Here is an 86,883-nt window from a genome sequence, read left to right on the forward strand (position 1 = left end):
GGGCTATTGCCGTGGTCTGCCTGATCGGGGTGCTGATCGCGCGCCTGTATTACCTGCAGGTGATCCAGTACGACTATCACTCGACCCTGTCGGAAAACAACCGGGTCCACGTCCAGCCGATTCCACCGACCCGCGGCCTGATCTTCGACCGTAATGGCGTAGTAGTGGCCGATAACCGGCCGAGCTTCAGCCTGAGCATGACCCGCGAGCGTTCCGGCGATTGGCGCCAGGTGCTCGACGTCATTGTCGAAGTGCTGGAGCTGACGCCGGAAGACCGGGTGCTGTTCGAGAAACGCATGAAGCAGGGACGCCGGCCGTTCGAGCCGGTGCCGATCCTATTCGAGCTCAACGAAGAGCAGATCGCCCGGATCGCGGTCAACCAGTTCCGCCTGCCCGGGGTGGAAGTGGTGGCGCAGTTGGTCCGCCATTACCCCCAGGGCGCGCACTTCGCGCACTCGGTGGGCTACATGGGGCGGATCAACGAGAAAGAGCTGAAGACCCTGGACCCGGTGAACTACAGCGGCACCCACCACATCGGCAAGACCGGTATCGAGCGTTTCTACGAGCCCGAGCTGCACGGCCAAGTGGGTTACGAAGAGGTCGAAACCAACGCTCGCGGCCGCGTGTTGCGGGTGCTCAAGCGGACCGACCCGATTCCCGGCAAGGACATTGTCCTGAGCCTGGACATCAAGCTGCAGGAAGCCGCCGAGGCTGCCTTGGGCGGGCGGCGTGGCGCGGTGGTAGCGCTGGACCCGAACACCGGGGAAGTGCTGGCCATGGTCAGCCAGCCGAGCTTCGACCCGAACCTGTTCGTGACCGGCATCAGCTTCAAGGCCTATGCCGAGCTGCGCGACTCCATCGACCGTCCGCTGTTCAACCGGGTGCTGCGCGGCCTGTACCCGCCGGGTTCGACCATCAAGCCGGCGGTGGCGATCGCCGGCCTCGATTCCGGAGTGGTGACGGCCTCCACGCGGGTCTATGACCCGGGCTACTACCAACTGCCCAACTACGACCACAAGTACCGTAACTGGAACCGCAGCGGTGACGGTTACGTCGACCTCGACACCGCGATCATGCGGTCCAACGACACCTACTTTTATGACCTGGCCCACAAGCTGGGGATCGATCGGTTGTCGGCCTACATGAACAAGTTCGGTATCGGCCAGAAGGTCTCGCTGGACATGTTCGAGGAATCGCCGGGCCTGATGCCGTCGCGGGAATGGAAGCGCGCCACCCGCCGCCAGGCCTGGTTCCCGGGTGAGACGCTGATTCTCGGGATCGGCCAGGGCTACATGCAGTCCACCCCGTTGCAGTTGGCCCAGGCCACGGCGCTGGTGGCGAACAAGGGCAAATGGAACCGTCCGCACCTGGCCAGGACCATCGAGGGCGAAAAGCCGGTGGACGAAAACCCGATGCCGGACATCGTCCTGCGCGATCCGTCGGACTGGACGAAGGTCAACCACGGCATGCAGCAGGTGATGCACGGTGCCCGTGGTACCGCGCGCAAGGCGGCCATCGGCTCGCAATACCGGATCGCCGGCAAGAGTGGTACGGCCCAGGTGGTCGCGATCAAGCAGGGCGAGAAGTACGACCGCTCCAAGGTCCAGGAGCGCCATCGCGACCACGCCCTGTTCGTCGGCTTCGCGCCGGCGGAAAACCCGAAAATCGTGGTCTCGGTCATGGTCGAGAACGGCGAGTCCGGCTCCGGCGTGGCGGCCCCGGTGGTGCGCCAGGTGATGGACGCCTGGCTCCTCGGCCCGGATGGCCTGCTCAAGCCTGAGTTTGCCGGCCCTATCAGTGCGGAGGCTACGGCCCGTGAAGAGTAATTTCGATCGCATCCTGTCCAGCGAGGATGTGATGCGTCGCCGTGCGACGCTGTTGCAGCGCATGCACATCGACGGCCCATTGCTGATCCTGCTGCTGACCCTGGCGGCCGGCAGCCTGTTCGTCCTGTATTCAGCGAGCGGCAAGAGCTGGGACCTGCTGGGCAAGCAGGCGACGTCATTCGGCATCGGCCTGGTGTCGATGATCATCATCGCCCAGCTCGAGCCCCGGTTCATGGCGCGTTGGGTGCCACTGGCCTATGTATTCGGCGTGGTGCTGCTGGTGGTGGTGGATGTCATGGGACACAACGCCATGGGCGCCACCCGCTGGATCAATATCCCCGGGGTGATCCGCTTCCAGCCCTCGGAGTTCATGAAGATCATCATGCCGGCGACCATCGCCTGGTACCTGGCCAAGCGCAGCTTGCCGCCGCAGCTCAAGCATGTGGGCATCAGCCTGATCCTGATCGGAATCCCGTTCATTCTGATCGTGCGCCAGCCGGACCTCGGCACCTCGCTGCTGATCCTTGCCGGTGGCGCCTTCGTGCTGTTCATGGGCGGCCTGCGCTGGCGCTGGATCCTCAGCGTGCTGGCTGCCGCGGTGCCGGTGGCGATCGCCATGTGGTTCTTCATCATGCACGACTACCAGAAGCAGCGGATCCTGACCTTCCTCGATCCGGAAAGCGATCCGCTGGGCACCGGCTGGAACATCATTCAGTCCAAGGCGGCCATCGGTTCCGGTGGCGTCTTCGGCAAGGGCTGGTTGCTGGGCACTCAGTCCCACCTGGACTTTTTGCCCGAGAGCCACACCGACTTTATTATCGCGGTCATGGGCGAAGAGTTCGGCCTGGTGGGCATTTGCGCCCTGCTGCTGATCTATCTGCTGCTGATCGGTCGTGGGCTGGTAATCACCGCCCAGGCGCAGACGCTGTTCGGCAAATTGCTCGCCGGCGCCCTGACCATGACGTTTTTTGTTTACGTTTTCGTCAACATCGGTATGGTCAGTGGCCTGTTGCCGGTCGTGGGGGTGCCGTTGCCGTTCATTAGCTACGGAGGAACTTCGCTGGTGACGCTGCTGTCAGCGTTTGGGGTTTTGATGTCGATCCATACCCATCGCAAGTGGATCGCGCAGGTTTGAATAAGGTGAAGAATTCAATGCAAGTAATGCGTGGCTGGACCGCTCGGTATGCGCCGTGGGTCGGTCTGGTAGGCATCCTTGGTGCAGCGCAGGAAGCGCTGGCCGGCGGCGAATACGAAGGTTCGCCCCAAGTGGCCGAGTTCGTGGGCGAAATGACTCGCGACTATGGCTTCGCGGGTGAACAGCTGATGGGGGTGTTTCGCGAGGCCGAGCGCAAGCAGTCGATCCTCGATGCCATTTCCCGGCCCGCCGAGCGGGTCAAGCAGTGGAAAGAATACCGGCCGATGTTCATTACCGACGCGCGTATCGCCCGCGGTGTGGACTTCTGGCGCCAGCACGAGGCGGTATTGGCCCGTGCCGAGCAGGAATACGGGGTTCCGGCCCAGGTGATCGTGTCGATCATCGGTGTCGAAACCTTCTTCGGGCGCAACACCGGTAACTATCGGGTGATCGATGCGCTGTCGACCCTGGGCTTCGATTACCCGCCACGTGCCGAGTTCTTCCGCAAGGAATTGCGCGAATTCCTGCTGCTGGCGCGCGAGGAACAGGTCGATCCACTGACCCTCAAAGGCTCCTACGCCGGCGCCATGGGCTTGCCGCAGTTCATGCCAAGCAGTTTTCGCGCCTATGCTGTGGACTTCGACGGCGACGGCCACATCAATATCTGGACCAATCCGGACGATGCCATCGGCAGTGTTGCCAGCTATTTCAAGCGTCACGGCTGGGAGGCCGGGCAGCCGGTGGTCAGCCGGGCCGAAGTGCGTGGCGATCAGGTCGACGAGGGTCTGACCACCGGTATCGAACCGACGAAAACCGTTGGGGAGTTGCGGGCGCTGGGCTGGTCGAGTCATGATGCGCTGCGCGATGATATGCCGGTCACGGCTTTTCGCCTGGAAGGTGACAATGGCCCCGAATACTGGATGGGCCTGAAGAATTTCTACGCGATCACGCGTTATAACCGCAGCGTGATGTACGCCATGGCCGTACATCAGCTCTCTGAACAGCTGGTCCAAGCACGGGGCGTCAAGTAATGCTGGCATCGCCAATCCGCAAACCCCTGAAGCTGGTGGCTCTTGCCGCGTTGTCCTTGCTGGTGGTCAGTTGTTCGTCAACCCAGGCGCCGAAACAGAAAGGCCCGGCGACGGCCGCACGTTCGAAACCGGTCCTGGACATCAACCGCGCCCACAAAGACGGCGCGCCCTGGTGGGACGTCGATGTATCGCGTATCCCTGACGCCACGCCGACCCTGCACACCGGCCCGTACAAGGCCAACCCTTATACGGTGCTGGGCAAGACCTATTTCCCGATGGCCGAATCCAAGCGTTATGTCGCTTCGGGCACGGCTTCCTGGTACGGCACCAAGTTCCACGGGCAGAACACCGCCAATGGCGAGGTGTATGACCTGTACGGCATGAGTGCCGCGCACAAGACCCTGCCCTTGCCGAGTTATGTCCGAGTGACCAACCTGGACAACCACAAGAGCGTGATCCTGCGGGTCAACGACCGTGGGCCGTTCTATTCGGACCGGATCATCGATTTGTCCTATGCCGCGGCCAAGAAGCTCGGTTATGCCGAGATCGGCACTGCCCGGGTCAAGGTCGAGGGCATCGACCCGCAGGAATGGTGGGCCCAGCGCGGCCGGCCGGCGCCCTTGATGCTCAACGAGCCGAAAGCCGCGCCAGTGATGACGGCGTCCACGGGGACCGTCGAACAATGGACTCCACCTGCGCAGCAGCACGCCGCGGCCGTCGTGCCGGTGCAGCTGGATGCAAAAAAAAACGCTTCTGCGCAAGCCTCTGGCCAGTATCTGCAGGTGGGCGCCTTCGCCAACCCGGACGCTGCCGAGCTCCTGCGCTCGAAGCTGAGCGGGATGGTGAGCGCTCCGGTGTTCATCAGCTCGATCGTGCGCAATCAACAGACCCTGCACCGGGTACGCCTGGGGCCGATCGGCTCGCAGGGTGAGATCCAGCAAGTGCAGAACAGTGTCCGGCTGGCCAATCTGGGGCAGCCGAGCCTGGTAACCGCCGAGTAATCGGATTCTGATTCATGGTTCACCCGCGGTATTTGGGGGGTGAACCCAGGTTGTTGGCTCGTCGTACAACAAAAGCCCGGCAAGGGTCGTGAGTGAACAACTGAACACGCGACAGCCCTTTAGAAGGCTGTCTGAATAGTTTTGTCCGCGAGGACAAGTTTCCATTAGCAATTTCGAGAGACGGATGAACATCACCACCTTTGCCAAACGCCTGTGTCTGCTTGTCCCGCTGATCATCACGCCTGCCGCCTGGGCGGTAGAAGTGATGCCGTCGCCACCGCAGCTGGCCGCCAAGTCCTATGTGCTCATGGAGGCCAGCAGCGGTAACGTGCTGGTGGAGAACAACGGTGACCAGCGTCTGCCGCCAGCCAGCCTGACCAAGCTGATGACGGCCTACATCGCGACCCTGGAAATCCGTCGCGGCCAGATCGGTGAGAACGACCCGGTGACCGTCAGCGAGAACGCCTGGCGTACCGGCGGTTCGCGGATGTTCATCAAGGTCGGTTCGCAGGTCACTGTCAGCGACCTGCTGCACGGCATCATCATTCAGTCGGGTAACGACGCCAGCGTCGCGGTTGCCGAGCACATCGCCGGCAGCGAAGACGCCTTTGCCGACATGATGAACAAGACCGCCGGCGACCTGGGCATGACCAATAGCCACTTCATGAACCCGACCGGCCTGCCGAACCCCGAGCACTACTCGTCGGCGCACGACATGGCGGTCCTGGCTCGCGCCATCATTCACGAAGACCCGGCTCACTACGCGATCTACTCGCAGAAAGAGTTCTTCTGGAACGGCATCAAGCAACCTAACCGCAACCTGTTGCTGTGGCGTGACAAGACCGTCGATGGCCTGAAAACCGGCCACACCGACGAAGCCGGCTACTGCATGGTGTCCTCGGCCGTGCGTGACGGCATGCGCCTGATCGCCGTGGTGTTCGGTACCAACAGCGAGCAGGCTCGTGCAGCCGAAACCCAGAAGCTGCTGACCTATGGTTTCCGCTTCTTCGAAACCCAGACCTTCTACCAGAAGGGCACCGAGCTGGCTCAGGCGCCTGTCTGGAAAGGCACTACCTCCCAGGTCAAGGCCGGTCTGGCCCAGGACCTGAGCATGACCATGCCAAAAGGCCAGCTGAAGAAGCTCGCGGCCAGCATGACCATGAATCCACAATTGATCGCGCCTATCGCCAAGGGCGACGTGATCGGTAAAGTCGAAGTGAAACTGGACGACAAGGTGGTGCACAGTGCCGACCTGATCGCTCTGGACGCGGTCGACGAAGGTGGTATCTTCCGCCGCATGTGGGATAGCATCCGCCTATTCTTCTACGGCTTGTTCAACTGATATTGTCGACCCGCGTGGCCCTCGCTCTGAAGTAGAGCGGGGCCGCGTCCGTCGCCACGGCTTACGAGGCCGTTACGCCATGACAGACACCGAAGTAAAGGCGCCAAAGATCGAATTCCCCTGCGCGGATTACCCGATTAAGGTGATCGGCGACACCGGCGTGGGTTTCAAGGACAAGATCATCGCGATCCTTGAAAAACACGCGACCGTTGACCACAAGACCCTGGCCGAGCGCCAGAGCACCAACGGCAAGTACACGACCATCCAGCTGCACATCATCGCCACCGGTCAAGAACAGCTGTACGACATCAACAGCGAGTTGCGGGCCACCGGTTTCGTGCACATGGTGCTGTGATGCCACAAACGCTGGGCTTTCGCGAGCTCGGCCAGATGGCCTACGAGCCGGTCTGGCAGGCCATGCAACGCTTTACCAACGAACGCGGCACCGACGCTCCCGATGAAGTCTGGCTGGTGCAACATCCACCGGTCTTTACCCAGGGCCAGGCGGGCAAGGCCGAACACCTGTTGCTTCCCGGGGATATCCCGGTGGTGCAGGTCGACCGGGGTGGCCAGGTGACCTATCACGGTCCTGGCCAACTGGTGGCTTATCTGCTGCTGGACGTGCGCCGTTTGGGTTTTGGCGTGCGAGACCTGGTCAGCCGGATGGAGCAGTGCCTGGTCGAGCTGCTGGCCGGCTACGGCGTGGCTGCGGCGGCCAAGCCGGATGCCCCCGGCGTTTACGTCGATGGCGCGAAAATCGCCTCCCTGGGCCTGCGGATCCGCCATGGTTGTTCCTTTCATGGCCTGGCCTTGAACGTGGACATGGATCTGCAGCCGTTTCGACGGATTAACCCCTGTGGCTATGCCGGGCTGGCAATGACCCAGCTGAGCGACCACGCAGGACCGATTGAATTTGCCGAGGTAAGTGCCCGGCTGCGTGCGCAGCTCGTCAAACACCTCGACTATGCTGAGCAGACGACCCTAACGGGCGGAATCGACTGATATGACTACTGCGCAAGACGCTGTGCAAACCCTGATCCCGACGCTGGATGTTTCCGAGCGCCCGGCCCGTGCGAAAGTTGAAACCGGCGTTAAATTGCGCGGTGCCGAGAAAGTCGCACGTATCCCGGTGAAGATCATCCCGACCACCGAACTGCCGAAGAAACCGGACTGGATTCGCGTGCGTATTCCGGTGTCCCCGGAAGTCGACCGGATCAAGCAATTGCTGCGCAAGCACAAATTGCACAGCGTCTGCGAAGAAGCCTCCTGCCCGAACCTGGGTGAGTGCTTCTCCGGCGGTACCGCGACTTTCATGATCATGGGCGACATCTGCACCCGTCGCTGCCCGTTCTGCGACGTCGGTCACGGCCGTCCGAAGCCTCTGGACGTCGATGAGCCGATGAACCTGGCGGTGGCTATCGCCGACCTGCGCCTGAAGTATGTGGTGATCACTTCGGTCGACCGCGACGACCTGCGCGACGGTGGTGCCCAGCACTTTGCCGACTGCATCCGCGAAATCCGCAAGCTGTCGCCGAACGTGCAGCTGGAAACCCTGGTCCCGGACTACCGTGGCCGCATGGACGTTGCGCTGGAAATCACCGCCGCCGAGCCGCCGGATGTGTTCAACCACAACCTGGAAACCGTGCCGCGCCTGTACAAGGCCGCGCGTCCGGGTTCGGACTACCAGTGGTCGCTGACCCTGCTGCAGAAGTTCAAGCAACTGGTGCCGCACGTACCGACCAAGTCCGGCCTGATGCTGGGCCTGGGCGAGACCGACGACGAAGTCATCGAAGTCATGAAGCGCATGCGCGAGCACGACATCGACATGCTGACCCTCGGCCAGTACCTGCAACCGTCCCGCAGCCACTTGCCGGTGCAGCGTTTCGTGCACCCGGACACCTTCGCCTGGTTCGCCGAGGAAGGTTACAAGATGGGCTTCAAGAACGTCGCCTCGGGCCCGCTGGTACGTTCCTCCTACCACGCCGACGAGCAGGCGAAGCTGGCCAAAGAAGGCCTGGTCTCCTGATGTAATGCGCCCGCAAGGTCTTTCCTTGCGGGCGTCATCTTCCGTTACGCCCGCGTCTCCCTCCCTTCATAGACTTTTCCTGCAAGCGCCGTGGCGTTTCGGCACTTCTGTTTGCCCGCTTTCATGGCTACTGTGCACTAGAGAATCCACACAGGGAGAACCATTGGATGACCCTCCAACCGACTGACGTCCTTTGTGCGCAACGGCCGGTGCCGACGCTGCCTTCGCAAGGGCTGATCGGCTTGATTGCACCTGCCGGGCCCGCGGCCCTGGATACCGAGCAAGCCGCCCGCTGGATGCGCGCTCGAGGTTATTCGCTGCGGATCTACCCCGGAGTCCAGCAGAAGGACGGCTATCTGGCCGGTAGCGACGAGGTCCGCCTGAACGACCTGCACGCCGCTTTCGCCGATGACGATGTCGATGCGATCCTGTGCCTGCGGGGGGGCTACGGCAGCCCACGCTTGCTCGACCGGATCGATTACGACCTGTTGCGCCGCCACGCCAAGCCGTTTGTCGGCTACAGCGACATCACCGCGCTGCACCTGGCCATCAATCGTCATGCCGGTTTCGTGACCTTTCACGGGCCGATGCTCAATGCCGACCTGCTGGGCGACAAGCAGCCACCGACCGAGTCCTCGCTGTTCAGCCTGCTCAGGGGGCAACTGAAGGCTGGCAGCCTGCTGGCGCATCCGGCGGCTTATCCCTTGACCACCATCGAGCCCGGCATCGCCTGCGGCCAGTTGCAGGGGGGCAATCTGTCGTTGATCGCCGCGACCATGGGCACGCCGTATGAGATCAATGCTGACGGCATCATTCTGTTCATCGAAGACATCAACGAGCCGCTGTACCGGATCGACCGTCTGCTGACGCACCTGCGCCTGGCCGGCACGCTCGACAGGCTTCGTGGTGTGCTGGTGGGAGATGTGGCGGGCGTGGAGCCCCAGGCGCTTGCCGGGCTGCTCAAGCAGACCTTCGAACCCCTGCGCATTCCTGTGCTGGCTGGATGGCGCAGTGGTCACTGCGATCCGAACCTGACCCTGCCGTTGGGAGCGATGGTCAGGCTGGATGCGGGGGAGAAGCAGTTGATCCTGGAACAGGACGTGGTGTTCGGCTGATCAGCCCGTGCCCGCTCCCCTTGTGGGAGCGAGCGTGTCCAAGACGATTACCCTGATGACTGGCGCGCAGGCCGGCTCAGCGCGAGCGCAGGCTCTCCAGTAGCTTGTGGGTCGGGTAGCCATCGGCAGGCCAGCCCAGCGATTGCTGCGCGCTGCGAATCGCCTTGCGGGTATTGGCGCCGATAATGCCGTCCGGGTTGCCGGCATCGTAATTGTTGGCGCTGAGCAGGCTCTGCAACTCGATGCGCTCGGAGCGGCTGAGGGGCATGTCGTCTTTCGGCCAAACGCCGTTGATCAAGCCCGAACCGTTGAAGCGTTGCGACAACAGGTTCACCGCCAGGGCATAGGACGAAGAGTTGTTGTACTTCAGAACGGCGCGGAAGTTGTCGAGGATCAGGAACGCCGGACCGCGATAACCCGCCGGCAGCAGCAAGGCCGCCGAAAGCTGCTCGGAGCCTGGCGGAACGCTGGCGCCGTTGGGCAGCTTCATGCCCAGGCGCAGCCACTCGGACACCGGTTTACGGATCGCACCGTCCGCCAGCGCATAGTCGAAGCCGCTCGCCAACTCCACTTCGAAACCCCATGGCTGGCCTTTCTGCCAGCCGGAGCTTTGCAGATAATGCGCCGTCGAGGCCAGGGCGTCGGCCGGGCTGTTCCAGATATCGCGACGGCCATCGCCGTCGAAGTCCACGGCGTGGGTGTTGTAGGTGGTCGGGATGAACTGGGTCTGCCCCATTGCGCCGGCCCAGGAGCCGAGCATCTTCTCGGGCTGGATATCGCCGTGCTGGAGAATCTGCAGGGCGGCCAGCAGCTGGCTGTTGGCAAAGGCCGGGCGACGGCCTTCGTAGGCCAGGGTCGCGAGGGAGCGGATGACCGATTTGTTGCCCTGGAACTCACCGAAATTGCTTTCCATGCCCCAGACCGCTACCAGCGCCTGGCGATCGACGCCATAACGCTGTTCGATCTGCTGCAGGATGTCGGCGTACTGATTGATCAGCGCCTGGCCTTTACGCACACGCAGCGGCGACAGAGCGCCGTCGAGGTACTCCCACACCGGCCGGGTGAATTCCGGCTGGCTGCGGTCGGCCTTGATCACGCCCATGTCCGGGGTGATACCGGCGAACGCCCGGTCGAAAAGATCGGCGCGGATCCCCGCGTTCAGGGCTTCGACACGGAAACCTGCCTGCCATTGGGCAAAGGTCTGGGTTGGCTGGATGTCCAGGTTGTCGACGGCCAGCGGAGCGACGGTTGCAGGCGCGGCGAGAGGGGCGGCTTGAATGCTTTGGAGTGGCTGGGCATCGGCGGCGGTGGGTTTTTCCGCGCAGGCGACGAGCAGGGCAAGGCTGGAGGCAGCGATCAGTTGGCGCAGGTGCCAACGACGGGAAAGACAGAAGGGCATGCACAGGTCCAGAGAATACGAATCAGATACAGACCTTATCACGCCGGCGGGGTTCTCTGCTTTAGGCAGCCAGAAAGTAAGAAGCCTCCCAGCTTTTAGACTGGAAGGCTTCGCGGCGGTAGCTGCCTTTGCCCTTGGCGGGTCGTTCCTGACGACTGCGGAACAGGGGCTGGGCGATGATGGATTTGGCCTTGTTGGGGCCATGCTTGGATGGCTTGCTCATTTTGGGTTCTCGCTTGAGGTGGGTTTGCGCGGCAGATGATCGGCCAGCTTTACCCCGCTGTCCAGCCCTGTGATGTGTAGGACTTTTCAGTGTCTTTCGTTGGATCTCCCGAACCTGTAGGAGCGAGCCTGCTCGCGATAGCGATCGGCCAGGAAACCGCGGTACCGGCTGGCGCTGATCGCGAGCAAGCTCGCTCCTACAAAGTGTCAGGTTATTCGGCGGGGAGAGGCAAGCGTTGTCCGGCCATCAGCAGCGACAGGCGGCTCAGGCTGCTCCAGGGCGAGCCAGCAGCCTGCCCCTTGATCTGCGCATCGATGCGCTGGGCATCGAGCAGCAATTGCGCCCAGCGCGGCGCGGAATAGCGCTGCAGGGCCTTGCTCATCAGCAGCTTGCGTTTGTCCCAGACGGGCGGGCGGGCCTGGCTGAACACTTTATCCAGCGGAGTGCCCTGGCTGTACTGCAGCGACATATTGGCCAGCGACCGCAGTTCCCGGGACAGTGCCCAGAGAATCACCGGAGGCTCGACACCTTCGCCGCGCAGGCCTTCGAGCATGCGCAGGGCATGCGCGGCCTCACCGTTGAGGATCGCGTCCACCAGCCCGAAAACGTCGAAGCGCGCACTGTCGGCGACTGCCGCTTGCACGGTTTCCACCGTGATCTGGCCACCCTCGGCCATCAGCTTGAGCTTTTCGATTTCCTGGGCCGCGGCCAGCAGGTTGCCTTCTACCCTGGCCGCGATGAGTTCCACGGCGTCCTGGCTGGCGGAAAGCCCGGCCTGGGACAGGCGTTGGCGAATCCACTGCGGCAACTGGCTGGCATCCACCGGCCAGATCTGGATGAACTGGGTCTGCTCGCCATCGATCAGGGCCTTGCCCCACTTGGTCTTTTGCGCGCTGCCATCGAGCTTGGGCAGGCTGATCAGCAGCAGGGTGTCTTCGGCCGGCCGTGAACAGTATTCGATGAAGGCCGCTGCGCCTTTGTCGCCGGGCTTGCCGGAAGGCAGGCGCAGTTCCAGCAGGCGTTTTTCGGCGAACAGCGACATGCTCGCACCGGCTTGCAGCAGGGTGCCCCAATCGAAATTGGCGTCGGCGCTGAATACCTGGCGTTCATCGAAGCCCTGCTGGCGGGCGGCGCTGCGAATGGCATCGGCGGCTTCCTGGCACAGCAACGGATCATCGCCACTGATGACGTAGACCGGTGCGAGCGTGCCTTGCAGGTGTTTGCCGAGTTGAGCGGGGGCGAGTTTCATAAGGAAGGGCAAGCGGGGCGCTTGCGCGCCCCACGAGACTTACTGGTTCGGCAACTGCATGGGCGACTGTTGCGGGGTTTCCGCCTCAGCCTTCTGCGCGGCTTCCAGCGCCTCGGCCTCGGCCTTGGCGCGGGCATCCGCGGTCTGCTGCAGTTGATCCAGCTGGGTCGGGGTCAGCAGTTGCAGGCGCAGCATCATGTTCTGCACCAGGTCGCGACGCATTTCCTTGCGCACTTCCAGCGACTCCTGGTCGGAACCCACCAGGTTGTTGCCGTCGTGGATGTAGACCTTCTGCACTTGCAGTTTGTCGCTGAGCAGGGACAGGTTGTTCTGGCCCTGGATTTCGTAGTTCAGCACGGTGGTCATTTCATACTCGGCCGAACGACCGGCACCGGCGTAGCTGAGGCTGCGCTGGGATTCCTGTTCGCGGGTCAGCACCAGCTTGTAAGGCGCGCCGGCATAGACCTTGACGCCACTGCTCTGCAGGACCTGGCGCAGCTGGGTCACGGTTTCGCCGTAAGCGTTACGGGCGCTCAGGTCGAGTTCCTTGATCGCCAGTTCGGTGGTGCCGGTACCGCGCAGCTGAAAGCCGCAGGCGCTCAGCAGTACGGCCAGGCCGATCACCAGGAGGTTGCGTTTGATCATCTTGTTGCTCCCCTTGAAACCATGTGGGCCGACAGGGCGGCCCTGGAGGTTTTATTCGGCGTCAGCCTTGGGCTGACGCCTGATCCAATTAGCTAGCGACGATATTGACCAGCTTGCCAGGCACGACGATCACTTTACGAATCGTCAGGCCTTCGGTGAAGCGCAGCACGTTCTCGTTGCTTCGAGCGGCGGCTTCGATCTCTTCACGGCTGGCGCTGGCTGGCATTTCGATCTGGCCACGCAGTTTGCCATTCACTTGAATGACCAGTTGCAGGCTGTCCTGAACCAGTGCGTTCTCATCCAGCACCGGCCAGCCGGCGTCGATGATGGCGCCGCTGCGACCCAGCTGGCTCCACAGCTCGTGGCTGATGTGCGGGGTGATCGGCGCCAGCAGCAGGGCCACGGTTTCCAGGCCTTCCTGCAACAGGGCACGGTCCTGCGGGGTGGCTTGCGGTGCTTTTTCCAACACGTTCATCAGCGTCATGACCTGAGCGATGGCGGTGTTGAATTTGTGGTTCTGGCCGACGTCCTGGCTAGCTTGCTTGATCGCCAGGTGGATGGCGCGACGAATGACTTTCTGTTCGTCGTTCAGCGCACCCAGTTCCAGTGCGCCCGGCAGGCCCTGGGCTACGTGAGACTGGGCCAGGCGCCAGACGCGCTTGAGGAAGCGATGGGCACCCTCGACGCCGGAGTCGGACCATTCCAGGCTCATGTCAGGTGGCGAAGCGAACATCATGAACAGGCGGCAGGTGTCCGCGCCGTACTGCTCGATCATCGACTGAGGGTCGACGCCGTTGTTCTTCGACTTGGCCATTTTCTCGGTACCGCCGATTTCCACCGGCAGGCCGTCGCTGATCAGCTTGGCGCCGACGATCTTGGCCTTGCTGTCACGCTCCAGCTCGACATCGGCCGGGTTGTACCAGGTGTAGGCACCGTTGGCTTCGCGGCGATAGTAGGTCTCGGCGACCACCATGCCTTGGGTCAGCAGGTTCTTGAACGGCTCGTTGGAGCTGACCAGGCCCTCGTCGCGCATCAGCTTGTGGAAGAAGCGGGCGTAGAGCAGGTGCAGGATCGCGTGTTCGATACCGCCGATGTACTGGTCCACCGGCAGCCAGTGGTTGGCCGCGGCCGGGTCGACCAGGCCACCCTCGTATTTTGGCGAGGCGTAGCGGGCGTAGTACCACGAGGACTCGACGAAGGTGTCCATGGTGTCGGTTTCACGCTTGGCAGGCTTGCCGCATTTCGGGCAGCTGCACTCGTAGAACTCGGGCATGCGCGCCAGTGGCGAGCCGGCGCCGTCCGGCACCACGTCTTCCGGCAGTACTACCGGCAGCTGGTCTTCCGGTACCGGTACATCGCCACAGCTGTCGCAGTGGATGATCGGGATCGGGCAGCCCCAGTAGCGCTGACGGCTGATGCCCCAGTCGCGCAGGCGGAACTGGGTACGGGATTGGCCAAGGTTTTTCTTCAGCAGGGCCACTTCGATGGCGTCGAAGGCACCGGCAAAATCCAGGCCGTTGAACTCGCCGGAATTGATCAGTTCGCCGTGCTCGCCGTAGGCGTCCTGCCAAGGCGCAGGCGTTTCGTCGCCAGCGCTGGTGCGCACCACGTTCTTGATCGGCAGGTTGTACTTGGTGGCGAATTCGTAGTCGCGCTCGTCGTGCGCCGGAACAGCCATCACCGCGCCATCGCCGTAATGCATCAGTACGTAGTTGGCGACCCATACCGGGAGTTTTTCACCGGTCAGCGGGTGTTCGACGAACAGCGAAGTCGGCAGGCCTTTCTTCTCTTGAGTGGCGATATCGGCTTCGGCGACGCTGCCGCCCTTGCACTCGGCGATAAAGGCTTGCAGCGCCGGATCGTTCTGCGCCGCCAGGGTGGCCAGCGGGTGCTCGGCGGCCACGGCAACGTAGGTCGCGCCCATCAGGGTGTCAGGGCGGGTGGTGAAGACTTTCAGTGCGCCCGCTTCGCCGATGGAGGCCTGGTCGTAGGGGAATTGCACTTCCATGCCACGGGATTTGCCGATCCAGTTGCGTTGCATGGTCTTGACCTGCTCGGGCCAGCCCGGCAGCTCGTCGAGACTCTCCAGCAGCTCATCCGCGTAGGCGGTGATCTTGAAGTAGTACATCGGGATTTCGCGTTTTTCGATCAGCGCGCCGGAGCGCCAGCCGCGACCGTCGATCACCTGTTCGTTGGCCAGGACGGTCTGGTCGATCGGGTCCCAGTTCACAGTGCCGTTCTTGCGGTAGATCACGCCTTTTTCGAACAGGCGGGTGAACAACCACTGTTCCCAGCGGTAGTAGTCCGGCTTGCAGGTAGTGACTTCGCGGGACCAGTCCACCGCCAGGCCCAGGCTGCGCAGCTGGGACTTCATGTAGGCGATGTTTTCGTAGGTCCACTTGGCCGGTGCGACGTTGTTCTTCATCGCGGCGTTTTCCGCCGGCATGCCGAAGGCGTCCCAACCCATGGGTTGCAGCACGTTCTTGCCTTGCATGCGCTGGTAGCGGGAGATCACGTCGCCGATGGTGTAGTTACGCACATGCCCCATGTGTAGCTTGCCGCTGGGGTAAGGGAACATCGACAGGCAGTAGTAAGTCTCCTTGCCTGGCTGTTCACTGACTTCAAAGGACTTTTGCTCATCCCAGAACGACTGGGCGGCGGCTTCGATTTCACGGGGCTGATAGTGTTCGTGCATGGCTACTTTTGAACTGAATAGGGGTGGCCTAATCCTCTTCAATGCAACGTTGGGCGGTGATGACGCCAAATATGGCGTTTTCGCTACCCAGTCGAGCTGGAAGTGGAGTTACAGGAAGCGCCGTAGCATACATGACCGCGCTCTACCGAGGGAAACCCTGATTACGCGCCGTGGGCCGTTGGTCGCGGCACCCGGCCGGTTTCGGCAGTGCGGCTAAGCTCAAAAAGGGGAGTGAGTCTTACTTTCATGAGGTGAGTGGATGGTTGAGTCGCAGCGGAAAGTTACAAAACCCGAGTTGTACGAACGATTGATAGATCGTCTGGCTTTGGCCCTGGATACAGCGAGAACAGCAGGAAGCTTGCGTAATGAGCGTCCTGTGGAGTTGGAGTTGCGTGGCCTGAGTCATGCCGAGCTCGAGGTGATCAAAGCCTATCTGGATCGTAGCGAACGTGAGACGCAATTGAGCGTGCTCGAATGCCTGAGGCACGAAGTGACTCCACATTCGGCCAAGGTCATCTGGTTGAAAGACAAGGTGCCCGCCCGGGATGCGGTAAAGGTCCGATCCCTGCACTTCAAGTGAGTCTGCGCAGCCCGTTCGGGCATCTGCGCAGCGTCAACGCCGCGTACCTTGTGCGCAAAATCTGTTTCGTATCTGTTGTTGCTTTGCTTTTACCCACTTAGGCTTCGAGCATCTTTGGAGATGCTCGATGCCTTTTCGTTATTTCGTCAAACAACTACTCCTGCCGCCCGGCCTTCTGTTGCTGTTGCTTCTGTTCGCCTGGTGGTTTCGCCGCTCTAGGCCACGATTGGCCGGTGTGTGTTTTGCCCTCGGCCTGGGCGGGTTCTGGTTGATGAGCCTGCCTGTGATGGTGGAGTGGGGCGCGGGTGCCCTGGAGAGTGAGCCGGCGCTGACGCAAAGCCAGTGGTCGACCCTGGCCGAACAGGCCGATGCGATCGTGGTGCTGGGCTCGGGGCGGGAGCGTGGCGATCCGGCCTGGGGGGCCGACCAGCCGACCGGGGTCGGGCTCGAGCGTCAGCGTTACGCGGCGCGCCTGGCCAAGGCTTCCGGGTTGCCGATCCTGACCAGCGGAGGCCTGCACTACGGCACGCCGCCTACGGAAGCGGCGCTGATGGCCGAGTCGTTGCTGAACGATTTCGACGTGAAGGTGCGCTGGCAGGAAGGGCGTAGCCGCACGACCTGGGAAAACGCCCAATTCACCGCACAAGTGCTGGAGCCGCAAGGTGTCAAACGCATAGTGCTGGTCACCCAGGCCTGGCATATGCAGCGGGCTGTCTGGAGTTTCGAGCAGGCAGGATTCACCGTGGTGCCGGCCCCCGTGGGATTCCTCGGGGTGGATAACGCCAGGCCGCTGGGCGGCTGGATGCCGGAGTTCAAGTCGATCTGGCAGAGCGGCCAGTTACTGAACGAGGCGGTGGGGCTGGTGGGCTACAAGCTGTTTTATCGTGGAGAGGACTAGGTTCATCTCGAGCCAGTCCGCTCCCTCGGGAATCGCAAATCCCCGGCAGGAGCGAGCAGGCTCGCGATGAGGTCAGACGGTCTTGGCGATCCGGCTGGCCAGCAGGGCCCAGCCGAATAGCAGGACGCTCAGGATGATCAGTGGCCAGGAGCGCCACTGCAGGTAAGGCGTCAGGTTGTGCATCGGCACCACTTCGCCGTACAGGATTCCGCGTTCGAACTGCGGAATCTGCACGGTGATCTTGCCGAACGGGTCAATCAGGCCGGTCACCCCGTTGTTGGTAGCGCGGATCATCCAGCGGCCGGCTTCCAGGGCGCGCATCTGGGCCATCTGCAAGTGTTGCAACGGGCCGATCGAAGTGCCGAACCAGGTGTCGTTGCTGATGGTCAGCAGCAGGTCGCTGCGGGCTGACAGGCCGGCGGCGAATTCCGGATACACCACCTCATAGCAGATGAACGGTGCGATCTGGTAGCCCTTGGCTTGCAGCAAAGGCTGGTCGGCAGGGCCGCGGGCGAAGTCCGACATGGGCAGGTCGAAGAACGCGATCAGGCCGCGCAGCAGGTCTTGCAGGGGCACATACTCACCGAAGGGCACGAGCTTCTGCTTGAGGTATTCGCCATCGCCTTCGCCGACCACGGTAATGCCGTTGAAGTAGCGTTTCTGGTGGTGCACTTCCTGGCGGATCGGTACGCCGGTGATCAGCGCCGAATGCCGGTCGGCGGCGAAGTTGCCCATCATGTTCAGATAACCTTCGGCCGACTCCTTGAGCACCGGCACCGCGGTTTCCGGCCACACCAGCAGATCCACGCGCTTGGAGCCGAAGCTCATGTCGCGGTACAGCGCCAGTTGGGAGTTGAGCTGTGCGGGGTCCCACTTCAGGCTCTGTTCGATATTGCCCTGGATCGCCGCCACGGTCAGCGGCTCGCCCGACGGGCTGGTCCAGGCGTGTCCCTTGAGCGCGATGCCGATCACCCAGGGGGCGACCAGCAGCACCAGGCCGGCGGCGATAAACCCCTTGCGTCCGGCGCGGATCAGGCCCGGCAGGTTGTAGAGCAGGGCGGCGGTCAGCGCCAGGGTAAAGGAGATCAGCCACATGCCACCCAGCGGGGCCAGGCCGGCCAGAGGGCCGTCGAGCTGGCTGTAGCCGGAGTAGAGCCAGGGGAAGCCCGTCAGGAACCAGCCGCGGAAGGCTTCCTGGCCCACCCAGAGGGCGGCGAAGGCCAGGGCGTCGGCGAGGGGGGCCTCATTGCGCCGCAGCCAGCGCGCCCAGATCCAGGCCGGCAGGGCGAAAAAGAAGGCGATGGCGGCAATGAAGGCCAGCATCAGCAAACTGGCCAGCAGCACCGAGGCGCCACCGTAGGTATGGATGCTGACGTAGATCCAGCTCGTGCCGGCGGCAAACAGGCCGAAGCCGAAACACCAGCCGCGCCACAGCGCCTGACGCGGGCTCAGCTCGCGCAGGCCGGCATAAAAGAAGCCGACCGCCAGCAGTGCCAGCGGCCAGATGTCGTATGGCGCCAGGGCCAGGGTGGTGATTGCGCCAGCCGCCATGGCCAGCAGGTTACCGGGCCAGCCGGGGCGGGTTAAGCGCAGCATGTCGATCCTTAACGGGGGATAGGCGTTAGTCGCAGCAGATGAATCCGACGACTGTCGGCATTCAGGATACGGAAGCGATAGGCACCGATTTCGGTGATTTCGTTGCGTTTAGGCAGGTGCCCGAACGCGCTCATCACCAGGCCGCCGACGGTGTCGAATTCGTCGTCGGAGAACTCGCTGTCGAAGAACTCGTTGAAGTTCTCGATCGGCGTCAGCGCCTTGATCAGGAAATCGCCGCTCGGCAGGGGCTTGATGTAGCTGTCTTCCTCGACGTCGTGCTCGTCTTCGATATCGCCGACGATCTGTTCCAGCACGTCCTCGATGGTCACCAGCCCCGCCACGCCGCCGTATTCGTCGATGACGATGGCCATGTGGTTGTGGTTGGCGCGGAACTCGCGCAGCAGCACGTTCAGGCGCTTGGACTCGGGCACGAAGGTCGCTGGACGCAGCAGGTCCTTGATGTTGAAGCTGTCGCCGTTCTCCTTGAGGATCAGCGGCAGCAGGTCCTTGGCCAGCAGAACGCCCATGACGTCGTCATGGCTTTCGCCGATCACCGGATACCGTGAGTGCGCGGAATCGAGGACGGACGGCAGGAATTCGCGGGGAGTCTGGGTCGCCTTGATGCTGATCATCTGCGAGCGCGGAACCATGATGTCCCGTACCTGCAGGTCAGCGACCTGGATGGCGCCTTCGACGATGGCCAGCGCTTCGCTGTCCAGTAACTTGTTCTGATGGGCTTCGCGCAGCAGCTCCAGCAGCTCCTGGCGGTTTTTCGGCTCATGGGCAAAAGCCTGGGTCAGTTTTCCCAGCCACGACTTTTGCCCGCTGCTCGATCGGTCTTCGCTCATAGCGATTACTCTAAATCCTTGGTTGTTACAGATGGATGTTCTTCGGTTTCGTCGTCCGCATAAGGGTCGGGATGACCCAGTTCTGCAAGCAACGTTCGTTCCAGTGCTTCCATTTCTTCGGCTTCGTCGTCATCTATGTGGTCGTAACCCAATAGATGCAAGCAGCCGTGAATCACCAGATGGGCCCAGTGGGCCTGGAGGTCCTTGCCTTGTTCGGCGGCTTCGCGCTCGACCACTTCGACGCAGATCACCAGGTCGCCGAGCAATGGAATGTCCAGCAGCTCGTCCGGCACATCGGCGGGGAACGACAGGACGTTGGTGGCATAGTCCTTCTGCCGCCAGGTGCGGTTCAGTTCGCGGCCTTCAGGCTCGTCCACCAGACGGATGGTCAGTTCCGAGTCGGCGGTGCGCTGGCGCAGGGCCAGCTCACACCATTGGCGGAACAGGGCTTCGCTGGGAGCAGGCTTGTCGCTTGCCAGTTGCAGATCAAGCTCAAGCATCGTGGCGATTGCCTTTTTCCGCGGCGGGCTGGGCGGACTCGTCGGCCACGCGCTGTTCGAAGCGCTCGTAGGCTTCGACGATGCGCTGCACCAGCGGATGGCGCACCACGTCCTTGGGCATGAAGTGGGTGAAGCTGATGCCCGGCACATCCTTGAGGACGTTGATCACATGGGCCAGGCCGGACTTGGTGCCCTTGGGCAGGTCGACCTGGGTGATGTCGCCCGTGATCACGGCGGTGGAGCCGAAGCCGATCCGGGTCAGGAACATCTTCATCTGCTCGACGGTGGTGTTCTGGCTTTCGTCGAGGATGATGAAGCTGTTGTTCAGCGTACGGCCGCGCATGTAGGCCAGCGGCGCAATCTCGATGACCTGGCGCTCGATCAGCTTGGCGACATGTTCGAAGCCGAGCATTTCATACAGGGCGTCATACAACGGGCGCAGGTACGGGTCGATCTTCTGGGCCAGGTCGCCAGGCAGGAAGCCGAGTTTCTCGCCGGCCTCGACCGCCGGGCGCACCAGCAGGATGCGCCGTACCTGCTCGCGCTCCAGTGCGTCTACCGCACAGGCCACGGCCAGGTAGGTCTTGCCGGTACCGGCCGGGCCGATGCCGAAGTTGATGTCGTTGCCGAGGATTTCCTTGACGTAGCGCTGCTGATTCAAACCGCGTGGGCGAATCATGCCTTTTTTGGTGCGCAGGGCCACGGCCGCTTCGGCGACAGGGTGATTGTTCAGCTCTTCGACGGCGGATTCCTGGAGGAACAGGTGCACCATGTCCGGCGACAGCTCGGTACCCTTGGTTTCCCGGTACAGGCGGCGCAGGAGGTTTTCCGCGGAGGTGGTGTGCTTGGGTTCGCCGATCAGCTCGAACTGATTGCCGCGGTTGCGGATCTCGATGGTCAGGCGCTGTTCGATCAAGCGCAAATGCTCGTCGAATTGCCCGCACAGATTGGCGAAGCGGCGAGCCTCAAAGGGCTCGAGGATAAAACGATGTGGTTCTATGGGTGCGTTCAAGGTCGTTTTTTAGCCGCCCAACGGCAATAAAGGATGAAATCAAGGATAACGCCAGAGGCCTGGGTGCGAAAGCTCTTATACGAAGCAATGTCTTTCGCCACATTTTCCTTGGAGGCCGGCTTCCCGGCGATGGCGTGCCCGAGGCCGCTACCGCTGGTCAGCCAGCATCGGCAGGAGGTTATTGCAGCAGCGATCCGCGCAGCGAGTGAGGCTGGGCCGAGTCGATATGCACGTCGGCAAACTGGCCGATCAGGGTTGGATTGTCGCAGCGGAAGTTGACGATACGGTTGTTCTCGGTCCGCCCCTGCAGTTCGCCCGGATCTTTCTTCGAGTAATCGGTAACCAGGATGCGCTGGATCGAGCCGACCATCTGTCGGCTGATTTCGAATCCTTGCTGGTTCAGCCGGTGTTGCAGCGCGTTCAGGCGTTCCTTTTTCAGCTCTTCCGGGGTGTCGTCCGCCAGATCGGCCGCCGGGGTGCCCGGGCGCTGGCTGTAGACGAACGAGTAGGAGAAGTCGAAGCCGACGTCTTCGATCAGCTTCATGGTCTGTTCGAAGTCTTTTTCGGTCTCGCCGGGGAAACCGACGATGAAGTCCGAGCTGATGCAGATGCCTGGCACGGCGGCGCGAAGTTTGCGCAGCTTGGACTTGTATTCCAGCGCCGTATGGTTGCGCTTCATGGCTGCAAGAATCCGGTCGGAGCCCGATTGCACCGGCAAGTGCAGGTGTTTCACCAGTTCCGGCACTTCGGCGTGGGCCTGGATCAGGCTGTCGGAGAACTCCAGCGGATGGGAGGTGGTGTAGCGGATGCGCTCGATGCCATCGACCGCCGCGACCACGCGGATCAGTTCGGCGAGGTCGGCCAGGCGGCCGTCGTGGGTCTGGCCGCGGTAGCCGTTGACGTTCTGCCCCAGCAGGGTGACTTCGCGCACGCCGTTTTCCGCCAGGTGGATGATTTCGGAGATCACGTCGTCGAACGGCCGGCTGACTTCCTCGCCACGGGTGTAGGGCACCACGCAGAAGGTGCAGTACTTGCTGCAGCCTTCCATCACCGAGACATAGGCACTCGGGCCGTCGATGCGCGGCTCTGGCAGGTGGTCGAATTTTTCGATTTCCGGGAACGAGACGTCGACCTGCGGCAGCTTGCTGCTGCGGGCGGCATCGATCATTTCCGGCAAGCGGTGCAGGGTCTGCGGGCCGAAGACCACGTCGACGTACGGTGCCCGGTCACGGATCGCCGCGCCTTCCTGGCTCGCCACGCAACCGCCGACAGCGATGACCATGTCCGGGTTGGCCAGCTTCAGCTCGCGCCAGCGACCCAGTTGGGAATACACCCGGTCCTGGGCCCGTTCGCGGATCGAGCAGGTGTTGAGCAGGATGACGTCCGCGTCTTCGGCGCGGGCGGTGACTTCCAGGGCCTGGTGTTCACCCAGCAGATCGACCATGCGCGAGCTGTCGTACTCGTTCATCTGGCAACCGTGGGTTTCTATGTAAAGCTTCTTGGCCATGGAAGGGGTCATCACGTGATTCAAAGAACCGCGCATTATAGGGAACATGGCCTTAGGTTCCTACCGCTGCGCGTCCGGTGGCTATGCTATAGTTCGCGCCCTCTTTTATATCCCCGATGTGTTACCCGCCCACCATGACCAAACGTGAAGCTCCAATCTACAAGGTGATTTTCCTCAACCAGGGACAGGTGTTCGAAATGTACGCCAAGCAGATCTATCAAAGTGATCTGTGGGGTTTCCTGGAGGTGGAAGAGTTCGTCTTTGGCGAGCGCACGCAAGTGGTCGTTGATCCGAGCGAAGAGAAGCTCAAGGCCCAGTTCGAAGGTGTGGTGCGCAGCTTTGTGCCGATGCATTCGATCGTGCGTATCGACGAGGTCGAGCGCCTGGGCACGCCGAAGATCAGCGAGGCGCGTGGCGTGAGCAACGTCATGCCGTTTCCGATGCCGATGCCTGAGAAGTAAGGGCTGTATCGAGTGTGCTATCGCGAGCAAGCTTGCTCGCGATGTCATCAAGGCAGGGGGGAGAAGGGCGAACGCCCGTCGGCGCTCTGCAGTTCCATCAGGTATTTGCGGAAAATCTGCCCCAGTACCTGGGTGGCGACTTCCAGCTCATCGCGCTGCATGTGCTCGGCCACTTCGTCGGCCGTGTCCAGTGCCTCTTCGGCGCCATTGACCGCCGCCATCTTCAGCACGATATAAGCCTGGACGTTGTTGGCCGGTACGCCTTCGCCGCGGAAGAACATGGTGCCGAGCTTGAATTGCGCCTGGGCGTGGCCTTGCAGCGAGGCCTTTTCAAAGTAGCTCAGGGCCTGATTGAGATCGCGCGGGGTATTTTTACCTTCGTAGTAGAACTCGCCCAACTCGTATTGCGCTTGCGCATCCCCTTCGTCAGCCGCCTTCTGGCAGACCGCCAGGGCCTCGGACAGATCCTGTGACTGAGTATTGAGGGTGCAGCGACCCATCGCTGGGATCAACAACGAGTTGCCGCCTGCTTGTGCGTGCGCGAGCAGGGGCTGAAGGAGCAACAGGCAGCCCAGTGCAAGGGCGCGGCCGGTGCGGTTCATGGGAATCGACTTACCTCTGAAGGGCGCGCGGACCCATCGAGGGATCCAATAAGCGCGCATTATGAAATAAGCAGGGCCAACCTTACAAAGTCTTTACTCGTTTTTCTGCTGCGCGGGCGCGATATCCGCCGCTTTCGGGGCTGTTTCGGGAGTTGGGGCGCGAATGCCGCGTAAAACCGGCGCCAGGAAGTGCTGGAGCCGGTTTTACGGGGAGGGTTACTTCAGGGCGGCGAAAGCGCGTTCGGCCGCATCCAGGGTCAGTTTCAGCTCGGCGTCGCCGTGGGCGATCGAGGTGAAGCCGGCTTCGAAGGCACTCGGGGCCAGGTAGACACCGCCTTCGAGCATCAGGTGGAAAAAGCGTTTGAACAGGTTGGCATCGCTGGCCATCACGTCGTCGAAAGTGACGATGTCGTCGGCGCCGCTGAAGTACAGGCCGAACATGCCACCCGCCTGGGTGGTCACGAATGGGATACCGGCGGCGTCAGCGCGTTGCTGCAGGCCGTCGAGCAGGCGGCTGGTGTAGTCGCTCAGCTCGGCATGGAAGCCCGGGCGGCTGATCAGGCGCAGGGTGGTCAGGCCGGCGGCCATGGCCAGCGGGTTGCCCGACAGGGTGCCGGCCTGGTAGACCGGGCCCAGCGGCGCGATGTGTTCCATGATCTTGCGCTTGCCGCCGAAGCAGCCCACCGGCATGCCGCCGCCGATGATCTTGCCAAAGGTGGACAGGTCCGGGGTAACGCCGTAGTGCGCCTGGGCGCCGCCGAGGGCGACGCGGAAACCGGTCATCACTTCGTCGAAGATCAGCACCACGCCGTGCTTGTCGCACAGGCTGCGCAGGCCTTCGAGGAAACCCGGCGCCGGTGGCACGCAGTTCATGTTGCCGGCCACGGGCTCGACGATGATGCAGGCTACTTCCTGGCCGACTTCGGCGAGCATCTTCTCGACCGCGTCGATGTCGTTGAACGGCAGGGTCAGGGTGTGTTTGGCGAAGGCCGCCGGTACGCCGGCCGAGCTAGGCACGCCCTGGGTCAGCGCGCCGGAGCCGGCCTTGACCAACAGGCTGTCGGAGTGGCCGTGGTAGCAACCTTCGAACTTGATGATGCTGTCGCGGCCGGTGAAACCACGGGCCAGGCGGATCGCGCTCATGGTCGCTTCGGTGCCGGAGCTGACCATGCGCACCATTTCCATGGACGGCACGATGGAGCAGACCAGGTCGGCCATTTCGGTTTCCATGGCGGTTGGGGCGCCGTAGGACAGACCGTGTTCCAGCTGTTTGCGCACCGCGTCCAGCACGTCCGGATGGCTGTGGCCGAGGATCATCGGGCCCCAGGAACCGACGTAGTCCACATAGCGCTTGTCGTCTTCGTCGGTGACGTAGGCGCCTTCGGCGTGCTTGAAGAACAACGGCGTGCCACCCACGCTCTTGAACGCACGCACGGGCGAGTTCACGCCACCGGGGATGTGTTTCTGGGCATTGGCAAACAGGGTTTCGGAACGAGACATGATCGGGCTCTCGGAAATCAGCGGTTAGAAGAGGGCGTTGAAGGCGCGGGCACGGCGGGTCACTTCCTGGGCGCTATCGGCGCCGAACAGGCCATGGACCACGGCCAGCAGGTCGACACCATGGGCGACCAGCGGCGCGGCGTTCTCCAGGGTGACGCCGCCGATCGCGCAGATCGGCAGGTGCAGCCGGGGGCGGGCCTGGTCCAGCAGCTCCAGGTTGGCCGCCGGTGCGCCGGGCTTGGTGTTGGAATTGAAGAAGCGACCGAAAGCGACATAGCTGGCGCCTTCTTTGGCGGCTTGCTCGGCCAGTTCCAGTTGGGCGTGGCAGGTCGAGCCGATGATCGCCTGGCGGCCGAGCAGAGCGCGGGCCGGAGTCAGCGGGCCGTCGGTCTGGCCCAGGTGCACGCCGACGCCGATGCGCGCAGCCAGTTCGGCATCGTCGTTGATGATCAGTTGGGTCTTGTAGCGCTCGCACAAGCTGTGCAGGGCCTCGGCTTCGCGCAGGCGGCGGGCTTCGTCGCTGCTTTTGTCGCGGTATTGCAGGAGGGTCACGCCACCGTCGAGCGCCGCCTCCACGTACTGCAGGAATTTGCCGGCCAACAATTGGCTGTCGGTAATGGCATACAGACCACGTAGTTTCATCGAGCGGGCCTCATGGCTTACGAACAGAAGTCCAGCGGCAGGCGGCGCGGTACGAACTGGCCTTGGCCCAGTTGCTCGGCGTCGCGCAGGGTGCGCCAGGTGTAATCGAGGGCCGACTTCACGGCGCTGGCCAGGCTTTCGCCCTGGGCCAAGCGTCCGGCCAGGGCGCTGGCCAGGGTGCAACCGGAACCGTGATAGCTGCCCGGCAGCCGCTGGCAGGTGTAGGTGTGACGACTGCCTTCGCGGCTGTACAGGCGATTATGCACTTCATGCTCGTCACCATGACCGCCGGTGATCAGCAGGTGCTTGACGAACGGCAGGAGCTTTTCCGCGCACTGATCCGCGCTGCCTTCGGGCAACTCGGCGAGGATTCGCGCTTCCGGAAGATTCGGGGTGGCGATGGTCGCCAGTGGCAGCAGGCGTTCACGCATGGCGTAGCCGACCTCGTCCTTGCCCAGGCGACCACCGCCGCCAGCGCGCAACACCGGGTCGCAGACCATCGGCAGATGCGGGTGCGCCTGCAACAGCTCGACCACGGTGTCGACCATTTCCAGCGAACCGAGCATACCCAGCTTGACCGCCGCGACCACGGAGTCGTTGAGCACCGCGTTGGCCTGGGCCAGCACCCACTCGCGATCCAGCACACGGAAGTCGCTGACGTTGACCGTATCCTGCACGGTCAATGCGGTCACAGCGGGAGCTGCATGGCAGCCCTGGGCGAGCAGGGCTTCGATATCTGCCTGCAGGCCGGCGCCGCCACTGGGGTCGTGGCCGGAGAGACAGAGGACAACGGGACGAGAGCTGTAGATATTCATGGTGCGCGAGCTTACCACCAAACGTCTTTTTTGCACGGCTCCTCGCGTGTCGGCCGGGGCTGGATTTTCCACCTTGCCGACAAGTTGACCGAGGCAACAGCTCTAGATCAACGGATAGCGCTGAAACGCCCGTTCTAGAGCCTTTAAACTAAAACTTTTCATGGTGTTCTTTGGCCACCAACGGCTATGCTAGAGTGGATCCAAACCAATAACAGGTCATGCCGGTTTCACGTCTACTCAAAGGGAAATGGGGGGCTTCCTGACACCACCGGACAGGCCACGCTGGGGCTTTATGCGCTATTTGCTGATGTTGCTGTTGAGCTTGCCGATGCTGGCTGGCGCGGTCGAGTTCGACGAGTTCACCCAGAGCCTGCCCTTGGGTCGGGTGATGCAAGTGTTTGAAGACGCGAGTGGTCAGGCAACGATCGCGGATGTCAGTTCACCGGCCATGGCCGGCAGTTTCAAAGCCCATGACAAGCCCACCCTCAACGCCGGTTACTCCCGCTCGGCATTCTGGCTGAAAATCGACCTCGGCTACCGTCCCGCCAACCCATCCATACGACACACCTGGCTGCTGGAACTGGCCTATCCGCCGCTCGATCATCTGGAGCTGTATCTGCCCGATGAGGCCGGTGGCTACCGCCTGGCCCAGCGTACCGGCGATGCCTTGCCGTTCGACAGCCGGCAGATCCGCCAGAACAATTACCTGTTCGACCTGAGTTTTGCGCCCTACGAGCAAAAGACCCTGTTCCTGCGCCTGCAGAGCCAGGGCTCGGTCCAGGCGCCGGTGACGCTCTGGTCCAGCACGGCGTACCTGGAAGCGCAGCCGGTGCGCCTGTATGTGCTCGGCCTGATCTACGGCGTGCTGCTGGGGATGCTGGTCTACAACCTGTTCATTTACCTGAGCGTGCGCGACACCAGTTACCTCTATTACATCCTCTACATCGCCTCGTTCGGGCTGTACCAGGTGTCGGTGAACGGCGCCGCGGTGGAGTACTTCTGGCCGGACAACCCGTGGTGGGCCAACGCGGCGACGCCATTCTTCATTGGCGCGGCGGCCCTGTTCGGTAGCCTGTTCGCCCGCAGCTTCCTGCAGACCGCCCGCCACAGCCGCTGGGTCGATCGCCTGCTGCTGGTGCTGATCCTGTGCAGCGCCGTGGTGGTGGCCCTGTCGCTGATGACCAGCTACGCCCTGGCGTTGCGCCTGGCCACGGCCCTGGCGCTGATCTTTACCGTGGTGATCTTCGTCTCCGGCATCGTTGCCTGGTGCCGCGGCATGCGTGTGGCGCGTTACTTCATCATCGCCTGGTCGGCGTTCCTGGTGGGCGGGATCATCAATACCCTGATGGTGCTGGGCTATCTGCCGAATATGTTCCTGACCATGTATTCCAGCCAGATCGGTTCGGCCATCGAAGTGGCGCTGTTGTCACTGGCCCTGGCCGACCGCATCAATTCGATGCGCGAACAGCAGGCCCAGACCCTGTTCGATGCCGGGCAGAAGCTCGAAGTGCTCAACCAGCAGCTGGCCCACAGCAACCGGCTCAAGGATGAATTCCTCGCCACCCTGACCCACGAACTGCGCACGCCGATGAATGGCGTGATCGGTTCGCTGGAGCTGATGCAGACCGTCGATCTCGACCCGGAGCTGGAGCAGTACCAGCAGACCGCCGCCGGTTCGGCCCGGGACATGATGCGCATGGTCAACGGCATCCTGACCCTGACCGAGCTGCAGGCCGGCAAGCTCAGCGCCCAGCGTGAGACCTTCAGCCTGCGTTCGCTGCTCGATGCCTTGCGGGGCCAGTTTTGCGCCAATGCCTCGGCCAAGGGATTGGGCTTCGATGTCGACCTGGCCGCCGGGCTGCCTGACCGGCTTTTAGGCGATCGCGGCAAGTTGAGCCAGTGCCTGGAGTGCCTGTTGGACAATGCCATCAAGTTCACCCGGGTGGGCGGCCTGGTCCTGCGAGTGACCGGCAAGCCGACGGCGCCGGGACGGCTGGCGATGACCTTCGCGGTGATCGACACGGGCATCGGTTTCGTCAATCTCGATGAGGCTTCGCTGTATCAGCGTTTCTTCCAGCTCGATGGTTCGATGACCCGTGAATACGGCGGGCTGGGCGTGGGGCTGGCGATCTGTCGGCAACTGGTGGATCTGTTGGGTGGCCATCTGACCCATGAATCGGAGCCGGGGCGCGGCAGCTGTTTCCGCCTGGAGGTGACCTTTGATCTGGACGGCGAACAGCCGATGGCGTCCCAGCCGGCCTTGCGGGTCCGCTCCGTCCGGCGCCTGCCGCAGGATTGCAGCGTGCTGCTGGTGGACGACAACAGCATCAATCAGCTGGTGATCCGCGGCATGCTGCTCAAGCTGGGGTATCAGGTGCGCACGGCGGAGAATGCTCGCGGGGCGTTGGCGTTGCTGCGCCGAGAGTCGGTGGATGCGGTGCTGCTCGATTGCCAGATCGAGCAGGCCGAGGCGCTCAAACTGTGCGACCAGGTGCATGGCATGCCGGGTTGCGCCGGGTTGCCGGTGCTGCTGGTGTCGGCCTCGGCACATGGCCTGGAGGCTGAGCGCTGCCTGCTCGATTACCTCTCCTGGCCGGTGAAATTCGAAGAGTTGCAAAGCGTTCTGGCGCGTCGTGTGCTGGCTCCGGAACAGGGCGAAAGCGCCGGTATTTAGGCGGGTATGCCACTTTGTTCGTCGGGGAGGGGGTGCTTAACTGAGGTTCTGGCACACCCCTCAAGGAGCCCCCGAGATGAACCTGCACCAGTTCGCCGAGACCCACGAAGTCACCAACCAGCCACCTTCCCTGGACGGTACCAACCTCTATCGAATCGATCTGCCGTTGCAGGAGTGGGCACGGCGTTTTGGCGCCGGCTGGGCCGAATCGCGGATCGACGCTTACGGTGCCCTGGCTGGTGGGCCGTTGATGGAGGCGGGGTTCCTGGCCAACCAGAACAAGCCGGTGTTCACCAGCCATGACCGTTATGGGCATCGTCTCGACCTGGTGGAGTTTCACCCGGCGTATCACGAGCTGATGCGTACCGCCATCGAGCACGGCCTGACGTCCTTGCCCTGGACTCATCCGCAGTCTGGGGCGCATGTCGCCCGCGCCGCCATGTCCTATCTGCACAGCCAGGCCGAAGCCGGCAGCGGTTGTCCGCTGACCATGACCTTCGCCTGTGTGCCGGCGCTGAAGCTGCAGCCGGACCTCGCCGAGCAATGGCTGCCGAAAGTGCTCGCCACCGAATATGACCCGCGCAATGTCGGCATGGCCCACAAGGCCGGCGTCACCATCGGCATGGCGATGACCGAGAAACAGGGCGGTACCGATGTGCGCGCCAACACCACCAAGGCATATCCGGTGGGCGCTACGGGGCCGGGGCAGGCCTATGAACTGGTGGGCCACAAGTGGTTCTGCTCGGCGCCGATGTGCGACGCCTTCCTGACCCTGGCCCAGACCGAAAAAGGCCTGACCTGCTTCCTGTTGCCTCGCCACCGTCCGGACGACAGCCGCAACCAGTTCTATATCCAGCGCCTGAAAAACAAGCTCGGCAACTGCTCCAATGCCTCCAGCGAAGTGGAGTTCCGCGGGGCTCTGGCGTGGATGGTCGGGGAAGAGGGGCGCGGTGTGCCGACCATCATCGAGATGGTGGCCATGACTCGCTTCGATTGCATGGTCGGTTCCAGCTCGCTGATGCGCCAGGCCCTGACCCAGGCCAGCCATCACTGCGCCCATCGGCTGGTGGGCGGGCGGGTGCTCAGCGAGCAGCCCTTGATGCAGAACGTGCTGGCCGACCTGGCGCTGGAAAGCGAGGCGGCGTTGGCCTTGAGCCTGCGTATGGGTCGCGCGCTGGACAATCTGGATGACCCGCAAGAAGCAATGTTCTCGCGACTGGTGACCGCGGTGGGCAAATACTGGATCTGCAAGCGGGCCCCGGCGATGATCAACGAGGCCGCCGAGTGCATGGGCGGCGCCGGTTATGTCGAGGAGAGCATCCTGCCGCGGCTGTACCGCGAAGCGCCGGTCAACTCGACCTGGGAAGGCTCCGGCAACGTGCAGTGCCTGGACGTGCTGCGCGCCTTGTCCAAGGAGCCGGGTGTGCTCGATGCCTTGTTCGCCGAGCTGGGTGACGGCCATGGCGACAGGCGCCTGGCCGCGCATATCGCCAACCTGAAAGGCGCCTTCCAGGACACCGACGACATTCAGTACCGCGCCCGCCAACTGACCGAGGACATCGCCCTGGGCCTGCAGGCCAAGCTGTTGCTGGAAGCCGGCAACGCGGTGGTCAGCGATGCCTTTATCGCCAGTCGCCTGGGTTCGGCGGGAAGGGTCTACGGCACCTTGCCGCGGGGCCTGGATGTCGAGGCGATAGTCGCGCGCTCGACCCCGGCAGGCTTCTGACGCCGCCAGGTGTAGGAGCGAGCTTGCTCGCGATAAATATTCCGGGCCACCGATTCCTTGGGGCTTGAAAGGTCTTTCGCGAGCAGGCTCGTTCCTGGCAGATATTCCGTTGTTCCCGTGAGACGGCGTTGCAGGCAAGATGAAGGCCTGCAAGATCAGAACACAGGATGCTTACCGTGACCGAAGCTTTTATTGTCGTTCAAACCGCCGAGCAAGCCGTGGACCGGCTTGCCGCTTTGCATGAGCGGGCCACCACGTCGCTGAGCCAGGCGCTCAAGCGTTACCTCAAGGACCGCGTCGAACCCGACGCCGAACAGCGCGCCCTGTTTCGTTACCCGCAATTGCGCCTGACCTATCACTGCCAGGGCGAAGTCCCGCAGACCACCCGCGCCTACGCCAAGGTTCAGTTGCCGGGCACCTACAGCGTCACGGTCACCCATCCCGCCGCCTTCCGTAAGTACCTGCTGGAACAGCTGGTGCCGTTGATGCACGACTTCACCGTGACCGTGGAAGTGGGCGTCAGCGAACAGAACATCCCGTATCCGTACGTGGTCGAGCAGGGCGATGAACTGGCTGGTTCCGGCGTTACCGCTGCGGTGCTGGCGCGGGTGTTCCCCAGCACCGACCTGTCCGCCGCCACCGATGGCATCGCCGACGGGCTGTACGATTGGGAAAATACCAACCCGCTGCCCCTGGCGCTGTTCGATGCCGCACGGGTGGATTTCTCCCTGCGCCGCCTGGTGCACTACACCGGCAGCGACTGGCGCCATGTGCAGCCATGGATCCTGCTGACCAACTACCACCGTTATGTCGACCAGTTCATCACCCACGGTCTTGAACAACTGCGCAGCGATCCGCGGTTCGTGCGCATGGTCCTGCCGGGCAACGTGATCATCGAGAAGGGCATGGACCACGGCGAAGCCTCGTCGATCGCCGCCGGGGTGGTCTGGCACCGCTACCAGATGCCGGCTTATCACCTGCTGGCCAGCGACGGCCACGGCGTGACCCTGGTGAACATCGGCGTCGGCCCGTCCAATGCCAAGAACATCACCGACCACCTGGCGGTATTGCGTCCGCATTGCTGGCTGATGATCGGCCACTGCGGCGGCCTGCGGCAGTCGCAGACCATCGGCGACTACGTGCTGGCCCACGCCTACATGCGTCGCGACGGCATTCTCGATCGCGTGGTGCCGCCGAACATTCCGATTCCGGCCCTGGCCGAAGTGCAACTGGCGTTGCAGCAGGCCGCCGCCAACGTCACCGGCGAGAAGGGCGACGACCTGAAAAAACGCCTGCGCACCGGCACCGTGCTGACCTATGACGACCGTAACTGGGAGCTGCGCTGGGCCCAGGAGCGTCCGCTGATCAACCTGTCCCGCGCCGTGGCGGTGGACATGGAAAGCGGCACCATCGCTGCCCAGGGTTATCGCCTGCGGGTGCCGTACGGCACGTTGCTCTGCGTCTCGGACAAGCCGCTGCACAGCGAAATCAAGCTGCCGGGTTCGGCCAACGCCTTTTATGAGCGCGCGGTCAGCCAGCACCTGAAGATCGGTATCGCTGCGGTGGACCTGCTGCGTACCGAGCTCAATTCGCTGCACTCGCGCAAGCTGCGCAGCTTCGACGAGCCGCCGTTCCGCTGATCGCGGGATGGTCATTTAACGGTCGGGCCACTAGCATGGTCGGCCCTGACCGTTAGATGTTCTGTCCGCCATGTCTCGTCCTCCGCGTCCCGCTTCCCGCCGCCCTGGCGTGAAGAGTCCTTCGTCTTCCTCCGCGCCGCGCCGTGTTGCCAAAGCGCCACCGGCCGAGCCGAAGCTGATCCTGTTCAACAAACCCTTCGATGTGCTGACCCAGTTCAGCGACGGCGAAGGGCGGGCGACCCTCAAGGACTTCATCGCGATACCCGGCATCTACCCGGCCGGCCGCCTCGACCGCGACAGCGAAGGCTTGCTGCTGCTGACCAACGACGGCCAGCTGCAGGCGCGCATCGCCGATCCCAAGCACAAGCTGGCCAAGACCTATTGGGTGCAGGTGGAAGGCGAGCCCACGGCCGAGCAATTGCAGCGTCTGCGCGATGGCGTGGAATTGAATGACGGCATGACCCTGCCGGCCGAAGCCCGGCAGCTGGAGGAGCCGCAGCTGTGGCCGCGCAACCCGCCGGTGCGCTTTCGCAAGAGCGTGCCCACCAGCTGGCTGGAGTTGATCATTCGTGAAGGGCGCAATCGCCAGGTGCGGCGCATGACGGCTGCCGTGGGTTTGCCGACATTGCGCCTGGTGCGGGTCAGGATCGGCGACTGGACGATCGAGGGGCTCGATCAGGGCCAGTGGAAGGAGGTTCTGGCGCGTTTATAAGGCGCCGGATTCGATCAGGCCGATCACCACGCTCTTGATGATGAACGCAGCCACGCCCAGGCCCAGGACGAAGAACAGGATGAACGAGCCGAAGCGTCCGGCCTTGGACTTCTTCGCCAGATCCCAGACGATGAAGGCCATGAAAATGATCAGGATGGTTACCAGGCCGGTCATCATCCACTCTTCGAATACTGCAGGATCCATCGAATATCTCCAGCACAGGCAAGGCTAAAAGGCGCGGGCGAGTATACGCCAAGGGGCCGCGGCCGGGCATTGATACAGGTGCGCTTCGTCGTCACACCATCGGGATCTTCTGTAGGAGCGAAGCTTGCTCGCGATAAATGTTCCTGACTACACATCGGCTGCGGCCGAACGCCCCTATCGCGAGCAAGAACTGGGCGTCCCCCTTGCTCCTACAGATACAGATCAGTTGCGCAGGTGGGTCAGCGGCAATTCGGTGCTGTTGAGCACCTGGTTGAGCACGAAGCTGGAGCGCACGCTGGTCACGCCTTCGATGCGGGTCAGATGGCCCAGCAGCAGTTTCTGGTAGTGGTCCATGTCCGGCACCACCACCTTGAGCTGGTAGTCGGCGTCCATCCCGGTCACCAGGCTGCATTCGAGGACCTGCGGCAGGCTGCGGATCGCCGCCTCGAAGTTCTCGAAACGCTCGGGGGTGTGGCGGTCCATGCCGATCAGCACGTAGGCGGTCAGGCTCAGGCCGAGCATCTTGCGGTCCAGCAGGGCGACCTGGCGGGAAATGTAGCCGTCGTCTTCCAGTTGCTTGACCCGACGCGAACACGGCGAAGGCGACAGGCCGATACGTTCGGCCAGTTCCTGATTGGAGATGCGGGCGTCGCGCTGCAATTCCGCCAAAATGCTGAGGTCGTATCGGTCGAGTTTGCTCATGGATCAGGCCTTTGTCATAACTATTGCGCGATATTATCTATCCTGGGTTAAAAATTGCGCAAGTCATGTTTATTGGAGCAATCTTCGCAATCCTCTGTCGGCGCGCCAGGCCTATTCTTATCACCAGAATCACTGCCCGGACATAGAGTCCACTGCGGCCCGCCGAATCAGGCCTGCCGCGGCCGCCAATCCCACAGGGTTGAGCCGGCCCCCGGGCTACACACTGTCCAGAAGACGGCGTGAGGTGAGCCGGCGTCATAAGCGTCGAGCACGGACGAAATTCTCAAAGGGGGGCCGACGGGTCCCTCTTTTTTATTGCCTGCGCGCCAGGAAATATCCCGTGGCACCCTCAATAAATAAGTGTTGCGACTGATAACCTGTGGCAGAACCGGCCTGGGCTTTTCCAGTCTTATCTACAGGCCCCTATCCGTAGTGAGGAATAGCATGAAATCGCGCATCTGGCGTTTGGCAGGTGTTGGTTTGCTCTGTGTGGGCGTCAGTGCGCAGGGGCTCGCCGATGACCGCAATGACGGCCGTGGCTGGTCCAATGGCGGCCAGCGCAGTGACGACGGCTATCCGGGCAACGGCCAGGGGCGAGGCGAAAGCCATCAGTCGCGCCAGCAGACTGAAATCATTCGCGGCGACAACAGCCAGCAGTTCGAGCGCAACGTCGAGAACGGGCGCTGGCAGAACCACGGGCCGAATGATCAAGGGCGGGGACGACTGGCACAGCCATCCGCCAACCTGCCGATCCAGGGCCGCCCCGATACCGTCCGCCAGACCCAGGAACCGCGCCAGGGTTATTACCAGGACATCCCGCGCCGTAACGACTACAACCCGCATTGGCAGACCGGCGGACCGGGCTCGCGTCCTTACGACTATCGCTGGCCGGGCCGTCCAGAGGGGCGTGGCAATGGCTGGGGGCCAGGTCCGCAATATCGGCCGGGTTATGTGATCGATCGCTTCCCGGACCGGCATTACCGCGTTCCTTATCGCGGCCGGGACTATTACTTCTCCGGTGGCTATTGGTACCGCCCGCAAGGCCCACGGTATGTGGTGGTGCACCCACCCTACGGGATCCGTGTGGCCTACCTGCCGGACTACGCGCGGGAAGTGTGGATCGGCAGCGCGCTGTTCTTCCTGGCCGCGGGTGCCTACTACAGCTACGAGGCCAGTACCCAGCAGTACGTGGTGGTCGAGCCGCCTGCGGCCAGCCCGCCACCGCAGGCCGGCAATGATTACAACGTGCTGGCCTACCCGGTCAGGGGGCAGAGCCCGCAGCAGATCAATCAGGATCGCTACGACTGTTATCGCTGGGCGGTGCAGCAGAGTGGCTTCGATCCGGCGGCGATGACCTATCCTCCGGCGCCGGAAGTGGTCCAGACCTACCGCCAGGCCCAGGGTGGTTGCCTGAGCTCGCGCGGCTATCAGGTGACTTACTGAGCCCGGGCGGCCTGCACCACTTCCTGCGGGTCGGCGTGCACCAGCACCTCGGCCCGCGGATAGGCCGCATGGATCGCCTCGGCGGCCTGATCGCTGATGCCGTGGGCCACCGACAGGGTCAGCTCCCCCGGTAACTCCAAGTGCAGTTGCACGAACCAGTGGTTGCCGGAAATCCGCGTGCGCAGATCATGGGCGCCGAGTACCCCGGGCACCGCGCATACCAGTTCCAGCATGTGCTGGCTGACCTCGGGCGGCAGCTCCTCGTCCATCAGCACCGCCACGCTTTCGCGGGCGATCTGGATCGCGCTCCACAGGATGTAGGCGGCAATGGCCAGGCCGAACCAGGCGTCCAGTTGCTGCCAGCCGAAACTGGCCAGCACCAGCGCCAGCAGGATGCTGCCGTTAAGCAGCAGGTCGGAGCGATAGTGCAGCGAATCGGCGCGTACCGCGGTGGAGCCGGTTTCGCGGATCACCCGGTGTTGCACCATCAGCAATGCAACGGTCAGCGCCAGGGACAGCAGCATCACGCCGATACCGACCCACGGCGCGCCCAGCGGTTCCGGGTTCTGCAGGCGCTCGACGGCCTGTACCCCGATCAGCACCGCGCTCACCGCGATGAACAGCGCCTGGGCCATGCCCGACAAGGACTCGGCCTTGCCATGGCCGTAGCGGTGATCGGCGTCGGCCGGGCGCAGGGCGTAATGCACGGCCAGCAGGTTGAGGAACGACGCGGCGCCATCGAGCAGCGAGTCGGTGAGGCCCGCCAGCAGGCTGACCGAGCCGCTCAGCCACCAGGCGATGGCCTTGGCCACGATCAGGATACTGGCCACCGCCAGCGAGGCGCGGGTTGCCAGGCGCAACAGGCGCGCGTGTTCCGGGCTACTGCTCATACAAGGCTTGTTCCTTCAAGAAACGCGAGGGTCAGGCTGCTGGTTGCAGACCGTACAGGGCCAGCTGCTGCGCGCTGCCCTTGTGCTGGATCAGGCGTGGATCGTCCAGCGGGAAGCTGCGGCCCAGCTCGCTTTCGAGAATAGCCTGCAACTTGTGGTTATCGACCTGGCCGTCGGCGCCTATGGCTTGCTGCAGCTTGTGCGGGTCGATCTGCGCGGTCTTGCCCGGTTCCAGGTAGATGGCGCCGGTGGCGAAGTCGACGCCAAAGGCGATCAGCCCCGGGATCACATAAAACAGTAGGCCCACGGCGTCGAGCACGGTTACCAGCGGGTCGATCTTACCGTCGATCTGGCCGCGCCGGTCGGGGAAGAAGATCGAGCCGCAGGCGGTGAGCTGAGTCAGCAGGGTGGCAACCAGGACGCCGCCGATGATGCGGAAAGGAATACGCATGTAAATCTCCTGAACAGACACGAAAGAGCAAGGCTGAAGCGTTGCCGGTATGAATTCAGACCGTGATTAACGCCAGGCAGTTCGCCGTTATACTCGCGCCTCTGTTTGGGAGCCAGTATGAATTCTTTGCCAATTGATGAAGTTTTACCCGCCCTGCGTGAAGCCCTGGCGACACGCCACGAGGCCGTGCTCGAAGCACCGCCCGGCGCCGGTAAGACCACCCGCGTGCCTTTGGCCCTGTTGAACGAACCCTGGCTGGCCGGACAACGCATTCTCATGCTCGAACCACGGCGCCTGGCGGCGCGGGCGGCGGCCGAACGGCTGGCCAGCGAACTGGGGGAAAAGGTCGGCGAAACCGTGGGCTACCGCATTCGCCTCGACAGCAAGGTCGGCCCGAACACCCGCATCGAGGTGGTCACCGAGGGGATCCTGACCCGCCGCCTGCAGGACGATCCGGCGCTGGAAGGCGTCGGCCTGCTGATCTTCGACGAATTCCACGAGCGCAGCCTCGACGCCGACCTGGCCTTGGCCTTGAGCCTCAATGGCCGTGATCTGTTCCGCGACGAGCAGCCGCTGAAAATCCTCCTGATGTCGGCGACCCTGGAAGGCGAGCGCCTGGCCGGGCTGCTGGACGACGCGCCGATCCTGCGCAGCGAAGGCCGCATGTTCCCGGTCGATGTGCGCTGGGGGCGGCCTTTCCAGCCGGGCGAGTTCATCGAGCCGCGGCTGGTGCAGACCATCCTTGAAGCGTTGAACGATGAAAGCGGCAGCGTCCTGGTGCTCCTGCCGGGGCAGGCCGAGATCCGCCGGGTACATCAGCAGTTGGCCGATGCCGTGGGCGAGCGCTCGGAGATCCTGCTCTGTCCGCTGCACGGCGAGCTGGACCTGGCGGCGCAGCGCGCGGCCATCGAACCGGCTCCGCCGGGCAAGCGCAAAGTGGTGCTGGCGACCAATATCGCCGAGACCAGCCTGACCATCGACGGCGTGCGCGTGGTGGTCGATGCCGGGCTGGCGCGGGTGCCGCGTTTCGACCCGGGCAGTGGCATGACCCGTCTCGACACCCAGCGTATTTCCCGGGCCAGCGCCACCCAGCGCGCCGGTCGGGCCGGGCGTCTGGAACCGGGCGTGTGTTATCGCCTGTGGTCCCAGGACCAGCACGAACAGCTGGCGGCCTATGGCAGTGCGGAAATCCTCCAGGCGGACCTGGCGGGCCTGGCCCTGCAATTGGCGCGCTGGGGGGTGACGCCAGCGCAACTGGTGTGGCTGGATGTGCCGCCTGGCGCGGCCTATGCCCAGGCCCAGGATCTGCTCGAACGCCTCGGCGCCCTGACCGCCAAAGCCGGCGAAGACTGGAAGCTGACAGCCCATGGCCAGGCGATGGCCGAGTTGCCGGCCCATCCGCGCATTGCCCATCTGCTGTTGCGCGGCCAGGCCCTGGGGCTGGCGAACATGGCCTGCGACGTCGCCGCCTTGCTCGGCGAGCGCGACATCCTGCGCGGCGGCGGTGCCGACCTGCATAGCCGTCTGGTGCTGCTGTCCGGCGAAGAGCGCGCGGCCCGCGGCGCCCAGGGCGGCGTACAGCGGGCTCGGCAACTGGCCCGGCAGTACCGCGGTTATCTGCGTGGGCAGCCGAGCCAGGCGGTGGCGGACCCGGACCATCCGCGCTGGCTGGGCGCCTTGCTGGCGCTGGCCTATCCGGATCGGGTCGCCCAGCAACGCCGTCCTGGCGGTGCCGAGTACCGGCTGGCCAACGGCCGCGCGGCATTGTTCAGCGAAACCGACAGCCTGATGAAGCAACCCTGGCTGGTGATCGCCGACCTGGGCAGTCGCCAGGGGCAGCGGGAAGAGCGCATCTACCTGGCGGCGGATTTCGATCCGGCGCTGTTCGACTCGGTCCTGGCCGAGCAGGTGCGCAGCGTCGACCAGCTTGATTGGGACGAGCGCGAAGGCGTGTTGCGTGCCGAGCGCCAGCGCAAGGTCGGCGAACTGGTGCTCAGCCGTGAGCCGCTGACCGGGCTGGACGAGGCGGCGCGGTGCCAGGCCCTGGTCAATCTGGTGCGGCGCAAGGGCCTGGAACTGTTGCCCTGGACCCCGGAACTGCGCCAGTGGCAGGCGCGGGTGGCCTTGTTGCGCCAGCTCGATCTAGAGGCCACGGGCGAAAGCCAGTGGCCGGATGTCAGCGACGTGGCCTTGCTCAAGAGCCTGGAGAGCTGGCTGTTGCCGTACCTGGGCAAGGTTTCGCGCCTCAGCCACTTCGCCAACCTGGAGCTGGCCAGCATTGTCCACAACCTGCTGCCATGGCCATTGCCACAGCGCCTGGACGAGCTGGCGCCGCACCACCTGACGGTGCCGTCCGGCTCGTCGATCCGCCTCGACTACAGCGAGCAGCCACCGATTCTCGCCGTGCGCCTGCAGGAGTTGTTCGGCCTGGCGGAAACACCACGGATCGCCGGTGGCCGGCAGGTGGTCAAGCTGCACCTGCTGTCCCCGGCACGGCGGCCGGTGCAGGTCACCCAGGACCTGGCGAACTTCTGGCGCAGCACCTACGCCGAGGTGAAGAAGGACCTCAAGGGCCGCTACCCGAAACACTATTGGCCGGATGACCCGCTGGTGGCCGAGGCCACGGCCCGCGCCAAACCGCGCAAGTAACCTACCGTGTAGCCGCTGCCGCAGGCTGCGATAAGGCCGAAGGCCTTCAGCGGTCTCAAGATCCTGCACCCGCGTTGTCGGAATGCCGCCCAGGTCGATCGCAGCCTGCGGCAGCGGCTACAGGTCATTGCGCGGCGGGCAACAGGAAGCGGGCGATCAGCGGCAGGTGGTCGGAGATGCGCAGGGTGTCGTCCTGCCGTACCTGGGCCTCGACCCGTTTGATCCGTGGGCTGTGGAACAGGTAGTCGACGGTGCGATCCGGGCCGCTCAGGGCTGGGTCGTTGGGGTAGTGGGTCAGCCACAGGGCGCGGTCGATGCCGCTGGCTTCGTTGTTGGTGGGGATCATCGGGTACTTGTCCCAGAGGCTGTGCAACGCGCTGTCGGCGGAGTAGGGCGTGCGTTGCTCGGGGGCGAGCCGCTGGTACTGGCCCAGGGGCAGCAGATTGAAGTCGCCGCCGATCAGCCAGGGCGTGCCGCGGGCTTCGAAGCGGTCGAGGATCCTGGTTACCGCGTTCACCTGGGCTTGCAGGGTGTCGTCGGGCTTCGTCGCGCGGTCCAGGTGGGTGTTGAGCACCGCCATCTGTCCGCCATCGCTTAACGGCAGGTAGCTGACCAGCACGGCGTTTTTCGGCTGGAACTGGCGGCTGATGAAATTGGCCTCGGGCACCGGCAATTGCAGGCGTTCGGCGTGTTCGATGTTGTAGCGGCTCAAGGTCGCCAGTTGCCGGCCGACGCTGCCGAAGATGTGCGGGGAGGGTACGAAATCGGCCTTCCAGTCGAAGGCCTGGGTACTGCAGGGATACAGGTCGGTCAGGCGTTCCTGCAGCAGCTTGAGCTGGTCCTGGTAATCGCTGGCCTTGGCGCCGTCGTCCAGTTCCTGCACCAGCACGATGTCCGGCTGCTCGTCGCGAATCACCCGGGCCACCTCGTCCAGGCTGAAGGCCATGTCCTCCGGGGTCGGGCGCTCGTCCGGCCCCCGGGCCTGGTCGTTCCAGAACACATAGCGCTTGCCCGCCAGGTACTGCACGTTCCAGGTCATCACCTTCAGCGCCTGGCCCGGCACCAGGCTGGGCACCTTGCCCGTGCAGGCGACCGGCAGCGGCTCCTTGGCGTCGGGGCGCCAGGTCAGGCTGTAGACCAGGGCTGACAACAGGCCTGCGCTGATCAGCAGGCCCAGGAGGATGAGGCGAAGTGGACGGGGCATCGGCTCGGCTTATGGCGTTGCAAGATTGAGCCCGAGCATAACCGAGAGCGGGGCCGCGGCCCAAGGGGTAGAGCGGCCGGACCTTGGCGTCACGCCTGTTCGGGCGAGTCACCGATCAGCATGAACAGCCGGAACACCACCACGCTGGTGAACAATTGCAGGAAGCTGTGGGCGCTTTCGATCAGCAGCGACAGCATCGGACCCGGCTCGGGATACGCCGCCAGGCTGGCCCCCTTGAGCACCCACAGCGGGGCCATCACGGCCAGGATGCAGACCAGGATCCGCAGGAAGTGCCCGCGGGTCAGGCGGAAGCTTTCCTTGATCGCGGCCAGTGGTTGCAGGCCCTTGAGCACCAGCAGGTATTCGGCGAAGGCCAGGGTCACCATCAGCCACAGCCCGGGCAGGAAATACAGCGACAGACCCAGCAGGATCAGCAGGGTGTTGATGGCGGTCAGCAGGGCAAAACGCGGCCACAGGCTGACAGTCGCGGCGAGCAGGTCGCGGGCTAATGGCGATTCGCCACGGCTGCGGGCATCGAGGAACAGGATCAGCACCCCGGTGTACAGCGGGTAGATCAGCAGGCCGACGACCACGCTGTAGCCGGGAAAGGCCTCGGGGCCCAGCGAGCTGTCCACCGCCTGCTGCAGCAGCGCTTCGAGGACCACCAGCGGCAGGCACAGCTGGACGATGCGCCCCAGGTTGCGCTGGCAGAAGTACAGGGAGTCGCGCAGAACGGTTAACGGATTCATCAGTGGTTATCGCAGATCACAAAAAGCGGTTGGACACTTTAACCGATGCAGCCCCCGGGCGAGCAAACGTAAACGTTAGGTAAAGGCTATTGAAAGCCCGCTGGGCAGCCCCATTACTGGTTGCACCTTGTGCATGACAGGCAAGGCCCAGTTTTTTACCGGCAATCTAAAGAGGTCGCCATGAACAGCGAAGAGCAAACCCTGATCGATGGACTGTTTTCACGGTTGCAGCAAGCCGAGAAGGATTCAGCCCCGCGTGACGCCCAGGCCGAGACGCGGATCAAGGAGCATCTGGCCCGGCAGCCTGCCGCCGGGTATTTCATGACCCAGGCGATTCTGGTGCAAGAGGCGGCAATCAAGAGCCTCGACGAGCAGAACAAGCAACTCACCCAGCAGGTCCAGCAACTGCAGGCCGAGCTGCAGCAGGCCAGGTCCCAGGCCGCGGCACCGGCGCCCAGCAGCGGTGGCGGGTTCCTTTCGAGCATCTTCGGTGGCGGTTCCCGCGATCCGCAGCCGGCGCCGACGCAAAGCGCTCCGGCCTCGTCCGGCGGCTGGCGCGAACCGGCGCGGCCGGCGTTCAACCCGCAGCCGCAACAGAACTACCCGCAACAGAGCTATCCCCAGCAAAACTATGCCGCGCCCCCCCAGCAGGCTCCGGCCGCGGCTGGCAGCAGCTTTCTCGGCGGCGCGCTGAAGACCGCCGCCGGCGTGGCGGGGGGCGTGATGCTGGCGCAAGGCCTCAGCAGCCTGTTCCACGGCAACCAGCAGCCGCAGGAAATCGTCGAAGTGATCAAGGAAGAACCGGCACCCGCCAGCGACAACGCGGGTGGCTGGGGCAATGACGAGCAGCGCATGGCCAACAACGACTCCTGGGGCAACAACGACCAGGGCGGCTTCAGCGATGCCGACTACGGCAACGACGACAGCTCGTTCTTTTCCGACGACGATTCCTTCGTCTGATCCGCCATCGGTCCGGAACGCCACTGCGTCCCGGACCGATTATTCGCGGAACCTTCCTTCTGGCTGGCATACTGGGCGACTTTTCAGGGTTTGAGTCCCGGCCCAGTTCGCGCGCGTGAGCGCCATGAGGATAAGCGGTGAAAAAAATCGCTGTGTTCGCCGATGTCCAGAATCTCTATTACACCGTGCGCCAGGCCTATGGCTGCCACTTCAACTATGCCGCCCTGTGGGCCGACATCAGCCAACGCGGGCAGATAGTCGAGGCCTATGCCTATGCGATCGACCGGGGCGACAGCAAGCAGCAGCAGTTCCAGCAGATCCTGCGCAACCTGGGCTTCACGGTAAAACTCAAACCCTATATCCAGCGCAGCGACGGCTCGGCCAAGGGCGACTGGGACGTGGGCATCACCATCGACATCATGGACGCCGCCGCCCATGTCGACGAAGTGGTGCTGGCCTCCGGTGATGGCGATTTCGACCTGTTGCTGGAGCGCATCATCAGCAAGCACGGCGTCGAAGCGGTTGCCTATGGCGTACCGGGACTCACCGCCAATTCGCTGATTCGCGCGGCCACGCGCTACGTGCCGATCGAAGGCGCGCTACTGCTCAAAAGCTGAGCTGACTATTTTTTGGATGGAGCTGGACAGGTTTGGAACGCATCGCAGTCATCGACTTTGAAACCACCGGGATCTCCCCGAGCAGCAGTTGCCGGGCCACGGAAATCGCCGTGGTGATCCTTGAGCAGGGGCGCATCGTCGAGCGTTACCAGAGCCTGATGAATGCCGGCGTGCGGGTGCCGGCCTTCATCGAACAGCTGACCGGCATCAGCAACGCCATGCTGCGCAGCGCGCCGCCGGCCGAGCAGGTGATGAACGAGGTCAACGAGTTCGTCGGCACCACGCCGCTGCTGGCGCACAACGCCGCGTTCGACCAGAAGTTCTGGGACTACGAGCTGGGCCGGATCAAGCGCACTCGCTTGCAGAACTTCGCCTGTTCCCTGTTGCTGGCCCGGCGCCTGATGCCGGCGGCGCCCAACCACAAGCTCGGCACCCTCACCACGTTCGCCAGCCTGCCCCATACCGGCCAGGCTCACCGGGCCATGGCCGACGCGGAAATGGCCGCCAACCTCACCGCCCACCTGGCGCTGGAGCTGCGGCAGAAACACGGGCTGCGCGAGCTGTCCCACGACTTCCTGTGCAAATTGCAGAAAGTGCCGGCCGCCAAGATCGGCGAACACCTCAAGCGTCATCGCGGCGCCTGATCCGTAATTCCTGTAGCCGCCTGTAGCCATCTGTAGCCGCTGCCGAGCCTTGGCGAGGCTGCGATAAGGCTCGAAGAGCCTTCCAAGGCCCTCAAGAGCGCGTCTCCTGCGGAGCCGATCGCAGCCTCGCCAAGGCTCGGCAGCGGCTACAGGCGGCTACAGGCGGCGTGGATTGGCTTATTTGCCGTTGCTTTCCAGATGCCCCAGCGGCACGCGCTGTTCGATGGCGCTGGAGAGCACGATCGAGGTCTTGCTGAAACCGAACTGGGCAACGCGGTTGATCAGCTCTTCCAGCTCCGGCATCGAGCCGACGGCGGCGCGCATGATCACGCACGGATCGCCCGTGACCCGCTGGCATTCGGTGAGTTGCGGGATCCGGCTCAGTTCGTCGTAGGCCTTCTGATTGCCGTGCTGGGCCATGCGCAGTTCGATCACGCACTGGATCGGCAGCCCGAGCTTGGCCAGGTCGACCTTGGCCTGGTAGCCGGTGATCACTCCGCTGGCTTCGAGTTTGGCCACCCGCTCGGCCACGGCCGGAGCGGAGAGGTTCACCTTGCGCGCCAGCTCGGCGTAGCTCGCCCGGCCATTTTCCAGCAGGGCGGCGAGGAGCATGCGGTCATATTTGTCCATGATAAGGCTTCCAAATACAGCGACTTTCGAAAGCATGGGTTATAGCCACAATCTCCGTGTTTTGAAAAGTGTACTGGCGCTTTAAACAGGTTTTGTAACTTAAGTTCCGCCGGCCGGCTTTCTAGAATAAGCCCTCTCCCTTGCCTGTCTTCGAGCTTCCCATGCCTGGTCTACGCCGTTTTCCCTTGCCTTTGATTGCCGCTTTTTTTGCGCTGTACGTGATCTGGGGGTCGACCTACCTGGTGATCCGTATCGGTGTCGAATACTGGCCGCCGCTGATGCTCGCCGGCATCCGCTTTGTCATCGCCGGCAGCCTGATGTACGGCTTCCTGCGCTGGCGCGGGGCACCGGCGCCGACCTGGGCGCAATGGCGGGCGGCAGGGGTGATCGGCATCCTGCTGCTGAGCTGCGGCAATGGCGCGGTCACCGTCGCCGAACACATGGGCGTGGCGTCCGGAGTGGCGGCCCTGGCGGTGGCCACGGTGCCGCTGTTCACCCTGCTGTGCGGTTACTTCTGGGGCGCGCGCAACACCCGCCTGGAATGGGCCGGGATCGTCCTCGGGCTGATCGGCATTGCCATGCTCAACCTCGGTTCCAACCTGCAGTCGAGCCCGACCGGCGCGGCCTTGCTGGTGTTCGCGGCGGCGGCCTGGGCCTTCGGTTCGGTGTGGAGCAAACACCTGCCGTTGCCGCAAGGGGCGATGGCCAGTGCCGTCGAGATGCTGGTGGGTGGCGCGGTGCTGTTGATCGGCAGTTGGTGGAGCGGTGAACAACTGGCCGCCGTTCCGCCGATCGAAGGCTGGGCGGCCCTGGCGTACCTGACCGGCTTTGGCTCGATCATCGCCTTCAACGCCTACATGTACCTGCTCAAGCACGTGCGCCCGGCGGCGGCCACCAGCTATGCCTACGTCAACCCTGCGGTGGCGGTGCTGCTGGGGATCGTGTTTGTCGGCGAGACCATCGGCCTGGAGGAGGCGCTGGCGATGGTGGTGATCATCAGTGCCGTGGTGTTGATCGGCCTGCCGCAATGGCGCAAGCCAAAAGCCGCCGCGATACAGGAAGAAGCCACCGCTTGAAGTGGCCGGTTGGCGCACGATCGAAAACGCCGGGCATTGCCCGGCGTTTTTGTTCCAGCCTGTCGTACTCAGGCCGGGTTGAACAGCATCACCAGCGGTATCAGCGCCACGACGAAGGCCAGCATGAACAGCAGGCTGATCCCGGCGACGCGCCACAAGGAGAAGAAAGGCCCCTTGCTGAGTTTGTGTTCGATGACGACCGGACCGAAGAGCTGGCGCGCGTAGGTGTTCATCGCAAAAAGCGGTGGCAGTACGAAGACCACGGCTGGAACGCTTTCCGGCAACACCGCGCTCAACACCATCATCAGGACGAGCAGGCCGATACCGACATACCAGGCCTTCTTCACTTCGCTTTCGCGGCCGAGCGCCTTGAGGTTGGCGGCGATGATGTAGGACCCCGCCAGGGAAGTGCCGAGGAAGGTGGCAAGGCCGACGGCGTTGATGCTGTACAGGCGCAATGGCGCGGTCGATGCAGCCGGGGTCTGCAACTCGGCGGCCGGTGTCTGGAAGGGGTTGGGGGTGTCCATACGGGTCAGGCTCCTGGATCTTCGACGGGGCGATGGGGATAAAAGAACTGAATCCTCTCCCGGCAGCTCCAGGCGCGTCTACAAAGATTATCGCTGCCCGTCGCCCGGGGCCCCGTAACGGCGGGAGGCAGGGCAACTCGTCAGCCCGAAAGAAACCCGCCTGAATTAGGGTAAACTGCCGCCCATTGCACACCTGCGCTGACTTTTTTCCCTACGGTATCCCCATGACATTCGCCACTCTTGGCCTGATCGAACCCTTGCTGCGCGCCCTCGAAACGCTTGGCTACCAGACCCCGACACCGGTGCAGGCGCAAGCCATTCCGGCGGTGCTGGGCGGTCGCGACCTGATGGCCGCGGCGCAGACCGGCACCGGCAAGACCGCCGGCTTCGCCTTGCCGCTCCTGCAATCGCTGACCCTGGAAGGGCCGAAAGTGGCCAGCAACTCGGTACGCGCGCTGATCCTGGTGCCGACCCGCGAGCTGGCCGAACAGGTGCACGAGAGCGTGCGCCAGTACGCCGAGCACCTGCCGCTGAGCACCTACGCGGTGTACGGCGGCGTCAGCATCAACCCGCAGATGATGAAGCTGCGCAAAGGCATCGACCTGCTGGTGGCGACCCCGGGGCGCCTGCTCGACCTGTACCGGCAGAACGCGGTGAAGTTCAGCCAGTTGCAGACCCTGGTGCTGGACGAAGCCGACCGCATGCTCGACCTGGGTTTCTCCGAAGAGCTGAAGGACATCTACGCGGCATTGCCGAAAAAGCGCCAGACCCTGCTGTTCTCCGCGACCTTCTCCGACGCCATCCGCCTGTTGGCCGGGCAGATGCTCAACGATCCGCTGAGCATTGAAGTCAGCCCGCGCAACGTTGCCGCCAACACCGTCAAGCAATGGGTGGTGACGGTGGACAAGAAGCGCAAGCCGGAGCTGTTCAGCCACCTGCTGCGCAAGAATCGCTGGAAGCAGGTGCTGGTATTCGCCAAGACCCGCAACGGCGTGGACGCGCTGGTGGAAAGGCTGCAGGGCCAGGGCGTGAATGCCGACGGCATCCATGGCGACAAACCCCAGGCCACCCGCCAGCGTGCGCTGGACCGCTTCAAGGCCAGCGAGATCCAGATCCTGGTGGCCACCGATGTAGCGGCCCGTGGCCTGGACATCGAGGACCTGCCGCTGGTGGTCAACTTCGACCTGCCGATCGTCGCCGAGGATTACATCCACCGCATCGGCCGTACCGGCCGCGCCGGCTCCACCGGTGAGGCGATCTCGCTGGTGTGCGCCGATGAAGTGAACCTGCTGTCGGCCATCGAGATGCTGACCCGCCAGACCCTCAAGCGCCATGACGAGCCGGACTTCATTCCGGATCACCGGGTGCCGGAAACCGACGCCAGCGGCCAGGTGATCAAGAAGCCGAAAAAGCCGAAGAAGCCCAAGGCTTCCGGCGGTGGCGGCAAGCGCAACCTGGGCAAGTGGGTGGACAGCGGCGAAGTGGCCGAAGCCCCGGCGGTGAAACCGGTGCGCAAGGTGCCGGCGTTCAACACCGGGCCGCGCAAGCGCAAGCCGTAAGCCTTGGCGAGCGTTCAACACCGCTCGCTTCTGTAGCCGCTGGCGTAGCCTGCGATCGAGGACGAAGTCCTCGCAAAAACGAACGCCCCGGTTTTCCTGGAAAACCGGGGCGTTTGGTTTTACGCCGTTACGTCGCAATGCCGCCCAGACCGATCGCAGGCTGCGCCAGCGGCTACACGAAAGGCCTCAAGCCTTTTCCCGCAACCACTCGATCATCCCCAACCCCGCCGCCCGCCCGCTGGCGAAACACGCGGTGAGCAGGTAGCCGCCGGTGGGCGCCTCCCAGTCGAGCATTTCTCCGGCGCAGAACACGCCGGGCAATTGCTTGAGCATCAAGCGCTGGTCCATGGCCTCGAACGTCACGCCGCCGGCGCTGCTGATGGCTTCGTCCAGCGGCCGGGTTCTCACCAGGGTCAACGGCAGGGCCTTGATCGCCTTGGCCAGCAGCGCCGGGTCGGCGAAGCAATCGGCAGTGGTCAGTTCGCGCAAGAGTGCGGCTTTCACCCCGTCGATGCCCAGCTGGCTGTGCAGGTGCTTGGCCATGGAGCGCGAGCCCCGTGGCTTGCTCAGCGCGGCCTGGATCCGGTCATGGGGTTTGCCCGGCAGCAGGTCGATATGCACGGTGGCCGAGCCGTGGCGGTTGATCGCGTCCCGAATCGGCGCCGACAGCGCATAGATCAGGCTGCCCTCGACCCCGGTGGTGGTGATCACGCATTCGCCGAGGCGGGGGATGTCGTCGTTCAGGCCGATGGCCACGTTCTTCAGCGGGGCGCCGGCGAACTTGCTGCGCAGCAGATCGCTCCAGTCCTGCACTTCGAACCCGCAGTTGCTCGGTTGCAGGGGCGCCAGTTGCACGCCGTGCTGTTCCAGCGGCAGCATCCAGGCCCCATCCGAACCCAGGCGTGCCCAGCTGCCGCCGCCCAGCGCCAGCAGCAGGGCGTCGGCCTGGACCGACTTTTCACCTTCCGGGCTATGGATGCGCAGGCTGCCATCGACATTCCAGCCGAGCCAGCGATGGCGGGTGTGGATAACCACGCCGGCATCGCGCAGGTGCTTGAGCCAGGCGCGCAGCAGCGGCGCGGCTTTCATATCGGTGGGGAACACCCGGCCCGAGCTGCCGACGAAAGTCTCGATGCCCAGGCCGTGAATCCATTGGCACAGCGCCTCGCTGCCGAACTCGCGCAACAGCGGGGCCATCTGCGGGGCCCGTTCGGCATAACGTGAGAGGAAGACCGGGTAGGCCTCGGAATGCGTGATGTTCATGCCGCCGACCCCGGCCAGCAAAAACTTGCGGCCCACCGACGGCATGCCGTCGTAGAGATCGACACGGATGCCCGCCAGGCTCAGCACCTCGGCCGCCATCAAGCCGGCGGGGCCGCCACCGATAATGGCGACGTGATGGGGCAGGGTGCTGCTGGATAAGGTCATGGCGGGCGGCGGCGTGGCGGAATAAGCCAGGCATTCTACCCGAGGCAGGCCCGCCGCCAATGCTCCATGCGCCCCGCAGTGGCTTATACAAGGGGTGATCAAAAAATGTTCAGTGCTCTGCAGGGCTTGTACGGCATGGCCTGCAGCCCCTTGCACTCAGGTTATCCACAAGCGGCTCCACAGAGATTGGGGGTAAGGCGCCCACACTTTCATGACCACCTGATGAAGCTTTTGTAGCCGCTGCCGCAGGCTGCGAAAGGTCCGAAGGACCTCCAGCGGCATCACTCTTCATGTTCCCGCTTCGCAGCATTCAGCGGTGCTTACCGGGCCTGATCAAAAAACGATCACCGATCTGCAGGGCACAGCCAGCCTGACCTGCAGCCGCTTGCACTCAGGTTATCCACAAGCGGCTCCACAGAGATTGGGGGTAAGGCATCCACACTTTCATGACCACCTGATGAAGCTTTTGTAGCCGCTGCCGCAGGCTGCGAAAGGTCCGCAGGACCTCCAGCGGCATCACTATTTATGCTCCCGCTTCGCAGTATTCAGCGGTGCTTACCAGACCTGATCAAAAAATGATCGCCTGTCTGTAGGGTACGGCCAGCCTGACCTGCAGCCCCTTGCACTCAGGTTATCCACAAGCGGCTCCACAGAGATTGGGGGTAAGGCACCCACACTTTCATGACCGCCTGATGAAGCTTTTGTAGCCGCTGCCGCAGGCTGCGAAAGGTCCGCAGGACCTCCAGCGGCATCACTATTGGCGCTCCCGTTTTGCCGCGCTCAGTGGTGCTTATAGAGTCTGATCAAAAAATGATCGCCTGTCTGTAGAGCACAGCCAACATGGCCTGCAGCCGCTTGCACTCAGGTTATCCACAAGCGGCTCCACAGAGATTGGGGGTAAGGCATCCACACTTTCATGACCACCTGATGAAGCTTTTGTAGCCGCTGCCGCAGGCTGCGAAAGGTCCGAAGGACCTCCTGCGCTATCACTGTTGGCGCTCCCATTTCGCAGCATTCAGCTGTGCTTATCGGGCCTGATCAGAAAATGATCACCTGTCTGTAAGGCACAGCCAGCATGGTCTGTAGCCGCTTGCACTCAGGTTATCCACAAGCGGCTCCACAGCCATTGTGGGTAAGGCGCCCAGCGTTCAGTGACAACCTGATGACGTCCACACCCGTTGCGCACTGTGGTGGAGGATGCCGTGGCGGCGGGCCAGGGCCTGGCGGTCCTTGCTGTAGCCGCCGCCGATCACCCCGAGCACCGGGATGTCGCGGCCCAGGCAATGGCGCATCACCTGTTCGTCGCGGGCGGCGACGCCCTGGTCGGTCAGCTTCAGGTAACCCAGGGCATCGTCCTTGTGCACATCCACCCCGGCGTCGTACAGCACCAGGTCCGGCTGGTACAGCGGCAGCAGGTAATTGAGGGCATCGTCGACCACCTTCAGGTAATCGGCGTCGCCCATGCCCATCGGCAGGGGGATGTCCCAGTCGCTGGTGGCCTTGCGCGCCGGGAAGTTTTTTTCGCAGTGCAGCGAGACGGTCACGGCGTCCGGGGTATGTTCGAGAATCCGCGCGGTGCCGTCGCCCTGATGCACATCGCAGTCGAAGATCAGCACCCGGCCGACCCGACCGGCTTCGAGCAGGTAATGGCTGATCACCGCCAGGTCGTTGAAGATGCAGAAGCCCGCCGGGTGGTCGTAGTGGGCGTGATGGGTACCGCCGGCCAGGTGACAGGCCAGGCCATGCTCCAGGGCCTGTTCGGCGGCCAGCAGCGAGCCGCCGACAGCGCGCACGGTGCGCCGGGCGAGGGCTTCGTTCCAGGGCAGGCCAAGGCGCCGCTGGTCTTCCCGCGACAACTCGCCGGCCATATAACGTTCGATATACCCAGGATCGTGGGCCAGGGCGAGAATCTCCTTCGGGCACAGCTCCGGGCGCATCAGGTCGGCATCGCGGGTCAGGCCGCTGTCCACCAGGTGGTCGCGCAGCAGGCGAAACTTGTCCATGGGGAAACGGTGCTCCGCCGGGAACTCGGGGCTGTAGTCGTCGTGGTAGATCAGCGGCAGTGGCATGGCAATTTCATGTAGGAATCCGAAAAGGATCCTACCAGCGATGTAGACTGGCACGCATGGAAATGGAGGGGACGATGGAGCCGATACTGCAACTCGAAAGTGCTCGACTGCTGTTGCGCCAGTGGCGCGATGAGGATTTGCCGGCGTTTGCGGCGATGTGTGCCGACCCGCAAGTGATGCGTTACTTTCCGGCCCCCTTGAGCCGCCTGGAAAGCGCCGCGTTGATCGGGCGGATCCGTGGGCATTTCGCCGAGCACGGTTTTGGCACCTGGGCGCTGGAGCGCAAGGATACCGGGGCCTTTATCGGGTTTACCGGGCTGGGGGTGGTGGGCTTCGAAGCGCCATTCACCCCGGCGGTGGAAATCGGCTGGCGCCTGGCGCGCGAGCACTGGGGCCTGGGCTATGCCAGCGAAGCGGCCTGGACCGCGCTGCGCTGTGGCTTCGATCGCCTGGCCCTGAAGGAGATCGTTGCCTTCACCACCACCAGCAACCTGCCGTCGCAGAAAGTCATGCAGGCCATCGGCATGCAACACGATGGGCACGACGATTTCGATCACCCAAAGCTCGGCAGCGAGCATCCGCTGCGTCATCATGTGCTGTATCGCATCAACCGCGAACAATGGTTGGAAACCTTGCATGGATAGCAGGTCGGGGGCATCTGGAGTGTGCCCATGTGTGTGAACCCGATTGAATCGACCGCGACAGCCAAGACTGCGCGGCATTGCTCTGTGTGAGGAGAGTCTGAATGAGCCACGTGTTGGATGATCTGGTCGACCTGTTGACCCTGGAACCGATCGAGGAAAACCTGTTTCGCGGTCGTAGCCAGGACCTGGGCTTCCGCCAGCTGTTCGGCGGCCAGGTGTTGGGTCAGTCCCTGTCCGCGGCCAGCCAGACTGTCGAAGAGGCCCGCCATGTGCATTCGCTGCACGGTTATTTCCTGCGTCCTGGCGATGCGGCGTTGCCGGTGGTGTACCAGGTCGACCGGGTGCGCGATGGTGGCAGCTTCAGCACCCGCCGGGTGACGGCGATCCAGAAGGGCAACCCGATCTTCACCTGCAGCGCCTCGTTCCAGTATGACGAGGAAGGCTTCGAGCACCAGGACACGATGCCCCAGGTGGTCGGCCCGGAAAACCTGCCGTCGGAGCTGGAGATCACCCAGCAGCGCGCGCACCTGATCCCTGAGCACATGCGCGAAAAACTGCTGTGCCCCAAGCCCATCGAAGTGCGCCCGGTGACCGAAAAAGACCCCTACAACCCGCAGCCGGCGGACCCGATCAAATACGTCTGGTTCCGTGCCGACGGCGAGCTGCCGGACATTCCCGCGCTGCATAAATACCTGCTGGCCTACGCCTCGGACTTCGGCCTGCTGACCACCTCGATGCTGCCCCACGGCAAGTCGGTGTGGCAGAAGGACATGCAGGTCGCCAGCCTCGACCACGCCCTGTGGTTCCATGCCGACCTGCGTGCCGACGACTGGCTGCTGTATGCCATGGACAGCCCGTGGGCCGGCAATTCCCGTGGTTTCTCCCGCGGCAGCGTGTTCAACCGCGCCGGCCAGCTGGTGGCGTCGGTGACCCAGGAAGGCCTGATCCGCCACCGCAAGGACTGGGCATGAGCCTGGCCGAGGTGCGTCATTGGGTGTTCGACATGGACGGCACCCTGACGGTGGCCGTGCATGATTTCGCGGCCATCCGCGAAGCGCTGGGGATTCCACCGGAGCACGACATCCTGACCCACCTCGCGGCCTTGCCCGCCGCCGAAGCCGCGGCGAAACACGCCTGGCTGCTGGAACACGAGCGCGACCTGGCCCTGGGTTCGCGCCCGGCGCCGGGGGCGGTGGAGCTGGTGCGGGAACTGGCGGCGCGGGGCTATCGCCTGGGCATCCTGACCCGCAATGCGCGGGAGCTGGCCCATGTCACCCTGGAGGCCATCGGCCTGGCCGACTGCTTTGCCGTCGAGGATGTGCTGGGGCGCGACGAGGCACCGCCCAAACCACACCCGGGCGGCTTGCTGAAACTGGCCGCGGCCTGGGAGGTGGCGCCGGCCGAGATGGTGATGGTCGGCGACTACCGCTTCGACCTCGATTGCGGTCGCGCGGCGGGCACCCACACGGTGCTGGTGAACCTGCCGGATAACCCGTGGCCGGAGCTGGCCGACTGGCATGCCGAGGATTGCAGCGTTCTACGGCGGATGGTGTTGGCTTAAAAAGCATCGCGGGCAAGCCTCGCTCCTACGGATCTGCGGTGTAGCCCTCTGCCGGGTACGACAACGAACCTGTAGGAGCGAGGCTTGCCCGCGATAGCGTCCTTCCTGACACCACTACATCTACTGGCCGAACAACGCCTTCTGCCCCTCGGGCGAGGTGAACATCTTGTCGCCGTCATGCCCGACCCCGGGCACTTCGAGCAACTGCTGTTGCAATCCCTGCGGATGGCGCTGTTTCAGGTAGTCGAAATAGTTGTGCCCGCGAATCAAGCGGTAGGCGCCCTGGGCCTCGGCGGCGCAACTGGTGTCCAGCGCCGGGTGGTGCGGGTCGGTGTCCTGTTTGCCCAGCAGGTAGGTGATATCGCGTTTGACGTAGCGCTGTTCCAGTTGCTGTGCGGTCTGGCCGGCGGCGTAGGCTGGCAGCTTGAGCAGGCCGTACTTCCAGTGGTTGAAACCGGGGCACGCATTGGCGTCGACTTTCATCGGGCGCTGCTCGTCGAAGTAGGCATAGGACGACGGGTTGGCGATGACATAGCGCAGCTTGATGCCGTCATCCACCAGGCCCGGATGATACTGGCCGAGCAGGGCAAAGCGCTGCACCACTTGGGCGCCACCGGAGTGGCCGGCGATGACGATCTCGGTCAGGGACGGAAACCGCTGGCGATCGCTCAGCCGCGTGATGATCGCGTCCAGCACCGCATAAGAGCTTTGTGCCTTGGGCCCGCTGGATGGCTCGCCGGCCATCCAGTCATTGCCCTGCCAGCGCAGCAGCGAACCGGGCAGCTGGTGACGCTCGATATCGCTCTGATTGAGAAACTGCGGCGCGATCACCAGGGTGGTCGCGCTTTGCCCGGCCTGGCTGGCGGCCTGTTCGGCGCTGTGCAGGTAGGTCTGGGCATTGCGCAGGCGCCCATGGACGATGATCAGTGCCCGCTGGATCTCAGGCCGCGGATGTTGCCAGTCCTGGCTCAGGCCGACGGCCAGTTCGCCGCCTTCCAGGTTCAACCGCGCGGGGCTGATCGTCTTGACGCCACTTTCCGCTGCCTGCGCGCCGGCGCAGATCATCCATAACGTGAGCAGCACCAGTCCCCGGCGCATTACAGACTCTTCGCCGCGAAGGTGTCGCATTGGCCGATCTGGCCCTGAGTGAAGCCTGCCTTGAACCAGCGCACCCGTTGCGCCGAGCTGCCGTGGGTGAAGGAGTCCGGTACCACGCGGCCCTGGCCTTGCTGTTGCAGGCGGTCGTCGCCGATGGCGTTGGCGGCGTTCAGGGCTTCTTCGATATCCCCCGGCTCCAGCCAGTTCAGGCGTTTCTGCGCATGGTTGGCCCAGACGCCCGCCAGGCAGTCGGCTTGCAATTCCTGGCGCACCAGCAGGCCGCCGTCGCCTTCCATCTGCCGGCCCTGTTGGCGGGCCGCCTGGATCTTCGCCGAGACGCCGAGCAGGGTCTGTACGTGGTGGCCGATTTCGTGGGCGATCACGTAGGCCTGGGCGAAGTCGCCGGCGGCCGAGAAGCGCTGGTCCATCTCGCGGAAGAAGTCCATGTCCAGGTACACCTGCTGGTCGGCCGGGCAATAGAACGGGCCGGTGGCGGAAGTCGCCGAGCCGCAGGCGGAATTCACCCGGCCGCGAAACAGGATGAGCTTGGGTTGCTGGTAGGCGCGTCCGGCCTGCTGGAAGATCTGGCCCCAGGTGTCTTCGGTGTCGCCGAGGATGGAACGGACGAATTCCGCCTGCTCGTCATTGGCTGGCGGCGCCTGGCGGGTCTGCTGGGTGGTGGCGGGCGCCGAGGACTGATCCATCTGCCCGACGAGTTGTCCGAGGATCTGCAACGGGTCCTGGCCGGTGACCCAGCCGATGCCGACGATCAGGATGATGGCGGTCAGGCTCAGGCCCTTGCCGCCGCCAAAGCGCAGACCGCCGCCGCCACCGCCGCCACTGTCATCGCGAGCATCCACCACGTTGTCGCTGCGCCGTCCTTTCTTCCAAAGCATGGGTGAATCCTCGTTTTAATGTGCTGATCAGTGTTGCTGGTGAGCAGGGCCGACGCCAGTCCGATCGTCAGCCTTTTGCATGCACGCTACCATTGCCCGCAGCCGCATCGATTCTGTTGCGACACAGCCGGGGCCTCCTTTGAACATCGATACCCGCATCAAATTCCGTCACCTCGTATGTTTTCTTGAAATGTCTCGCCAGGGCAGCCTGGCGCGGGCGGCGGATGTGCTCGCGGTGAGCCAGCCGGCGATGTCGAAAACCCTCAAGGAACTGGAGGAACTGCTCGACACCCGGCTGTTCGCCCGAAGCAAGGCGGGGCTCAGCCTGACGGAGGCCGGCATGGCTTTTCTGCGTTACGCCGGGCCCTCGGTGCAGGCCCTGCGCGAGGGGGTCAACACTTTGCGCGGCGGTGAATATGCCGCCGGGGTGGTGCGCCTGGGTGTGCTCTCGACCGCCGAAAGCCTGCTGCTGCCGGAAGTGGTGCGGCGCCTGCACGAACGGCATTCGGCGCTGGTGGTGAGCGTGGTCACCGGCCCCAGCGCCTACCTGCTGTCGCAGTTGCGGGTCGGCGATGTCGACCTGGTGGTCGGGCGCATGACGGACAGCCCGCAGATCCAGGGCCTGAGCTTCGAGCATCTGTACAGCGAGTCCATGACCCTGGTGGCGCGCCCCGATCATCCGTTGCTGCACGGGCCGCTGGATCGGCATGCGCTGGAGCAGTACCCGCTGGTGTTGCCGCTGGCCGGCACCACCATCCGCAAGTTCGCCGACAGCCTGTTCGTGCAGTGCGGCATCAGCCAGTCGCGCCAGCGCCTGGAAACCCTCTCGGTGGCCTTGAGCCGGCGCTATGCGCTGTCCAGCGATGCGCTGTGGATCGCCCCGCTGGACGCGGTGCGCCTGGACCTGGCCAACGGCGAGCTGCGCGAGATCGACCTCGGGCAGCGCGAGCCGGGTGGCTCGGTGGGCATCTCCAGCAATGCCAGCCTGCCGCTGTCGCTGGCGGCGCAATGGTGCGTCGAGGTGCTGCGGGAAGTCGGGCAGGCCTATCGCGAGGGGCGTTATCCATAACCTTTTGGTTATGTTCTTGAAGGGCCTTTTCAATAGTCGTCGGGTTGCCGTTGTTTGAAACTGCGCGGGCTGCGCTCCATAAATCAAACAACAGGAGACCGACATGTCTGATGCAGACAGCAGTCGTTTCGTTATCCGTGACCGTAATTGGCATCCCAAGGCCCTGACTCCCGACTACAAGACCTCCGTGGCCCGTTCGCCGCGCCAGGCGCTGGTGAGCATCCCGCAATCGCTGAGCGAAACCAGCGGCCCCGATTTCTCCCATCTGAAGACCGGACGTTTCGATAACGACCTGCTGCTCAACTTCAATAACGGCGGCTTGCCGGTGGGCGAGCGAATCATCGTCGCCGGCCGGGTTTGCGATCAGTACGGCCAGCCGATTCCCCACACCCTGGTGGAGATGTGGCAAGCCAACGCCGGTGGCCGCTACCGGCACAAGAACGACCGCTACCTGGCGCCCCTGGACCCGAACTTCGGCGGCGTCGGCCGGGCCTTGACCGACCGTGACGGCTACTACAGTTTCCGCACCATCAAGCCCGGCCCTTACCCGTGGCGCAACGGCCCGAACGACTGGCGCCCGGCGCATATCCACTTCTCCATCAGCGGGCCGTCGATCGCCACGCGGTTGATCACCCAGCTGTATTTCGAGGGCGACCCGCTGATCCCGCTGTGCCCGATCGTCAAGTCGATCGCCAACCCGGAAGCGGTGCAGAGCCTGATCGCGCGCCTGGACATGAGCAGCGCCAACCCGATGGACTGCCTGGCCTATCGCTTCGACATCGTGTTGCGCGGCCAGCGCAAGACCCACTTCGAGAATTGCTGAGGAGCCTGCCATGCCTATCCAATTGCTGCCTGAAACCCCCTCGCAAACGGCCGGACCTTACGTGCACATCGGCCTGGCGCTGGCCGCTGCGGGCAACCCGACCCGCAGCGACGAGATCTGGAACCGGATGGCCGGGCCCGACGCCCAGGGGGAAAAGATCCTGCTGATCGGCCATGTGTATGACGGTAACGGCCATCTGGTGCGCGACTCGTTCCTCGAGTTCTGGCAAGCCAACCACGAGGGTGTCTACGACCCGCTGTTCGATTCGGAGAAAGCCTTCAACAGCTTCGGGCGCACGGCCACCACCTTCGATGCCGGCGAGTGGACGCTGCACACGGTCAAGCCGGGCGTGGTGAAGAATGCCGCCGGGGTGCCGATGGCGCCGCACATCAACGTGGCGCTGTTCGCCCGAGGGATCAACATCCACCTGCACACCCGCCTGTATTTCGCCGACGAGCCGGAAGCCAACGCCGCCTGCCCGGTACTGAACCTGATCGAGCAGCCGCAACGGCGCGACACCCTGCTGGCGCACCCCTGCGAAGTGGACGGGCAGCGGGCGTATCGCTTCGATATCCGCATCCAGGGGGAAGGGGAGACGGTGTTTTTCGATTTCTGATCGGCCATCCTCGACTGCTCTCCCGGGGTGGTCTGGTCTGCCGCATCGGCCGGTTTGCGTCTCCTGCGGAGCCGATCGCAGCCTGCGATAAGGCCCGCAGGGTCTTCCAGCGATCTCAAGTTTGCGTCTGCTGCGGAGCCGATCGCAGCCTCGCGGGGCTCGGCAGCGGCTACAGGGATTCCGTGCTTCCTGTAGCCGCTGGCGCAGCCTGCGATAAGGCCCGCAGGGCCTTCCTGCGATCTCAGGAACCACGCCCTTTTCAAGCTTGATTGCAGCCTTATTCGTAAGCGCTGGCCCCGGCGATATGCCGACCGGCGATGTAGCCGAAGGTCAGCGCCGGGCCGAGATTGATACCGCCGGCGGGGTAGTGGCCGCCCATGATGCTGGCCATGTCGCTGCCGGCAGCGTACAGACCGGCGATGGCCTGGCCCTGGGCGTCGAGCACCTGGGCGTGGGGGTTGACCTTGAGCCCGGCGAAGGTGCCGAAGCATCCCGGTTGGACCTTCACCGCGTAGAACGGTCCCTGTTCGATGGGCGCCACGCACGGGTTGGGTTGCTGGCGCGGGTCGCCCTGCTTGCGGTTGTAGGGCGTCGAACCCCGGCCGAACTGCGGGTCCTGGCCTTGTCGGGCATGCCGGTTGTATTCCGCCAGGGTGGCGCGCATGCCGTCCGCATCGATGCCGCAGGCCTGGGCCAGCTCCTCGATGCTCTTGCCGCGTTTCAGGTAGCCGCTGCGGATAAAGGGCGCCAGCGGCACCGGGAAGGGGCGGGAGATGCCCAGGCCATAGCGGCGCTGGAAGCCGTGGCTGCAGATCAGCCACGACGCCACTTCTTCACCCTCGGGCGCCGCCGCGACCATCGCCCGCACATAGTCGTAGTAACCGTCGGCTTCGTTGACGAAGCGCTGGCCGTTGCGCAGGACGCCGATGATCCCCGGTTTGCCGCGCTCGATGATGTGCGGGAAGTGCCCGCGGCTGCCGTCCTTGTAGGGCACCGCGGAGACCGGGGCCCAGGCCACGGGGGATGCCATGTCGGTATCGACCCGGGCACCGACGCTTTCCCCCAGGCGCAAGCCGTCGCCCGAGACTGCCAATGGCGGCAGGGCCAGATGCTCGTGGCCGGTGGGCGTGCGCGGGAACAGCGCCTTGCGCCGTTCGATGTCGTTGGGGAAACCGCCGGCCGCCAGCACCACCGCCTTGCGGGCGCGGATACGAATGGCCCCCCGGGTGGCGCTGCTGACAATCGCCCCGGTTACCGCGTCGCCGTCGCGCAGCAGCTCGGTGACCGGTGCCGATTCCCAGAGCAGCACGCCCAGGTCCTGCGCCGATTTGGCCAGGCGCGCCACCAGCGCCACGCCATTGACCAGTTGCAGGGCGCGGCGGTGAGTGACGAGGTCGCGCAGGTGGCGGCCGAAGCGCTTGCTCACGTGCCAGGCGGCCGGCAGCGAACGGCTCAGGTTGAGGAAGGCCGCAAGGTCGGCGCCGGCCATGATCGGCATGCCCATGAACGAGGTTTCGCGCAGGGTCTTGCGCAGGCGCTTGAGCAGCGTGCCGACCTCGCGCCCATCGTAGGGCGCGGCGATCACCGAGCGTCCGCCGGTGCCGGCGCCCGGGGTGTCGCCGTGGATATCGGCGATGGCGTTGCCGTCGGCGAATTGCAGCGCGGTATGGCGCTCGAAGAACGACACCATGCGCGGGCCGGCTTCGAGGAAGGCGTCGATCATTGCTGGCTGGTAGCGTTCGCCCAGTTCGTGTTTCAGGTAGGTGCGTGGCAGTTCCACGTCCTCGACTATGCCGGCCCGTCGCGCCAGCGGGTTGCACGGCACCCAGGCCCAGCCGCCGGACCAGGCGGTGGCGCCGCCGAACACCGGGTCTTTCTCCACCACTATGACTTTCAGGCCATGCCAGGCCGCGGTCACGGCCGCCGAGAGGCCGGCGGCGCCGGAGCCGACGACCAGCACGTCGCAATCGATATCGGGGTGGTGCAGGGAGGCGGTGGCAGGCATGGAAGAAGCAACTCCGCTAAACGAACAGTTATTATTTTTGGAACTTGATTCCAAAAAATATACGGAGTCGAATAGTTGGCAGCAAGGCGGGGGCAGGATCATCTGCGCCGTGCCGAGGTTTTTATGGGCGGTTATCGAACGATGCCGCGGTGTGTTTCCCATTGCGCCGGTTGTCACTAGAATCGGCCAAATTTCGTCTGGACCCGACCATGGCCGGCAGTCAAATCGAGCGCGTCTTCAGCGTTCTGGAAAGTCTTACCAGCGACCCCCGCGGCCTGCCGATGCAGACCCTGGCCGAGCAGCTGGACATCCCCAAAAGCGCCACCCACCGGCTGTTGGCGGAGCTGATCCGCCTGGGCTACGTGCGCCAGAACCCGGACAGCCTGCGTTATCACCTGTCGACCAAGCTGGTGGCGATGGGCTTTCGCTACCTGTCCAGCAGCGGCGCGGATATCGTCCAGCCGGTGCTCGACCGTCTGGCCCAGGAAACCGGCGAACTGGTGCGCCTCGGGGTGATCGAGGACGAGCGCCAGACCTGGATCGCCAAGTCCCAGGGCGCCCGTTCCGGGTTGCGCTACGACCCCGACATGGGGCGTGAGGCGCCGCTGTTCTACACCGCTTCCGGGCACGCCTGGCTGGCCTGCCTGAGCGATGCCGAGGCCTTGTCGCTGGTGGAGCGCCAGGCCGCCGAGATTCCCGCGGACCTGGGCCCGAACGCGCCGCGCTCGAACATCGAACTGCTCGAACGCCTGCGCCTGGCCCGGGAACAGGGTTATGCCTGGGTCGAGGAAAGTTCGGCGGTGGGCACCTCGGCGGTGGCCGCGGTGGTGCGTCATCCGGTCGATGGCCGGGTGGTCGGGGTGCTGAGCATCGCCGGCCCGAGCGCGCGCATGCCACTGGCGCGCCTGCATGAACTGGCGCCGCTGCTGTTGAAGTTTGCCGATGAGCTTTCGGCTGCCAGCCAGGCTTCCGAGCTTTTCAGCTGAATCTGCAGAATTTCCTGTAGCCGCTGCCGAAGGCTGCGATCGGCCGCGCAGCGGCCGTGAAACTACCTGCCGAGTCTAGCCAGGCACACTGCGATGGCAGGCTTTGCGTCTCCTGCGGAGCCGTTCGCAGCCTCGCGCTGCTCGGCAGCGGCTACAGGGGCTGGGTGTTTCCTGTAGCCGCTGGCGTAGGCTGCGATACGCAGGGCCTTCATGATCTCAAGTCTTAAAGCTGTTCGCTGATCGGACACTATTTTGTTTTGCTCTTGTGTGAAAGTGGAACCGAGTTCTAAATATTTGGAATCTCGCGTTCCGATAACAATCACAAGAGGATCCCGTCTTGGACTCGCCTTTGCGCATTGCCCTGGTCGGCGCCGGCAACATGGGCCAGCAGCATTACCAGCACCTCAAGACCCTGACCGAAGCCACACTCTGCGCCGTGGCCGATCCCGGCCCGCAAGCCGCCGGCATCGCCGCGCAGTGGCAGGTGGCGCATTACCCCGACTATCGACAGATGCTCGACCAGGCCCGCCCCGACGCGGTGATAGTCGCCAACCCGAACAACCTGCACGTCGGCACCGCCCTGGATTGCCTGGCGGCCGGGGTGCCGATGCTGCTGGAGAAACCGGTCGGCGTGCACCTGGATGAAGCGCGTGAACTGGTGGCCGCCGTGAAAAATAGCGGCGTGCCGGTGCTGGTGGGCCATCACCGGCGCCACAACCCGCTGATCGTCCGCGCCCATGCGCTGGTGCAAGGCGGGGCATTGGGCCGGCTGACCACGGTCACCGCGCTCTGGCAATTGCAGAAGCCCGACAGCTATTTCGAGATTCCCTGGCGCCGTGAGCCCGGGGCCGGGATGCTGCTGACCAACCTGATTCACGACCTCGATCTGCTGCGCCACCTGTGCGGTGAGGTGCATCAGGTGCAGGCCGTCACCAGCAATGCGGTGCGTGGTTTCGCCAACGAGGATTGCGCTGCCGTCCTGCTGCAATTCGCCAACGGCGCCCTGGGCAGCCTGACCGGTTCCGACGCAGTGGCGGCGCCCTGGAGCTGGGAGCTGGATTCCGGCGAGAACCCGGTGTATCCGCGCCAGGCCGACCAGCCGTGCTACCTGCTGGCCGGCACCGCTGGCGCCCTGAGCATTCCGCAACTCAAGCGCTGGCATTACGCCGAGGCCGGTGCCGGCTGGCATCAGCCGTTGCTGGCGGTCGAGGAACCTTTCACCGCCGCCGAAGCCCTGCGCCTGCAATTGCAGCATTTCGTCAAAGTGGCGCGGCGCGAGGTCGAGCCGCTGGTCAGCGTGGCCGATGCGGCGCGGACCCTGGCGCTGATCGAGGCGATCCGCGAAGCGGCGGCGACCGGTCGCGCCTGCGCCCCGGCGCTGATCGAGGGATGAACATGAGCGAACGCATTCTTTCCCTGGCCAGCCTCACGGTGCTGGAAATTTCACCGCCGCAGATGGTCGAGGTGGCGGCCCGCGCCGGTTACAGCCACGTCGGTTTGCGCCTGGTGCCGGCGACGCCGCAGGAGCATCACTTTGCCCTGGTGGCCGATGCCGAGCTGCGCCGGCAGACCCTCAGCCGCCTGCGCGACACCGGCATTTGCGTGCTGGATGTGGAGATCCTGCGGCTCAAACCGCAAACCCGGGTCGCGGATTTCGAAGTGGTACTGGCGGTCGGCGCCGAGTTCGGCGCCAGTGAGTTGCTGGTGGCCGGCAACGACCCCGACGAGGCGCGCATGACCGAGCGCTTCGCCGAACTTTGCGACCTGGCGTCGATCTACGGCTTGCACCCGCACCTGGAGTTCATGCCCTGGACCGATGCGCGCGATCTGCAACAGGCGGTGCGGGTGGTGGAGAACGCCGGTCGCGACAACGCCGCGGTGCTGGTGGACGCATTCCACTTCGATCGCTCGGCCTCGCGCCTGGAGGACCTGGCAAAGGTCGCACCGTCACGGCTGCGTTATGCCCAGCTGTGCGACGTGGCCGGCCCGCGCCCGGACGATATGCAGGAGATCCTGCGTCAGGCCCGCAACGAGCGGCGTTTCCCCGGGGATGGCGATTGCGACCTGGCGGGGCTCTTGCATTGCCTGCCGGCCAACCTGCCGTTGAGCCTGGAGATTCCCACGGTGAAATTGCTCGAGCAGGGCGTCGGCGCCCTGGAGCGGGCACAGATGGCGTTGGACAAGACCCGGGCGTTGTTGGCCCGGATTTAGTTGATCGCCCTGATGGCCCTATCGCGGGCAAGAACTGGGCGTCCCCCCTGCTCCTACAGACGGTGTTGACCGTAGGAGCGAGGCTTGCCCGCGAAGCTGTTTCTACAAACAAACCCTATCTTGAGAGAGCCCGCGGATGACCCTCAGCACACCCCTTTCCGGTGTCAACCAGCCCTTCAAGGGCATCCTGCTGGTCGTCGTGGCGACCTTCCTGTTCGCCAGTCACGACGCCTTGTCGAAATACCTTTCGGGGTTCTATCCGATCGTGATGGTGGTCTGGGCCCGCTACCTGGTTCATACCCTGCTGATGGCCGGGATCTTCCTGCCGCAATCGGGCCTGCGGGTGTTGCGCACCAAGCGGCCGTTGCTGCAGCTGGCGCGGGCCTTGTGCCTGCTCAGCACCAGCCTGCTGTTCACCTCGGCGCTGCTGTTTATCCCGCTGGCCGAAGCCACCGCGGTCAACTTCCTGGCGCCGGTGCTGGTCACCGCATTGTCGGTGCCGCTGCTGGGCGAGCGGGTCACCAAGGGCCAGTGGCTGGCGGTGATCTGCGGTTTTATCGGCGTGCTGATCATCGTTCACCCGGGTGGCGACCTGTTCACCCCGGCGGTGCTGCTGCCTTTCTGCTCGGCGCTGTTCTTCTGCTTTTACCAACTGCTGACCCGCAAGCTCGCCGAGCACGACAGCCCGACCACCAGCAACTTCTTCGCCGGCCTGTGCAACACCCTGGTGATGAGTGCGCTGGTGCCGTTCTTCTGGCAGGTGCCGAGCGTTATCCATGGCGTGCTGATGCTGGCGCTGGGGGCCTGCGGCATGACCGCCCACCTGTTCCTGACCCAGGCATTCCGCCACGCGGCACCGGCGCTGCTGGCGCCCTTCGGCTATTGCCAGATCGTCTTCGCCGGGCTGCTGGGTTGGTTGTTGTTCAGCCATACGCCGCAGCCGATCACCCAGCTGGGCATCGCGGTGATCTGCCTCAGCGGCCTGGCGGCTGCCTGGCAACAGCGCCAGCGCTGAGCGGCATTCGTAACGGGGCGTCAGTTGCCGACGTAGGGCGGCATCGACCGAGAGAAGAGGGCGGCGGGAGAAAAAAAGCAGGCCCGGAACCGGGCCTGCGAGAGGAAAGTGTCAGTCTTCCACTTTCGGAATCTTGCGGGGGGCCATGAAGTACATCCAGGTCAGGGCAATGAAGTACATCGCCGGGATCAGGGTGAACAGCACGGTGTAGTTATTGTTGGTGACGGTCAGGATATGGCCCACCAGCTGGGTCATGAACATGCCGCCGATGGCCGCGCACATGCCGCCGAACCCGAACACCGTGCTCATCATGTGCTTGGGCGTGTAGTCCATCACCAGGCTCCAGATATTGGCGGTCCAGGCCTGGTGCGCGCCGATGGCCAGGGAGATGGCGAACACCGCCAGCCACAGATTGCTGGCGCCCGCGGCCATGATCACACCGACGATGCAGCAGGCGAACAGCAGCATGGACATCAGGCGCGCCTTGATCGGGTTGACGCCGCGGCCGATCAGGAACGACGAGAGGATGCCGCCGCCGACGCTGCCGAAGTCGGCGGTCAGGTAGATGATGATCAGCGGGATACCCATCTGGGTCACGTTGATACCCAGGTTGTACTGCTGGTTGAGGAACGGCGGCAGCCAGTACAGGTAGAACCAGAACACCGGCGCGGTGATCGAGTAGGCCAGGGCGAAGGCCCAGGTGCCGCGCATGCGCAGGATGCGCGAGAAAGGCACGCGGGTCTGTTCCGGTTCGACTTCTTTCTGGATGTACTCAAGCTCGGACTGTTTGACGCTCGGGTGATCTTCCGGGTTGAAGTACTTCAGGCCCCAGAACAGCAGCCAGATACCGCCCAGCGCGGCCATGCACAGGAACGCCGCCTGCCAGCCCCAGGCGTGCAGGATCAACGGCAGCAGCATCGGGGTGAACATAGCGCCGACGTTGGTCCCGGCGTTGAAGATGCCGGTGGCCACCGCGCGTTCGCCGGCCGGGAACCACAGGCGCGTGGTCTTCACGCAGGCCGGGTAGTTGGCGGCCTCGGTCAATCCGAGGATGAAGCGGCAGACCATGAAGCCTGCGGCCGAGGTGGCCAGGCCGTGGGCGCCGGTGGCCAGGCTCCACAGCAGCACGGCGAAGAAGAACACGCGCTTGACGCCGACCCGGTCGATCAACCGTCCTTGCAGGACGAAACCGACGGCGTAGCCGACCTGGAACCAGAAGTTGATGTTGGCGTAGTCCATCGCCGTCCAGCTCATTTCCTTGGCCAGGATCGGCTGCATCACACCCAGGGCGGCGCGGTCGATGTAGTTCAGGGTGGTGGCGAAGAACACCAGGGCGAGCATGCCCCAGCGGGTCTTGCCGACCGCCATGGCGCCGCGGATCTTGTCGCCGATGCCGCCGGAGGCGGTGCCGAGGCTCGGGGCCATGCGGGAGCTTTGAGAAGGAATCATGTATGCCATCCGTTCAATGACTGACGAGGGACAACTCGTCGGGACTCAAGGGCGCGTGATCGATCGTCGGCTGGGCGGCCGGGCCGCGGGTGAACTCGATGATCGATCGGCTGAGTGCTTTGCTCGACGCGCACCGGGCGCGACGATTGAAAGCGGTCGGGTCAGCGTGCAAGCACGGTTCAGCCCAGGGGCCGTAGTGTGTCCGTCTGAAGGCGGCTGTTGGAAGTCTGGCCAGGTGAAAGCCGGAGGACCGGGCAGAGAGGTGTGGCGTTGAGTGCAAGCATGAGGGTGTACCCGATTTTTGAAATTTTTATGGTGTGTTCTGGGTCTTTGGCGATTGAAGCCGGCAGTTCGGTGCCGGCTCAATGTGCTGTCGATGGTGCGCAGTGGACGAAAAGTCGTCAATTCGCCAACGGCCATTTTGTTCGATAATCGCACGAAAAACTAACTGGTTCGTACACTTTGAATTGCTGTCTGTAATGCCCGGCTCAATAATCCGCCCCATCCAATAACAAACGTGCACCTGTAGCCGCTGCCGCAGGCTGCGATCGTCCGCGAAGCGGGCGCGGGATCTTCAGTGCGCTGGAGGACCTGCGGCAGCGGCTACAGGCACGGCGCCCGATCTGTGGTCATTACCGGGAGTTGAAACATGCAGCGTTCCATTGCCACCGTCTCCTTGAGCGGTACCCTGCCGGAAAAGCTCGAAGCCATTGCCGCCGCCGGTTTCGACGGCGTGGAGATTTTCGAGAACGACCTGCTCTACTACGACGGCAGCCCCCGGGAAATCCGCCAGATGTGCGCGGACCTGGGCATCGCCATCACCCTGTTCCAACCCTTTCGCGACTTCGAAGGCTGCCGCCGCGACCGCCTGCAACGCAACCTGGAACGTGCCGAGCGCAAGTTCGACCTGATGCAGGAACTGGGCACCGACCTGGTGCTGGTGTGCAGCAATGCCGCCGCCGACAGTGTCGGCGACCGGCAGATCCTGGTGGACGACCTGCGCCTGCTGGCCGAGCGCGCCGGCAGCCGTGGCCTGCGGATCGGCTACGAAGCCCTGGCCTGGGGCCGGCACGTCAATACTTATCAACAGGTCTGGGACATCGTTCGCGAGGCCGACCATCCAAGCCTCGGTGTGCTGCTCGACAGCTTCCACACCCTGTCGCTCAAGGGCGACCCGGCGGCGATCGCCGAGATCCCGGGGGACAAGATCTTCTTCGTGCAGATGGCCGACGCGCCGATCCTGGCCATGGACGTGCTGGAGTGGAGCCGGCATTTTCGCTGCTTCCCGGGGCAGGGCGATTTCGACCTGCCCGGGTTCCTCGCGCCGATCATCAAGAGCGGCTACACCGGGCCTTTGTCCCTGGAGATCTTCAACGACGGCTTCCGCGCCGCGCCACCGCGGGCCAATGCCGCGGACGGCCTGCGTTCGCTGCTGTACCTCGAGGAGAAGACCCGCCAGCGCCTGGCGCAGGAAGCCACGCCGGTGGCCAATATCGATACGCTGTTCGCGCCGCCGCCGGCCAGTGAATACGGCGGCACCGAGTTTCTTGAGTTCGCTGTGGACGAAGCACTGGGCGCCAAGCTCGGCGGCTGGCTGGAACGCCTGGGGTTTGCCAAGGCCGGCCAGCATCGCTCGAAGAACGTCAGCCTGATGCGCCAGGGCGATATCAACCTGATCCTCAACTCCGAACCTTATTCCTTTGCCCACAGCTTCTTCGAAGCCCACGGCCCCTCGGTGTGCGCCACGGCGATCCGGGTCAAGGACAGCGCCAAGGCGCTGGAGCGCGCGGTGGCCTACAAGGGCCAGCCGTACCGCGGTCTGGTGGGCCCCAACGAACTGGAACTGGCCGCGGTGCGCGAGCTGGATGGCAGCCTGATCTACCTGGTGGATCAGGAGCAGGGCGGGAACCTGTACGACACCGATTTCAATATGCTCCCCGGGGTCGTGGCCAAGGGCGGCCTCAAGCGCATCGACCACATGGCCATGGCGCTGCCGGCCGATAACCTCGACAGCTGGGTGCTGTTCTACAAGAGCCTGCTGGATTTCACCGCCGACGACGAAGTGGTGCTGCCCGATCCCTACGGGCTGGTGAAGAGCCGGGCGCTGCGCAGCCGTTGCAGCACCATCCGTCTGCCGCTGAACATTTCCGAGAACCGCAAGACCGCGATCTCCCATGCGCTGTCCAGTTATGGCGGCTCGGGCGTGCATCACATCGCCTTCGATTGCGACGACATCTTTGCCGAAGTCAGCCGGGCCAAGGAGGCGGGTGTGCCGCTGCTGGACATCCCGCTGAACTACTACGACGACCTGGCGGCGCGCTTCGATTTCGACGACGAGTTCCTCAGCGAGCTGGCCTACTACAACGTGCTCTATGACCGCGATGCCCAGGGCGGCGAGCTGTTCCACGTCTACACCGAACCGTTCGAGGGACGCTTCTTCTTCGAGATCATCCAGCGCAAGAATGGCTATGTCGGTTATGGCGCGGCGAACGTCGCGGTGCGCCTGGCGGCCATGGCCAAGTCGCGCAGTGGCGGGGTGCGACAGGCCAAGTTGTAGGAGTTTCGTAACGGCGGCGGCAAAGGGCCGCCGTCCTGCTTTCCTTCGCTGCGCGACGCGGCCCATAATCGCCCGCGTGTGCAGCGATGGCCGTGAGCCCCAGAATGACAATGACCACAGAACTCTCCGTAGCGCCCGAGCAGTCCGTGAACGAGCCGCGCAAGAGTCGCAAGAACAACCCGGAAAAGACCCGCGAGAACATTCTGCAAGAAGCCATTGTGGAGTTTGTGCAGCAGGGCCTGTCCGGCGCTCGGGTGGATGCCATCGCCGAGCGCATCCACACCTCCAAGCGCATGATCTATTACTACTTCGGCAGCAAGGAGCAGCTGTACGTCGAGGTGCTGGAGAAGCTCTACGGCGATATCCGCAGCACCGAGAGCCGCCTGCACCTGGCGGAGCTGGCGCCGCGCGATGCGATTCGCCGGCTGGTGGAGTTCACCTTCGATCACCACGACCGCAACGTCGATTTCGTGCGCATCGTCAGCATCGAGAACATCCACAACGCCGAGTACGTGAAGCGCTCCGAGGCGATCAAGGCGATGAACAACACCATCCTTCATGCCCTGGGCGAGATCCTGCAGCGCGGGGTCGACGAGGGCGTGTTCCGCGCCGGCCTGGACGCTCTGGATGTGCACTTGCTGATCAGTTCGTTCTGCTTCTACCGCGTCTCCAACCGCCACACCTTCGGCGAGATCTTCCAGATCGACCTGCCCGACGAGGCGATCAAGCAGCGTCACCGCGAGATGATCTGCGAGTCGGTGCTGCGTTACTTGCAGGCCTGATCGCCTAGAGGGATGAATCCCGTTGCCGGTCGATCAGATGGCACAGGGTTGCAACCGCATCCTGCATCGACTCCGCCCGGGTATTGCCAAAGCCCATCAACAAGCCAGGACGTGGCTGACCCTGGGCGCCAACGAAAAAACCTGACAGCGGCGCGACGCCGATTTTTCGGGCATGGGCGGCGGCAGCGATAGCCTGGTCGTCGAGCCCATCGGGCAGTTCGGCGAGCAGATGCAACCCGGTAGCGCTGCTGGCTACCGTCATACGCTCGCTGCCGGCGTCGTGAATGGCCGCCAGCAAGGCTGCGCGACGTTGCGCATAAACCGCCTGGCTACGCCGGATATGGCTGCCGAGGTGGCCATTGCCGATGAACTCCGCCGCCGTCGCCTGGAGTGACAAAGGTACGCGGTGGCCGCTGCCATTGCGCACGTCGCGCAACAGGTCCACCACCGCCTCGGGGGCGACCAGGAACCCCAGGCGCAGACCCGGCGCCAGCAGCTTGCTCAAGGTCCCCACATAGATCACCCGCCCCTGATTGCCGTCCAGGGCCTTGAGCGCCGGTGTTGGCGCGCCGCCGTAGCGAAACTCGCTGTCGTAATCGTCTTCGAGGATGAAGGCATTGGCGTCGTGGGCCCATTGCAGTAAGGCCAGGCGTCGCGCCAGGCTCATGCCGACCCCCAGGGGATACTGGTGCGAAGGCGATACCAGCGCCAGCCTGGCGTCTGGCGCGAGCCGGCGGCCGGCCTGCACATCCAGCCCTTCTTTATCCACGGGAACGCCCACCGCCTGCACGCCAGCCAGCAACACGCTGCGGTAGGCCGCATCGTAGCCGGGGTTCTCGACCCAGACGCGATCCCCCTGGTCGGTGAGCGCCAGTGTTGCAATCGACACCGCCGCTTGGGCGCCGGGGGTAATCACGATGTGACGGGCCTGGCAGACCACTCCGCGTGCCGCGCCCAGGTAAGCCGCCAGGGCTTCGCGTAATGGCAGGAAACCCTGTGGGTCGCCGTAGGACAGGTCGGGAAGTGGCCGGCGTCGCCAGAACCGGCCCTCCAGGCGCCCCCACAGGGCATAGGGAAAGGCGTCCAGCGCCGGCAGGCCCGGAGTCAGCGGCCAGGCGGCGGGGACCATGGACATCGAGTCGTTCCCCGTCAACGCCCGGGCCCGGGTGGAGCCGATGACGGCCTCTGTCCGGGCGGGCGGCGAGGCCGTTGGTTCGGCGATGCGGGCCATGACAAAGGTGCCCGAACCTGTCCGGGCCTCCAGGAACCCCTCGGCGATCAACTGGCCATAGGCCTCGGTCACGGTCATGCGGGACAGCCCCAGCTGGGCCGCCAGCACACGTGAGGCTGGCAGGCGGATGCCGGCCTTGACGCTGCCATCGGCGATGCCTTTGCGCAGGAACAGCAGCAATTGCTCGCGCAAGGACAAGTGGCCGTCCTTGGCCAGTTGCAGACGGTTCCAGATGGGATAGGCGGTTTTACGGGTTTTCATCGGGGGCCTGTGGGTCGTCGGACTGCGCGACAAGCTGGAAAAGTGGTCTGGGATATTGATGGAAAGTGGATATTTTATATAGACCATTGCCTGCCGATACTCCCTCGCCTTGCCAACACATCCAGAGGGGCCCACCGATGAAAACCGCCAGTATCAGAATCGCTGACCTGCTGCATCCGAGCGTTGCCGCGTTGATTTCGGTCATCGTCAATTACGGGGGCACCTTCATTCTGGTTTTCCAGGGAGCCAAGGCAGCGGGGCTGAGCCCCGAGCAGACCGCTTCGTGGATCTGGTCGATCTCGATCGGCGTCGGCCTGACCGGCGCCTGGCTGAGCTATCGCTACCGCGAGCCGATCATTACCGCCTGGTCGACCCCGGGCGCGGCCTTCCTGATTGCGGTACTGCCGAGCACGCCTTACCCGGAAATGATCGGCGCCTTCATGTTGTCGGCTGTCGGCTTCGTCGTGCTGGGGATATCGGGCTATTTCGAGCGGGTGGTGAAGCTGATCCCGCCGGGAATCGCAGCGGGTCTGCTGGCGGGCATTTTGCTGCGCTTCGGGATCGGCGCTTTCGACGGGGCCGGGGTCGATCCGCTGCTGGTGGGCGCGCTGCTGCTCAGCTATGTGCTGCTACGCCGCTTTACCGCGCGTTATGCGATTGTCGGGGTATTGCTGATCGGCATCGTGCTGTTGCTCGGGTTGGGGCAGGTCAGTTTCGCCAGCCTTGAACTCAAGCCGGCCCTTCCGGTGCTGACCTTGCCGGTGTTCTCGCTGAATGCGCTGCTGAGCGTGGCCCTGCCGTTGTTCCTGATCACCCTGACCGGCCAGTACATGCCCGGCATGCTGGTGCTGCGCAACGATGGGTTCAAGACCAGCGCCAATCCGATTCTCACGACGACGGGGCTGGGCTCCTTGTTGATGGCGCCGTTCGGTTCCCATGCATTCAATGTCGCTGCGATTACCGCCGCCATCTGTACGGGCAAGGAGGCGCATGAGGAGCCCGCCAAGCGTTATCTGGCCGGGCTCGCTTGTGGGGTGTTCTATCTGCTGGTGGGGATTTTCGGCAGCACCCTGGCGGCGCTGTTCGTGGTCCTGCCGGCGACCTTTATCACCACCCTGGCGGGCCTGGCCCTGTTGGGTGCGATCGGCGGCAGCCTCGCCACCGCGCTGGTCGAGCCGAGTGGCCGGGAAACCGCCTTGATCACCTTCCTGGCGACCGCTGCCAATATCACCTTGTTCGGTTTGGGCGGCGCGTTCTGGGGCTTGCTGGCGGGGTTGCTGGCGCACGGCGTGATGCACGGCCGGCTGCGGCCAGTCGGTCGTCAGGAACGTGCGTAGTCGCAAGGGGAGGAGTGCAACGAGGTGCCTGACCGTGCGGCAGGCATCGGTCGAGAGCGGAGCCGACCACAGCCCCGCCCTGAGCCGCTCATGCATTGTCAGCCATTCATGCTCTGGAAATGCGCGAGCATGCGCTGGGCATTTGGCGTTATGCCGCTGAACAGCTCGAACGCCTTCACCGCCTGAAACACCGCCATGTTGCCGCCGTCCAGGGTGCGGCAACCGAGGGCGCGGGCGTTGCGCAGCAGTTCGGTTTCCAGGGGAAAGTAGACGATCTCCGCGACCCACAACCCAGGGCGCAGCAACTCGACCGGCACCGGCATGCCCGGCAGCTTGGCCATGCCCATCGGCGTGGTGTTCACCAGGCCGTCGGCGGCGGCCAGGGTGGTGGGCAGGTCGACGCCGGCCTTGGCCCGGCCGGGGCCGAAATGCTGGTTGAGGTTGTCCGCCAGGCTCTGGGCGCGGGCGCTTTCCACATCGAAGATGCTCAGTTGCTGCACGCCTTCGCTGAGCAGCGCATGGGCCACCGCCGCACCGGCGCCGCCGGCGCCCATCTGCACCACACGCTCCAGGGCCACGCCCTGCAAGCCGCGGCGGAAACCTTCGGCAAAACCCAGGCAATCGGTGTTGTGGCCGACGCGCTTGCCGTCCTTGAGCACCACGGTGTTCACCGCGCCGATGCCGCGGGCTTCCGGCGACAGCTCATCGAGCAGCGGGATGATGCTCTGCTTGCAGGGAAAGGTGATGTTCAACCCGGTGAAGTTCATGCGCTCGGCGGCCAGCAGCAGGTCGGGCAGGGCGTTGCTGTCGAGTTGCAGCTGGTCCAGGTCGATCAGTCGGTACAGGTAGCGCACGCCCTGGGCGTCGCCTTCGTGTTCATGCAGTGCCGGGGTGCGCGAGGCCTGGATGCCGGCGCCGATCAGTCCGGCCAGTACTGTGTTCTGTTGGGTCATGCCTGGGCTCCTTGAAAACGCTGGCTGAAATGCGCCAGTGCCAGGCGATAGCCATGGCTGCCGAAGCCGCACATTACCGCCAGGGCGATGCCCGAGACAAAGGAGTGATGGCGAAACGGTTCGCGGGCGTGGACGTTCGACAGGTGCACTTCGATCACCGGCAGCTCACTGGCCACCAGGGCGTCGCGGATCGCCACCGAGGTGTGGGTCCAGGCCGCCGGGTTGATCAGGATCCCGGCGCAACGGCCACGGGCGCCGTGAATCCAGTCCAGCAGTTCGCCTTCGTGGTTGGTCTGGCGAAACTCCACGGTCAGGCCGAACTCCTCGGCGGCACGCCCGCACAGGGCGGAAATGTCGGCCAGGGTCTCGTGACCGTAAGTGGCGGGTTCGCGGGTGCCAAGCAGGTTCAGGTTCGGCCCGTTGAGCACCAGAACGATAGGGCGCATGAGGGGAATTCTCCGTTGTTATTGTGGGCGCGGCTTGAGCGGCCAGCGGTTGTCGCTAAATTGTACTAACTAGTTAATTTGGTCAATTGCGGCTGGATGAGGGACGGCGAGTCCTGTCATTAAGTGTTCGCTGATCGAACATATTCATGCCGCTGCCAGCAATAAAAGCCGGTACTGCAAGAAGGGCTTGCCACCTGGCCAGGGTTGCCGGAGCTTGCGGAACCGACCTCAATCCCCCCAGGCGACGGTTCATCAATAAGAAAGGCGCAGGCGTTGGCATGCTAGGGAGTGGCCACAAAAAAGCCGTCGCAGGGACGGCTTTTTTGTGGTCCGCGACAGGCTATCAACGCCGGGTCAGCAAGACCCCGGATTCCATGTGGTGGGTCCACGGGAACTGGTCGAACATCGCGCAGCGGGTGATGCGGTGGGTGTCGTGCAACTGGGCGATGTTGGCCGCCAGCGTCTCCGGGTTGCACGAGATGTACAGGATGTTGTCGAAGCGTCGGGTCAGCTCGCAGGTGTCCGGGTCCATGCCGGCGCGCGGCGGGTCGACGAACACGCTGCCGAATTCGTAGCTCTTCAGGTCCACGCCTTGCAGGCGGCGGAACGGACGCACTTCGTTCAGCGCCTCGGTCAGCTCTTCGGCGGACAGACGCACCAGGGTGACGTTCTCCACCGCGTTTTCGCCGAGGTTGCTCAGGGCCGCGTTGACCGAGGTCTTGCTGATCTCGGTGGCCAGCACCTTGCGTACCCGGGTGGCCAGGGGCAGGGTGAAGTTGCCGTTGCCGCAGTACAGCTCCAGCAGGTCGTCCGGGCGATCGCCCAGGGCGTCGTAGGCCCAGTTGAGCATCTTCTGGTTGACCGTGCCGTTAGGCTGGGTGAAGGCGCCTTCCGGTTGGCGGTAACTGAAGGTGCGCCCGCCGACTTCGAGTTTTTCCACCACGTAATCGTGGCCGATCACTTCGCGCTTGCCCTTGGAGCGGCCGATGACGCTGACGTTCAGCTCGGTCGCCAGCTTGCTCGCCGCGGCGTGCCAGTGTTCGTCCAGCGGGCGGTGATAACACAGGGTGATCATCGCGTCGCCGGCCAGGGTGGTGAGGAACTCGACCTGGAACAGCTTGTGGCTCAAGGCGCTGCTGGCTTGCCAGGCGGCCTTGAGTTGCGGCATCAGCTGATTGATGCGCTGGCTGGCGATCGGGAACTCCTCGATCAGGATCGGCGTGCGTTTGTCTTCCTGGGAAAACATCGCGTAATGACGCTCGCCGGCTTCGCGCCACAGGCGAAACTCCGCGCGCAGGCGGAAGTTCTGCAGCGGCGAGTCGAAGACCTGTGGCTCGGGGGCATCGAACGGCGCCAGCAGTTCACGCAGGCGCGCGACCTTGTCGGCGAGCTGGGTGGCGTAAGCCTGGGAATCGAAAGTCATGCGTTGAACCAACCCAACTTGATCACAAACAGTACCGACAGGATCACCAGCGGCGCGTTCAACTCACGGGCGCGGCCCGACAGCAGCTTGATCGCGGTCCAGGCAATGAAGCCGAAGGCGATGCCGTTGGCGATGGAGTAGGTGAACGGCATGGCCAGGGCGGTGACTACCACGGGCGCGGCGACGGTGATGTCGTCCCAGTCTATTTCCGCCAGGCCCGAAGTCATCAGCACCGCGACGAACAGCAGCGCAGGCGCGGTGGCGAAGGCCGGCACGCTGGCCGCCAGTGGCGAGAAGAACAGCGCCAGGAGGAACAGGATCGCCACGACGATGGCGGTCAGGCCGGTGCGGCCACCGGCGCTGACGCCGGCTGCGGATTCGATGTAGCTGGTGGTGGTCGAGGTGCCCAGCAGGGAACCGGCCATGGCCGCGGTGCTGTCGGCGATCAGGGCCCGGCCCATTTTCGGCATGTGGCCGTCCTTGCCCATCAGGCCGGCGCGCTTGGCGACGCCGATCAGGGTGCCGGAGTTGTCGAACAGGTCGACGAACAGGAAGGCGAAGATCACGCTGACCAGGCCGATGTCCAGCGCGCCCTTGATGTCCAGTTGCAGGAAGGTCGGGGCCAGCGAAGGCGGCATCGAGGTCACGCCGCCAAACGGGGTGAAGCCCAGGGCGATGGAGACGATGGTCACCGACAGGATGCCGATCAGTACCGCGCCGCGGACCTTCAGGGCTTCCAGGGCGACGATCAGGGCGAAGCCCAGGGTCGCGAGGATCGGTGCCGGTTGCTTCAGATCACCGAGGCCGACCATGGTCGCCGGGTTGCCGACCACGATGCCGGCGTTGTGCAGGGCGATCAGCGCCAGGAACAGGCCGATACCGGCGGCGATCGCCGAGCGCAGCGGCAGTGGGATGCTGTTGATGATCCATTCGCGGATCTTGAAGATCGACAGCAGGAAGAACAGCACCGCCGAAATGAACACCGCGCCCAGCGCCACTTGCCAGGTATGGCCCATGTGCAGGACCACGGTGTAGGTGAAGAAAGCGTTCAGGCCCATGCCTGGAGCCAGGGCGATCGGGTAGTTGGCGATCAGGCCCATCACGGTCGAGCCGATGGCGGCGGCCAGGCAGGTGGCGACGAACACCGCACCCTTGTCCATGCCGGTCTCGCCGAGGATGCTCGGGTTGACGAAGAGAATGTAGGCCATGGCCAGGAAGGTCGTGAGGCCCGCAAGAATCTCGGTCCGCACGTTGGTGTTGTGTGCCTTGAGTTGAAACAGCCTTTCCAGCATGTCTGCTCCCCGTGGCGCGCTGGGCGCCGTGAATGTATCGACCCAGACAGCAAAGCACAGACCATAAAAAAGCGTCCGGGGATTTTGTGCGGGTCGGAAAAAGCCGCGCATCATACCAGCAGCGTAAGGCTATGGCTGCGATCGTCGGCGATGTTTTGCCCGGGTGGCGACTGGGGCATACTGCGCCGACGTTTTGGGGGGACTTATGCACAGCACGATAAAAGCGATGACCTTGGCGGTAGTGGCCAGCAGCCTGTGGTTGGGGACGGCGCCGGCCATGGCGCGTTCCGCACCGCCCTTGAGCCAGGTGGAAATCCTCAAGGTCGAGTCGCCGTCCTGCGGCCTGGAGGATGTGTCGGACGGGCGCGACAAGACCGCCTGCGATCACCAGGGGCCGAACATCAAGGTGTATGTGCTGGAAATCGGCTACGGCCGCCAGCCCCGGGTGGCGCTGGACGGCTTCGAGGTCAACGGCACCCGCGCGGCGGTCTGCGAAGAAGGATCGAGCCTGGTGCCGTGCGGCAATTCCGGGATCACCGTCGGCTACATCTATACCTTCGACCTGGCCGGCAAGCAGGAAGGCACCTTCACCTTCAGCAACACCTCGCTGAATGCGCCGGGCAACAGCATGAGCGCGCAAATCTACATCAAGTAACGGCAGCGTCCGAACGCGGAGGGCTTTAAAGCTGACTAAGCTTTAAAGACCCTACCGCGGACACAGCCCATGACCTTTAGAGCCCTGATTCCCCTCGCCGAGGGTGTCGACGACCTGCAAAGCGTGACCCTGATCGATGTGCTGCGCCGCGCTCAAGTCGAAGTGCTGGTGGCCAGTATCGAAGGGCGGCGCATGCTCACCTGCGCCCGCGGCACCCGGATGACCGCCGACGGCATGCTGGTGGATGTGCTGGCCCAGAACTTCGACCTGATCGTGCTGCCCGGTGGCGCGGTTGGCGCGCAGCACCTGGCGGCCCATCAACCGCTGATGCAATTGGTCAAGGACCAGGCCGCCGCCGGGCGCTTGTTCGCCGGCATCGCCGAAGCACCGGCCCTGGCCTTGCAGAGTTACGGGGTGCTGCGCCAGCGGCGCATGACCTGCCTGCCCAGCGCCAGCCATCAGCTGTCGGGCTGCAACTTCGTCGACCAGCCGGTGGTGGTGGATGGTAACTGCATCACCGCGCAAGGCTCGGGGGCGGCCCTGAGTTTCGCCCTGACCCTGGTGGAGCAACTGTGCGGCAGGGGCCGGCGGACGGTGGTGGAGGGGGAGTTGCTGGTTTAGCGATCAGCAGACATGAGCGGCAATGGGCTCGATGCGCGGTAACAAGGCTTGTTCGGTCTGCCAGATATCGTAGTCCGCCTGTACCGCCAGCCAGACCTTGGCTTTACCTATTCCGGCGCGTTCCAGCCTTACCGCCAGTTCCGGCCGGATCGGCGCGTGACCGTTCAGCACCTTGGAGAGATGGGGGCGGGCGTAGCCAAGATGCCTGGCCAGTTCCGTCACGCTGACTCCCAACTCGGGCAATACGTCCACACGCAGTGTTTCACCGGGATGTGGCGGGTTGTGCATGGGCATGATCCTGCCTCCTGTTCAGTGGTAATCCAGATAGTCGACCAGCTCGATATCCGAACCCGTAAAACGAAAAATCACTCGCCAATTGCCCGATACGGTCAGTGACCAGTATTCGCGACGCTCGCCCTTGAGCGGATGCAACCGCCATCCCGGGAGGTCGAGGTCGTCAGGCTCTGTCGCGTGATCCATGAAAGGCAGCATGCGCGCCAGGCGCCTCGCATGATCGGCTCGGATCCCTCGAGTCGATCCCGTTTCATAGAAGGCCTTGAGGCCTTTGTGCTGAAAGGATTTGATCATGCGGCGAGTGTAAGGCGATACCTTACACTCTTCCCATCGGATATGTATTGCAGCGCGTGAATCGGACGATCAACGGCGACGTCCTGTGAGCTTCCTGCCTGTCTCGAATCAGGCCTTGGCTTCTTCTTCCGCCGGCGCATGCATACGATCGCGATGGGCCAGGGTCGGGAACAGTTTTATCCACACCCCGGTCACCAGCAGGGTGCCGACTCCGCCGAGGACCACCGCCGGCACGGTGCCGAACCAGTGGGCAGTGAGCCCGGACTCGAACTCGCCGAGCTGGTTGGAGGCGCCGATGAACAGGCCGTTCACGGCGCTGACCCGGCCACGCATTTCGTCCGGGGTTTCCAGCTGTACGAAGGAGGCGCGGATCACCATGCTGATCATGTCCGCCGCGCCCAGCACCACCAGCACCGCAAGCGAGAACCAGAACGAGGTCGACAGGCCGAAGGCGATGGTGGCAACGCCGAACACACCGACCGCGGTGAACATCACTCGCCCGACATGGCGGTCGACGGCAAAGCGCGCCAGCCACAGCGACATCAGCAAGGCCCCCACCGCCGGCGCCGAGCGCAGCAGGCCCAGGCCCCAGGCGCCGGTGAGCAGGATGTCCTTGGCGAACACCGGCAGCAGCGCGGTGGCGCCGCCCAGCAGCACGGCGAACAGGTCCAGGGAAATCGCCCCGAGGATATCCGGGCGGCTGCGAATGAAGCGCACCCCGGCGAGCAGCGAGTCCAGGGTGGCCTTGCCCTTGTTCAGCGGCGTCTGCCGCGCGGGCAGGTTGAGCATCAGGCAGCAGGCGATCACATACAGCAGCACGGTCGGGCCATAGACCCACACGCTGCCAAAGGCGTAGAGCAGCCCGCCGAGGGCCGGCGCGACGATGGTCGCCGATTGCTGGGCGGACTGCGCGGCCGCCACGGCGCGGGGGAACAGCGCGCTGGGCACGATGTTCGGCAGCAGCGCCTGGGTGGTCGGCATCTCGAAGGAGCGGGCGGCGCCGAGCAGGAAGGCGAGGATGAAGATCATCTCGCGGGTAACATGGTGGGTGGCGCTGCCGATGGCCAGGGACAGGGCGATCAGCGCCTGTAGCGACTGGCAGATGGCCGCCACCTTGCGCCGGTCATAGCGGTCGGCCACATGCCCGGTGTGCAGCATGAACAGCACCCGCGGCGCGAACTCCACCAGCCCGACCAGGCCCAGGTCGAGCACGTTGCCGGTCAGTTGGTAGAGGTTCCAGCCAATGGCCACGGTGAGCATCTGGAAGCCGCTGGCGGTGAAGATCCGTGCCAGCCAGAAGGCAATGAACGGACGGTGATGGCGAAGCAGCAGAGGGTCTTGGCTGGGCATCTGAAAGGCAGGTCTGGGCGTGGAGTAGGGCGAGGTTATCACCAAGATGTAACCAATAGTTGCGCAATTGTTAGCTCCGCATCTATCCCTTTTGTTCGGAACAACCCAATCCCTGTAGCCGCTGCCGCAGGCTGCGAAAAGGGCCGAAGGACCTTCGACGGCGCAGAAATCGCCACGACCGCTCCGGCCGATCGCAGCCGGCGACAGTTGCTACAGGGAGAGCAAAACTTCGGAGAAACCCCGTTCTTGACGTGGTGAGGCAACCTGTCACGCGACAAAAGACCACACAAACCAACGGCGAAAATAGGACTACTCTTTCAGCGTTGATTGATCCAGATCAAAACCTTTTCCAAGGTTAGGTCTGGCGGCCAGATGGCCAGACTCCCTGCGTTGCGATGGGTTTAAAAAGAACGAATTCGAATTCGCCACACTCCAGATCCGTGGGGGCAGTGGGTGCAGGCCTCCAGCCGGCAGCCGGTATTACCTGACAGAGGAAAGCTTATGTTCGGTTTGGAGGCACTAGATCTCGCCCGAATTCAGTTCGCGTTCACCATCTCGTTCCACATCCTGTTCCCCGCCATCACCATTGGTCTGGCGAGCTACCTGGCGGTGCTCGAAGGTTTGTGGCTCAAGACCCGCGACGATACCTACCGTGACCTGTACCACTTCTGGTCGAAGATCTTCGCCGTCAACTTCGGCATGGGGGTGGTCTCGGGCCTGGTCATGGCCTACCAGTTCGGCACCAACTGGAGCCGCTTCTCCGACTTTGCCGGTTCCGTTACCGGGCCGCTGCTGACCTATGAAGTGCTCACGGCCTTCTTCCTCGAAGCCGGCTTCCTCGGCGTGATGCTGTTCGGCTGGAACCGGGTCGGGCGCAAGCTGCACTTCTTCGCCACCGTGATGGTGGCCATCGGTACGCTGATCTCGACCTTCTGGATTCTCTCGTCCAACAGCTGGATGCAGACCCCGCAAGGCTACGAAATCATCGACGGCCGAGTGATTCCGGTGGACTGGCTGGCGGTGGTGTTCAACCCGTCGTTCCCGTACCGCCTGGCGCACATGGCCACGGCCGCCTTTGTCGCCACCGCGTTCTTCGTCGGTTCGTCCGCCGCCTGGCACCTGCTGCGTGGCCGCGATAACCCGGCAATCCGCCGCATGCTGTCGATGGCGATGTGGATGGCCCTGATCGTCGCGCCAATCCAGGCTGTGATCGGCGACTTCCATGGCCTCAACACCCTCAAGCACCAGCCGGCGAAAATCGCCGCGATCGAAGGTCACTGGGAAAACGTCGGTAACGAACCGACCCCGCTGATCCTGTTCGGCTGGCCGGACATGAAGGAAGAAAAGACCAAGTTCGCCGTCGAGATCCCGTACCTGGGCAGCATCATCCTCACTCACTCGCTGGACAAGCAGGTGCCGGCGCTCAAGGAATTCCCACCGGAAGACCGGCCGAATTCGACCATTGTGTTCTGGTCGTTCCGGATCATGGTCGGCCTGGGCATGCTGATGATCCTCACCGGCCTGTGGAGCCTGTGGCTGCGCAAGCGTGACCGCATCTACCAGAACCGCGCGTTCCTGTACCTGGCGTTGTGGATGGGCCCATCCGGCCTGATCGCGATCCTCGCCGGCTGGTTCACCACCGAGATCGGCCGTCAGCCGTGGGTGGTCTATGGGCTGATGCGTACTGCGGACGCTTCGTCCGGGCACAGCCTGATGCAGATGAGCATCACCCTGGCGCTGTTTGTCGTGGTGTATTTCTCGCTGTTCGGGGTCGGTATCGGCTACATGATGCGCCTGGTGCGCAAGGGGCCGAAGACCAACGAAGGCGCGGAAGTCAGCCACGGTGGTCCTGGCCAGAAACGCACACCGGCCCGTCCGCTGTCGGCCGCCGACGACGATGCCGAAGACAACGGCACCAGCCTGAACAAGGGGAATTGAGTCATGGGTATTGATCTTCCGCTGATCTGGGCCGTGATCATCATCTTCGGCATCATGATGTACGTGGTCATGGACGGGTTCGACCTGGGCATCGGGATTCTCTTCCCGTTCGTCAAGGACTCCCGCGACCGTGACGTGATGATGAACACCGTCGCCCCGGTCTGGGACGGTAACGAAACCTGGCTGGTCCTGGGCGGTGCCGCGTTGTTCGGCGCCTTCCCGCTGGCCTATTCGGTGGTGCTCTCGGCGCTGTACATGCCGCTGATCCTGATGCTCATCGGCCTGATCTTCCGCGGCGTGGCCTTCGAGTTCCGCTTCAAGGCCAAGGAAGCCAAGCGCCACATCTGGGACAAGGCGTTCATCGGCGGTTCGCTGGCAGCGACTTTCTTCCAGGGCCTGGCGCTGGGTGCCTTCATCGATGGCCTGCCGGTGGTCGACCGCCAGTACGCCGGCGGTTCGCTGGACTGGTTCACGCCGTTCACCCTGTTCTGCGGCGTCGCGCTGGTGGTGGCCTATGCCTTGCTCGGCTGCACCTGGCTGATCATGAAGACCGAAGGCAAGCTGCAGGAGCAGATGCATGACCTGGCGCGGCCGTTGGCCTTCGTGCTGCTGGCGGTGATCGGTGTCGTCAGTATCTGGACGCCACTGGCCCACCCGGAAATCGCTTCGCGCTGGTTCACCCTGCCGAACCTGTTCTGGTTCCTGCCGGTGCCGATCCTGGTGCTGGTGACCATGTACGGCCTGCTGCGCGCCGTGGCCCGCAATGCCCACTACACGCCGTTCCTGCTGACCCTGGTGCTGATCTTCCTCGGCTACAGTGGCCTGGGCATCAGCCTGTGGCCGAACATCGTGCCGCCGTCGATCTCGATCTGGGACGCCGCCGCGCCGCCGCAAAGCCAGGGCTTCATGCTGGTGGGCACGCTGTTCATCATCCCGTTCATCCTGGGTTACACCTTCTGGAGCTACTACGTGTTCCGCGGCAAGGTCACCCATGAAGACGGCTACCACTAGTCAATGCGCCGCTCCCTGTGCGGGAGCGGACGTGCTCGCGATGGCGCCCGAGCGACGCCATCGTCTCCATTCCGAGAGGAGTATTCGATGATGGCTGGCAAACCCACGTTGCAGGAAATCGAAGAAGCCGAGAAGAAACCGCTCTGGCAGCGCCTGGGCTGGCTCGCCGGGATCTGGGTCGGCAGCGTGCTGGCGCTGTTTATCGTCGCCAGCCTGATGCGCATGTTCATGAACGCCGCGGGCCTGACCACGCACTGATTTTCACCACCGCTCATCCCATCCCGTTGCCTTGCGGCACGGTTTTATAACCCTCCTCTGGAGGGTTTTTTTTGGCCTGGGGTTTTATGAGAAAGGGGGGCTGGCGATGGCCGTGCAGTCGACCGCGAATGGGTCGGCTGCCGGGGGGATTATTTGCGCGCCTTGAGGATCACGAACTTGGGCGTGGCGGCCACTTGCTCGACGCCGCGGAACAGCCGCGCCAGCTTGCTGTGATAGCCCAGGTGACGGTTGCCGACGATGTACAGCGCGCCGCCCACCACCAAGGCTTCGCGGGCCTGCTGGAACATGCGCCAGGCGAGGAAGTCGCCGACCACCTGCTGCTGGTGGAAGGGCGGGTTGCACAGCACCACGTCCAGCGACTGCGGCTCCTGTCCGGCCAGGCCGTCGCCGGCGCGCACGGTCACTTCGCGCTCGCCCAGGGTTGCGCGCCAGTTCTCCAGGGCCGATTGCACGGCCATGAAGGACTCGTCCACCAGGGTGTAGTGGGCATCGGGGTTGTGCAGGGCGCTGGCGATGGCCAGCACACCGTTGCCGCAACCCAGGTCCGCGACCCGGGCCTTGCCGAGGTTTTTCGGCAGGTGCGGGAGGAAGGCGCGGGTGCCGATATCCAGGCCTTCGCGGCAGAACACATTGGCGTGGTTGAGCAGCTCGATGGCGGGCTCGTCGAGCTTGTAGCGGGTCGGGTAGGGCGAAACCGCCGGGGTTTTCGCCTCCGGCGTGGCGATCAGCAAGCGGGCTTTTTTCACCGCCAGCGAGGCCTGTACCGGGCCGATATAGCGCTCCAGCAGATCGCCGGCGGCCCGTGGCAGGTGCTTGACCATCGCCGCCGCCACCACCTGGGCGCCCGGCGCCAGTTGGCCTTGCAGGCGGATCAACTGTTCTTCCAGCAGGGCCAGGGTCTTGGGCACGCGGATCAGAACGCGGTCGAACGGCCCGGTCAACGGCTCGCTGGCCGGCACCACCGTGACGGCGTCGAATAGCTGGCCATTGCGCACCAGGTTTTTCTCCAGCGCCAGCGCGCCGAGAAACGAGTCGCCGCTGCTGCGCACCTGCACCCGTCCGACCAGGCTGGCCGCCAGCGCGCCGAAGCTGTCGTTGAGGACCAGCACCCGGGTATCCGTCGTCGGCTGCTGTTCGGCCAGGTGATTGAGCAGGTACTCGTCCGCCGCGTCGAAAGCTTGCAGGGGCTCGTTCTGTTGTTCGGGCTGGCGGATCAGGTCGAGCTGGGCGAAGGGGCTTTCGAGCAGGGGCATGGGACGGACTCTTGGTAATCGGTGAATGTCCTGCCGGCGGAAGGGGCGCGATGCGGGCTGGACCGTTCGGGCAGGTGGCGCGCAGGCCGCGTGGCAGCTGCCCGAAGAGGGGGCCAATGGTACTTTTTTTTGCGCTCGATTGCCCGCGCTCTATGCCATTACAAACCACCGGTGTTTCTGTCGCGCGCTTTGCGGGACACTAAGGGCATTCGCTTATTGGAGCCTGCCATGACTGCCAGTGCAGAAAAATACACGCGCCAGACCTTGCTCGACGTCCAGCCCCTGACTCCCAGCCTGTTTACCCTGCGCACCACGCGGGACGCGGGTTTTCGCTTTCGCGCCGGGCAATTCGCCCGCCTGGGGGTGACCAAGGCCGACGGCAGCACGGTGTGGCGGGCGTACTCCATGGTGTCTTCGCCTTTTGATGAGTTTCTCGAGTTCTTCTCCATCGTCGTGCCCGGCGGCGAGTTCACCAGTGAGCTGAGTCGGCTGGGGGAGGGCGATACCCTGATGGTGGACCGGCAGGCGTTCGGTTATCTGACCCTCGACCGTTTCGTCGATGGCCGCGACCTCTGGCTGCTGTCCACCGGCACCGGGATCGCGCCTTTTGTTTCGATCCTCCAGGACTTCGAAGTCTGGGAGAAATTCGAGCGGATCATCCTGGTCTACAGCGTGCGCGAGGCCAAGGAGCTGGCTTATCAGCAATTGCTGGCCGAGCTGAAGCAGCGCGATTATCTGGCGGAAGTTGCCCACAAGCTGCAAGTCATCACCACGGTAACCCGGGAACAGCATCCGGGCAGCCTCAATGGGCGGATCACCCATTTGATCGAAAACGGTGAGCTGGAGCGCGTCGCCGGTGTGCCGCTGAGCGCCGAGCACTCGCGAGTGATGCTCTGCGGCAACCCGCAGATGATCGACGACACCCGCGCCCTGCTCAAACAGCGCGACATGCACCTGAGCCTGACCCGGCGGCCCGGGCAGGTGGCGGTGGAAAACTACTGGTAAAAAAATGGCGCCGCCTGACTTGCAGGGGCGCCGTTTTGTTGCGGCACAAGCCTCAGGGCTTGTTGTTCTGCGCCTTGAGCAGGTCGCGGATCTCGCCCAGCAGCGTTTCTTCCTTGGTAGGAGCGGCCGGTGCCACGGCTTCTTCACGCTTCAGGCGGTTGATCACTTTCACGCCCATGAAGATGGCGAAGGCAACGATGATGAAGTCGATCAGGCTCTGGATGAACTTGCCGTAGGCCAGCACCACGGCCGGTGTCTCGCCGACGGCGTCCTTGAGCGTGATCGCCAGATCACTGAAGTCCACCCCACCGATCAGCAAGCCGATTGGCGGCATCACCACATCGCCAACAAACGACGAGACGATCTTGCCGAATGCGGCGCCGATGATAATACCGACGGCCATGTCGACCACATTACCTTTGACCGCGAAGGCCTTGAACTCACTTAGCACGCCCATAGGTTATTCCTTGTTACAGATGAGGTTGGTGAACGCAGTGTAATTCAGCAAAAGGCATCTTGCTTGCAACAACTGCTTACAGCGTTCGGAGTTATCGACCGGGTTAACGGCAAATAGTTTACAAAGTGCCATCAATCGCGCGCGAAATACTCGCGCTTGCTCTTTCATACCAGAATATTTTTTCAATCAGACTGTTGCGACCTTTCTATTTAGATTTCGACTCTTTGGTCACTAGCCTCTGACAGGCGCACCTGGATGCGTTTGATTAAAACCAGAGGAATAAAACATGACCATGATCATTGGCCTTGGGAGTTTTTCCCAACGACGCATAGTGGGCGTACTCGCCGCCAGTATGCTTTCTCTTTCCGTACAGGCCGCCACTCTGACCCGCGATAACGGGGCCGCGGTAGGCGATAACCAGAACTCGCAGACCGCAGGCGCTACCGGACCGGTATTGCTGCAGGACGTGCAGTTGATCCAGAAGCTCCAGCGCTTCGATCGCGAGCGCATTCCAGAGCGGGTGGTGCATGCCCGTGGTACCGGTGCCCATGGTTCCTTCACCGTGACCGACAGCCTGAGCGACCTGACCAAGGCCAAGGTATTCGCCGCCGGCCAGGTAACGCCGGTATTCGTGCGTTTCTCCGCGGTAGTGCACGGCAATCATTCGCCGGAAACCCTGCGTGACCCGCGCGGTTTTGCCACCAAGTTCTATACCGCCGACGGTAACTGGGACCTGGTCGGTAACAACTTCCCGACTTTCTTTATTCGTGACGCGATCAAATTCCCGGACATGGTTCATGCGTTCAAACCTGATCCGCGCACCAACCTGGATGACGATTCCCGTCGCTTCGATTTCTTCTCCCATGTTCCGGAAGCCACCCGGACCCTGACCGAGCTGTATTCCAATTCCGGTACTCCGGCCAGTTACCGGGAAATGGACGGTAATGGCGTGCACGCCTACAAGTTGGTGAATGCCAAGGGCGAAGTGCATTACGTGAAGTTTCACTGGAAGAGTTTGCAGGGCATCAACAACCTCGATCCCAAACAAGTGGTCGAGGTGCAGGGGCGTGATTACAGCCATATGACCAATGACCTGGTCACCCATATCAACAAGGGCGATTTCCCTAAATGGGACCTGTATGTCCAGGTCCTGAAGCCGGAAGATCTGGCCAAGTTCGATTTCGATCCGCTGGATGCCACCAAGATCTGGCCGGGCGTGCCTGAGCGCAAGGTCGGGCAGATGGTGCTCAACCGCAACCCAGCCAACGTGTTCCAGGAAACCGAACAAGTAGCCATGGCCCCGGCCAACCTGGTGCCGGGCATCGAGCCGTCGGAAGACCGCCTGCTGCAAGGCCGGGTGTTCTCCTATGCCGATACCCAGCTGTACCGCCTGGGCGCCAACGCCCTGCAATTGCCGATCAACGCGCCGAAAGTCGCGGTGAACAACGGCAACCAGGACGGCGCGATGAACAGCGGCAGCACCAGCACCGGCGTGAACTACCAGCCGAGCCGCCTGATGCCGCGTGAAGAGCCGCAAAGCGCGCGTTACAGCCAGCTGGCGCTGAGTGGCAGCACCCAGCAGGCGAAGATCCAGCGCGAGCAGAACTTCAAGCAGGCCGGCGATCTGTATCGCTCGCTGAGCCAGAAGGAGCGTCAGGACCTGATCGAGAACTTCGGCGGCTCCCTGGCGACCACCGATGACGAGAGCAAGCACATCATGCTGTCGTTCCTCTACAAGGCCGATCCTGAGTACGGCACCGGCGTGACCAAGGTGGCCAAGCCGGCGTCTGCACCAGGGAGTGGACGAAGGTGCCGGTATTGAGATTGCGGATCCGCACCTGGGTCTGCTCGCCAGTGGCCTTGACCAGG

Annotated in this window: 81 protein-coding genes (1 of these 81 cut by a window edge); 43 read left to right on the forward strand and 38 right to left on the reverse strand. The window is 63.8% G+C overall.

Annotated features, from left to right (window positions below; translation table 11 throughout):
- From mrdA to PVZ78_RS27930, 9 genes are all read left to right on the forward strand, one after another.
- On the forward strand, positions 1–1,826 hold the 3' portion of the coding sequence (gene mrdA / locus PVZ78_RS27890) for a penicillin-binding protein 2 (protein ID WP_009051037.1). Its footprint begins 70 nt before the window's first position; only the last 1,826 of its 1,896 coding nucleotides appear in the window; its start codon lies beyond the left edge, outside the window; the stop codon is at positions 1,824–1,826.
- Positions 1,827–1,857: 31 nt separating this feature from the next.
- Positions 1,858–2,961, forward strand: a complete 1,104-nt coding sequence (rodA, locus tag PVZ78_RS27895; protein WP_041987538.1) for a rod shape-determining protein RodA — start codon at positions 1,858–1,860, stop codon at positions 2,959–2,961.
- A gap of 17 nt (positions 2,962–2,978) precedes the next feature.
- Positions 2,979–3,992 (forward strand): lytic murein transglycosylase B, encoded by a 1,014-nt coding sequence (mltB, locus tag PVZ78_RS27900; protein ID WP_009045789.1) that lies wholly within the window; start codon positions 2,979–2,981, stop codon positions 3,990–3,992.
- The gene (locus PVZ78_RS27905) at positions 3,992–4,993 is read left to right on the forward strand and encodes a septal ring lytic transglycosylase RlpA family protein (protein ID WP_028683489.1); all 1,002 of its coding nucleotides are present in this window, start codon (positions 3,992–3,994) and stop codon (positions 4,991–4,993) included. The genes mltB and PVZ78_RS27905 overlap by 1 nt, the downstream gene beginning before the upstream one ends.
- A gap of 184 nt (positions 4,994–5,177) precedes the next feature.
- Complete coding sequence (locus PVZ78_RS27910; protein WP_273829593.1) at positions 5,178–6,335, forward strand: D-alanyl-D-alanine carboxypeptidase family protein; 1,158 nt, start codon at positions 5,178–5,180, stop codon at positions 6,333–6,335.
- A gap of 79 nt (positions 6,336–6,414) precedes the next feature.
- Positions 6,415–6,690, forward strand: a complete 276-nt coding sequence (locus PVZ78_RS27915; RefSeq protein ID WP_008152827.1) for a DUF493 domain-containing protein — start codon at positions 6,415–6,417, stop codon at positions 6,688–6,690.
- Positions 6,690–7,337 (forward strand): lipoyl(octanoyl) transferase LipB, encoded by a 648-nt coding sequence (lipB, locus tag PVZ78_RS27920; RefSeq protein ID WP_038635509.1) that lies wholly within the window; start codon positions 6,690–6,692, stop codon positions 7,335–7,337. The genes PVZ78_RS27915 and lipB overlap by 1 nt, the downstream gene beginning before the upstream one ends.
- A gap of 1 nt (position 7,338) precedes the next feature.
- On the forward strand, positions 7,339–8,361 hold the full coding sequence (gene lipA, locus PVZ78_RS27925; protein WP_007927101.1) for a lipoyl synthase: 1,023 nt from the start codon (positions 7,339–7,341) through the stop codon (positions 8,359–8,361).
- Positions 8,362–8,528: 167 nt separating this feature from the next.
- Positions 8,529–9,476, forward strand: a complete 948-nt coding sequence (locus tag PVZ78_RS27930) for a S66 peptidase family protein (RefSeq protein ID WP_273829594.1) — start codon at positions 8,529–8,531, stop codon at positions 9,474–9,476.
- A 76-nt stretch (positions 9,477–9,552) separates the two neighbouring features.
- Here the strand turns inward: PVZ78_RS27930 and PVZ78_RS27935 are convergent, their stop codons facing one another.
- The 5 genes from PVZ78_RS27935 to leuS all read right to left on the reverse strand — a co-directional run bounded on the left by PVZ78_RS27935 (position 9,553) and on the right by leuS (position 15,687).
- Positions 9,553–10,875 (reverse strand): lytic murein transglycosylase, encoded by a 1,323-nt coding sequence (locus tag PVZ78_RS27935; RefSeq protein WP_009051030.1) that lies wholly within the window; start codon positions 10,873–10,875, stop codon positions 9,553–9,555.
- A gap of 61 nt (positions 10,876–10,936) precedes the next feature.
- Complete coding sequence (gene arfA, locus PVZ78_RS27940; protein ID WP_007927093.1) at positions 10,937–11,098, reverse strand: alternative ribosome rescue factor ArfA; 162 nt, start codon at positions 11,096–11,098, stop codon at positions 10,937–10,939.
- A 211-nt stretch (positions 11,099–11,309) separates the two neighbouring features.
- Positions 11,310–12,347 (reverse strand): DNA polymerase III subunit delta, encoded by a 1,038-nt coding sequence (holA, locus tag PVZ78_RS27945; protein WP_273829595.1) that lies wholly within the window; start codon positions 12,345–12,347, stop codon positions 11,310–11,312.
- Positions 12,348–12,386: 39 nt separating this feature from the next.
- Positions 12,387–12,992 (reverse strand): LPS-assembly lipoprotein LptE, encoded by a 606-nt coding sequence (locus PVZ78_RS27950; RefSeq protein ID WP_009051028.1) that lies wholly within the window; start codon positions 12,990–12,992, stop codon positions 12,387–12,389.
- 88 nt (positions 12,993–13,080) lie between these two features.
- The gene (leuS, locus tag PVZ78_RS27955) at positions 13,081–15,687 is read right to left on the reverse strand and encodes a leucine--tRNA ligase (protein ID WP_009051027.1); all 2,607 of its coding nucleotides are present in this window, start codon (positions 15,685–15,687) and stop codon (positions 13,081–13,083) included.
- A 259-nt stretch (positions 15,688–15,946) separates the two neighbouring features.
- Here leuS and PVZ78_RS27960 point away from each other — a divergent pair, with 259 nt between their 5' ends.
- Together PVZ78_RS27960 and PVZ78_RS27965 are read left to right on the forward strand one after the other, a co-directional pair.
- Positions 15,947–16,267, forward strand: a complete 321-nt coding sequence (locus PVZ78_RS27960) for a hypothetical protein (protein ID WP_273829596.1) — start codon at positions 15,947–15,949, stop codon at positions 16,265–16,267.
- Positions 16,268–16,394: 127 nt separating this feature from the next.
- Positions 16,395–17,165 carry a YdcF family protein gene (locus tag PVZ78_RS27965; RefSeq protein WP_257372335.1) on the forward strand — a complete coding sequence of 257 codons (771 nt, stop codon included), beginning with the start codon at positions 16,395–16,397 and terminating at the stop codon, positions 17,163–17,165.
- 72 nt (positions 17,166–17,237) lie between these two features.
- On the opposite strand, the gene lnt is transcribed toward PVZ78_RS27965, so the two are convergent.
- From lnt to miaB, 5 genes are all read right to left on the reverse strand, one after another.
- Positions 17,238–18,761 (reverse strand): apolipoprotein N-acyltransferase, encoded by a 1,524-nt coding sequence (gene lnt / locus PVZ78_RS27970; RefSeq protein ID WP_009051024.1) that lies wholly within the window; start codon positions 18,759–18,761, stop codon positions 17,238–17,240.
- 8 nt (positions 18,762–18,769) lie between these two features.
- Positions 18,770–19,609 carry an HlyC/CorC family transporter gene (locus PVZ78_RS27975; RefSeq protein ID WP_007927086.1) on the reverse strand — a complete coding sequence of 280 codons (840 nt, stop codon included), beginning with the start codon at positions 19,607–19,609 and terminating at the stop codon, positions 18,770–18,772.
- A gap of 5 nt (positions 19,610–19,614) precedes the next feature.
- Positions 19,615–20,109 (reverse strand): rRNA maturation RNase YbeY, encoded by a 495-nt coding sequence (gene ybeY / locus PVZ78_RS27980; protein WP_007927084.1) that lies wholly within the window; start codon positions 20,107–20,109, stop codon positions 19,615–19,617.
- A complete protein-coding gene (locus PVZ78_RS27985) occupies positions 20,102–21,121 on the reverse strand; it encodes a PhoH family protein (RefSeq protein WP_023969268.1) in 1,020 nt (339 codons plus the stop codon). The genes ybeY and PVZ78_RS27985 overlap by 8 nt, the downstream gene beginning before the upstream one ends.
- Positions 21,122–21,299: 178 nt before the next feature.
- Positions 21,300–22,628, reverse strand: coding sequence for a tRNA (N6-isopentenyl adenosine(37)-C2)-methylthiotransferase MiaB (miaB, locus tag PVZ78_RS27990; RefSeq protein ID WP_023969267.1), 1,329 nt, complete (start codon positions 22,626–22,628; stop codon positions 21,300–21,302).
- Positions 22,629–22,762: 134 nt separating this feature from the next.
- Between miaB and PVZ78_RS27995 the strand changes: the two genes are divergently transcribed.
- Positions 22,763–23,089, forward strand: a complete 327-nt coding sequence (locus PVZ78_RS27995) for a DUF1820 family protein (RefSeq protein WP_007927079.1) — start codon at positions 22,763–22,765, stop codon at positions 23,087–23,089.
- 47 nt (positions 23,090–23,136) lie between these two features.
- On the opposite strand, the gene PVZ78_RS28000 is transcribed toward PVZ78_RS27995, so the two are convergent.
- From PVZ78_RS28000 to PVZ78_RS28015, 4 genes are all read right to left on the reverse strand, one after another.
- Positions 23,137–23,691 carry a tetratricopeptide repeat protein gene (locus PVZ78_RS28000; RefSeq protein WP_007927077.1) on the reverse strand — a complete coding sequence of 185 codons (555 nt, stop codon included), beginning with the start codon at positions 23,689–23,691 and terminating at the stop codon, positions 23,137–23,139.
- 216 nt (positions 23,692–23,907) lie between these two features.
- Positions 23,908–25,191, reverse strand: coding sequence for a glutamate-1-semialdehyde 2,1-aminomutase (gene hemL / locus PVZ78_RS28005; protein ID WP_009045779.1), 1,284 nt, complete (start codon positions 25,189–25,191; stop codon positions 23,908–23,910).
- A gap of 24 nt (positions 25,192–25,215) precedes the next feature.
- Positions 25,216–25,833 carry a thiamine phosphate synthase gene (gene thiE, locus PVZ78_RS28010; RefSeq protein WP_028683497.1) on the reverse strand — a complete coding sequence of 206 codons (618 nt, stop codon included), beginning with the start codon at positions 25,831–25,833 and terminating at the stop codon, positions 25,216–25,218.
- A 17-nt stretch (positions 25,834–25,850) separates the two neighbouring features.
- Positions 25,851–26,648 (reverse strand): hydroxymethylpyrimidine/phosphomethylpyrimidine kinase, encoded by a 798-nt coding sequence (locus PVZ78_RS28015; RefSeq protein ID WP_273829597.1) that lies wholly within the window; start codon positions 26,646–26,648, stop codon positions 25,851–25,853.
- Positions 26,649–26,940: 292 nt separating this feature from the next.
- Here PVZ78_RS28015 and PVZ78_RS28020 point away from each other — a divergent pair, with 292 nt between their 5' ends.
- The 4 genes from PVZ78_RS28020 to PVZ78_RS28035 all read left to right on the forward strand — a co-directional run bounded on the left by PVZ78_RS28020 (position 26,941) and on the right by PVZ78_RS28035 (position 33,400).
- Positions 26,941–29,322, forward strand: a complete 2,382-nt coding sequence (locus PVZ78_RS28020; RefSeq protein WP_016703743.1) for a hybrid sensor histidine kinase/response regulator — start codon at positions 26,941–26,943, stop codon at positions 29,320–29,322.
- Between the two features lie 76 nt (positions 29,323–29,398).
- Positions 29,399–31,048, forward strand: a complete 1,650-nt coding sequence (locus PVZ78_RS28025; protein WP_273829598.1) for an acyl-CoA dehydrogenase family protein — start codon at positions 29,399–29,401, stop codon at positions 31,046–31,048.
- A gap of 167 nt (positions 31,049–31,215) precedes the next feature.
- On the forward strand, positions 31,216–32,688 hold the full coding sequence (gene amn, locus PVZ78_RS28030) for an AMP nucleosidase (protein ID WP_162098616.1): 1,473 nt from the start codon (positions 31,216–31,218) through the stop codon (positions 32,686–32,688).
- A gap of 70 nt (positions 32,689–32,758) precedes the next feature.
- A complete protein-coding gene (locus tag PVZ78_RS28035; protein ID WP_038635506.1) occupies positions 32,759–33,400 on the forward strand; it encodes a pseudouridine synthase in 642 nt (213 codons plus the stop codon).
- On the opposite strand, the gene PVZ78_RS28040 is transcribed toward PVZ78_RS28035, so the two are convergent.
- The gene (locus PVZ78_RS28040) at positions 33,395–33,604 is read right to left on the reverse strand and encodes a DUF2788 domain-containing protein (protein ID WP_007927060.1); all 210 of its coding nucleotides are present in this window, start codon (positions 33,602–33,604) and stop codon (positions 33,395–33,397) included. The genes PVZ78_RS28035 and PVZ78_RS28040 overlap by 6 nt on opposite strands.
- Positions 33,605–33,826: 222 nt before the next feature.
- Complete coding sequence (locus PVZ78_RS28045; RefSeq protein WP_009045772.1) at positions 33,827–34,306, reverse strand: Lrp/AsnC family transcriptional regulator; 480 nt, start codon at positions 34,304–34,306, stop codon at positions 33,827–33,829.
- Between the two features lie 444 nt (positions 34,307–34,750).
- On the opposite strand from PVZ78_RS28045, the gene PVZ78_RS28050 reads away from it, so the two are divergent.
- Positions 34,751–35,749: a DUF6515 family protein gene (locus PVZ78_RS28050; protein WP_038635505.1), complete on the forward strand. Its 999-nt coding sequence runs from the start codon at positions 34,751–34,753 to the stop codon at positions 35,747–35,749.
- Here PVZ78_RS28050 and PVZ78_RS28055 read toward each other — a convergent pair.
- Positions 35,743–36,639, reverse strand: a complete 897-nt coding sequence (locus PVZ78_RS28055; protein ID WP_038635503.1) for a cation diffusion facilitator family transporter — start codon at positions 36,637–36,639, stop codon at positions 35,743–35,745. The two genes, PVZ78_RS28050 and PVZ78_RS28055, sit on opposite strands and share 7 nt — an antisense overlap.
- A 31-nt stretch (positions 36,640–36,670) precedes the next feature.
- Entirely contained in the window at positions 36,671–37,090 is a 420-nt protein-coding gene (locus tag PVZ78_RS28060) for a polyribonucleotide nucleotidyltransferase (protein WP_273829599.1), read from the reverse strand.
- A 117-nt stretch (positions 37,091–37,207) separates the two neighbouring features.
- On the opposite strand from PVZ78_RS28060, the gene hrpB reads away from it, so the two are divergent.
- Positions 37,208–39,739 (forward strand): ATP-dependent helicase HrpB, encoded by a 2,532-nt coding sequence (hrpB, locus tag PVZ78_RS28065; RefSeq protein WP_273829600.1) that lies wholly within the window; start codon positions 37,208–37,210, stop codon positions 39,737–39,739.
- Positions 39,740–39,863: 124 nt separating this feature from the next.
- On the opposite strand, the gene PVZ78_RS28070 is transcribed toward hrpB, so the two are convergent.
- Positions 39,864–40,943, reverse strand: coding sequence for an endonuclease/exonuclease/phosphatase family protein (locus PVZ78_RS28070; protein WP_273829601.1), 1,080 nt, complete (start codon positions 40,941–40,943; stop codon positions 39,864–39,866).
- A gap of 89 nt (positions 40,944–41,032) precedes the next feature.
- On the reverse strand, positions 41,033–41,692 hold the full coding sequence (locus tag PVZ78_RS28075) for a membrane protein (RefSeq protein WP_009051010.1): 660 nt from the start codon (positions 41,690–41,692) through the stop codon (positions 41,033–41,035).
- A 180-nt stretch (positions 41,693–41,872) separates the two neighbouring features.
- On the opposite strand from PVZ78_RS28075, the gene PVZ78_RS28080 reads away from it, so the two are divergent.
- The 3 genes from PVZ78_RS28080 (at position 41,873) to PVZ78_RS28090 (ending at position 43,913) form a co-directional block, all read left to right on the forward strand.
- Positions 41,873–42,652, forward strand: coding sequence for a DUF2076 domain-containing protein (locus tag PVZ78_RS28080; RefSeq protein ID WP_273829602.1), 780 nt, complete (start codon positions 41,873–41,875; stop codon positions 42,650–42,652).
- A 137-nt stretch (positions 42,653–42,789) separates the two neighbouring features.
- Entirely contained in the window at positions 42,790–43,269 is a 480-nt protein-coding gene (locus PVZ78_RS28085) for an NYN domain-containing protein (protein ID WP_009051008.1), read from the forward strand.
- Between the two features lie 32 nt (positions 43,270–43,301).
- Entirely contained in the window at positions 43,302–43,913 is a 612-nt protein-coding gene (locus PVZ78_RS28090) for a 3'-5' exonuclease (protein WP_016703733.1), read from the forward strand.
- Positions 43,914–44,090: 177 nt separating this feature from the next.
- Here PVZ78_RS28090 and PVZ78_RS28095 read toward each other — a convergent pair whose 3' ends face one another.
- On the reverse strand, positions 44,091–44,543 hold the full coding sequence (locus PVZ78_RS28095; protein WP_009051006.1) for an Lrp/AsnC family transcriptional regulator: 453 nt from the start codon (positions 44,541–44,543) through the stop codon (positions 44,091–44,093).
- Positions 44,544–44,704: 161 nt separating this feature from the next.
- On the opposite strand from PVZ78_RS28095, the gene yedA reads away from it, so the two are divergent.
- Positions 44,705–45,619, forward strand: a complete 915-nt coding sequence (gene yedA, locus PVZ78_RS28100) for a drug/metabolite exporter YedA (protein ID WP_009051005.1) — start codon at positions 44,705–44,707, stop codon at positions 45,617–45,619.
- 68 nt (positions 45,620–45,687) lie between these two features.
- On the opposite strand, the gene PVZ78_RS28105 is transcribed toward yedA, so the two are convergent.
- Positions 45,688–46,146, reverse strand: a complete 459-nt coding sequence (locus PVZ78_RS28105) for a hypothetical protein (protein ID WP_009051004.1) — start codon at positions 46,144–46,146, stop codon at positions 45,688–45,690.
- Between the two features lie 224 nt (positions 46,147–46,370).
- Between PVZ78_RS28105 and PVZ78_RS28110 the strand changes: the two genes are divergently transcribed.
- Complete coding sequence (locus PVZ78_RS28110; protein WP_016703731.1) at positions 46,371–47,705, forward strand: DEAD/DEAH box helicase; 1,335 nt, start codon at positions 46,371–46,373, stop codon at positions 47,703–47,705.
- 186 nt (positions 47,706–47,891) lie between these two features.
- Here PVZ78_RS28110 and PVZ78_RS28115 read toward each other — a convergent pair whose 3' ends face one another.
- Complete coding sequence (locus PVZ78_RS28115; RefSeq protein ID WP_273829603.1) at positions 47,892–49,133, reverse strand: TIGR03862 family flavoprotein; 1,242 nt, start codon at positions 49,131–49,133, stop codon at positions 47,892–47,894.
- Between the two features lie 1,148 nt (positions 49,134–50,281).
- Positions 50,282–51,202 carry a histone deacetylase family protein gene (locus tag PVZ78_RS28120; RefSeq protein WP_009051001.1) on the reverse strand — a complete coding sequence of 307 codons (921 nt, stop codon included), beginning with the start codon at positions 51,200–51,202 and terminating at the stop codon, positions 50,282–50,284.
- A 74-nt stretch (positions 51,203–51,276) separates the two neighbouring features.
- Here PVZ78_RS28120 and PVZ78_RS28125 point away from each other — a divergent pair, with 74 nt between their 5' ends.
- The 3 genes from PVZ78_RS28125 (at position 51,277) to PVZ78_RS28135 (ending at position 53,407) form a co-directional block, all read left to right on the forward strand.
- Positions 51,277–51,846 carry a GNAT family N-acetyltransferase gene (locus tag PVZ78_RS28125; protein ID WP_009051000.1) on the forward strand — a complete coding sequence of 190 codons (570 nt, stop codon included), beginning with the start codon at positions 51,277–51,279 and terminating at the stop codon, positions 51,844–51,846.
- 101 nt (positions 51,847–51,947) lie between these two features.
- A complete protein-coding gene (gene tesB / locus PVZ78_RS28130) occupies positions 51,948–52,817 on the forward strand; it encodes an acyl-CoA thioesterase II (protein ID WP_009050999.1) in 870 nt (289 codons plus the stop codon).
- Positions 52,814–53,407, forward strand: a complete 594-nt coding sequence (locus PVZ78_RS28135; RefSeq protein WP_009050998.1) for an HAD family hydrolase — start codon at positions 52,814–52,816, stop codon at positions 53,405–53,407. The genes tesB and PVZ78_RS28135 overlap by 4 nt, the downstream gene beginning before the upstream one ends.
- Positions 53,408–53,527: 120 nt before the next feature.
- Here PVZ78_RS28135 and PVZ78_RS28140 read toward each other — a convergent pair whose 3' ends face one another.
- Together PVZ78_RS28140 and ypfJ are read right to left on the reverse strand one after the other, a co-directional pair.
- Entirely contained in the window at positions 53,528–54,505 is a 978-nt protein-coding gene (locus PVZ78_RS28140; protein ID WP_273829604.1) for an alpha/beta hydrolase, read from the reverse strand.
- Complete coding sequence (gene ypfJ / locus PVZ78_RS28145) at positions 54,505–55,401, reverse strand: KPN_02809 family neutral zinc metallopeptidase (protein ID WP_016703726.1); 897 nt, start codon at positions 55,399–55,401, stop codon at positions 54,505–54,507. Before ypfJ ends, PVZ78_RS28140 begins: the two co-directional genes overlap by 1 nt.
- A 139-nt stretch (positions 55,402–55,540) precedes the next feature.
- Here ypfJ and pcaQ point away from each other — a divergent pair, with 139 nt between their 5' ends.
- The 3 genes from pcaQ (at position 55,541) to pcaG (ending at position 57,909) form a co-directional block, all read left to right on the forward strand.
- A complete protein-coding gene (gene pcaQ, locus PVZ78_RS28150) occupies positions 55,541–56,470 on the forward strand; it encodes a pca operon transcription factor PcaQ (protein WP_009045756.1) in 930 nt (309 codons plus the stop codon).
- Positions 56,471–56,573: 103 nt separating this feature from the next.
- Complete coding sequence (pcaH, locus tag PVZ78_RS28155; RefSeq protein WP_009050995.1) at positions 56,574–57,293, forward strand: protocatechuate 3,4-dioxygenase subunit beta; 720 nt, start codon at positions 56,574–56,576, stop codon at positions 57,291–57,293.
- 10 nt (positions 57,294–57,303) lie between these two features.
- The gene (gene pcaG / locus PVZ78_RS28160) at positions 57,304–57,909 is read left to right on the forward strand and encodes a protocatechuate 3,4-dioxygenase subunit alpha (RefSeq protein ID WP_273829605.1); all 606 of its coding nucleotides are present in this window, start codon (positions 57,304–57,306) and stop codon (positions 57,907–57,909) included.
- A 277-nt stretch (positions 57,910–58,186) separates the two neighbouring features.
- Here the strand turns inward: pcaG and PVZ78_RS28165 are convergent, their stop codons facing one another.
- A complete protein-coding gene (locus PVZ78_RS28165) occupies positions 58,187–59,914 on the reverse strand; it encodes an FAD-dependent oxidoreductase (RefSeq protein WP_273829606.1) in 1,728 nt (575 codons plus the stop codon).
- Between the two features lie 209 nt (positions 59,915–60,123).
- On the opposite strand from PVZ78_RS28165, the gene PVZ78_RS28170 reads away from it, so the two are divergent.
- The 4 genes from PVZ78_RS28170 to PVZ78_RS28185 all read left to right on the forward strand — a co-directional run bounded on the left by PVZ78_RS28170 (position 60,124) and on the right by PVZ78_RS28185 (position 64,126).
- Positions 60,124–60,900, forward strand: coding sequence for an IclR family transcriptional regulator (locus tag PVZ78_RS28170; RefSeq protein WP_009050992.1), 777 nt, complete (start codon positions 60,124–60,126; stop codon positions 60,898–60,900).
- Between the two features lie 337 nt (positions 60,901–61,237).
- Positions 61,238–62,293, forward strand: coding sequence for a Gfo/Idh/MocA family protein (locus tag PVZ78_RS28175; RefSeq protein WP_273829607.1), 1,056 nt, complete (start codon positions 61,238–61,240; stop codon positions 62,291–62,293).
- A gap of 2 nt (positions 62,294–62,295) precedes the next feature.
- Positions 62,296–63,111, forward strand: a complete 816-nt coding sequence (locus PVZ78_RS28180; protein ID WP_198919400.1) for a sugar phosphate isomerase/epimerase family protein — start codon at positions 62,296–62,298, stop codon at positions 63,109–63,111.
- 136 nt (positions 63,112–63,247) lie between these two features.
- Positions 63,248–64,126 (forward strand): DMT family transporter, encoded by an 879-nt coding sequence (locus PVZ78_RS28185; RefSeq protein WP_016703719.1) that lies wholly within the window; start codon positions 63,248–63,250, stop codon positions 64,124–64,126.
- Positions 64,127–64,237: 111 nt separating this feature from the next.
- Here the strand turns inward: PVZ78_RS28185 and PVZ78_RS28190 are convergent, their stop codons facing one another.
- Complete coding sequence (locus tag PVZ78_RS28190) at positions 64,238–65,575, reverse strand: MFS transporter (RefSeq protein ID WP_009050988.1); 1,338 nt, start codon at positions 65,573–65,575, stop codon at positions 64,238–64,240.
- 649 nt (positions 65,576–66,224) lie between these two features.
- Between PVZ78_RS28190 and quiC the strand changes: the two genes are divergently transcribed.
- Together quiC and PVZ78_RS28200 are read left to right on the forward strand one after the other, a co-directional pair.
- Positions 66,225–68,132 carry a 3-dehydroshikimate dehydratase QuiC gene (gene quiC / locus PVZ78_RS28195; RefSeq protein ID WP_009050987.1) on the forward strand — a complete coding sequence of 636 codons (1,908 nt, stop codon included), beginning with the start codon at positions 66,225–66,227 and terminating at the stop codon, positions 68,130–68,132.
- Between the two features lie 104 nt (positions 68,133–68,236).
- Positions 68,237–68,914, forward strand: a complete 678-nt coding sequence (locus tag PVZ78_RS28200) for a TetR/AcrR family transcriptional regulator (protein WP_009050986.1) — start codon at positions 68,237–68,239, stop codon at positions 68,912–68,914.
- Between the two features lie 4 nt (positions 68,915–68,918).
- Here PVZ78_RS28200 and pdxR read toward each other — a convergent pair whose 3' ends face one another.
- Positions 68,919–70,406 carry a MocR-like pyridoxine biosynthesis transcription factor PdxR gene (pdxR, locus tag PVZ78_RS28205; protein WP_028683426.1) on the reverse strand — a complete coding sequence of 496 codons (1,488 nt, stop codon included), beginning with the start codon at positions 70,404–70,406 and terminating at the stop codon, positions 68,919–68,921.
- A 137-nt stretch (positions 70,407–70,543) separates the two neighbouring features.
- On the opposite strand from pdxR, the gene PVZ78_RS28210 reads away from it, so the two are divergent.
- Complete coding sequence (locus PVZ78_RS28210) at positions 70,544–71,743, forward strand: benzoate/H(+) symporter BenE family transporter (RefSeq protein WP_053269980.1); 1,200 nt, start codon at positions 70,544–70,546, stop codon at positions 71,741–71,743.
- Between the two features lie 98 nt (positions 71,744–71,841).
- On the opposite strand, the gene PVZ78_RS28215 is transcribed toward PVZ78_RS28210, so the two are convergent.
- From PVZ78_RS28215 to PVZ78_RS28230, 4 genes are all read right to left on the reverse strand, one after another.
- Positions 71,842–72,696 (reverse strand): shikimate dehydrogenase, encoded by an 855-nt coding sequence (locus tag PVZ78_RS28215; protein WP_053269979.1) that lies wholly within the window; start codon positions 72,694–72,696, stop codon positions 71,842–71,844.
- Positions 72,693–73,142, reverse strand: a complete 450-nt coding sequence (aroQ, locus tag PVZ78_RS28220) for a type II 3-dehydroquinate dehydratase (RefSeq protein ID WP_016703715.1) — start codon at positions 73,140–73,142, stop codon at positions 72,693–72,695. The genes PVZ78_RS28215 and aroQ overlap by 4 nt, the downstream gene beginning before the upstream one ends.
- A gap of 343 nt (positions 73,143–73,485) precedes the next feature.
- Entirely contained in the window at positions 73,486–74,565 is a 1,080-nt protein-coding gene (gene trmA / locus PVZ78_RS28225) for a tRNA (uridine(54)-C5)-methyltransferase TrmA (protein WP_016703714.1), read from the reverse strand.
- Entirely contained in the window at positions 74,562–75,857 is a 1,296-nt protein-coding gene (locus tag PVZ78_RS28230; protein WP_007930015.1) for an NCS2 family permease, read from the reverse strand. The genes trmA and PVZ78_RS28230 overlap by 4 nt, the downstream gene beginning before the upstream one ends.
- A gap of 205 nt (positions 75,858–76,062) precedes the next feature.
- Between PVZ78_RS28230 and PVZ78_RS28235 the strand changes: the two genes are divergently transcribed.
- On the forward strand, positions 76,063–76,512 hold the full coding sequence (locus PVZ78_RS28235) for a DUF4879 domain-containing protein (RefSeq protein ID WP_124335581.1): 450 nt from the start codon (positions 76,063–76,065) through the stop codon (positions 76,510–76,512).
- Positions 76,513–76,581: 69 nt separating this feature from the next.
- A complete protein-coding gene (locus PVZ78_RS28240) occupies positions 76,582–77,133 on the forward strand; it encodes a DJ-1 family glyoxalase III (protein WP_009050978.1) in 552 nt (183 codons plus the stop codon).
- Positions 77,134–77,136: 3 nt separating this feature from the next.
- Here PVZ78_RS28240 and PVZ78_RS28245 read toward each other — a convergent pair whose 3' ends face one another.
- The 3 genes from PVZ78_RS28245 to PVZ78_RS28255 all read right to left on the reverse strand — a co-directional run bounded on the left by PVZ78_RS28245 (position 77,137) and on the right by PVZ78_RS28255 (position 79,071).
- On the reverse strand, positions 77,137–77,427 hold the full coding sequence (locus PVZ78_RS28245; protein ID WP_016703712.1) for a HigA family addiction module antitoxin: 291 nt from the start codon (positions 77,425–77,427) through the stop codon (positions 77,137–77,139).
- Positions 77,428–77,442: 15 nt separating this feature from the next.
- Positions 77,443–77,721, reverse strand: a complete 279-nt coding sequence (locus PVZ78_RS28250; RefSeq protein WP_009050976.1) for a type II toxin-antitoxin system RelE/ParE family toxin — start codon at positions 77,719–77,721, stop codon at positions 77,443–77,445.
- Between the two features lie 108 nt (positions 77,722–77,829).
- On the reverse strand, positions 77,830–79,071 hold the full coding sequence (locus PVZ78_RS28255; protein ID WP_273829608.1) for an MFS transporter: 1,242 nt from the start codon (positions 79,069–79,071) through the stop codon (positions 77,830–77,832).
- Between the two features lie 501 nt (positions 79,072–79,572).
- On the opposite strand from PVZ78_RS28255, the gene PVZ78_RS28260 reads away from it, so the two are divergent.
- The 3 genes from PVZ78_RS28260 (at position 79,573) to PVZ78_RS28270 (ending at position 82,278) form a co-directional block, all read left to right on the forward strand.
- Positions 79,573–81,009, forward strand: coding sequence for a cytochrome ubiquinol oxidase subunit I (locus PVZ78_RS28260; protein WP_009050974.1), 1,437 nt, complete (start codon positions 79,573–79,575; stop codon positions 81,007–81,009).
- Positions 81,010–81,012: 3 nt separating this feature from the next.
- On the forward strand, positions 81,013–82,020 hold the full coding sequence (cydB, locus tag PVZ78_RS28265) for a cytochrome d ubiquinol oxidase subunit II (RefSeq protein ID WP_009050973.1): 1,008 nt from the start codon (positions 81,013–81,015) through the stop codon (positions 82,018–82,020).
- A 90-nt stretch (positions 82,021–82,110) separates the two neighbouring features.
- Positions 82,111–82,278, forward strand: coding sequence for a DUF2474 domain-containing protein (locus PVZ78_RS28270; RefSeq protein ID WP_023969448.1), 168 nt, complete (start codon positions 82,111–82,113; stop codon positions 82,276–82,278).
- A 149-nt stretch (positions 82,279–82,427) separates the two neighbouring features.
- Here PVZ78_RS28270 and PVZ78_RS28275 read toward each other — a convergent pair whose 3' ends face one another.
- Complete coding sequence (locus PVZ78_RS28275; protein WP_009050972.1) at positions 82,428–83,552, reverse strand: methyltransferase; 1,125 nt, start codon at positions 83,550–83,552, stop codon at positions 82,428–82,430.
- Between the two features lie 228 nt (positions 83,553–83,780).
- Between PVZ78_RS28275 and PVZ78_RS28280 the strand changes: the two genes are divergently transcribed.
- Positions 83,781–84,557 carry a ferredoxin--NADP reductase gene (locus tag PVZ78_RS28280; protein ID WP_016703709.1) on the forward strand — a complete coding sequence of 259 codons (777 nt, stop codon included), beginning with the start codon at positions 83,781–83,783 and terminating at the stop codon, positions 84,555–84,557.
- A 52-nt stretch (positions 84,558–84,609) separates the two neighbouring features.
- Here the strand turns inward: PVZ78_RS28280 and mscL are convergent, their stop codons facing one another.
- A complete protein-coding gene (gene mscL / locus PVZ78_RS28285) occupies positions 84,610–85,014 on the reverse strand; it encodes a large-conductance mechanosensitive channel protein MscL (RefSeq protein WP_016703708.1) in 405 nt (134 codons plus the stop codon).
- Between the two features lie 286 nt (positions 85,015–85,300).
- Between mscL and katB the strand changes: the two genes are divergently transcribed.
- Positions 85,301–86,836, forward strand: a complete 1,536-nt coding sequence (gene katB, locus PVZ78_RS28290) for a catalase KatB (protein WP_273829609.1) — start codon at positions 85,301–85,303, stop codon at positions 86,834–86,836.
- Positions 86,837–86,883: the final 47 nt, after the last annotated feature.

The sequence above is a fragment of the Pseudomonas sp. SBT1-2 genome, assembly GCF_028640875.1.
Lineage (GTDB): Bacteria > Pseudomonadota > Gammaproteobacteria > Pseudomonadales > Pseudomonadaceae > Aquipseudomonas > Aquipseudomonas chlororaphis_I.

What these genes read in the sequence shown, in the direction of transcription:
- arfA (WP_007927093.1), bottom strand. Translation starts at nt 11,098, where the DNA reads ATGAGCAAGCCATCCAAGCATGGCCCCAACAAGGCCAAATCCATCATC.
- thiE (WP_028683497.1), bottom strand. Translation starts at nt 25,833, where the DNA reads ATGAAACTACGTGGTCTGTATGCCATTACCGACAGCCAATTGTTGGCC.
- PVZ78_RS28045 (WP_009045772.1), bottom strand. Translation starts at nt 34,306, where the DNA reads ATGAGCAAACTCGACCGATACGACCTCAGCATTTTGGCGGAATTGCAG.
- mscL (WP_016703708.1), bottom strand. Translation starts at nt 85,014, where the DNA reads ATGGGCGTGCTAAGTGAGTTCAAGGCCTTCGCGGTCAAAGGTAATGTG.
- PVZ78_RS28170 (WP_009050992.1), top strand. Translation starts at nt 60,124, where the DNA reads ATGGCCGGCAGTCAAATCGAGCGCGTCTTCAGCGTTCTGGAAAGTCTT.
- leuS (WP_009051027.1), bottom strand. Translation starts at nt 15,687, where the DNA reads ATGCACGAACACTATCAGCCCCGTGAAATCGAAGCCGCCGCCCAGTCG.
- PVZ78_RS28215 (WP_053269979.1), bottom strand. Translation starts at nt 72,696, where the DNA reads ATGACCCAACAGAACACAGTACTGGCCGGACTGATCGGCGCCGGCATC.
- PVZ78_RS28235 (WP_124335581.1), top strand. Translation starts at nt 76,063, where the DNA reads ATGCACAGCACGATAAAAGCGATGACCTTGGCGGTAGTGGCCAGCAGC.
- hemL (WP_009045779.1), bottom strand. Translation starts at nt 25,191, where the DNA reads ATGTCTCGTTCCGAAACCCTGTTTGCCAATGCCCAGAAACACATCCCC.
- mltB (WP_009045789.1), top strand. Translation starts at nt 2,979, where the DNA reads ATGCAAGTAATGCGTGGCTGGACCGCTCGGTATGCGCCGTGGGTCGGT.
- pcaH (WP_009050995.1), top strand. Translation starts at nt 56,574, where the DNA reads ATGTCTGATGCAGACAGCAGTCGTTTCGTTATCCGTGACCGTAATTGG.
- PVZ78_RS28015 (WP_273829597.1), bottom strand. Translation starts at nt 26,648, where the DNA reads ATGAATATCTACAGCTCTCGTCCCGTTGTCCTCTGTCTCTCCGGCCAC.
- PVZ78_RS28260 (WP_009050974.1), top strand. Translation starts at nt 79,573, where the DNA reads ATGTTCGGTTTGGAGGCACTAGATCTCGCCCGAATTCAGTTCGCGTTC.
- PVZ78_RS28190 (WP_009050988.1), bottom strand. Translation starts at nt 65,575, where the DNA reads ATGATTCCTTCTCAAAGCTCCCGCATGGCCCCGAGCCTCGGCACCGCC.
- PVZ78_RS27975 (WP_007927086.1), bottom strand. Translation starts at nt 19,609, where the DNA reads ATGAGCGAAGACCGATCGAGCAGCGGGCAAAAGTCGTGGCTGGGAAAA.
- PVZ78_RS28035 (WP_038635506.1), top strand. Translation starts at nt 32,759, where the DNA reads ATGTCTCGTCCTCCGCGTCCCGCTTCCCGCCGCCCTGGCGTGAAGAGT.
- lipA (WP_007927101.1), top strand. Translation starts at nt 7,339, where the DNA reads ATGACTACTGCGCAAGACGCTGTGCAAACCCTGATCCCGACGCTGGAT.
- PVZ78_RS28060 (WP_273829599.1), bottom strand. Translation starts at nt 37,090, where the DNA reads ATGCGTATTCCTTTCCGCATCATCGGCGGCGTCCTGGTTGCCACCCTG.
- aroQ (WP_016703715.1), bottom strand. Translation starts at nt 73,142, where the DNA reads ATGCGCCCTATCGTTCTGGTGCTCAACGGGCCGAACCTGAACCTGCTT.
- PVZ78_RS28070 (WP_273829601.1), bottom strand. Translation starts at nt 40,943, where the DNA reads ATGCCCCGTCCACTTCGCCTCATCCTCCTGGGCCTGCTGATCAGCGCA.
- PVZ78_RS28200 (WP_009050986.1), top strand. Translation starts at nt 68,237, where the DNA reads ATGACAATGACCACAGAACTCTCCGTAGCGCCCGAGCAGTCCGTGAAC.
- PVZ78_RS28115 (WP_273829603.1), bottom strand. Translation starts at nt 49,133, where the DNA reads ATGACCTTATCCAGCAGCACCCTGCCCCATCACGTCGCCATTATCGGT.
- ybeY (WP_007927084.1), bottom strand. Translation starts at nt 20,109, where the DNA reads ATGCTTGAGCTTGATCTGCAACTGGCAAGCGACAAGCCTGCTCCCAGC.
- pcaG (WP_273829605.1), top strand. Translation starts at nt 57,304, where the DNA reads ATGCCTATCCAATTGCTGCCTGAAACCCCCTCGCAAACGGCCGGACCT.
- PVZ78_RS28255 (WP_273829608.1), bottom strand. Translation starts at nt 79,071, where the DNA reads ATGCCCAGCCAAGACCCTCTGCTGCTTCGCCATCACCGTCCGTTCATT.
- katB (WP_273829609.1), top strand. Translation starts at nt 85,301, where the DNA reads ATGACCATGATCATTGGCCTTGGGAGTTTTTCCCAACGACGCATAGTG.
- PVZ78_RS28050 (WP_038635505.1), top strand. Translation starts at nt 34,751, where the DNA reads ATGAAATCGCGCATCTGGCGTTTGGCAGGTGTTGGTTTGCTCTGTGTG.
- PVZ78_RS28135 (WP_009050998.1), top strand. Translation starts at nt 52,814, where the DNA reads ATGAGCCTGGCCGAGGTGCGTCATTGGGTGTTCGACATGGACGGCACC.
- PVZ78_RS28075 (WP_009051010.1), bottom strand. Translation starts at nt 41,692, where the DNA reads ATGAATCCGTTAACCGTTCTGCGCGACTCCCTGTACTTCTGCCAGCGC.
- PVZ78_RS28245 (WP_016703712.1), bottom strand. Translation starts at nt 77,427, where the DNA reads ATGCCCATGCACAACCCGCCACATCCCGGTGAAACACTGCGTGTGGAC.
- PVZ78_RS28110 (WP_016703731.1), top strand. Translation starts at nt 46,371, where the DNA reads ATGACATTCGCCACTCTTGGCCTGATCGAACCCTTGCTGCGCGCCCTC.
- PVZ78_RS28040 (WP_007927060.1), bottom strand. Translation starts at nt 33,604, where the DNA reads ATGGATCCTGCAGTATTCGAAGAGTGGATGATGACCGGCCTGGTAACC.
- hrpB (WP_273829600.1), top strand. Translation starts at nt 37,208, where the DNA reads ATGAATTCTTTGCCAATTGATGAAGTTTTACCCGCCCTGCGTGAAGCC.
- PVZ78_RS28125 (WP_009051000.1), top strand. Translation starts at nt 51,277, where the DNA reads ATGGAGCCGATACTGCAACTCGAAAGTGCTCGACTGCTGTTGCGCCAG.
- PVZ78_RS28140 (WP_273829604.1), bottom strand. Translation starts at nt 54,505, where the DNA reads ATGCGCCGGGGACTGGTGCTGCTCACGTTATGGATGATCTGCGCCGGC.
- PVZ78_RS28275 (WP_009050972.1), bottom strand. Translation starts at nt 83,552, where the DNA reads ATGCCCCTGCTCGAAAGCCCCTTCGCCCAGCTCGACCTGATCCGCCAG.
- yedA (WP_009051005.1), top strand. Translation starts at nt 44,705, where the DNA reads ATGCCTGGTCTACGCCGTTTTCCCTTGCCTTTGATTGCCGCTTTTTTT.
- quiC (WP_009050987.1), top strand. Translation starts at nt 66,225, where the DNA reads ATGCAGCGTTCCATTGCCACCGTCTCCTTGAGCGGTACCCTGCCGGAA.
- pdxR (WP_028683426.1), bottom strand. Translation starts at nt 70,406, where the DNA reads ATGAAAACCCGTAAAACCGCCTATCCCATCTGGAACCGTCTGCAACTG.
- amn (WP_162098616.1), top strand. Translation starts at nt 31,216, where the DNA reads ATGCTTACCGTGACCGAAGCTTTTATTGTCGTTCAAACCGCCGAGCAA.
- tesB (WP_009050999.1), top strand. Translation starts at nt 51,948, where the DNA reads ATGAGCCACGTGTTGGATGATCTGGTCGACCTGTTGACCCTGGAACCG.
- rodA (WP_041987538.1), top strand. Translation starts at nt 1,858, where the DNA reads ATGCGTCGCCGTGCGACGCTGTTGCAGCGCATGCACATCGACGGCCCA.
- PVZ78_RS28095 (WP_009051006.1), bottom strand. Translation starts at nt 44,543, where the DNA reads ATGGACAAATATGACCGCATGCTCCTCGCCGCCCTGCTGGAAAATGGC.
- PVZ78_RS27995 (WP_007927079.1), top strand. Translation starts at nt 22,763, where the DNA reads ATGACCAAACGTGAAGCTCCAATCTACAAGGTGATTTTCCTCAACCAG.
- PVZ78_RS28105 (WP_009051004.1), bottom strand. Translation starts at nt 46,146, where the DNA reads ATGGACACCCCCAACCCCTTCCAGACACCGGCCGCCGAGTTGCAGACC.
- PVZ78_RS27910 (WP_273829593.1), top strand. Translation starts at nt 5,178, where the DNA reads ATGAACATCACCACCTTTGCCAAACGCCTGTGTCTGCTTGTCCCGCTG.
- cydB (WP_009050973.1), top strand. Translation starts at nt 81,013, where the DNA reads ATGGGTATTGATCTTCCGCTGATCTGGGCCGTGATCATCATCTTCGGC.
- PVZ78_RS28020 (WP_016703743.1), top strand. Translation starts at nt 26,941, where the DNA reads ATGCGCTATTTGCTGATGTTGCTGTTGAGCTTGCCGATGCTGGCTGGC.
- lipB (WP_038635509.1), top strand. Translation starts at nt 6,690, where the DNA reads ATGCCACAAACGCTGGGCTTTCGCGAGCTCGGCCAGATGGCCTACGAG.
- PVZ78_RS28270 (WP_023969448.1), top strand. Translation starts at nt 82,111, where the DNA reads ATGGCTGGCAAACCCACGTTGCAGGAAATCGAAGAAGCCGAGAAGAAA.
- PVZ78_RS28250 (WP_009050976.1), bottom strand. Translation starts at nt 77,721, where the DNA reads ATGATCAAATCCTTTCAGCACAAAGGCCTCAAGGCCTTCTATGAAACG.
- PVZ78_RS27960 (WP_273829596.1), top strand. Translation starts at nt 15,947, where the DNA reads ATGGTTGAGTCGCAGCGGAAAGTTACAAAACCCGAGTTGTACGAACGA.
- trmA (WP_016703714.1), bottom strand. Translation starts at nt 74,565, where the DNA reads ATGACTTTCGATTCCCAGGCTTACGCCACCCAGCTCGCCGACAAGGTC.
- PVZ78_RS28180 (WP_198919400.1), top strand. Translation starts at nt 62,296, where the DNA reads ATGAGCGAACGCATTCTTTCCCTGGCCAGCCTCACGGTGCTGGAAATT.
- PVZ78_RS28165 (WP_273829606.1), bottom strand. Translation starts at nt 59,914, where the DNA reads ATGCCTGCCACCGCCTCCCTGCACCACCCCGATATCGATTGCGACGTG.
- PVZ78_RS27930 (WP_273829594.1), top strand. Translation starts at nt 8,529, where the DNA reads ATGACCCTCCAACCGACTGACGTCCTTTGTGCGCAACGGCCGGTGCCG.
- PVZ78_RS28280 (WP_016703709.1), top strand. Translation starts at nt 83,781, where the DNA reads ATGACTGCCAGTGCAGAAAAATACACGCGCCAGACCTTGCTCGACGTC.
- PVZ78_RS28210 (WP_053269980.1), top strand. Translation starts at nt 70,544, where the DNA reads ATGAAAACCGCCAGTATCAGAATCGCTGACCTGCTGCATCCGAGCGTT.
- PVZ78_RS28025 (WP_273829598.1), top strand. Translation starts at nt 29,399, where the DNA reads ATGAACCTGCACCAGTTCGCCGAGACCCACGAAGTCACCAACCAGCCA.
- lnt (WP_009051024.1), bottom strand. Translation starts at nt 18,761, where the DNA reads ATGCTGCGCTTAACCCGCCCCGGCTGGCCCGGTAACCTGCTGGCCATG.
- PVZ78_RS27965 (WP_257372335.1), top strand. Translation starts at nt 16,395, where the DNA reads ATGCCTTTTCGTTATTTCGTCAAACAACTACTCCTGCCGCCCGGCCTT.
- PVZ78_RS27905 (WP_028683489.1), top strand. Translation starts at nt 3,992, where the DNA reads ATGCTGGCATCGCCAATCCGCAAACCCCTGAAGCTGGTGGCTCTTGCC.
- miaB (WP_023969267.1), bottom strand. Translation starts at nt 22,628, where the DNA reads ATGGCCAAGAAGCTTTACATAGAAACCCACGGTTGCCAGATGAACGAG.
- PVZ78_RS28230 (WP_007930015.1), bottom strand. Translation starts at nt 75,857, where the DNA reads ATGCTGGAAAGGCTGTTTCAACTCAAGGCACACAACACCAACGTGCGG.
- holA (WP_273829595.1), bottom strand. Translation starts at nt 12,347, where the DNA reads ATGAAACTCGCCCCCGCTCAACTCGGCAAACACCTGCAAGGCACGCTC.
- PVZ78_RS28080 (WP_273829602.1), top strand. Translation starts at nt 41,873, where the DNA reads ATGAACAGCGAAGAGCAAACCCTGATCGATGGACTGTTTTCACGGTTG.
- PVZ78_RS28120 (WP_009051001.1), bottom strand. Translation starts at nt 51,202, where the DNA reads ATGCCACTGCCGCTGATCTACCACGACGACTACAGCCCCGAGTTCCCG.
- PVZ78_RS28055 (WP_038635503.1), bottom strand. Translation starts at nt 36,639, where the DNA reads ATGAGCAGTAGCCCGGAACACGCGCGCCTGTTGCGCCTGGCAACCCGC.
- ypfJ (WP_016703726.1), bottom strand. Translation starts at nt 55,401, where the DNA reads ATGCTTTGGAAGAAAGGACGGCGCAGCGACAACGTGGTGGATGCTCGC.
- PVZ78_RS28185 (WP_016703719.1), top strand. Translation starts at nt 63,248, where the DNA reads ATGACCCTCAGCACACCCCTTTCCGGTGTCAACCAGCCCTTCAAGGGC.
- PVZ78_RS27915 (WP_008152827.1), top strand. Translation starts at nt 6,415, where the DNA reads ATGACAGACACCGAAGTAAAGGCGCCAAAGATCGAATTCCCCTGCGCG.
- PVZ78_RS27950 (WP_009051028.1), bottom strand. Translation starts at nt 12,992, where the DNA reads ATGATCAAACGCAACCTCCTGGTGATCGGCCTGGCCGTACTGCTGAGC.
- PVZ78_RS28240 (WP_009050978.1), top strand. Translation starts at nt 76,582, where the DNA reads ATGACCTTTAGAGCCCTGATTCCCCTCGCCGAGGGTGTCGACGACCTG.
- PVZ78_RS28000 (WP_007927077.1), bottom strand. Translation starts at nt 23,691, where the DNA reads ATGAACCGCACCGGCCGCGCCCTTGCACTGGGCTGCCTGTTGCTCCTT.
- PVZ78_RS27935 (WP_009051030.1), bottom strand. Translation starts at nt 10,875, where the DNA reads ATGCCCTTCTGTCTTTCCCGTCGTTGGCACCTGCGCCAACTGATCGCT.